Genomic DNA, 115,343 nt, shown 5'->3' on the forward strand with positions numbered 1-115,343 from the left:
TTCTCCTTGATCCAGATCAAGTATGAATCCCTTCCGAGCAATGCTGACATAGCCCTGCATTTGTACTCACCAATACATCCTTGCTTTTTTTGCGCTCTTTTGACGTGGATCAATTTCAAATTCATCAGCCGCTGTATAGTGGAGCCATGCATTACAGCTGGACGAAGTGATCGCCTCCTCAACAGGAGCCAGAGTATTTGCACTCTCCTTCGACTGTGTTGAAAATCGCTTGTAACAGCTGGTACCAGCCAATCATTTGTGGAGTAAACAATGGCAGAAAAATTTCAGATCACCGACACCCTGTACTCGATTGCAGAGCGATATCCGGAAACGATTGCAGTTTTCGCGACCAACGGTTTCCCGCAGATGGAAGATGAGGCCCAGCGAGAAGTCTTCGGTAAAATGATAACCTTTGAAACTGCGCTGCAGATGAAAAATCGCAATCCGAAAACTTTCATGGCCCTTCTGGACGAAGTGATTGACTCGGAACGAAACACCTCCGATGCTACGCTTGCCCGAGACGGTGAAAAGGACCAGAAAGGATTGAACGTCGTCGGTTTACTCCCATGCCCTGTCCGAATCCCACTTTTGGAGCAGTACGCCACCTTTGTGGAAGAGACAGGGTTGAGCGGCGTGAATACGGAGCTCAAGGCTGCCAGCGTGGGTATCGACTGGGTTGCTGAAAACCTGGAAGGGGTAACCGGCCCGGAACAACTGCCTGATCTTTTTATGTCAGCAGGTTTTGACCTCTTTTTTGATGCCAAGAAGATCGGTCGTTTTCGTCAGCAGGGCGTGTTTACCGACCTGGTGAATTATGATCAGAACAACTCCCTGTTCAAGGGACGTGGTCTCCAGGATCCCTCCCATAACTACTCGATAATTTCGGTTGTGCTTGCCGTCTTCCTGGTCAATACCAATGAGCTGCATGGGAGGGAAATTCCACGTTCGTGGGAAGATATTCTCAAGCCGGAATGGGAACAATCCGTCTCTCTACCAGTCTCTGACTTTGACCTGTTCAATGCGATCCTGCTCAACATCCATGATCGATATGGCGATGAGGGGGTTGAAAAACTTGGACGATCCATGCTGCAGGCGATGCACCCGGCGCAAATGATAAAGAGTAACCGACTCAAGCAGCAACGGCCAGCAGTTACCATCATGCCTTATTTTTTCACCAAGACGGTGCAACCTGGCGGCACCATGAAAGCGATCTGGCCTGAAGACGGCGCAATCGTAAGCCCTATTTTCATGCTTGCCAAGAAGAAGCGGGCCAAAGAGCTGCAGCCAGTGGTCGACTTCTTCGCCTCCAAATCTGTGGGGGAAACCTTATCGCACCAAGGCCTCTTCCCCTCACTCCATCCCGAGGTGGACAACAAGCTTGCCGATATCACTCCCATGATGTGGCTCGGCTGGGACAAGATCTTGCGGACCGACCTCTCCAGGGAGATAGCGCGTTGTGAAGAACTGTTTTCAGCTTCCTTCAAAGGAGGTCTCGCATGAACCTGGTAACAGTATCCGGCCCGCCTTCGTCAGGAAAAACTGCTGTTATCCTGAAAACGGCTGACGCGTTGAAAAAAAAAGGTGTCAAGGTCGGGGTAGTCAAATTCGACTGCCTGACCACCGACGATGACCTGCTGTATGTAAAGGCAGGTATACCTGTACGAAAAGGACTTTCAGGTGCTTTATGCCCGGACCATTACTTTGTGTCCAACATTGAAGAGGTAACCCAGTGGGGACTGACGCAAGGCTTCGACCTGTTATTCAGTGAATCTGCAGGCCTGTGCAATCGCTGTTCACCCTACATAAAAGAAATCGGGGCGGTCTGCGTCATCGATAACCTCAGCGGCATCAACACGCCGAAAAAGATCGGTCCGATGCTGAAAAGTGCGGATGTCGTCGTTATCACTAAGGGAGACATTGTTTCCCAGGCTGAACGTGAAGTATTTGCCAGCCGAGTCAATTCGGTCAACCCAAAGGCAACAATCCTGCATGTCAACGGCCTCACCGGTCAAGGGGCTTTTGAGCTGGGAACGCTTATCTATGATGAGGCGGATCACGTAGACACCGTAAAAGGGAAACAACTCCGTTTCCCCATGCCGTCCGCGCTCTGCTCCTATTGCCTTGGTGAGACACGGATTGGAGATGAATACCAGATGGGTAACGTACGCAAGATCAACCTGAACACCTGATACCAAATAAAGGTGAGTAACTGTGAACCAGATACACCAAGAAATTGAGGCATTGAGGATTAAAGACCTGTTCGGACGCTATCCGTTCCTGAACGGATACCTTGCCGGCCAGGGTTTGCACCTGTCCGGAGACGAGACCATAACCATACCGGCCTTGCTCGCCGGCCTCGACCCCGATGAAGTGGAAGACAAGGCAATTGATCCGCAGGCTGTCACCGCCGGCCTGGTCAGCTACATCGAGCAGATGCTGCAATTTTTAGGCGGAGAAGCGGATCGCTCAGTATCTGAGGTGACGCTCTATCCGGGTACCGACAAAAGCGGTACGCCAGAGCAGTTTGCGCAACTCACCTTCAAGCGCGGTGAGATCGTCTGCATTGTCGGGCCCACCGGATCTGGCAAAAGCCGGCTGCTGGCAGATATTGAGTGGATGGCACAAAAAGATACACCAACCGGCAGACAGGTACTGGTGAATGGCAATGAACCGGACCCGAAATGGCGCTTCAGCTCCTCGGACAAACTCGTTGCCCAGCTCTCCCAGAACATGAATTTTGTAATGGACCTCACGGTCGAAGAGTTTGTCCGGCTTCATGCAGACAGTCGCATGGTGAATAATGCGGACAAGGTTGTAAAAAACATCATACATGAGGCCAATGAGCTGGCCGGTGAACAGTTTACACCAGACACCGCCATCACCTCCCTTTCCGGCGGCCAGTCCCGCGCGCTCATGATTGCCGACACCGCCATCCTCAGCAGGTCTCCCATCGTTCTGATTGATGAGATAGAGAATGCAGGTATCGATCGTAAAAAAGCACTGCGACTACTGCTCAACGAAGACAAAATCGTCCTTATGGCCACACACGACCCCATGCTCGCGCTCATGGGAGACAGGCGTATCGTCATAAAAAACGGCGGCATTCACAAAGTTATCGATACCGATGACCGTGAACGGGCCATTTTATCGAATATTGAAGCCCTGGACCGCAAGGTGCAGTCCATGCGCCAGATGCTCAGACAGGGTGAGTCCCTGGAACATTTTTCTTTTTAACACTGATATTTTTCACCGGAGAACAACATGCACGACGGATGCAGCGGAAATTTTGAGAACGGACAGCAGGTAGTTGACAAGGTACGAATGATGGGCTTTGCAGAACAACCGACACCGGTACCGCTTTTGATAACCTGCGGTACATGCGAGCACCCTTTTGAGATGGAGACCTATGAGGCACACTGCCCCCAATGCGGCGGTGTACATGCGGTCACGCCCTGTCACGCCTTTGATCCCGCCAATGTCTCTTCTGCCGGGGTTGGCTATTGATCTGGATGGCTGGTAGTATCGGCAGGGGCCTCAGGAAAACGTAAACAGCCCACCAAGCCAACTGTGAACCAGAGCCATAAAATTGCTCAAGACAACAGGGAGAGTAGTAAATGATCATTTTCACTTGGGTGCCATTATTCATAAGCTCTCTTTTGATGGCTGCTCACCTGTATCGTTACGGGTTGACCTACCTCGCAGGCTCATGCCTTCTTCTGTTGCTCCTGCTGCTCATGAAAAAGCCCTGGATACCGCGGTTGTTGACTGTTGTTCTGCTCGTGTACGCCACCGAGTGGCTTCGAACGCTCACTGTCTATTTCCAACTCTATGCAGCTAATGGACAGCCAGTCACCCGCCTGACAATCATTCTGGGCACGGTAGTGGTGGTAACGCTCCTGTCGGCACTGGTCTTCAGAACCAAAACAATGAGGCAACGCTACACTTCTGTCACTCGGCACTCGATATATCCTCCAACAGACCTATCTCTCGGAGGTAGCGTCGGACCCCTGGGTGAATGCGATCCACCTCACCGGCTGCCTGTAATGTGTTTTCCGGTAAGGTATCCCTCCCCTGAACCAAACGGGCAGCCAGCTTTGGCTGTCCCTGGTGGATCGCTTTTGCCAAGCGATAGGCCAGCTCATCGGAGAGATCCGCGCGGGCCAGCAAGAAGCTGAAGGAACCGATAGTGTGTAGAGGCTCCACTTGCCCAGGGTATGATTGCGCCGGTATTATCAGAGGGTGCAAAAAGGGATATTTCGTATTGATAGTGGTGATCTGCTCAGCACTGAGCCCCACAAGTCGGCCGCCAGCCTCCATAATTCTGGTAAAATTAGGCCAACCAACGCCCCCACCCCATTGCGCTGCAACCTCACCATTGAGAACCATGGGCGCACCATGCCCGGCGCGTTCCAGATAAACAGCTTGAAAATCTTTTTCTCTATCAAGTGTTAGCGCCTCAGTCACATATTGAGCAAGCAAGGTCAAACCCGATGACCTGGTTCCCCAGGCGACCTTTTTTCCTATAAGGTCAGAAAAAGTCCTCGCCGGACTGTCACCTTTAACAGCGAACGCACCAAAAGTGGGATAGATGGCTGTTATTATCTTAATCGAGGTAACCGTGTCACGGTTAATGCCCTCAAAAGCTTCTCGGGCCGGAAGGCTTGCAACTAATCCGATATCCAATGTTCCTTGCTCCAGCAGAGGAATATTCTGACGACTGCCGCGGGTATTTCGAGCCAAAATATTGAGTGTCGTATCCGTTGCATTAACAACCTCAGCAAGCACGCTGCCATAGAGCTCAAACCCTCCACCAGGGGTGGCAGTTCCCAGGAGAATGGGGGTACGCTCCGCTGCATTAACAGGAGCCAACCCTATGCCAAGGACGATGACGAGCAATACGCTCAATAAAGACATCTTTTGCATACAGAACCTCGATGATTAATTTTCGCCAATGCACATCCACAGCTGCCCCACAAACTTTACTGGAGAGTTTCAGGGACAAAAAAAGAGACTTGTCGCCAGTTACCCTTTACACGAAAAATATTCATCATGCTCAATGGGTAAAGAGGCTACAAAGAATAGTCGAAAAAAGTATTGATTTTTCAATTACTTTACCAGATCAAGTCCTTTACAATTCTTCTTCTTTTGTGTTTATATAACTGAATGTATTTGTACGCTATTCTCTTTTTGGCGGATATGGGGCAGGAAGTATGACTTTTCGGTTTGTTTTTCTCTTTGTTCTCTCATTAAATGTATTTGCTATTAGTGCGGGGATTATCATCTACAGCTTTTCCGGTATAGACATTTTCTCTGAAGACGGCATCATTACCAAACTGTCTGTTATTCAATTAGTGGTGATCGCCTGGTTATCTTGCAATATATTCAATACCCGTCGAATAAAGGGAAAGTATTCTCTCTGGAAGAACTCTGCTGTTGTCTGGCTGATTATTTCGATTGGATATCTTTTTCTAGCAGCTGACGATCTATTTTTGATCCATGAAAATATCGACATCCTCATCCATCAACTCTTCAACATACAAGAGACAGCCCTTTCCGATCGAATTGACGATTTTCTCGTATGCTTATACGGGATGATAGGCATAGGAGTACTTTTTTCTTTTCGAGATGAACTCAAAAGTTACAAAGAAGCTTATCCATTTTTTATTTTCGGCTTTGTTATTTTTTTTATTATGGTCCTGGTCGACATGCTCATCAACAGAAATGACATTCTTCCTCTTATCTTTCACCATGAGCACGCCAAAACTCTCGATCTCTGGATGACTTTCGCCGAAGACTCCCTAAAAGTATTTGCCGAAGCTTTTTTTATTATCGGATTTTTTACCATTTTACAGAAAGCAAAAAGATGTATTGAGGCAGAGCCAGCTGGGTAGCATGAACGAATTCAAAGAGGCTATCAGTGGATCTATGGTCTCGCTCGCCCCTCTCTGCCCTATCACCCAAATTGCCATCAATTTTGCTACGTTACCCTTTCATGAGCCATGCTAGACTATGGCAGGCAGCCATCCCAGAACAACTTGTGCCTTATCCAACACTGATGAAGATTCTCCCGTAAAGAAATACCTGAATCAGTGACGACTCTGAGCCTGATTTTTATTATCTCTTTGTTGGTAAGAGATAATACTGCAATTAAATGAACAGCTCAGGCTCACCAAGGCGCCCTTCGGGGGGCCCAACAACGGCACATTTGCTGTGTTGACAACGCATTGATATACTACAGTATTATCAATTACGTTACCGCCTTGCATCTGCACCTTTGTTGAACGCTCACTGATTCAGGAAATAGAAAAAAAATACTTCCCTCCAATCAAATGGACATAAAAAACCACTGGGAATCAATCTACGCAAAAAAACCGCCACAGAGTTTAGGGTGGTACATGCCCCATTTACACACTGCATTGGCTTGGGTGAACGACCTTGCTCTGCACAAGCAGGATCACATTATTGATGTAGGCTGCGGTGTTTCAACGCTCATCGATGACCTGATACAACAGGGGTATCAATCGCTTACAGGGCTTGATTTAGCTGACAATGCAGTGAATCTTATGCAAGAGAGGTTAGCTGATGCCGCTGAATCCATCTGTTGGGTTAGAGGTGACGTCACCCAGGTAGACCTGCGCCGCCAGCACTATTCCCTTTGGCACGATCGAGCTGCTTTCCATTTTCTTACCGATGAAAAGCAGCAATCCCGATACGTTGATTCACTTTCAGGGGCATTGAAAACTGGAGGGCATGCTATCTTTGCTGTTTTTTCCACAACAGCTCCGCCTGTCTGCAGTGGGATGCGGGTGCAGCGCTATACATCAAAAACACTGTCCACCGTGTTGGGCCCCGATTTTGATTTGATAAAAAATAAAAAAGAGGTGCATGTTACCCCTGGTGGAGCACAGCAGGTGTACCTATACTGCCTGTTCAGGAAGCATGGCGGCTGAGGGATTCTTGCTTCTGTCCCACTGGGGGATGCATTCTCCCCAAAAATAATATTCCCTGGGTACCAAGAAATACAAGGGCCTTACGATAGCCACCTGCGGCAACCTGTGCCAAGGATTGCTGCAGACTGGGCATACCAGGCGTTGCAGTGGATAGCTTCTAGGCATATTTTGCCTTATTTGTCCTTCCATAAGCAGCACAAAAAATGGCTAGGGCTTCCTGATTGGAGTTTGGGGGGCCGCATTTTGCGACCTCTACCTATCCATTTTGACGCATGCAGTTATTGCAGCGTACATATTGGTATTTTTATCGTGCTCACTTGTCTACTGAAACACGAAGGTGTTGCTGTGAAGTGGTCCAGTAAAAATGGACACTTTTCTGAAGCTGTTTAATCAAGAACAGTCATTTTCTCGAACACAACCTCTTACTTACGCGTTGTTGCAAGTATCCCCAGCTTGATCATGCGATTCCTGAGCGTACTGGGAGCCATACCAAGTAGTTCCGCTGCCCCGCCAGCGCCTGCAACTTGTCCTTGAGTGAGTGTAAGTACCGACTCGATGTGGTGTTTCATTGCCTCATTCATATTTAACACCCCAGGGGCAGCGCTCTCCTTGACCACATCTTTCTCCATTTCGTTGACCAAAGGGGATAAGTTCAATTCATCAAAGCGTAAAGAGGCACTTTCCTCTGAAATGGCGCTGCGGATAAGTGCTCTTTCCACTACATTTTCCAACTCTCGGACATTCCCTGGCCAATGATAGGCCTGCAGGGCTTCTATGCCGCCCGGCGCCACTGTTCGTTCGGCATAGAGATTCATTTCTTTTTTCTTTCTCTCGATAAAAAAACTTACCAGAGAAGGGATATCCATCAGCCTATGACGAAGAGGTGGAATGGTGATAGGAAAGACATTGAGCCGGAACAAGAGATCCTCCCTGAAGGTTCCCTTGCGAACCATTTCAGGCAAATCTCTGTGGGTTGCGGCAATAACCCGTATATCGACAGAAACAGGCTCACTGTTTCCAACCCGTTCAATCTCATGTGCCTGCAGCACCCGCAGCAAGCGAACCTGGGCTTCAAGCGGTAGTTCACCGATTTCATCAAGAAAGATTGTGCCACCATGGGCCCGTTCAAAGCGACCGCGTTTTTGCTGCAATGCGCCTGTAAAGGCACCTTTTTCGTGGCCAAACAGTTCACTGTCGATAAGTGCTTCTGGTATTGCCCCGCAGTTGACTTTAATAAACGGCCCGCTTGCTCTTGACGAAGAATGGTGGATGGCGTTGGCAATAAGCTCCTTGCCCACACCTGTTTCGCCCAGCAACAGTACCTGACTGGAAAGCGGCGCGACCTGGCGCACCATCTCCATCACATCACGCAGCCCAAAGTCCTGGCCGATAACCTCATCTCCTGCGATTTTGTGTATCTGCCGGTTGAGGTAGCGGTTATCATCTGCCAGCATTTCCTTGAGGCGTTGGATTTCCTTGAATTGGAGACCATTGGCCAGGGCAACCGCCAGGGGAGCGGTTAGTTTAGTGACCAGTTTGAGGTCATCCTTCTTATATCGGTCATACCCTCGAGCGAAGAGAACGATGCCGCCAAGTTCCTCGTCACCGACGCAGAGCCGGCAGTAAAGATGTGAAGATTCTTTTTTGCCCATGGTTTCCCAAAAAATTTTTGCTACAGGGTCTTCATGAGGCCTGTTGAAGATGATGCCGGTTTTATCAAATTCCTCTTCATGCTCTTGAATGTAGGCAATGGCTTCCGGTGGGAGCTTAAAGCGAAATTTATCAATTTTAAATTCTGGAACATTGGCCACGGAGATGTCTTCTACAATATATTCCTCTTCATCATAGACCTGCATGACTATCGCATCTGCAGGAATAACCTCCCGGATAAACATGAGAAAGTCAGACAACATGGCCTGGAGATCCAGGTTGCCGCAAATGCGCATGGTTGCCTGATAGAAAAAATCATCGCCTACAAAACCCATATTTCCCACCCTTGATTAGAACTGCATACATCTTGCTGCCAGCACCACCAGCATAACACCGTATTTGGTTTCCTCCATCAAAAAAACCAAATACGGTGGCGACAAAACACCATATTTGGTTTCAGGCTGGTTATTCGAAAAATATCTCATGTGAAATCAGGCTAGTACATATTGGCATAGATTTAGCAATGTCTCAGTGCATGTATATTACAAAACTGGAGATTAGAGTTTCAGAAAGCGAATTGCCTGGAGGCGAAGGGAACTGATTTTTTTTCCCAGCTTTTTATCCGGGAGACAGATTGAATTTTTCTTTTTTCTTTAATGTATAGGCATTGTGTTACAAGGCTGATGCTGTGAAATCATTCTGTCCCCGTTTTCAAACAAGAAAAATAAAATCAGTCCACTGACTCTTTAAGAAATCCTGAAACTCTAATCTCCAGTTACAAAAGAGAAAAAAATCATGAATACAGCAAACGATGATTTTATTGAAATTATAACCGTACGCCTCAATGCCTGCGGCGATACCCAGACCTTTCAGGCCGTTTTGCAGGAGTTGGCCAAAGCCTCTACAGATGAGTCAGGGCCTGTATCTGTCAAGCTCTACCAAAGTGAGCAGGTGGAGAATGACTGGGCGATTCACCTTCGCTACCCGGCTGCTGCACAGGGCGGCAAATCGCCTCTTGGTACCAACTTAGCTGATGTGCTCCACTCCATTGGGTTGGTACAGCATAAATTATGGAAATCACAATCACTCAATTAACTTCAGAACGGATAGCACTCAAAAGGAATCAACGACCAATGCAAAAGACAATCATCACGAGATATTCGGTTGTCCTTGCATGCTGTGCAGCATTACTGTTGTCATCATGCAAAGAAAAGACCCCACAGGCAACGGGACCACGCGGACCCGTTGAAGTGGAAGTTACCACGGTACAAACGCAACCCGTACGGCTTGAAACAGAGCTGCCCGGAAGAACAGCCGCCCATCGGGTTGCCGAAGTTCGTCCCCAGGTGAGCGGCATCATCAAGCAGCGGGCTTTTAAGGAAGGAAGCGAAGTGGAAGCCGGTCAGTTGCTGTACCAGATCGACCCAGCCACCTACCAGGCTCAGTACGACAGTGCCAAGGCTGCTTTGGCAAGGGCTGAAGCTATAGAATATTCTGCTAGGCTGAAAGCCGAACGGTATCAATTGCTGGTCAAGAGGAAGGCTGTGAGTGAGCAGGAGCAGGTGGAAAAGGAGGCGAGCTGGAAAGAGGCGCTGGCCAATGTTGCCGCTGCAAAAGCGAACTTAAGCAGCGCTAAAATCAATCTGGATTACACCCGTATCACCGCACCGATCAGCGGCATTATCGGCAAATCATTTATCACCGAGGGAGCTCTGGTCTCTGCCCAGCAGAGCAATGCTCTGGCGATCATTCAGCAGATCGACCCCTTGTATGTGGATGTTACCCAGTCCAGTACTGAAATCCTTCGCCTGAAAAAGCAATTTTACGCTGTAAATAATGACGACCAAAAAACGCAAATGCCTGACGTACGTATCCTGCTGGAAGACGGCTCGGAATATGCCCACAAGGGGAAGCTGGAATTCTCTGACGTCACTGTTGACCAGTCAACCGGTACCGTCACCCTGAGAACCATTATTGCCAACCCGGACAGAGACCTTCTTCCAGGGATGTTTGTGCGGGCCAAGCTAGCCAACAGGGAGCAGGACCTGATCATGATTCCTACTGCGAGCCTTGCCAGAAACCAGAAAGGCAACCCGTATGTGATGGTGATCAACAACGAGTCAAAAGTTGAAGCAAAGATCCTGGTTACAGGTCGTGACATTGGCAAAAGCACCGTGGTGTTTGATGGTTTGGCTGTTGGAGACACCCTGGTAACCGCGGGTCTGCAAAATATCCGACCAGGTATGGAGGTCACTACAGTGCAAAAGGTTGATGATTCCCTGAACACTACCGCGATCAGCCTGGCAACCAGGGGAGAGTAACCATGGCAGCATTTTTTATAGAACGCCCGATTTTTGCCTGGGTTATTGCAATCGTCATCATGCTGGCAGGAGCGCTCTCAATTGTAAACCTGCCCATTGCCCAGTATCCTGAAGTGGCTCCGCCGCAGGTCACCATCACCGCCACCTATCCCGGTGCCTCTGCCAAAATCATCGAAGATTCAGTAACCCAGGTGATTGAGCAGAACATGAACGGGATTGATAACCTGCTCTACATGAGCTCAAACAGTTCGTCATCAGGACGGGCGAGCATCACCCTTACCTTTGAGGCGGGAACCGACCCGGATATTGCTCAGGTCCAGGTACAGAACAAGCTGAACCAGGTGACCAACCAGATCCCTCAGGCCGTTACGGAGCAGGGGCTCAGGGTGGAGAAGGCGAGTTCAACCATGTTGATGGTCGTGGGCTTGATCTCCAGTGACGGCTCCATGGATAAAAACGATCTCTCGGATTTCATGGTATCGACCTTGAAAGACCCTTTAAGCAGAACCGAAGGGGTTGGTTCCATCCAAGTATTCGGTTCTCAATATGCCATGCGGATCTGGCTTGATCCCCATAAGCTCAACAGCTATGGGTTAACTCCCTCTGACGTTGTGAACGCCATCCAGTTTCAGAACAACCAGGTAACCGTGGGGACCCTTGGCAATGCCCCCTCAGTAGAGGGGCTGCAGATTACCGCCTCCATGATGGCCCAGACCATGTTCTCCACTCCGGAACAGTTTGAGAACATCATGCTCAAAGTCAACACCGACGGCTCCCAGATCCGCCTTCGCGATGTGGCACGGGTAGAAGTGGGGGGCGAAAATTATTCCACCATTCCACGCTATAATGGAGTCCCGGCCTCCGGTATCGGTATTATGCTGGCAACCGGCGCCAATGCGCTGGATACTGCAGCGGCAGTCAAGGCCAAGCTTGCAGAGTTACAACCTTACTTCCCTACCGGAGTTGAGGTGGTCTACCCTTACGACACCACCCAATTTATCGAAATTTCCATTGAAGAGGTTGTCCATACCCTGATTGAGGCGATTATCCTGGTTTTTCTGGTCATGTTTCTGTTTCTGCAAAACTTCCGGGCAACGCTCATTCCAACCATTGCTGTTCCGGTTGTGCTGTTGGGGACGTTTGGGGTTATGGCCGCATTCGGTTTTTCCATCAACACCCTCACCATGTTTGGCATGGTGCTGGCAATTGGCTTGCTGGTGGACGATGCCATTGTTGTGGTTGAAAACGTCGAACGTATCATGGCTGAAGAGGGATTATCCCCCAAAGAGGCCACCCAGAAATCCATGCAGCAAATTACCGGAGCATTGATCGGTATCGCCCTGGTGCTCTCTGCTGTGTTTGTGCCCATGGCCTTTTTCGGTGGTTCAACCGGTGCCATCTATCGCCAGTTCTCCCTCACCATTGTTACTGCCATGGCCCTCTCGGTACTGGTGGCCATTATCCTTACCCCGGCCCTCTGCGCGACCATGCTTAAACCGGTAAAGGCTGAAGGCCATGCAGCAAAGCGTGGTTTTTTCGGCTGGTTCAACCGGATGTTTGCCAAAAACACCGAACGGTACGGTAACTCCGTGGCTTTTATCCTCAACCGAGGCATCCGATTCGGCCTCATCTACCTCATCCTGATTGGTGGAATGGGGTACTTGTTTACCAAGATTCCCACCTCATTTCTGCCGGAAGAAGACCAGGGCGTTTTCCTGACCATGGTTCAGCTTCCTACAGGGGCCACCCTGGAACGAACCGAGGAAGTTCTGGAAAAGGTGACCAATTATTACCTCCGCGATGAAGGAGAAATGGTTGAATCGGTTTTTGCTGTTTCCGGTTTCAGCTTTGCAGGTCAAGGCCAGAACATGGGGCTCGCCTTTACCAAGCTCAAGGATTGGGATGAACGTAAATCGCCAGCCCTTTCCGTTGATGCACTTATTGGCAGGGCCATGGGGGCGTTCAGCCAGGTGAAAGAAGCAAAAATCTATGCCTTCAACCTGCCAGCGATCATCTCATTAGGTAATGCAACAGGTTTTGACTTCTTTCTCCAGGATCGTGCAGGAGTGGGACATGACAAGCTGATCGAGGCACGCAACATATTCCTTGGTATGGCCAACCAGAATCCGAACCTCTTTGCGGTCCGCCCCAATGGTATGGAAGATACCCCACAGTATAACCTTGACGTTGACTATGAAAAAGCGATGGCACTCGGTGTTTCGGTAAATGACATTAACTCAACCCTTTCCACCTCGTGGGGGTCGTCTTATGTGAACGATTTTCTCCATAACGAGCGAATCAAAAAGGTGTATGTGCAGGCAGAGGCAAAATACAGAATGCAGCCTGAAGATGTATACAGCTGGTATGTCAGAAACAACGAGGGGGACATGGTCCCGTTTTCAAGTTTTACCGATGGTCATTGGGATTATGGTTCTCCACGGCTGGAGCGGTACAACGGTAACCCGGCCGTGGAAATCCTGGGCCAGGCAGCTCCGGGAAAATCCACTGGAGAGGCCATGGCCACCGTTGCCCAGCTTGTTTCCCAGCTCCCTTCAGGGGTAGGTTTTGAGTGGACAGGCACCTCGTTTCAGGAGCAGCAATCCGGAGATCAGGCTCCTGCACTGTACGCGCTTTCCCTACTGGTGGTCTTCCTCTGTCTTGCGGCACTGTATGAAAGTTGGTCTGTACCGTTTTCCGTTCTGATGGCGGTACCCCTTGGCGTACTCGGTGCACTGGCCGCCACCTATTTGCGTGGTCTTGAAAACGACATCTACTTTCAAGTTGGTCTGCTCACCACCATTGGCCTTACCGCCAAGAACGCCATTCTCATTATCGAGTTTGCCAAAGAGGAATTTGATAAGGGCAAATCGCTTTTTGATGCGTCCATAACAGCCTGCAAACTCCGGCTTCGTCCGATATTGATGACCTCGTTTGCCTTTATCCTCGGTGTGCTTCCCCTTGCCATGAGTACAGGTGCAGGAGCCAACGCACGCCATGCGGTGGGAACCGGAGTGATAGGTGGTATGTTCTCTGCCACTGTCCTGGCACTCTTTTTCATCCCGCTCTTTTTTGTGTTCATCATGCGCATGTTCAAGACCCGCAGGGTCGGCAAACCAGTGCTCACACAAGAGACGGTTCAAGAGGTTTCAGCAAATGCATAAGTTGATTCCAGCCATTACCTGAACCTTATTGCAGATCGCGAGGTGCTGAAAATATCAGAGGACACCGGAAGATTAACTTGGGAAGTCCGAATCTTCGCTGCATTTGAAAAAGCTGCTGGCAAGGGGACGACATTGTTACTTGCATCTGATTTATCCTGCCAGTCATCAAATCCAATAAACATTTGGAAATTCAGTAAAATACGGAAACAACCGGTAAGGATTGCTACCTCTTGTCCCTTAAACCTCCTTTGGTATCAATCGATCGGATTTACCTCCTACGCGCATGTTTCTTTTTTTTGTTTAACGGATGCAACGTTTCTTCTGGTTCAAAATCCTTCCCTCTGGCATTTTCCATTCTCTCGAATGATCCTAGCTTTATCTTGGCAAGATTCTCATTGCGGGGTTCATTGCCCAAACCATTCCAATCGACAGGGAGTTTTTTTTGCTTTTGTTGGTCATCGGGTTGATTGGGGTTCTGCATGCACCAATCCTCCTATCGCATTAATCTGTTTTCCTGAATTAGTACGCAGCAGTGATACGAGATGAGTAAATTTCAGTCATCAAAATTCATGTCGCCGACGTAATCGTCTTCCTCATAACTATCGAGCATGCCAAGTTTGACAGGGCTCCTTCTCAGAATCGTATAGTCTGTTCCGCACTCATAGCAGGTAATCTGATCACCTTCGTTGAAATAGTATTCCACAGGTATGTACTCCAGACATATTTCACATCTGCCAAAACGTTCTCTGTCACTCTGGTGTTTATTGAATTTCCCCATGGCGTCCTCCATTTGACTGGATTATCAGATCAACCTACCCGCGCTAAGCAATTAGCACGCCATCTGGCAATATTGTAGACACTTATTCATAGTTATCGGGAATTACGTGTGTAATGGAACACTCCAGGGAGGGCGAGGAGAAGCTGGACTTACACAGGATATTCCGATTTTATAGCGGTCAAAGAAAAACTTCGGCTGGGATTCTTCAAAAAACCAGACTTTGCGCCAATAGTTCCGAATTGCGGCAATTTTTCCGATTTTTAGATCATCAAAAAAGATTTGCGCTTCTGATTGACACCCTGGATGCCATTGACTATCGACGAAACCAGATTGTTGTTCGTGGAGGAAAAGGCGCCAAGGACAGAGTCGTTTACATCAGTAATGATGCGGCAGATGCCTTGGCCCGCTACCTGCGGAGAAGGATTGAGACGAAGGAGTATTTTGAGCGGTGGTTGCTGCTTCGATGGGTAAATTCGACGATAGGAAGAAGCTAAAATTAGCGATTTCCTCCACTTCCTTGACCTTATCAGCACAAAGATTACCCCTCGTTAAGGACAATATGCAGGGCCTCAAGCACCACTAAAACAGGAGAGCAGGGGCTGGTCATCAGGATTACAAGACCGCGGTCTATGAAAACGCTAGTGCGGCTTGTCGCCATGGCTCTGCCGCGTGACGACACAGAGGTTCATCAACCCGCGCATCAGCTCGGCACGCTCATTGAGCCCGATCGTTTCAATAAGGATTTGTTTTTCCTCCGGCTCAAACGGTAGATGGGTGCATAACAGGTTGATAAGTGGCCCATCCGTTAATTTGACAAGATCATCCCAGGAGATTTCCAACCGCCGCGCATTGATATAATTATGCAAGGTCTCAAAAAAATCCTCGCGATTTGTCAATTGCATGTCTTTTTCGTCGTAATCGCCTGCAAACTGGGTCCAATCGGCTATTACCCTGCGATAACCCCTAAATTCATCAATCTCTTCAAATACGCTGAAACGGCATACACCCGTGAGTACCATGATAATCCGTCCATCATCAGATTCGCTGTAGGAGGTGATGCGCCCGGCACTGCCGACGCGTTGCAGTTGCACCGCTTCTTCACCTGTATCCCGAATCGGCTGGATCATACCGATGATGTGGTCGTTCGCCAGCGCATCTTGCACCATGTTGAGATAACGCGGCTCGAAAATGTTGAGCGGCAGCTGGACACCTGGCATGACGACCGCTCCGGCAAGGGGAAATATGGGAATGACGTTGGGTAGGGATTCAAAAGATGGAAAAAAGGGCGAGCGTGACATGTGTGGTGAACCTTCAATTGTTTTTTGGATAAATTATTTTACTCACAATATATACGATTTGCATCGTAGGCAACGACGCTACTCGATGCCACCGTCATTTCCGGCTTGACCAGGAACCCACATCGCTACGTCAGAATTATTCCAAACGAGCCCAAGTCAAGCAAAGACCTGCCCCCCGCTCTTTAATCACGATCAACTGCTTGTGCGTACAATTGAATTTACCAATGGACACACATATAGTAATCTGATGCCATTGTCATTTTACACTGACCTGAATAGGGAGAGAAAGAATGCTTAAAGATGGCGAAAAAGGCGTAATACTGCAACGTGACAAGAAAACATATGGCATCGCTCCTCACATACCAGGTGGTCTACTGACCACTGAAATGCTGGAAAAATTCACTGCTGTCGCACAAAAATATGAGACTGCAACCCTTAAAATCACCAGTGCTGCCCGTATTGCTATCTTGGGTATTCGCGAGGAAGAAATCGATAAAATCTGGAATGAACTTGGTTTTGATCCCGGTCACGCCGTCGGCTTGTGTGTTCGCAGTGTAAAAGTTTGCCCTGGCACTGATTTCTGCAGGCTCGCTAAACAAAACAGTATTGAGCTGGGTCTCAAATTAGACGCTAAATATCATGGCCTGAAGTTGCCAAGTAAAATGAAAATGGCTGTGAGCGGCTGCAAAATACAGTGTGGAGAAAATTGTATCAAGGATATCGCGCTCTACGGCACCAAGGATGGCTGGACTGTTCAGGTTGGCGGCATGGGTGGTATTCGCCCCAGGCTATCTGATATACTCATTGAAGATGTTTCACAGGAAAAAGCTGAGACAGTCGTGGCAAAAGCAATTGAATATTACAAGGAAAATTCAAAACCGCAGCGCCTTGGTAATTTCATAGATAAAATAGGGCTTGAAACATTTCGAGAAGCCGTATTGAACACCTAAAAAAGAGTACATAGTAATCTAATCAGTATGAAAACAGTGGCTAATACCCTTTTTTTTAGCGTTCAAAAAATTACAGTCCATTTCCTCAATTCTATTAAATGCCGGCGCACATCTATTTAGGCAAGAGGACTTTCAGTCCGCCGTCAACCCACCGACTTGTAGTCGGTGGTCGTTCAGTATATTTTGACGTACTCAATATTTCTCAGGATTCACTGGCTTGTCCAGCAAAGTGTAGTATGAAACTCGAAGTGGCAATGTAATTATATAGGGAACCCTGCAAGTTAAGACTATTCCTGTCGATTTCCGAAACTACCCCCTGATGAAGGTAATCTGAACAAGATTATGCTACCTAAAACGGTAGCAGGTAAGCCATTTGAGGTATGACTTAATCTTATTCAGCAATTGCTACGGAACATTAAACTGCTCCAAAACTCCGATCTCTATGCCCGGTAACAGCTGCCAGAAGGGGAATCTTCAACCACTTTTCTTTTCCATCGGATGATATGGCAACATTACTTGCCAGAGCCCTTACCACTTGTTCTTATGTTGGAAGGGTGGCGGCAAACCCCTTAATTATATGGGGTATGGAGCAATACTTCTGGGAGGATATAGAGCTAGAAACCTATCTGTCTGACTGGGGCATGACAGGAATAGCCTGTCAAGGCATAACTCAGCATCCCGGCTGAGCTAACCATTTTGCCCACCTACCTGAAAGTTGCAGCTCCATGATGATTGATGTATCATGGCTTTATATCGTGAGAGTTACGTCGAAACTGTATAACAATAAAATGATACAATTTGGAGAGAAGCAAGTCACAAATCGTGATGAAATATAGCCAAAAGACGGGTCGGTCGCCTTTGGTTGGTGAAAAATTGAAAATGCCCTGATTTTGGCCACACGGCAAGATGGAGTTGAGTGCCATGTCCAAGACACTTTTTGAACGCGTAGTCATTATCAACCCAAATGACTCCGACATCGTTCCACAGTTCGGTGATGCGGCAGTCGCCAATCGTATCACCCAGGCCCTTGACCGCCTGGGCATAGAAGTAGACAATCTTTACTACGACAATTTCCCAGACCTCTCCGAAAAAATCTGCACTCTTAACAGCCAAACCATCGTCATGCCGAATGGCATGCACGTCGAATCTGACTCAAGCGCGCCGCTCATGGTATCTGTACTGGATGCATACGGCCTTGCCTACATTGGTTCGGATGCCTCAGGCATGGCTACGTTAAGCAAAATTTGGATGAAGATAGCTTTGCGCGCTCACGACATCCCCACTTTGCCATACGTCGTTTTTCCAGGCTCTGGTGCAGCTCGATTTGTTGCCACCGCAGGCCAATCATTTGTCTTAAAACCTGAGTTTGGAGCAAACAGCGAGGGGGTCACCCATGTCGAATCCACTGAGATGCTGGCCGCGGCTTCAAGCCTGCACGATAAGAATGCTGAGCGCGTCCTGATCGAACCATGGGCCCGAGAAGGCGAATATACGGTGGCGGTGCTTCAAAGTGCATCAGGACAACTGGTAACCGTACCCCTCAAAATAGTTTTGGCGGAGGGCGATTCATTTCTCAGTCGCGAGGTGAAACTGCTTCGAGTTGCAGAAACGCATCGACGTGTAACTGATCAGCAACGTCATGCTGAGCTATGCAAACTTGCAGCAAAGGCTTTCCATGCCTGCCATCTACGCGACTTGGCACGCATAGACATCCTTGAGTCGCAAACTGGAGAATTAGTCGTGATAGACGTAAATCCCCATCCAGGCTTCAAACCGGGTCCACACCGGCCCAGTTATTACCCCGCAGCATTCGAGTTCGAATATAACTGGTCGTATGAGGACCTTATTCTCTGTCTTATTGGTAATTGCGCTGAGCGCACCCGTATGGACCTCCCTCCCCATTTATCGGAGCAATTATCGATGCTGTCTTCCCCTACCCCAACGTAACTAGACGGCCACAGCGCACCACATGCGCTGAATACTAGATATGACGCCCCAAATCTTCATTTCTCACTCCAGCAAAGACGCCGACTACACCCACTCCCTGGCAACCTTTCTTGTAGAGTACGGAATCCCTATCTGGATCGATTATCACATCTGCCCGGGTACAGAGTGGGAACTTGAACTGGAACAGCGTCTCCAAGACTGCGCAGCGGTCATCGTAGTCGTAACGCCGAATTCGCTGCGGTCTGAATGGGTATGCCGCGAAATCGATATTGCCTCACGCCTTAACAAACCATTATTCCCGCTGTTATTGGAGCAAAACGTTTTCGAACACTCCGATGATAGGGGGTGCCACCTTAAGCTCCAGGCCGTCCAGTTCGAGTGTGTTTCCCCAACCCTCTTACCATCCAGGAATTTCGTCCAAAGACTAACAGCGCTGCGCCCAGCACGCACCACACCATTGTATGACCTCTCATCCAGATCAGGTTCGACAATGAGCAAATGCCCAGAGCGTCTGCCGGGCAGGGCAGAACCTCTTGAGCGCCTTGGAACGGCCATGCAGAGCTATACGAATGGATTAGTCGTGGACTTGGTCGGGCCAGGCGGAATCGGCAAGACTTCCCTTGCAAGAATGCTCGCCGATTTGGCTAACGGGCATTTCGAAGCCGTTTTCTGGATATCCTATCTCAATCCGCCGGAACCGCTCAGCTGCTTATCGACCATCGCACTCACTCTGAACATCGAAGGAATGAACACCTCCATAGCCCCCATGAGCGCTATCGAATCATTGGTTATCCGGGTCTTAAGCGAAAAGCGCTGCTTATTCATTTTTGACAATGTCGAAACCGTGGTCTCAGGGGACGGTGCAGGGCGGCGATTCGACGAAAAACATCATTCTCTTCTTTCAACTGCCAGGAACCAACCCGGAAAAAGCTGCCTGCTATTCACGAGCAAGATCCGTCTGCCCGCGCCAACAGCAGATTGGATTGATGAATATTTACCGGGTGTCGATATTAATGCCGCTTTGCGCCTTATTGAAGACGACGGTCTTGTTATGGAACGAGAGCAGGTTGTATCACTTACGCATTACTATGCAGGCAACCCCTATGCACTTCTCCAGGCTGCACGCCAAACCTCGTACCTAAGGGAGGAGCAGAAAAGTGATGCAGATATCCACCTTCCCGATAAGATTATCGAACTCATCCAGCATCAGCTGGAAAATGCCCCACCGGCTTTGCGGGTTGGCCTTGAATATCTTGCACTAGCTCGCGGAGAACCTGACATCAAGGAACTGACGCGTGTCCTCCAGTTCGTGTCACCAGAATATACAGCTATCGACGTTTTGCAGGATATTCGCCTGAGCGGATGGCTATCCCCAGCTAATAGTCACCTGCCGCCGGTCGCTGTTGAGGCGATATCTGAAATATTGCGAGAACGAATTATCGGGGAGTTGCATCGCAAAGAACTCAAGACGCTCGGTTACCTCCCCCTGCTGCCGGCCCGACAAACCGAGGCCTTTCGTCTCCCGACTCAACGCGCGGTACTGGATCATTTAGCCAAAACACTTCAAGCAGGAGACAAGAATTTACCTGCCGATCAATTGCTGTTAAGCATGATTAAATTGGCAGGGGCATCGACTGACAACTATGCTTTGGGTAATCTGCTCAACCTTCTGTCTCGGGTGACAGAAACTATCGAGAGCCTCAGCCTAGTCGGAGCGACAATTCGAAACGCAGATTTTCGTAATCATCAATTGCACGCGCTTGATTTGCGTGACGTACACTTTCATGACGTGCAGTTTAACCTGGACCTGGAGGGTGTAACTTGCCTCAGATTCAGTCCCGACGGCCGTCGCATTGCAGCCGGGACCGCAAACGGAGACATACACCTGGTTAATGCCAGAACTGGTGAAATCGTTAGCCGCTGTGTTGGCCACCATGATGTGGTCGCTGATATGGTCTTTACACAAGACTCGGCAAGCTTGGTCACTGCAAGCGACGACGGCACCGCACGTTTCTGGGATTGCTTAACCGGAACCTGCTTCCGGGAACTCTCAAAAGATTACATTCGACTGAATGCGGTTGCAATATGCGGTGATGATTCTTTACTTGCCGCAGGTGGTCTCCATGATGCGGTTTTCGTCTGGCAGAATGATGACCTGATCAAATGCCTGCCAATAACGAACGGCAGCCGTGAAGGACAGCCAACCGTACACGTCCGCTCCTTAGCATTTCACTACACCAATCAACTTCTTGCAGCAGGATGCAGTGATGGCGGCATCAGGGTCTGGGATTTTACCTCAGGTACACTCATCTTCGCTTCGGCACGCTTGGGCGGCGCCGTCGAATCCGTTTGCTTCGGGGTGAAGTCAAATATATTAATGGCGTCAGTGAGGCGACCTCCGAAGACCTATACCTTTGACCTTGAACAATATCGCGAAATCGACACATATCCATTGTTCAAACGAGCCGGTGCATTATCCTTCTCACGGGACGGTGACAAGGCAGTTAATCTTAGAAATGATCATTTATTAGAACTCATCGATACCTCGGCCGGAACTACACGAAACCTGCCGGTTCTTCAACAGCGAATCCAGTTCTGTGATGTGAGTTCGGAGGCAGGGCTGGTCGCTGCGGGCGGTGACAGTCATACGCTCAACGCCTGGGACGGATCGACGGGTCAACTGATTTGGACACTACAAGGCTACAGCCGTTGGGTGAAAGCCGTAGATTTCAGTCCGGATAGCAGAATGGTCGCGTGTTGCTCCGACGACGAGACCATTCGCGTCTGGGATATCGGAAATCGAGTGGTCGTTCATACTCTCCGCCCACACAAAGGCCATATACGCCACATTTGTTTTTTGCCGGTAAAAGGTACGCTCCGCATAGTCAGCGGAAGTGACGATGGCTATATCATAGTTTCAGATTTGGAGAGTGGTACATCAGAACGCTTTGGCCCTCATGCGGCGGGTATTTGGGCAGTAGCAGCGAGCAGAGACGGTCAGTTTATTGCTGCGGGCTGTCGTCAAGGTCAGATACGGGTCTGGTCACATGGCTCCTCACGGCCGATTACCATCGATGGCAGTGCGCATGTGAATGTACGAAGCGTTGCTTTCAATTCCAGAGGAAACCTCCTGGCTTCATGCGGCGAAGACAACCGGGTGCGTATCTGGAATCGCAACACGAATGAGGAGATGCCCGGCGTCCTCCACCAGGCTCCAGTGTGGTCGGTGCACTTTTCCCCGCCGTCAAGATTTTTTGGCGAGTTTACTGCCAGCTCCGGGGAAGACGGTGTTGTTCGTGTATGGTCTTTGCAGCGATCGAGAGAAATAGCGACATTGCGAGGTCACAAGGATACAGTCTGGAGTGTACGATTTTCTCAAGATGGAAAATGGTTGGCCAGTGCCTCCTCCGACAGGACCGTGCGTCTTTGGCGTTTTAAACGATTTCTGTGGCCATGGGATCAACGATTGAAGACTCAGTATCGCGGTGAACCGCAAAATGCTGTTGACCTTGAACATGAGGATTGGGCCCGCGCTGTGGCCTTTTCGCCCAACGGCAGATTTTTGGTGAGCGGAAGCCACGACGGGAGCCTTCATTTGCGCACGTTGCTGGATCGAGAACGCCTTTCCTTGCCCGTTTTACGCCCCTACGAAGGTACGGATATTCGCAACAGCAGTGGACTTTCCAGTGCACAACGAATGTCACTAAAACGTCTCGGTGCTGTTACCGAAGAACCTTTCCCTTAATACCTCAAGTCAACGCCCTTTTCGCCCAAGCACGCTTAGACTGTTTAAAAAGTCTCGTTTTTTAGGGCTGGAAGGATATCAAGTTCTTTACATTATTCAAACTTCAAACGCTAAAACGTTACCGTGAACGATTTTGAAGATCATTTCTTATAAAATGCAGGGAAGAATGGTTGAATGTGCCGTGTAACCTGTCATATGGAATAACAATATTGCCGCTCAATCCCGGAAAGTCTGATACCGGAAAGAAACAGGAAGTATATAAACCAGCAAAATTAATAAACCGATTTAGATTGCCAATGGTTTAACAAGTATCATAAAATTAAGTATTACGAGAATAATTTGTTAGTGATAATTAACTGTATACGCTGGGGGGAATATGTCTGGGACGAGTAAAGCCGTTGCCTTTTATGTGCAATTTTATCGAATAGTTAAACGTGATCCTGCCATAACCACAGTTGTTTCATTTTTCATTGGAGTGATTAGTGGGTCGGTTTTAATTCGTAAAGGAATAATAATTGCTGTAATTGTATTACTAGTAATTCTGGTCATCCGCTTGGGGCGCAAGCTTAAGCAAGAAAATCGTATGAATGAGGTCGAACGGTCGTTAATTCGACCGAACCCTGTTGCACTTAAAAGGGTTTCTACAGAAAATGAAGCTTGCCTAATCGTGGGCGATGCAATTGAAGTGCTTCCACATTCGACACTCCAATCTAAAAGTGATATGTCCAATATCGGATGGAATCCAGGCGATGTAATAGTGGATTTCAATAAAAAACTCTTCTCAGTTGATGAAATACTTAGCAAATGTGGTGGCAGAAAGGAGTTTGATCCTCCTTCTGGACGTAAATTTTGTTTAACATCTCGTTCAATAGGAGGTACTGACGACTCTTTAAAGCTTGCAGTTGAAGAAACAGATTTTTTTACAATTCAGTCTGTTCGCCCACAAGTTGAATCATCCAGCGATTTTAGATCTTCTTGGGGAAGTCTCACACCGTCAAAGAACCGTATTCCACACAGCCTATGCTTACATTTTCTAGTTCGGTTTTCGGACGGGTCGCTGCTAGCATTACACAACGATCCTAGCAAAGCATATGAGGGTGGTAGTTGGTCTGTTTCAGCTGAAGAACAGATAAAGAAAACTGACATTGATGATGACCGCCCGATTGAGCACCATTTTCGCCGAGCACTATTAGAGGAGGTGTTTGGCCTTTCTAACGATCAGAAACCAGTTAACAAAAGGTGGGAGGAAGTAGAACATCTGGTCCAAGGATTAAGGATATACTCACTTTTCGTGGAGGAAAGAATAAATAATTTTTGTTTACTTGGGGTGTGTCAACTCGTAGTCAATTGTGATGCTTTTGTTAAATGGACACAATCAAAAATCCTTGAAGGCGAATATAGCAGGGATAAAGAGGGTAAAATGTACTGGTTACCGGAATCAGAAGTTGAAAAACTGTTTGCTGAAGATGCTGGACATGCGATATGGGTGTTTGGGGATTCCTCCAAGTTGGTAACTGGTAAGGAACTTCACCCAACGAGCAGATATCGATTGTATCGGCTACTAAAAGCCGTTGGTGGTGGAATTTATAGAGGCTCCAATACTTAACTGATTTAACTTAGCGCTTCGGACCAGTCTAACAAATGCGCCAGTCGCATGGCTTACCTACTACGCCAGCTTTCCTTACAGATGAGCCCCTCTGTTAACATGGCCACATCAAAGATAAATAGTTCTGACTTTCCCTACGACTTGAGGTTATTCCTGTATATACGTAATAAAAACGAGACCGAGAATATGGTAAAATAAGGTCATCAACATCCTGTTTTTTTGAAGGAAGAAGGAGGACGTGATGACCAATTCACTCAATTTCCCAGCAAAACATTACCCTACTGATTGGCTCCAATCAGTCCATTCAACCAACCACTCTTTGCTCATTCCGCTTCAGGACAATGCAGCCCTTGAAGCAGAATCCTTACGGACCTTGTTCGCACCTTCTGCCGGTGCCCTGTATGTGTACCGTCCCAGTAAACGACGACAGGCCTTCAATAAAGCACCAAACAAGCTTGACAGAAAACGTTTTGATGACAAAAAATAGAGGTAGGTAACAGATTAATCTAAAAGAGAAAACAGGATCTATTATGTATATAGACTGTATATATGAACGGGCAGAGCTTGAACAAATATCTTGTCCAGGAAGGCTAAGCTTGGGTGTACACGAAGTATTGCAAAAAGAGCTTCTGTCCCACCTGGAAGGGCATTGAAACCTTTGCACGGTTGCAAAATAAAGGAATGTGGAACGATCCGCACATTATACCGCCTTGGGAGTGGAGGCACCAGAAACGAACTAATCAAAGCCCACAGGGAAGCAATGTGCCCGGACCATATCACGGAAACGTGAAAAGCAAATCGTTTCACCGTGAATCATGCAAGTACTTCAACTGCAAAAACTGTACGGGGGGATTTGATAGCAGGGAAGCGGCTATTGCGGCAGGGTATCACCCTTGTGGAGGATGTAAGCCGTAAGGACGTTGACCGAATATGCTTACAATGCGCTTACAACTTATTCACCAACAAAAAAAGCAGCTACCTCTTAAAGAGATAACTGCTTGATATAACTGGCACACCCGGCAGGATTCGAACCTGCGACTCTCGGATTCGAAGTCCGATGCTCTATCCAGCTGAGCTACGGGTGCGCGAGAATGCTGTGGTGATTGCTGTGCAGGATCGAATCTTCCTGCGGTCAGCGTTTCAGGACCGTGAATATTACCCGTTCATCCTCGGAAGTCAACCCCGTTTCTACGGGCCCACGAAAAAAAGCTATTCCTTGCAGGAGGGAGTGACCAGCAGGAGAGGCGGTTGTCGATCAAGACGCTCCAGGGCTTGGAGCAGGAGACCCGGATCCGTATAGGCGGCAAGGCGATCGCGGTTCTCTTTGAGTACCGGGACAGCCTTGGAGGCAATTTTCACCGCTGGGGCATCGTACCCGTGTTCCAGCTTGATATAGACTCCAGCTGCACGGATCATGGCCTGAAGCAGCTTTTTTTCCTTGCCCTCGGCACCAAGCCAGGCGTGCTCGAGGATTTCGTGCACCTCAAAAAACAGGCCCATGTCCCAGAGGACCAACCCCTGCCACAGGGCATCTGTGTTGCTGCTGGAGGCGATTTTTTCCAGTGCCTGGCCATACCGCTCTATTCGATCATTGATATAGGCTTGATAACAGGGGGCAAGCTCTCTGCTCAGGAACGCATCAGCAACCGCCTGTGCAGGCGCCAGGCTTTTCTCCTTGAGGACCGCCACCAGCGACTCTGATAAATCGTTGCGGATATCCCGGCTTAAACGATCCATAAACGGTTCAAATTTTTTTTCTTTCATTGTCTCCGCCCTACAGGAAAAAGAATGGATAAGTACCGTGTTTTACGCTAAACATAGCAGCGGCAGCAGGGCCATGCGCCTTCCACCTCAGGCGTTCCCAGCGTACTGCCTGGCAGAAAGCAGGCTTATGCTGGCACCATACACCTATATTTTTTTTGATAAAACAGATTTTTCACCTTCGCTCTCACGCTCTCATCCAGCCGCGACGATCAATAATGCCCTACATTCTCCTCGTTCTCACCACCCTGTTCTGGTCCGGCAACTTTGTTCTCAGCAGAGGCATGCATGCCTCGATCCCCCCCCTGGGCTTGTCGTTCTGGCGCTGGACGGTTGCCCTGGCTATTCTCTGTTTTTTTGCCGTTCATCACCTGTGGCGGGAACGACACATCGCCCGGCAGCACCTTCGATTCATCACCATTCAGGGATTGCTGGGGGTAACCGGGTTCAACAGCCTGGTCTACCTTGCCATGCAGACCACCACCGCCATCAATGCCGTGCTGGTCAACTCCTGTGTTCCCATCCTGATCGCTCTTGCCTCCTGGCTGATGTACCGCGAACTGCTAACCATTCGTCAGGCCGTTGGCATCTGCGTGTCACTGGGCGGCGTAGTGCTGATCATTGCCCGGGGCCACCTCACCACCCTGTTTCAGGTTGAGTTCAATCACGGAGACATTTATGTCTTTATTGCCGCGATCCTCTGGGCCCTGTATTCGACCAACCTCAAAAGTTACCCTCAGAGACTGCACCCCCTTGCCTATCTTTCCGGCATTGTTATGGTCGGGTTGATCGGTCTTTTACCGTTCTATGTGATGGAGTTGCTTCAGCATCGCTACATCCCGCTTACCGCCGCCTCTGTGGTCACCATTTTTTACGTGGCAGCCTTTGCCTCTGTGCTGGCCTTTATTTTCTGGAATCGGGCAGTACGGACTATCGGTGCCAACAAAGCAGGACCGTTTGTCCACCTTATGCCGGTGTTCAGTACCATTCTTGCGGTCATTTTTCTGGGCGAGACCCTGACCGGGTATCATATCCAAGGCATGCTGCTGATTTTCACCGGTATTGTGTTGACGACATTCCGGATCAGGCAGCCGCACTGACGCGACCGATATCCAGCCATGCGCTTTCTCCACACCTCAGACTGGCATATCGGCCATCGCCTCTATGGCCGCAAGCGCTACCAGGAATTCACCCTCTTTCTAGAATGGCTCGCCCGTTACATTGAACAGCATCCTGTTGATGCCTTACTTGTCTGCGGCGATATCTTTGATTCGACCACCCCGGGTAACCGAGCCCTGAGCCTCTACTACGGCTTTCTTCATCGAATTGCCCAGTCTTCGTGCCGCACTGTCATTATTATCGCCGGCAACCATGACTCACCTACCCTGCTCGAGGCGCCGAGGGATCTGCTGCGTCAGATCAATGTTCATGTGATCGCTGCACCCCGCAACCGACTCGAGGAACAAATTATGGTGGTGCAGGGAAGCAGCAAGGCCGACAAGATGATCGTCTGCGCAGTTCCCTTTCTCCGTGATCGGGATATCCGTCTCGCCGAGGCAGCGGAGGATATGGACACCAAGTCGGAAAAACTGACCAACGCCATTGGTGAGCACTACCGCCGGATCTGTGCTGTCGGTGAAACCGTGCGGACCGAACTTGGCGGGAAGGTACCGTTGGTAGCCATGGGTCACCTGTTTACCGCCGGCGGTAAAACTGTGGAAGGCGACGGGGTGCGCGAATTGTACGTCGGCGGACTTGCCCACCTCCATCACAGCGGATTCCCCGCGGGTATCAACTACCTGGCTCTTGGGCATCTGCACATCGCCCAGCGGGTCGGGGGCAAAGAACATTACCGCTATAGCGGCTCCCCCCTGCCCATGGGGTTCAACGAGGCAAGGCAGCAAAAGGTCATTCTTGATGTCTCCATGGACAGAGAACTGCTTGAGGTCGTGCCGGTGCAGGTCCCCTGTTTCCAGCAACTGGTAAAGATCGAAGGTGACGTGAACACCCTGGTGCAGTCAATCAAGGAGCTTGCGGCCTCAGGGAGCAACGCCTGGCTGGAACTGTGCTACAACGGGAATATGGAATCCGCCAGATTACGGGAAAAGCTCCAGGATGCCGTAGCCGACAGCTCGCTCGCCATCCTGCGCATCCGCACGGCTCACTTCAACGCCGCACGCCTTCAGCAGGAAAATCCTGAAGAAGCCCTTGATAGGTTGTCTGTGGAAGAGGTCTTTGAACGCTGCCTCCTGCAGTCGCCCTTCCCCCCGGAAACTTTTCCGGAACTGCGTCAGACCTTTCAACAAGTGATCACCGATCTTCATCAGGAGGACGGTGAGGAAGACTAGGCCATGCGTATCCTCAAACTCCATCTCCGCAACCTCAACTCCCTGGTGGGTACCTGGAGTATTGACTTCACCGCCCCTGCCTACGCGGCGGACGGTATCTTTGTCATCACCGGCCCCACCGGTGCCGGAAAAACCACCTTACTCGATGGCATCACCCTGGCGCTCTTCGGCTGTACTCCGCGATTGGGGCGAGTGACCAAAACAAGCAACGAGATCATGTCCCGCTCCACTGGTGAATGCTTTGCCGAGGTGGAATTCACTACCTCTGCGGGCAGATTTCGCTGCCACTGGGGCCAGCACCGGGCTCGGCGAAAAAGCGGCGGTGAGCTGCAGCAGCATCGCCATGAAATTGTCGACGCCCGAACCGGGAAGGTGCTGGAAAATAAAATTCGGGAAGTTGGCTCACTGGTCGAAGAGCTTTCCGGCCTCACCTACGAACAGTTCACCCGCTCAATCCTGCTCGCCCAAGGGCAGTTTGCCGCTTTTCTCCATGCCGATGCAAGTCAGCGTGCGCCAATCCTTGAACAGATAACCGGAACAGAAATATACAGTCGGCTCTCTATCGCCGTCCACGAGCGTACGGCAGAGCAGCGTTTGAAAACCGACCTGCTCAGGGCAGAAACCGGCATGATCACTGTCCTGTCAGCGGAGCAGGAACACTCCCTGGAAGAAGAGTTACAGGCCTGCACCGCCAGGGCGGCCAAGGCACAGTCTACCCTCACCCGTCTGAACGAGTCCATCCACCTGCTGCAGGCTGCAGAAGAGGCAGTACAGGAGCTCTTGGATGCACGCGAAACCATGGCTGCATGGCACCTGCGTGCAAAACAGGCGATCCCGGACCTGCAGCGGCTCTACCTGGCCCGCCAAGCGAAATCAATGGAAGGACCGGTCAATATCCTGCTCAGCTGCCGACAGAAAAAGAGAACCGCAGAAGAACAGTTACACCTGTGCCGGCAGGCCCTGCAGGAACACACCGAGAAAAAGCAGCAGACCGCTGCAAGGCTTTCCTCCACCGAAAAAGAGGCCCGTAACGTTGCGCTGCAGCAGGAGGAAGCCACCGGAACCATTAACCGGGTGCGGCTCCTTGACGAGAGGATCATGGAAACCGGCAACCAGCTCAAGGCCCACCGGAAAGAAAAGGCGGACCTGCAGCGGCATCAGCAGGAGGCGCGTCAGAGCCTGGCCCGACTGAAGACCGATCATGCCCGGCTCCAATCCAAAAAAACTTCGCTTGCCCGCTACCTTGAACAGCACCGTGCAGACAACAGTCTGATTGAACAGTTTTCCCGAATTGCGGTTCAGTGCAGGGAGATGAACAGCCTGGAGGAACGGCTGTGCCGAGAGCGGCAGCATACTGCCGAGCTCAGCCAAACGATCAAACAGGCAGAGCAAACCCTGGCTTCACTGCGCCAGATACACACCACAGCAAAAAACGCTCTACAGGAGCATAACCGCAGGCTCAGCGACGCCCGAAAGAACAGAAAGGAGCTGCTCGGCGAGGAAGTGCTTGTCGACCTCCAGAGGCAGGTCCAGGCACTGACCCCGAGGGTTGACACCTGCCTGGAACTACTCCGACTCCTGCCACAGCACACCACGCTCACAGAAACCAGGCGACACAAGATATCCCGGATAGAGGCCTTTAAGCGCAACACCGAACGGCTCCAGCGTCAGCTCAGGGAAAAAACCGCCAGAGAGCAGCAGCTCGTCCGGCGCCTTCATTCCCGGGAGCAAACCCAGCAGCACTACCGGCTGGTGGCAGATCTGGAGAAAGAACGTCACCGGCTGCGTTCCGGCGCACCCTGTCCTCTGTGCGGTGCCACCGAACATCCCTGGGGAGGTGAGAACCCTCAGGTGGTGGACCAAAAAGATGCCATTACCGAGGCCAGGGAAACCCTTGCCGTAGTACGCAGAGGAATTGCCGCTGACCGGCAGGCGCTGACCTCGACCGCCAAAGATACCGAGTACTTTCTGCAAAATATAGTTGAGCTCGAACAGCAACGCTGTGCAATCAGTGAGCGTATCAACCACCTGCCGTCTTTGCCTGGAGCAGTTGACCCGCTCGCCGCAGGCGAAACAGTGGTCACAGCAGTGCTGCAAAAGGCCACAGCATCCCGAGATCGTCTACAGGCACGAATTGACCGGATCCAGGAACTGGATGAACGTATTCTCCATCTGCAGGCAACAGCCGAAAAGGTCGCCGATCAGGTGCATGAGGCTGGCTACAAGGTGCGTGATGCAGAGCATCAACTGGCCGGTGCCAGCAGGGAGCAGGTGCAGCATAAGCGCACGATCGAGGAATCCTCAGGGCATCTTGAAGAATACCGACTGCAGCTCAGACGGCTGCTGCGCCCTTACGATCTTGCTTCCGACGCCCTACTGAAAACAGATCAACTCCTGGCCGACCTGAAAGAGCGACGTAACCGATGGGCGACCACCGAACAGGAATTTCGTCAACAGGAGCTGGCCCTGACCCGCTGCCAGGCCGAGCGAGAGCGGCTGCAAAACACCCGTGCACACCATGACGCCGCCGTGGAAAAAATCAATGCTGCGCTTACGGTCCTGGAAGAACGGCAGCTTCAGCTGAACAAAGAGCGTCACCAGCTGTTCGGCGACCGGCAACCCGACGAGGAAGCACGGCGATGGAAGGACAAGATCACAGCGATCGAGGCTGCAAAAGAGCAGTTGCGCCAACTGCTGATAGAACAGGAAAAAAGTGTTTCCGCTCTCATGGAAAAACAGCAGGCCCTGGTAATCGATATCGCCACCCTGCAATCGGAGGAAGCAGTACAACAGCGAGAGGTCCAGCGATTGCTCGCAGACACCGGCTTTACCGATCTCAATCAATACACTGCAGCCCTCCTTCCTCGGGAAAAACTGGAACTCTTGTCCACACTCAAGGCGTCCCTGGATCGGGAGTGGGCGGAAGCCGGTTTGCGTGTACGCGAGAAATCACTCAACCTGCTCCACCTGCGGCAGCGACAACCTGCCCGCACCGACCTTGAACAGCTCAGGCAGGAGCAGGCTGAACAGGCTGGGATGCTCGAGCAGCTCCAGCAGCAGAGAGGGGCGATAAGGGAAAAAATGGCAGAAAATGCGGCTGCCAAAAAAGCTTTGCAGGAACAGCATGCCGCACTCAACAGGCAACAGGAGACAGAGCAACGCTGGACACGGCTCCATCAGCTGATCGGGTCAGCCGATGGCAAAAAATTCCGGATCTTTGCCCAGGGCATAACTTTTGACCTGCTTATCCGCCATGCCAACAGTCATCTACGGACCATGAACGATCGCTACATCCTCCTCCGTGATCCACAGCAGCCGCTGGACCTGCAGGTGGTAGACAACTACCAGGCCGGCGAGGTCCGCTCTACCCGGAACCTCTCCGGAGGCGAGAGTTTTATCGTAAGCCTGGCGCTGTCACTGGGGTTATCATCCATGGCCAGCCACAACGTACAGATCGATTCCCTTTTTCTCGATGAAGGATTCGGCACCCTGGACGAAGAGGCGCTGGATACAGCACTCAATGCACTGACCAATCTGCAGCGCGCAGGCAAGCTGATCGGGGTTATTTCCCACGTCCACCAGCTCCAGGAACGAATAGGGCTGCAGATTCAGGTCCACCCCCAGGCTGACGGAACCAGCCTGCTCCAGGGACCGGGCTGCAGCAGGTTATCCTAGCCTAGCCACTCCATCAAGCTCCTCAGGTGTCGTCTGTTGCCACCGGCTTGGGTTCCCCTTCATCGTTTTCACCTGCAGAAACCCCCTTCCGCGGATGCAGGACAATACCAACCTCTGGCAGGTAGGCATGGAACACATTGCCGTAGATTTCCCACAGGGTAATAAACAAGGCAGCCACGATAGGACCAATGATAATACCAAGGATGCCGAACATGGAAATTCCACCCAACGTACCGAACAGAACAAACAGGTCGTGCATCTCGGTATCCTTACCCACCAGCCTCGGACGGACGAGATTGTCCAGATTTCCGGCCACAGCGCCGCAAAGCACCAGCAGTACCACCACCCCGACATAGTTGCCGGTAAGCGCGAGGATAATCAGGGCCGGCAACCAGACTATAGCTGTGCCAAAGGCGGGTATAATGGACATCACGGCCATGACTGTCCCCCAGAATACCGGCGCATGAATGCCGGCAAAGGCAAAGGCCAGACCGCAGATCGATCCCTGCATGATGCCGATGATCAAGGTCCCCTTGATGGTCGCCCCGGCTACCGAGGTAAATCGCCTGAGCAGGATCTGTTCATCCCGATCCTGGAGCGGAAGAAAATAGAGAATCCGTTCGAGCAGTACCTGACCGGAGGTAAGAAAATAGAACATGACATAGAGCATAATCACGCTGCTGAACACAGCGTTTACCGTCAACTTGGTCACCGAGGAAAGGCTGTCGATCAGGAAAGAGGAAATATTGCCCACTATCTGCCCCGCCCGCTCCAGGATCACGTCGCGATACTGGACCAGCTGATCGTAGTAGGGAATATTTTCCAGATACCCCGCCAGCAGACTTGGTTCATCAATAAAGTCCTGTATCCAGGGTGTTATCGACTGACTGACACTGACCGCCTGGGCAACAACAACCCCGATCAACAGGCTCAGGGGCACCAGCACCAGAGTGATGATGCCGACGATAATCAGGATGGAGGCCACATTCTCCCGCCCATTGAGCTTGTGGGTAAGCCAGCGGTGCAGGGGACTGGCCATAGCTGAAAACAGGGCTGCCACGAACATCGGCATCAGGAATTGCCTGATCATGCTCAGAAACAGGAGCGAAATGCCAGCCACCAGCACCAGCAGAACCACCTTGTTGACCTTTTCTTTTCTCATTGCCGCCCTTTGTCTGTTCTGGAAATAGAGGATGCGCAGAAATCCTGGCTAGGCGCCGACCGTCCTCTCGGCAGCCATGACCAGCGCCTGGGTGAGCCTGGTCAACTCCTCCGGCTGAATGATATAGGGCGGCATGATGTAGAGCAGCCGGCCAAAAGGACGTATCCAAACGCCCTGGCTGACAAAGAATTCCTGCAGCGTTGCCATATCCGATGGTTCATGGGTTTCGATCACCCCGATCCCCCCCAGCACCCGGACATCCTTGACCGTCGGCAGCTCGGCAGCCGGTGCCAGTTCACGCTGCAGCTGCTCCTCAATGACCAGGACCCGTTCCTGCCATGGGTTGTCCGTCAGTAGTCCTATGGAAGCGCAGGCCACACGGCATGCCAAGGGATTGCCCATAAAGGTCGGACCATGCATGAACACCCCGGATGGTCCTGTTGAGACCGTCACGGCGATATCCTCGGTTGCCAGGGTGGCGGCCAGGGTCATGTATCCACCGGTGATCGCCTTGCCGACACAGAGGATATCCGGCGATACCCCCGCATGATCGGCAGCAAACATTTTGCCGGTGCGACCGAAGCCGGTGGCGATTTCATCAAAGATGAGCAGCACCCCGTAATGGTCACAGAGCCTGCGCAGGCCCTTGAGGTACTGGGGATGATAAAACCACATCCCGCCCGCGCCCTGGACAATGGGTTCAACAATTACCGCCGCTATCTCCTGGGCATGCCGGGCCAGCAATGCCTCCATTTCCTGCAGGTCTTCCTCATCCCAGGCTTCACCGAACCGACACCGGGGTTTGGGCGCGAACAGCTGCTTGGGCAGAGAACGCTCGAACAGGGTATGCATGCCGGTGACAGGGTCACAGACGGACATGGCATGGAAGGTGTCCCCATGATAACCGCCGCGGATGGTCAGCAGTCGATGCTTGTCTCCCTGTCCCTTGCTATGCCAGTACTGCAGGGCCATCTTGAGCGCCACCTCCACGCTCACCGATCCGGAATCACAGAGAAATACCCGGTCAAGTCCAGCAGGGCTGATGTCCACCAGCTTGCTGCCGAGCTCCACTGCCGGGGAATGGGTAAGCCCCCCGAACATGACATGGGCCATCCTGTCCAGCTGGTCACGTGCCGCCTGGTCAAGTACAGGATGGCGGTAGCCGTGAATCACCGACCACCAGGACGACATCCCGTCAATAAGGGTTCTTCCATCCTCCAGGGTAATACGGACCCCTTTGGCTGAGGCCACCGGGAAAACCGGCAACGGACTGATCATCGAGGTGTAGGGATGCCAGAGGTGTTGTCGGTCAAAGGCAAGCATGTTTTCTGTATCAACAGGCATCCATCTCTCCTGGTTCAAAGGTAAAGCCCATGGCGCCAAGCTGTCCCAGGTCGCCGGCGATCCCTGACCCGGTGGTGGTCAGGTAGTTGCCGACGATGGCGCCGTTGGCACCGGCGGCAAAGCACCGATACTGATCCCGACCGAGTTGCTGCCGGCCGCCTGCCATGCGGATGATCGAGCGGGGATTGATGAGTCGAAAAAGCGCCACCACCGTTAACACCTCCTCGGTAGGCAGCGAGGGCAGCTCGGACAGGGGGGTACCGGGTATGGGCGTCAGAATGTTGATGGGAATCGACTGGACTGCAAGTTCCCGCAACTCAATGGCAAGGGAGATCCGGTCCGCCATGGTTTCTCCCATACCGATGATGCCGCCCGAGCAGAGGGACATCCCTGCTTCCCTGGCAATCCGGAGGGTCTCCACCTTTTCCTCCCAGGTATGGGTGGTGCAGACCTGGGGAAAGAAGTCCCTGTTGGCTTCCAGGTTGCAATGATAACGGCTCACGCCGGTTTGCACCAGGTCAGCTGCTATTGCTTCATCCAGGAGCCCGGCTGAGGTGCACATCAGCATGGAAGTGGCAGCAGCAATGTCCTGATACAATGCAGCCAGCTCATCCAGGGTTTGTCTGCTCAGGTTTCGTCCGCTGGTTACCAGGGAGAGCCGATGCACTCCATGCTCATCGTTGTCCCTGGCTATGGTCAGTGCCTCTTCTCTATCAATCAGGGAGTAAGCGTCAATACCGGTATGATGCCGTGCGGACTGGGCACAAAAACGACAGTTTTCGGTACAGTTGCCGCTTTTGGCGTTGATGATCGAGCAAAGGTGAAATCGATTGCCCAGCAGACGGCGACGGACGATATCCGCGGCCTGGAACAGTCCTTCTTTGTCTGCAGCTGCCGCCAGTTCCATGGCTGCGCCATGGTCAAGCTCTTCTCCTTGGATGACGGCCTGGGCCAGTTGATCGTATGTTCTGTTCATGGGTGACTATCGCTTCTCCGTTTTCTTGAGGCATGAGGTGATATCCTGGGGCGGACCATTGACGATCATTTCGGCAATGGTCATCTTTACCCGCGGATAAAGGTGACGAATATTGCCCAGCAATTCCGACTCAAGCATTGCCAGTTGACGAAAAAGCGGGGTCCTGTCCACCGCCGGGGCGTTGTCCGCGTCCGTATAATTTTCCTGCACTATCTCCTGACAGCGAAAGCAGCCGGGAAATCGCATCTGCTGTCCATCGGGGCGGATAAGGACTGCCGGTACGCCGTGGTTGCGGCAAATCATCAGCCGATGGCTGTAGACACCGCACAGGTGCTCTTCCAGCAGCGGGCACGGCAGCTGGGGACGGTCTCCATGGGCAAGGGCCTGCTTGCTCCCTTCCACATACTCCCGAGCCCGGGCAACGATCCGCTCCCGCTGCTCCGGCTCCAGGGCACGCAGTCCTTCCCACAGGTAGGCCCACTCCACATAGGTGTAATGCTGGAAGTAGGAATCACAACAGTTATCCGGACACCCTTCACAGGTCAAAGGGATCTGCTGGGCCACTTTATCATAAGCTTTGGCCATCCGCGCGTAGATCTCGGCAACTTTTGCCGACAGTTCGGGTGGTAGGGTTAATTCGCTCATCTGTTTCCCCGCTCAACGGGGCTCCTCAAAATATTGTACCTGGTAGGTGTGCAGCTCCAGCCCATCGTTCTGCCAGGCGGTTGGCGCCAACCCGGCCTTGAGGCAGAGGTGGCGAAGAAAATCTGCAGGCTCGGGCAGCTGTTTCCAAACCTGGGGGAGGAACGTGGCTCCTCTTCCCCCTGCTCCCCGGAGAATCACCCCGTCGATCCCCGGCTGCAGCCGTGAGAGCAGATCCGCACTGTCGGCGTAGTCGCAGGCTGATGGCTCGCTAAGCACCGAGACCTCTATGTGGAGATCGTCAAATTCATCGGCACTAACCGGTTCAAACCGGTGGTCATGAAAAGCGGCGTTCAGCGCATGTCGCTTGACGCCGGCAACAATGGATTCCGCAGCGGAAAGACTGCCGATACATCCTCGCAGCGCCTCCCGCTTGTGCAGGGTGACAAACACGCCCCGCTTTTCCTGCAATGCCGGGTGGTTCTGTTCCTCGGCAGATACAGGTTCGACAGACGGAATATGCAGCTGTTCTGCAATCACCTGCCTGGCCAACCGTACCAGTACGGCTCCCTGTTCATTGGTCAACATATTTCCTCCTTTACTGCCCCTGCAACAGCCAGCCTCCGTAATCTATTTCACTCGCTTTACCTGTCAACCTAAATATGGGGATCCAGCCGGGTGAAGGGGCTTTTCAGCAAACCCACCCCGCTCTTTACCCTTTTTTTACTGGTTGGCGACAGAACAGGCCTTATTGTTATATCTATTCACTGATGCGGAAACATGGAGGGCATTATGCGCTGGAAAGATGGCAGGCGGTCTACAAATGTTGAGGATCGACGAGGTCAAAGAATGCCAGGCCGAAGAATGAAAGGCGGCGGGATCGGGATTCTCCTGGTGGCGCTGGTGGCCATGTATTTCGGAGTGGATCCCTCCATCATCCTGAACATGGGAGAGGGGCTTCAAAACAACCCGCCCGGACAGTCCCTCCCCGTACAACGGGGCCCTGAAGAACAACAACTGGCTGATTTTGTCTCGGTGGTTCTGGCAGATACGGAAGACACCTGGAACCAGATCTTCACCTCCAGCGGCCACCGCTACAGTGAACCGACCCTGGTACTCTTCAGCGGAGCGGTTAAATCGGCCTGCGGTTTTGCTCAGGCGGCTGTGGGGCCGTTTTACTGCCCGGCTGATCAAAAGGTCTATATCGATCTCAGCTTTTTCGGCGATTTACGGGAACGGCACCAGTCACCCGGTGATTTTGCCCAGGCTTACGTGATTGCCCATGAGGTAGGTCACCATGTGCAAAACCTGCTTGGCATCAGCACCAAGGTCCACCAGCAGCGAAACCGCCTTTCCCAGACAGAATACAACAAGCTCTCTGTACGGCTTGAGCTGCAGGCCGACTGCCTGGCGGGGATCTGGGCCAACAGGGCCGACAGCGTACGCCAGGTGGTTGAGCCAGGAGATATCGACGAGGCCATGACTGCTGCCGGCAATATCGGCGACGACCGTCTTCAGCAACAATCACGGGGATATGTCATCCCCGACTCGTTTACCCACGGTAGCTCTGCCCAACGGTCAAAATGGTTTCAACGCGGGTACCAGAGCGGAGATATTTCCCAATGCGATACCTTCAGCGCACGCACCCTGTGAACAATGCGGCTGAGAGCAGCCGTCTGCACACCCATTAACTCCCGCCGTTGAGCCCATCCAGAGAGAGTTCTCCCGCACTCTCAAATGGTATCTTTTGGGTAAACCCGGCTGCGCCAAGACGAAGCGAACCAACCAGACGGTAACTGAGCGGTTTGGGCGAGCTCTTTCCTGAATTGGCCTGCAGCAGCCCCACCACCGAGGAAATCATGTGCACCATGGAGGCGTAGACATCCACTGGCACCAGCCCGGTGCCATAGGCCGGTATTTTCTGGGGCTCACTGGAAATTCCCTGGGCAAAATGGCGACCATCAATCTCCAGAACGCAATCCACCCCGCGTATATCAAGAGCAATAGCATTGGGATTCATTACGCGCAGCTGCACCCGAAAAGCAGTTTCCATGCTTTTCATTTCCTGCACCTGGATATCGGCAATAGAGACTTTCGGCTCCTCCTTGATCTGTCCCAAACCGGCACAACCGCCGACAACCAGCAAAAAAATAAAAAACAACTTCCAGGTATGTTGCCCAAAAGAGTGTAACAAGCGCATAGCCGTCCCCTTGAGAGGTTGATTTTCCCGTGCATTCCGGCCAGAGCCGACGCCTGACCATGACGAAGATATATTGACCTTACCTTCTGCAAGGATTACCAATTCTACAGAAAAAAACACCAGAAAACCTTCGCCATCCGCCGCTTCCCCTCTCCACAAGGCAGGCAGTCCCCCAGCGGTTGCAAGGGCAGGTTTTCCTCTTCCTCCCACCCCATCACTGAAATCTGCCGAGGACGATATGTCGCAGAAAGTACACTTCCAGGAAAACATCTACACCTACCAGATCGATTACAATCGACATGTCAGTAATATCGTCTACGTTCAGTGGATGGAGATCGGACGGCTCAAACTGCTGGAGGCTGTAGGCATGCCGGTGGAGTCCACCGACGCTGAAGGCTACGCTCCCATCCTCATTGAAACCAAAATTCGCTATAAACGGGCCCTGCACATGGGCGACACGGTGGACATCAGGGTATGGCTGTCGGAACTGACGAGGCTGCACGCATGGATGGAGTTCACCTTCCACCGACCTGACGGAACCCTGGCGGCCCGCGGGAGTCAACGCGGCATCTTCATCGACCTGCAGAAGCAACGGCCTCTTCGTCTCAACGATGGGCAACTCGCTGTTTTTCGTCCCTATCTGGCCGAGTGAACGGAACTGTCAGCAGCGGAAAGCCTGCCGCTTTCCGCTGCTGCATTGAACAATTGAGGTGCTACTTGCCAGCCGGATAGTAGACAGACAAGGCTTCGATACTCTTCTTGAGCGCCTGGGCAGCGCTAACGTCTGCATGCTGTTTGGCCTTCATGGCGTCCACAATGACCGCATGGTGTTTTTTCAAGCGCTCAACATAATCCTCCTGACTCATTTTCACTCGCTGGGTCAGAAAATAATCAGCAATGGTGGTTATTATTTTCTGTGCGTGCAGTTCCTTGTTCATCACCCACCGCACCATCTGGTGCTGGGACTGGACATCGCTTTTTCCGGCCAGGGAAGTGATCATCGAGGCAGCTTTTTCCACCGTGACCGCATCTTCCAGCATCATATGCACCCGCGCATGATCGTCATAGATGCCACACGGTACCTGGCAATGGCTCAACGCGTGGTTGACCCCCAATCCAACCATGGCAACCATAATCAATAGGACCATCAACGGTTTTTTCCTCAATGTCTCCTGCATAATTACCTCCTGGATTATATTGGACTTTAAACTACTGCTCATACCTGTAATAATGAAAGATGCACACGGCAATGGGAAGATTGTTCTCAGGAATCCTCTGCGGCCCCGGTCATTCAGTAACCAGGTCCGCAACTTCTAATGGGTATTGGGCCATTCCCTGCCGCCCCCTTCTTCTTGGAAACAACCGATGAACAGCCACGTCCCCCCATCCCCGTTCTCCTTTGCTACAGCCGGCCAGATCGTTTTCGGCACCGGCACCATCGACCGCCTTCCCGAGATAGCCGCACCGCTGGGAAAAAAGATTCTTGTTGTCTGCGGGGCTCATCCGACTCGAATTAAGCCCATTATAGATGCCCTTGATCAAGAGCAGATGGAGACCTTTACTGTTTCAGTTGCCGGGGAGCCAAAGGTTGCGGATATCGAGGCGGCTGTCGCGTGCGCAAAAGGCGAACAGGTTGACCTGGTCATCGCCATAGGCGGTGGCAGTGTGCTTGATGCCGGCAAGGCCATAGCCATCCTGATAACTAATCCCGGGGAGCCACTGGATTACATGGAGGTCATTGGACGCGGTAAATCGCTGGATCGACCGTCGTGTCCGTGCATCGCCATCCCGACAACTGCCGGAACCGGGGCCGAGGTGACCGCCAATGCGGTGATCGAATCGCCGCAAAACAGGGTAAAGGTGAGTCTGCGCAGCCCCCTCATGCTCCCTCGGGTCGCCCTGATCGATCCGGCTTTGACCTGCAGCGTACCACCATTGCTCACGGCCACCACCGGGATGGACGCCCTGACCCAGGTTCTCGAGCCTTTTGTTTCCGGTCAGGCCACCCCATTGACAGACCTTTTCTGCCGCGACGGACTCCATCGCGCGTCAAACGCCCTCAGGCAAGCGTTTGATAACGGTCTCAGCCTGGAGGCGCGGACCTCCATGTCGCTGGTCAGTCTTTACGGGGGACTGGCCCTGGCCAATGCCAAGCTGGGCGCGGTCCACGGTATTGCCGGCCCATTCGGCGGCATGTACCCTGCCCCCCATGGCGCGGTATGCGCAGCCCTGCTGCCCCATGTGATGCGGACCAATATCAATGCACTCCAACACCGTGCACCCGAGCATCCGAGTCTTGTCCGGTACCGGGAGGTGGCCTGCCTGCTGACCGGCAACCCCGAGGCGGACATCATGGACGGTCCGGCATGGGTGAGCGAGCTGGTCGCGCACTTCGCCATACCAGGTCTCAGCGCCTACGGATTCAAGGCCGAGGAGAAAGGACTCCTGATAGACAAGGCCGGGCAGGCAAGCAGCATGCAGGGCAATCCGGTACAGCTTACACGTCCTGAGCTGAGCGCAACCCTCGAGGCAGCACTGTAGCCGCCCACAACGAGCTACACTAATCCCTGCAAGCATCAAGCGGAGAGCACCATGGCAGACAGCCTCTACATAGGAAGCCTAGAGCGCGGAAGCGGTAAACTTGTCGTCACCCTTGGGGTGATGGAACAGATCTCGCGACGCGTTGAGCGGCTCGGTTTTTTTCGCCCGGTCGTTCCAGGAGACGGCAGCTTTGATAATGATATCGACCTGATCAAACACCGGTACCAGATCAACCTTCGCACCGACCAGATGGTGGGCATCACCCATGAACAGGCCCGCAACCTGATGGCCATCGGCGATGAGCAGCGCATTTACCGGACTATAGTCAGCAAGTACAGAGAGGCGCTGGACAAGACCGACTTTCTCCTCTGTGAGGGGCCCAATATCAGCAGCCTTTCCGAAGCCTTTGATTACGATATCAGTATTCGCATTGCCCAGGAACTGGGCACCCCTATCCTGTACGTCTCCAGCGGTCGTGAATGCAGCCAGGAAGATATCCTCCGCAACATCCAGGTGGCGGTAAACACCATAGCCCAGCACAACTGTGATTTGCTGGCGATTATTGCCAACCGGGTTTCGCCTGATATCCTGGTTCCGGTAACCGAATCACTCGCCGAGTTCAACAAAAACCGCTGGGTAATGGCGGTGCTCCCGGAAATAGACAGTCTCCGCCGACCGACCATGGCAGATATCACAACAGCCCTCGACGCACAGTATTTCTGCGGCCCGCGCAACCGACTGCTCAGGGATGTGGCTGATATCAAAGTTGCGGCAATGAGCATCAACAACTATCTCGATCTGCTCAGGGAGGATGACCTGATCATCACCCCGGGAGACCGACCGGATATCATACTCGCCACCCTTGCTGCCATCATTTCCAAAAATTGCCCGTCTGCGGCCGGCCTTGTCCTCTCCGGCGGCCTCCTGCCCAGTGAATCGATGCAGAACCTGCTCAAGGGGATGAACGATTCGACTATCCCTATTTTTAGTGTCTCCACAGACACTTACCGGACAGCTATGCGTGCAGGCGAGGTACCGGGGGTGCTGCGTTCCAATAATGAGAAAAAAATCGCCGAAGCCCTTGGCATGTTTGAATCGCATGTGGACACAGAAGCACTGGAGAATAAAATCGTCCACACGGTTCCAACAGTCATTTCTCCGCTCATGTTTGAATATGCCCTGTTCAAGCGGGCAAGAAAGGATAAACAGCACATTGTGCTTCCTGAAGGTGATGATGATCGTATCCTGCAGGCTGCGGAAATCCTGCGCCTGCGCGATGTGGTCGACATGACCATACTTGGCAGTGAAGACAGCGTGCGCAACCGCGCCGCCCAACTCGGCCTCAAGCTGGAAGGGATCCCGATTATCGATCCCCACTCCTCTGAGCTCCGTCAGCGCTATGCGGAAATTCTGTATCAGCTGCGCCGCCATAAAGGCATGACCATGGATTACGCCTACGACCGCATCACCAATGTCAGTTATTTTGGAACCATGATGGTCTACGAAAATATGGCGGACGGTATGGTCTCCGGTGCGGCCCACACAACCCAGCATACCATTCAACCGGCCTTTCAATTGATACGGACAGACCCGGAAGTCCTGCTGGTGTCCAGTGTCTTTTTTATGTGTTTTGCCACCAAGGTCCTGGTCTATGGCGACTGTGCCGTCAACCCCAATCCAAACAGTGAGCAGCTGGCTGAAATCGCCATCAGTTCGGCGGATACGGCCGCCATGTTCAACATCACCCCCACAGTGGCTCTCCTCTCTTATTCCAGCGGGACATCCGGCCAGGGAAGTGATGTGGACCATGTCCGTAAGGCGGTGGAACTGGCAAAAAACAGGCGTCCAGATCTTAACATCGACGGCCCCATGCAGTATGATGCAGCCATCGATCCCACTGTTGCCCGTAAAAAAATGCCGGACAGCCCGGTAGCAGGCAGGGCCACGGTACTTATCTTTCCGGACCTCAATACCGGAAATAATACCTACAAAGCTGTGCAGCGCTCTTCAGGCGCTGTGGCCATCGGCCCCATCCTGCAGGGATTGAAAAAACCGGTCAACGATCTGAGCAGGGGCTGCCTGGTGGCGGATATCATCAACACAGTGGCCATTACCGCCATCCAGGCCCAGGCGGCGCAGCAGAAAATAGCAATACCGCCGCTGGCGACCTGAGCCCCCCGGTGCTTTCCCCCCTTGCCGGAGCCTCAATTGGCAGGCGGAAAAACCATCGGAAATACGTACCAACCCTAACCTGTGGCAAAAAAATGGTAGAACACACCCAGACCATGCATGAGCTCATGGACGAAATAAAAACAGTCCTCAATGCTGCTGAAGAAAAGGATTATGACGCGCTTTTCGACCACCGGGCATCCATCATTTCCATGTACGCTCAGGCGATGGTGGAATTCCATTTTCAGGAGCAGCAGCTGGAATGGCTCAACGAGATCCTGCAAACTGTTGAAAATGATGATATCGAACGCTGCCGTGCCCTGCTGGAACAGGCAGACAATGTCGATGACCGTTTTCTCGGTTCGCAATTTGCCTCGATCATGGCCGGCTGTTTTCATCATGACGAACTGATGACCGTCGTGCAGGCCGTTGGTCTCCAGGCCCTGCTTGAAACCATTGAGCAACAGGGCGGACATGAAACCATTAACTGACGCCGATCATGTCTAACTGCTCATGGGACGCGGTTTTTTTTGACTTTGACGGCGTGATTGCCGACTCGGTCCAGGTGAAGACCAGGGCTTTTGCCACCATGTTCGCCCCCTATGGCGAAGAGGTGGCGCAGCAGGTCGTTGCCTATCACCTCGCCAATGGCGGCATGCCGCGTTACCGCAAATTCATCTATTATTACGAAGAGCTGCTGGGGATGGAGGTTGACCGGGAGACCCTTGCGCAAAAAGGGAGAGAATTTTCCGCCATGGTGCTTGAGGAGGTGGTCAAGGCCGACCTGATTCCCGGGGCACTCACCAGTCTCCTGGAGCTTGAACGCCTGCGGATTCCGGCATTTGTGGTCTCTGGAACACCTCAGGAGGAAATGGAGACTATCGTACAACAGAAAAAGCTTGAATGCTTTTTCCGGGAAGTTCACGGGTCACCGCGGACCAAGACCGATATAGTCCAGGATATTCTCGACCGCTACCAGCTCCAACCCGACCGCTGTCTGTTTGTCGGTGACGCCCTGGCGGATTATACGGCAGCCGCCGCTACCGGTACCTGCTTTCTTGCCATCCAACGGCCGGGATCGCTGATTTCCTTTCCCGACGGGACACCGATATCTGAAAAAGTGACCCTCAGGCCTCCTGCACCCTAAGTCAAACTGCTCATGCTGTTTTGACTTCAAGGGGAATGAGCTTAAATGGTTTGACAAAAAGCTAAATCACAGCTAACAGCCCGTTTTCCCAGACAATGAAAAAGCTACTTTCTCCAGGCAAAATAAATCGGCTTACCCTCGGCCGCTGAAGTACTGTTTAAAGGCAGCTACGGTTGTCGTAATCCCGTCGCGATCGATGTCAAGATGGGTCACCATCCGGACTCTGGTGCCGTCGCTGATATGGATATTGCGTTCTCGAAGAAAGGTCTGCAAAGGTCCGGTATCCTCTGGAGCCAGTCGGATAAACACCATGTTGGTCTGCGCAGGGGCAAACTCTACAGTAATTTCATCGATTTCTCCCAGCCCCCGAGCCAATAACGCTGCATGAGCGTGGTCATCTGCGAGCCGCTCCACATGGTGAGTAAGGGCGAAAATCCCTGCAGCTGCCAGCATCCCGGCCTGGCGCATGCCGCCGCCCAGCATCTTGCGCCAGCGGCGTGCCGCCGCCACCACCCCACTGGTACTGCACAGGACTGAGCCCACCGGTGCACCCAATCCCTTGGAAAGACAAAGAGAGACCGAGTCAAAGCCTGAACAGAGCGAGCCCACCGGCACTTGGTGAAAGACAGCCGCATTACAGAGGCGGGCTCCGTCCAGGTGAAGCCGTAAGCCGTGGCTTCTGGCACATTGCTCTGCTCGAGGATGGTATTCCAGGGGAAGTGCCAGCCCGTTATGAGTATTTTCCAAGCAGAGCAGACGGGTACGGGCAAAGTGGACATCATCGGGCTTGACGGCTGCAACCACCTTTTCCAGGTCCAGGGTACCGTCCAGCTCACAATCAATGGGCTGGGGCTGAATGGAACCGAGTACGGCTGCTCCCCCCCCCTCATACCTGTAGGTGTGCGCCTGTTGACCGACAATATATTCATCTCCACGCCCGCAGTGGGCAAGCAGGGCAAGAAGATTTGACTGGGTGCCGCTGGTGGCAAAAATAGCCGCTTCGGTCCCAACCAGTTCCGCCGCCATCTGCTCCAGACGATTGACGGTCGGGTCCTCACTATAGACATCATCACCGACCTGCGCTTCAACCATGGCCTCTCGCATTGCCCTGGTCGGCCGGGTGACGGTATCGCTGCGAAAATCAAGGGTATTCATTTTTTCAAACTATCCTTTGCTCCCCTCCTCGAGGAGGGGCTGGAAGGTGAAGATGGTGGTAGAGGATCGAAAAGGGTACTGCGTCAGGGCACACGGTAAACCGACTCAGATAGTGGCGAAGGTATCGATAATGTTGTTCTCCCGGTCCAGTCGACACGCCCGCATGTCCCAGTCATGATAAAAGGTAAACCAGCACCCGCGCTCCCTGTATTCCTCAAAAAAGGCTACTTTTCGATCAATGACATCCAGGGGGAAGTTATCGTAGGCCATAATCCACAGGGGGTTGACGTGGTGGTGGGTTGGAAAGAGGTCTCCCATATGCACGGCGCATCCCTCGCTTCCCTCGATCACTATGATCTGGTGGCCTCGGGTATGGCCGCCGCTCAGACGGACAGAAACACCGGGGACAATCTGGTGGTCGCCGTCAACCAACTCAAGCAGTCCTTGCTGTTCCACCGTTTTAAAATTAATAGGAAAATAGGTGTGGGCTGCCCGAATATTCGGGGCAGTGATATCTTCCCATTCCCTTTGCTGGAGAACGTAGCGAGCCTGGGGATAGGTCGGTTCAAGATCGCCCTGCTCAGTGGTCATGACCGCGCCGCCGGCATGGTCAAAATCACCATGGGTGAAAAGCACCGCATCGATATCTTCCCTCGCCAATCCCCTGGCCTGCAAATCCGGGAGTACCGACCAGGGGCGGGTGACCCGGAAAATCTTCTGCTGTTTTTCGCTCAGTTTATTGCCCAGTCCGGTATCAATGACAATATTCGCGTCAGGGGTGCGAACCAGCAGCGGATTGTTCACCAGATCAAGGTAATTTTCCCCATCGACTGTGCACTTCCTGTTCCACATGATCTTGGGCACCGCGCCGAACATGGCACCGCCGTCCAGCTGATTATGCCCGCCGCACAGCCAGGATATAGTGATTGAGCCGAGGTCTAAGACAGGTGATTGCCGCATAATCAGCCTCCGGAGGCGATGAATAGATAAGGGGATGGCCGCCCTCCTGCCGAGTGAAACCCAAGTAGTATGCTCCGGGTAGCAGGAGTAGACGGCAATCAGGCAGTCCTTTGTTGCCAGCGATCAGGATTCTTTGCCTTTCAGAAAACGATCATATTCAAGAATATGCGTCTTGAGCATATCCTGCAACATTTCGGGGATGGTATCGAGGGAGGCATCGGAAGCATCCAGCCCCTGCTTTAACAGCCGCAGCTCCTGGGTTAATTGTCGATGTGTGGCTAGGTGCTCTTCGGTCATGGCATACCCTCTCTTCCGGGCGATATTTTCCTCGTTGACAAAATGCTGTATAGTGGCATCAATCAGCTGTGCAAGCAGTGGGCGCAGCTGTTCAGGGGCATCATGAGGGAGGGAGGAGAGCAGAAAGTCCAGATTGGCATGTTCCTGGTCAATATCGATATCACCCACTGAATAGATGGAATACCACATACAGAGCCTCCCGTTCAGTTGACAACCACAATGGTAAAGGTATCGAAACGCTTAACCTCCCAAACAATAACCTAACATTTTATCAATGCGTTGCACAAGGGGAACCCGATCCTGACTGCAGGTGCCGGCCACCCGTTGACAAGCTGACCGACAGGAACTATTGCATAAGCACTCTTTTGTCAAACCAAGTAAATGAATTTCAGCACCATGACCCTCCAAGAAGAAATTACTGGCCTGAGCAACTCCATCAAGCAACAGATTATCGGGCAGGACAACCTGGTGGAACGACTCCTTGTCGCCCTGCTTGCAGACGGACACCTGCTGGTTGAAGGGGCTCCCGGGCTGGCCAAGACACGTGCGGTTCGCGTTCTGAGCCAGCAGATTGAAGGAGACTTTCACCGGATTCAGTTCACACCGGATCTGCTGCCTGCCGATCTGACCGGAACAGATATCTTTCGCCCCCGCGACGGATCCTTTCATTTCCAGAAAGGTCCCCTTTTTCACAATCTTGTCCTGGCCGATGAAATCAATCGAGCTCCGGCAAAAGTACAATCAGCCCTGCTTGAAGCAATGGCCGAAAGGCAGATTACGGTCGGTTCAACCACCTACCCGTTACCGCAGCTCTTCCTGGTCATGGCCACCCAAAACCCTATCGAACAGGAGGGCACCTATCCCCTGCCCGAAGCCCAACTGGACCGCTTCCTCCTGCAGATCACGGTCGATTACCCGGACATTGCCTCCAGCAAGGCTATCGTCCGGCTGGCAAGGAAGGAAGCCCTCACCGACCATGAGGCCACACCGCATCAACCGCTCATCAGCCAGCAGGCCATCTTCGCTGCCCGCGACCAGGTGCTCCATACCCATATGACTGATTCCCTGGAAGAATATATCCTCCGGCTTATTCAGGCGACCCATACCACCGCAAGCGGAGGGGAAACCGGTCGATGGATCCAGTATGGTGCCAGTCCCCGCGGTGCCATTGCTCTGGACCGCAGCAGCCGCGCCCTTGCCTGGCTGCGTGGCCGCGATTATGTCATCCCGGAAGACATCCAGGATATGGCCTGGGATGTGCTCCGCCACAGGCTCCTGCTTACCTTTGAAGCCGAGGCAGAAGGCGTCAGCCCCGAGGCGGTAATCACCCATCTCCTCAAGACCACCCCGCTACCCTGACCTATGGCCCGATCACTGCCACAAAAATAACCGCTTCTCCCATGGTCCTGCCCTTTCAAAGGAATAGAAAAGCGGCTTCCCGGGAAGCCTTGACGTACGCGCATCCGACAACCATCCGGATCGCCGATCTTGTTGCCTACCGCCGCTACGAACGTGCTCTTCCCCTGCAGGGAAAGAGTGTGCGCTCGCTCCAGTCTGGCAATGTGCGCTCGCCGTTTCGCGGAAAAGGAATGGAGTTTGTCGAGGCACGCCCTTATCAGAACGGCGATGATATCCGTCACCTGGACTGGCGCCTGACCGCCCGGCTCGGCAAGCCGCATTCCAAGATATTCCAGGAAGAGCGGGAGCGGAAGGTCATGCTCTGGGTGGACCTTCATCCGCGCATGTTTTTCGCCACCAGAGGGGCTTTCAAAGCAGTGGTCGCCGCCCATGCAGCCGCCCTTATAGCCTGGAATGCCGCCTATTGCGGGCACCGAGTCGGCGGCATCATTACCTCGCCGGGAGAGCATGTCGAAGTTCGGCCCCGCCGGGGAAAACATGGAGTTCTCCATTTTTTTCGCCGCATGATCGAACATCCTGCATGGCATGATGCTTACAGCGAAGCCAGCTCGGCTGCAGAGCTCCCTTTCGTCCGTCTCCGCCGGGTCGTCAAATCCGGAAGCCTTATTGTTCTTCTTAGCGATATGCGGGGGATAAACAGTGAGGCAGAACTGCAGCTCCGACAGATGGCAACCCACAACGACATCCTGCTCTGTCACATCCATGACCTGCTGGAGACCACGCTCCCGCCTGCCGGGCGTTACGGGATAACTGATGGCAAACGGACAACCACTCTTGATACCGGTAGCGAGACCTTTCGCCGACGCTACCAGGAGGCTTTTTCCCTGCGCAGGGAATACCTGCGCGCACTCTCCATCAAACAGGGACTGCACCTGCTTTCACTGCCAACGGATAGTGATCCGGTGCAGGTCCTGCGCGATGGACTCGGGGGCCGGCAGTGATGAACGCTTCACCACCATCACTTCCCCCATCGGCTATGCACGATCTGCCTCTGCGAGGGTATCATTTTCCTGACCCGGTATCATGGTGGCCGCCAGCACCGGGATGGTGGATTATCCTCGGGTCAGCAGTGCTTCTGCTGTTTGCAGGGGCCTTTTTCTTGCGACATTACCGACGTCAACAGTGGCGAAGGGATGCCCTCAGCGCCCTGGATGTCATTGGGGAGCGCTACAAGCGGACCGGCAACACCCACGACCTTGCCGAACAGCTCTCCATCTTTTTACGCAGAGTATGCCTTACCCGATTCCCTGATGACAGCGGGACGCACCTGACAGGTGAACAGTGGTTGGGCTATCTTGATGCCGTCTCCACCACTCGACGCGGTGACCAGGCCCTTTTCCTGACTCCGCTAGGCAGGCAGCTGCTGGAAACAGCCTATAACCCGGCGGCGGATGTTGACGCATCGGTACTTTTGCGGGCCTGCCGCACATGGGTACGTTCACTGCCTGCTCAACCGACCTGGAGGAAAAATGGTGCAGCTTGAATGGCCGTGGATGCTGTTAGCACTCCCGCTGCCTTTCCTCATACGTTTTCTGGTACCGCCGCTGCGCGCTGAGAGGGCGACCAACCTGTTGGTTCCGTTTGCCGATGACTTTGCCGGAGCCGACATCTCCGGTAAACCGGCGACCTCCAATCGTCCACTCTTGTGGCTGGCCTCCATTGGCTGGATTCTGCTGGTAGGCGCTGCAGCCCGTCCGGTAATAGTGGGCGAACCGGTTGAGCTCCAGGTTTCCGGAAGAAACCTGCTGCTGGCCATTGACCTTTCCGGCTCCATGCAAACCGAAGATTTTTTAGTGAACAACCGCCACATTACGCGACTTGCAGCGACCAAGGAGGTGGCGGGTGCGTTTATCAAGCGTCGTGTCGGTGATCGCATCGGACTGCTCCTGTTCGGTACCCGACCCTACCTGCAGGCGCCTTTGACCTTTGACCGGCAAACCGTGCAAACCCTGCTTCAGGAAGCGGTCATCGGCCTTGCCGGAGAACAAACCGCCATTGGCGATGCCATCGGATTGGGGGTAAAACGACTCACAGTGCTCCCGGCACAAAACAGGGTGCTGCTGCTCCTCACTGATGGGGCAAATACAGCGGGGTCCATCGATCCGGAAAAAGCAGCAGAGTTCGCTCACCAGGCTGGAATCACCATCTACACCATCGGGGTGGGGGCAGAGGAAATGATCGTCTCCTCGCTGTTTGGCAGACGAAGGGTCAACCCATCCCGGGATCTTGATGAAACGACCCTGACCCGGGTTGCTGAAATTACCGGAGGGAGATACTTTCGCGCCCGCAACACCGGAGAGCTGGAAGAGATCTATGAGGTAATCGATCAAATTGAACCGGTGAACAGCGGCAATCAATTTTTCCGTGAAACCACCGAGGTCTTCTGGTGGCCGCTGCTGGCGGCCTTGCTGCTCATGCCTGCAGTAGTGGCTAAAGGAGGCAGAGACCGATGAGCGAGTTTCATTTTCTTCGTCCATGGCTGTTATGGCTGCTGTTGCTGCTGCCGCTGTTGCTCTGGTGGCTGCTGACACAAAAAAACGCGGAACGCAGCTGGCAGCGGTGGATTGATCCAGGCCTGGCACCCTTTATCCTTCAGCAGACAACCCCCCAATCGAGGAGATTGACGATTCTGGCGGTTGCGGTTTTCGTGTTTGTGACGGTCATCGCCCTGGCAGGACCGGCCTGGCGTCAAATAGAACAACCCGTTTATCGCAACATGGTCCCGCTGGTGCTGGTGCTTGACCTCTCGCAATCCATGAACGCTGAGGACAACCGTCCCTCCAGACTGGAACGGGCCAAGTTGAAAATTCTTGATATACTCCGTAAACGCACTGACGGCCAGACAGGACTGATTGTCTATGCGGCGGCCCCGTTTGTCGTCTGTCCCCTTACTCCGGACAATGCAACCGTGGCCTTACAGGTCAAGGCTATGGAAACCGAACTCATGCCGGCGCAGGGATCTCGCCCCGGCGCTGCCGTGGCCAAGGCAGCAGAACTGATCCGTCAGGCAGGCGGCAATCGCGGCGATATCCTCCTTATCACCGACGGCCTCGGTCAGGCAGGTGCGGAAGATATCAGCAACAAGGCAGGCAGCAACAGGATATCAGTGCTCGGCGTTGGGACCCCCCGAGGGGCGCCGATTCCCGACCGGCAGCAGGGGTATCTCTATGACCAACAGGGCAACATGGTCCTCGCCAAACTGGCAGAGCCTGAACTTCGGCAGCTGGCCGCTCTTTCCGGGGGCCGCTATCACCGCCTGACCGGAGACGACAGCGACCTGGCCTACCTCCTCGCTCCTTTGGATGCCTTGCAAGGCAAGACAGCCGAGCAAGCAGCCGAGCAGCGCAGCGCTAGCTATAGGGACGAAGGCTACCGGCTCATCCCGCTGCTGCTTCCCCTGGCACTGCTTGTTTTTCGTCGCGGATTCCTCGCCTTGCTGGTGCTTGCGCCCCTGGCCCACCCTCTGCCGGGACATGCCATGGAATGGCAAGATCTATGGCGAAACAAGGACCAGCGAGCAGCAGCCCTTCTTGATGCAGACAAGGCGGACGAGGCAGCACAGCTGTTCACCGCTCCTGCATGGCAGTCAGCTGCCAACTATCAGGCCGGGAACTATGACAAGGCCCTGGAAACCCTGCCAAAACCGATCGACAGTAACGACCACTACAACCGGGGCAATATCCTTGCCCGGCTAGGCCGATACCAGGAAGCGATCGCCGCATACGACCGCGCCCTTGAGCTGGACCCGCATAACAGCGATGCCGAGCACAATAAAAAGGTAGTGGAACAGCAACAGCAACAGCAACAGCAACAGCAACAGCAACAGCAACAGCAACAGCAACAGCAACAGCAACAGCAACAGCAACAGCAACAGCAACAGCAACAGCAACAGCAACAGCAACAGCAACAGCAACAGCAAAGTGAAAACCAGTCGACCGAGCAGGGCAAGCAAAAAACACCGGTTGACCGCCATGCCCCCAGCGATGCCTTAACCCAGCAACACGAAAACGACGCTCTTCAAAAACCCGATCCCGAGGCTCAGGCAAAGATGAGCCAGAGCAAGGAAAAACAAAAGAGCGAGTCTTCCGAGCAGCAGAGGTTGCCAGAGGCAGGCTCCTCTCAGGCAAACCCTGAGCAGCAACGGCAACAGGAACAGTGGCTTCGAGCCATACCTGATGATCCGGGAGGATTATGGCGACGAAAGTTTCACCACCAGTATGATCACCAACAGCAGCAGGAACAGCAGCCATGGTAAATCGAATTGTTTTCCTGGTAGTGGGCATCCTTGTCTCTCCATGGATTATCGCCAGCAGCGCCGCCGAGGACACGGTTACCGCTACCGTGGAGAGAAATCCTATCGCCATTGATGAATCGGTTACCTACCACCTCATCATCCACGACCCCTCCGGCGAACAGCCCGATTTTCGTGCGCTGGAAAAGGACTTTGAAATCCTTGGCCAAAGAAGCAGTTCCAATATTCAGATCATCAACGGGAAAAAAAGCCATACCCAGCAATACCAGCTCAGTCTGATGCCCAAAAGAATAGGCAATCTGCATATTCCACCGGTCACGGTCGGCACCCAGCAAAGTAATCCCATTGAGCTGGTGGTTACCACCGCCAAACCCCAGTTATCGACCCCGGGAAACCAGGATTTTTTTCTCGAAGTTGAGGTAACTCCGGACGCCCCCTACGTGCGATCTCAACTCCTGCTCACCGTCCGGTTATTTATTGGTGTTTCCCTGGTCAGTGGCAGCCTTTCCGAACCGGAACCAGCCGACACCATTGTCCATAAGCTGGGCGACGATCGTGAATTCACCACCACCCGCAACGGCCGCAGCTGGCGAGTTAATGAGCGCCGCTACGCGCTCTTTCCTCAACACGCCGGCGAGCTGGTCATTCCTCCGCTGCTTTTTCAGGGACAGGCAGGGAGACGGTCAAACTCTTTTTTCGATCCTTTTCCTCAGCAGGGACCGATAAAGCGCGTACGTTCCCGAGAGCTGCGGATAGAGGTTCTCCCCCAGCCTGAACAGAGCCCACAGCCGTGGCTACCCACAGAACGACTCATCGGCAGCATGCAAATTGCTGAGAATAATAAAAAAGTTCGAGCAGGAGAACCGATCACTGTCTCCTTAACACTTGAAGCTACCGGGCTGCCGGCAAACACCCTGCCGGAACCTGAACTGCCGGTTGCCGCTTCCGTACGGACCTATCCTGACCAACCGCTTTTTGACGAACGCATCACTGCCAAGGGCATGGTCGGTGTACTGCAAAAAAAAATAACCCTGATTCCCGCTGCGCCAGGCCAGCTTGCCCTTGCCCCTCGTCCTCTTGCGTGGTGGAACACCACCACCGGGCAGGTGGAATATGTACGATTCGTCCCTCAAACCCTTGACGTTCTCCCCCCGGTGCCGACAGCTCCATCAACCCCACCACCGTCACAAAGGGTTCCACCGGTCGAGCAGCCCCCATCCTCCGCTTCCTCTGAGATCGCGGCTGGCGCCAATGAACAGGCTGGATCCAGATGGGCCTGGGCCACGGCCGGGGGATGGTTTTACACCAGCCTGGCGCTTGGCGGCTGCTGGCTGATCACCCTGCTCGCCTGGTGGTCCCGGGAACGGAGCCGCGCCGCCGGCACTGCCGTTCAACCTACCGGCGACCATACCCGCAATGACAGCCGCCTGGAAAAAGCCTTACGGCAGGCCTGCGCTGCCGGACACCCTGAAAGCGCCCGCAAGGCGCTCCAGCAGCTCGCCCCGCTCTCCTCGATGCCGGGACAATTCCAGGTAGCCAGTCACAGCGATCCGTTAGTGTCGGCGGTGAATGAACTCAACGCCTTTCTGTACAGGCGCCAACAGCCGGAACAGTCGTGGGATGGTGAAAAGCTGTGGAAGGCCTGGAAAGCCCATCGACGGCAGCCGTCCGGGAAAACCGAGGTGCACAAGGGAAATGGGCTGGCCCCGCTCTCCACCGCTGGAGGCATCGACTAGGCCAGTCCCCTGCCTGCCTGCGCCCGCTCATAGGCCTGACGTATCTGATCGCTGAAACAGACAAAGATGACTGATTCAATGGTTGTAGATTGCTGCAGATGGGCATGCACCGTTTCATAGGCAATTGCACAGGCCTGTTCAAGGGGAAACCCGTATACCCCGCAGCTGATGGCCGGAAATGCCAGGGAGTGCAGTTGATACTCCTCGGCCAGCTCCAGGGAACGGTGATAACAAGATGCCAGCAGCTCGGGTTCTCCCTCATTCCCCCCGCGCCAGATCGGCCCCACAGTATGGATGACAAATCGTGCCGGCAGGTTGAACCCTTTGGTGATTTTGGCCTCACCGGTAGCACATCCTCCAAGGGGGATGCAGGCAGCCAGCAGATCCGGCCCCGCAGCCCGGTGAATGGCGCCGTCCACCCCACCGCCGCCGCGCAGGGAATTATTCGCCGCATTGACAATTGCATCCACTTCCAGAGCTGTAATGTCGCCGGTGATAAGCGTTATCGTCCCCATAGTCGTCCCTCCGTGTAGCTGATTGTTGCGCTTTCTGTCCTTCAACTGTCCTGTTGATACCAGCATGCACCATACCACCCGGGCACACCATTTGATAAATTTTCCGTAGTGTGGTATCTTTTTTTGTTTTATACTTTCATTACTGTTGCCCACAATAAATACTATCCAGGTCTGTTGCCCAGAACACCTCTTTGCGAAGTAATCCTGCCAACACACTCCCATCATACTGTAACTGGAATCCAGTCCCCTGTACGCGGCCCCAGTGCCGACGCATCCCGGACGACGTAAACAGAACGACGAGTAAACAATAAAATGAACACGAGCACCTACCGTGAAATTCCCTATAATTTCACTTCCGCCGATGACCGCCTTATAATCAATCACCTCTTTGGCAGCCATGTCTGGTCAGACCTTGATGAACTACGCAGCCAACGGGTCACCGGCCGCTCGGCCCGCCTGGTCATGCGATTCATGGGAGACCTGTTCATTTTACATCGCAATCCTTTTCTCTACCAAGAGTTGATCGATTCCCACCGGCGAAGGCAGAAATTTTTCCAGACAGCGGAAAAAGACCTCTCCATCATCAAAACCACCGCTCAGCGCGGTGCAATAGACAAGGAGCGCAGCACCAAGGTAATCAATCTTGTCGATCTGTGCATGGATCGGCTGCACAAACTCAATAAGGAGATCAGCAGCGCCAAATCCAGGCGAGAGCGAATTCAGAAAAGGCTGGGAGCGATCATCGGCCGGGAAAACGTTTGTTTCGATCCCTTCTCCCTGATCAGTCATGCCACCGATGCCACCGACTGGCGTCTCCACCTGCCGCTCGCCGTCCTGCGGCCTCAAGCCGAAGAAGAGGTCGCCCCCCTGCTGAAAACCGTCGAGGAACTAGGGCTGCATGCAATCCCGCGAGGCGGGGGGACGGGGCTTACCGGCGGAAGCGTCCCGGTATGGGAGAACTGTGTGATCATCAACACGGAAAAGCTCAACCGGATAGCGCCCATCGACCATCGTACTGTCTCCGAGGAACACCCTGAACCGGTGCCGGTGATGCACCTTGAGGCCGGTGTCATTACCCAGGATGCGATGGCGTGCGCAGAAAGTGAAGGGCTGGTCTTTGCCACCGACCCAACCAGCGCATGGGCATCGACCATTGGCGGCAACATCGCTGAAAACGCCGGCGGCAAGACAGCAGTGCTCTGGGGTACGGCCATCGACAATATCCTTGCCTACAATATCGCCATGCCCGGTGCAGAACTCTTCACTGTCCGTCGTGTCAATCATCCTCTGCGCAAAATCCTCCCTGACGATCGCGTGCTTTTCGATATTTTTGACAGCCGCGGCGAACGGATCAAACAGATAGCCCTCAGCGGCGACGAGATCAGGAAAAAAGGGCTGTGGAAAGATATTACCAACAAAGCCCTCAAAGGCCTGCCAGGGGTACAAAAAGAAGGCACCGACGGCATCATCACCTCTGCTGAGTTCATCCTTTACCCGGCCTATGAGAAAAAAATGACCTTCTGCCTGGAATTTTTCGGCCAGGACATGGATGAAGCCAGTCGGGTTATTGTCGATATTTCCGAAGAAATTACCAATCAAGGGGAAGAGGCCCTCATGGCCTTGGAACATTTCGACGAAGAGTACATCCGGGCAATCAACTATAAATTCAAGGCTGCCCGCAGCGCGAGCCCCAAGGCCGTGCTGCTTATCGATATGGTCGCCCACACCGACGAACAGCTTGAGAACGGGAAAAGACGGCTGGTCAAGTTGCTTGAACCCTATGTCAACACCGAGATATTTATTGCCAGAGATGCCGATGAAGCGGCCAGGTTTTGGCGGGACCGTAAACGTCTTGGGGCGATTGCCGCCCGCACCAATGCGTTTAAGCTCAACGAAGATATCGTGCTGCCTCTGGCGGCTCTAGCCGAATTTGCCCGCTTTGTTGATGCCTACAATATTGAGGAAGACATTCATAACAAGCGATACTTCATCAAGGAAACCCTGGCTTACCTGGCAACTGCAGAACCTATAGAGGACCCGGACTGGCTTGAGGCCAAAATGCCCAAGGCCAAAGAACTCTGCCACCAGACCCTGAAAAAACTGGAACTTCGTACCGACGAATCCATCCGGCACCATGCCTACATCAACCAGCTGCTCGCTGAGCTCCTGGAACTGTTTCAGGGATACAGCCGAGTCAGCGGCAATATCGAAAAGCTGTACAAGGAAGTGCGGACAAAACGGATAATCATCGCCACCCATATGCACGCCGGCGACGGCAACGTCCATGTCAACATCCCGGTGTTCTCCAATGATCGCCTGATGATGAAAAGAGCGGAAAAAACCGCTGAAGATGTCATGGCCAAGGCCATTGAACTTGGCGGGGTCGTCAGCGGAGAACACGGCATCGGGATCACCAAGATGAAGTTCCTTGATCAGGAACGCATCGAGGAACTGAGCACATACCGTCAGGAAGTCGACCCGAAAGGGGTGATGAATCCCGGCAAGCTCGATGACCCCCGGATCATCGACAAGGTCTTCACCCCCTCCTTCAACCTCCTGGAACTTGAAGCTCGGATTCTCCAGCATGGCTCGCTGGAGACCCTGGCTTCCAAGATTTCCCGCTGTATCCGTTGCGGAAAGTGCAAGGCCGACTGCTGCGTATTCTTTCCCGGCACCAACCTCTTTTTTCACCCACGCAACAAGAACCTGGTTATCGGCGCCCTGATTGAAGCCCTGCTCTATGACATGCAGCGCTCACGATTTCCACGCTTTGACCAGCTGAAATACCTGGAAGAGGTGGCGGATCACTGCACCATGTGCAGAAAATGCCTGGCTCCCTGTCCGGTGGATATCGATACTGCTGAAGTATCAATCCTGGAGCGGGAGATTCTAGGCAACCTCGGGTATAAACATTCACCTCCCCAGACACGGATGTCGCTCTACTACCTGAAAAACAGAAACAAGCTGTTTAATGCCGCGTTCCGCAAAGTTATCGTCCAGTGGGGTGCAGCGGCACAGCGGCAGGCCAGCGCATTGCTGAAAAAAGCCCCGCAGGGGCTGGCGGAAAAAAAATGGAAACCGCTGCAGCTGCTCCAATCGCCGATGGCAGAAGCTTCCCGAGAAACCCTGCACGACATCCTTCCAAACTGCAGCAACAGCGAAACCCTGCTGATCCATCCGCCCGAGGGAACTCAAAAGACGGTTTTTTACTTTCCAGGCTGCGGCTCTGAGCGCCTCTATGCGGAAATATCCATGGCCTCGGTATACCTGCTGCTGAAAAACCGGATCAGGCTTGTTCTTCCCCCGCCCTACCTGTGCTGCGGTTTTCCATCCAAGGTCAATGCCAAAAAAACCATGCACAGTGAAATAAGCCTGCGCGATACCATCATTCTCAGCCAGATCAGGGAGATGCTCGGCTACCTTGTTTTTGACGCCTTTGTGGTAAGTTGCGGGACCTGCAAGGAGGCCTTGGCCGAGATAGGAGTTGAGGAAATTTTTGAATGCAAGATCAAGGACATATCAAAATTTGCACTCGAAAATGGGTCAGCACCGATGCCAGCCGACTCCTCTGGTGGCTACTTTTACCACACTCCCTGCCATGACTCTATGGAAGGCGCCGGGGCAAAGGTCATCAACCAAGCACTGGGCGCTCCGGTGGTCGTCGTGCCCAACTGTTGCTCCGAAGCGGGCACCATGGCCCTCTCGCGGCCAGATATTTCCGGTGCCATGCTCCAGCGCAAGCGCCAGGCCATTGAACATGCGCAGGAAACTTCCCAGGCCCGGGAAATCCTGACCAACTGTCCCTCCTGTATATCCGGCTTGAGCCGTAATACCCAGTCGCTCAGTCTGGAGCCAGTGCATGTGGCGGAAAAAATGGCCAGAACCATCGGCGGTAATGACTGGAAAAAGGAACTGCAGACCATGCTCGGCAACACGGAAATCGTGACCTTTTAACCACCCTGCCCCTGAAAAGCTATGCCAACCGCTCTTCAGGGGCATCTGCGCCCTGTTATATTTTCGCTTTTCAGCGATTTCTATCAGCCAGGGCTATACAGCTTGTACAGCGCCTGGGTGCCGTCATCCCCTCCACCTTGTTCGGCCAGCCTGTCGTAGAGGCTTTTGGCCAGTTTCAGTCCTGGCACCTCTATTCCCATCTGTTCGGCCGATTCAATGGCGATCCCCATATCCTTGATGAAGTGCTTCACATAAAATCCTGGCGCATAATCCCGTTTAAGGATTCGCGGGGAAAGGTTGGACAGGGACCAGCTTCCGGCAGCCCCGCTCTCAATGCTTTGGAGAACGGTTGCCGGATCCAGACCTGCATGCTCTGCATATGCCAGGGCTTCACACACTCCCAGCATACCCGCGGCAATAGCTATCTGGTTGCACATCTTGGTGTGCTGTCCGCTGCCGGCCTTTCCCTGGTAGACAATATTCGCCCCCATGCATGCAAAGAGCGGCTTGACAGCGGAAAAGATCTCCTGGTCGCCGCCGACCATAATCGAAAGCCGTGCGTCCCGTGCGCCGATATCTCCTCCGGAAACCGGGGCGTCAAGGGTATGGATTCCTCTGACAGCAGCCTCGGAAAAAATCCTTTCCGCCAAATCAGGGCGTGAGGTGGTCATGTCCACCACGCAGGCGCCCGGTCGCATATTGGCGACCAATCCATCCTCACCCAGATAGACACTCTCCACATCAGGGGGAAAACCGACCATGGTGAAAACAATATCGCACGCCTTGGCCAGTGCCGGCACCGATGCCTCCCAGACCGCTCCGGCATCAACCAGCTCATCAGCCTTTGCTTTGGTTCGCGTATAGATATGGACCGGGTAGCCCGCATCGAGAATATGCCCGGCCATACTTCTGCCCATGACACCGATGCCGATAAACCCAACCGTGGTATTTTCTTTGGTAAATTGCATTCGATTACTCCACTCTTTTGCTCTGGAAATGATTTATCTGTGCATTGGTCTATATCGACAACACAGGTCAACAGGGCAACGGCATCAAGGCCGGTTAGCCCGGAATTACTCCTTCGGGCCATGTCTACCCGATGGGGTGAAAAATACCCTTACTCGCGTAGTACCGCTCCGTGCCTGGGACGGTAGCTTGTTTTGCGCCCCCTTCCCCTTGTTCAAAAAACGGTGTCCAATGGCAGCCATCATCGCTCTTCCATAGCCTTATTGCCATGAGCTGATTGCGCTCTGACGCCTGCCCGGAACAAGAAGCATCTGCCGTGATTTCCTCGCTCTCCATTGCCAAACAGGGAGGGCTCACGACCGCTGCTGTGCCGGCAGGGTGGCGAGAAAACGCCAACAAAAAAACAATAGAATTAATGCAAAAAGAAAAGTCAACCATCCAAACGTCGGCCGCAGACCGATCCTGTCCGCAGCCAGTCCGACAAAAGGGCCTGTCACCACAAACATCAAGCGAAAGGAGAGGCTGTGCAGAGAGAGGATGCTCGCCCGGTTGCGTCTCCAGCTGGCGTGCTGGAGATGATTGCGCATGACTGGCCCCTGGAGCCCCCTCATGGCTGTCAGCAGGTAATAAAAAAGAAAACCCCATGCACCGCCGGTAAGGCATAAGCCACCATACCCGGCAACCACAAGCAACAGCAGCAGAATGGCCAGCCGCCGGTCCCCAAGCAGAAACCGAAGCCGGTGGCTGACCAGCGAGCAGCAGGCAACCATCAAATTAGCCCCAGCCCATACCGGGCCGAACCAGGTCAGCGGCACTTCAGTCTCCTGCATATAGGGCTGAATGAGCCAGACAGTATAGAAAGAGGCGAGGCCCAGAAAGGAACCGAACAGGATCGTTGCCCGCACGTGACGATTCTCCACAAAGGCATAGCGCCAGGTCTGCACAGCTTCGGCAAGATGGGAGTGGACAACATTTTCCCCTTCCGCATCCGGCTCCCTCAAGCCAAGGCAAAGCAACAGAGCGATCACCCATACCACGATCTGTCCGACAAAGGGCGCCAGCGGCCAGGCAGCATACATGACTCCGGCAAAAACCGCGCCTGCGGCTTCACCGGTCTGGGCACAGCCGGTCATCCGGCCGTCGTAGCGAGCATAACGTTCCTGCTGCTCAATGCTGCGTAGGCTCTCAAACAGCAACGCACTGTCCGAACCGCTGATAAAGGCCCATGCGCACCCGAGAATAATTTCCGCTATCAATACGCCGATAAAGGAGTCGGCAAGAAGGTAGTAACTCCAGCCTCCGATCGCCAGCATCGACGCGACCAGCAGAGCTGCACGGTATCCCAGACGATCACTGATATACCCTGAAGGATATTCGAACAGAACGCTGGTGACAGAAAAAATTGCCTGCAGGAGCAGAATATCGGTCAAGGAGAGACCGATATGATCTTTCCAGAACAGCGTGATGACGGCCATGGGAAAAAGCGTCATCTTGAGAAAGGAAAAACAATAGAGCCTGAATATGTTCCCATGCACGGATGGGACCTCCGCAAAATCGTTGAAAAAGGCTGTTCATGGTCGATCAGCCCACAGGTGCTTGTTGTTTCCTACCCGGTTTATCGGAAATTTTCCGCAATTATTCCCAACGAGCGAACCGTCACAGCAGGGAAAGCAGCCATCCCAACAGGGTGCGGATGAGGCCAGCCAGCCAGGCGATCATCGCCTGTGCAAAATGCAGCGCAGTGGCAAGTACAGAAGGCCTGCTCGTAGGCGAGACCTGATCACCATCGGTAAGTAGTGCCTGTATCCGCGCTTGCGGTGCAGGATGGCTGGACAGAAAGGTATGTCTGCCGGGAAGGGCGGCCAGTTTTTTCAAGGCCGATTGCGCAGCTCCGGGATCGTACCCAGCCGAGCGAAGAAATGCCACTCCATAAAGGTCGGCCTGACGCTCCTCGTGTTGAGAAAACTGGGCAGCGGTCAACTGCTCGACAAAACCACCGAGCATGGAGGAGGCCACAAGCCCCACTTCATTTTCCTGTGCGGCCAACCCTTTACGCAACGCACTTGCCGCATAGGCGAGTGCCATCTTTTTTCGAACATGCTCCTCCACTACATGACCCATCTCATGGCCAATAACGAACAGCAATTCCCCGTCGTCCATCAGATCCATCAACCCGGCGTAAATCCTTATAGTTCCATCCGCCAAGGCAAAGGCATTCACCTCCCCTGTCAGATACACCTTGATGTCAAAATGTGAACTTTCTTCGGCGGGTAAGCCATCGAGCAAACGCCGAAGACGACGGGCATAGGGGGTGTCCGTTCCAGCCACTGGAAGCTGGCGGTCAATCCTGGTACGCGCTTGCTGGGCAAGCTGCCGGACCTGCTCATCTGAGAGGGTAATGGCCGTCACCGCGTCGGAAGCGGCATCGGTGAGAAGAAAAAGATTGGTCTCCTCGCAGGAAGTAAGCAGGAGCAGACAGAGCAGGGGAAAGAGAGAACGTAGCATACGCATGACCAACGGGGTGCAGATGACAAGTGATGGTTTCCCCTGCACAGTAATGCAGCCAACCAGGAGTGCAAGCTTCACGGTGCCCATAGACCCATCCCCACAGCAGGCTGCAAAGGGAATTGACAGTGATCAAGGGTTTGGCTAGGTTGTCATCGATCAATAGCCCTGCAGATGAACCCGTACTCCTGATAGCAGTTGCTCTCATGTCTCAGCCCGATCGATTACCGCCAATCCTTGCCGGTCCTCTGCTCCGTCGCCTGACCAGCGACCAGCTGGTTCTGTGGCTCGTGACCAGCAGACCGCTGGACATGACCTTGTCCCTCTTCCACCATGCCGATGGCCACTGCTTCTTTTCCGGCAAGGTACAACAGTTTTCTCCACAACCTGTCCAGATCGGCGAGCATGCTTTTGTTTACCTGATCAACCACCGGGCAGAGGAACCTTTTCCGGCAAACGAACTGCTGGAATATGACCTGATTCTGGATGGAGAAAACGGTGAACCCAACCTGTCCGCCTGCCTTCCGCACCTGGTATACCAGGGACAGCAACGTCCGGTCTTTGCCTACAAGCCTGAGATTGACCATGTCCTCCACGGCTCCTGCCGCAAGCCCCATTACCCTTCCGGCGATGCCCTGCTGCGAGTCGACCAGGAACTTGCAGCAACCCTTGATTCGCCGGATAAACGACCGGCGCTCCTGCTCATGACCGGGGATCAGATCTATGCAGATGACGTGGGCGGCCCAATACTGGTAGCTATTCATCAGGCAGCCCAGCGACTGGGGCTCTACAAGGAGGAACTGAGCGGAGCTATTGTCAAGGACACTGATGAATTACTTGCCAGCTCCTCCTGCTACTATGGCCGAGAAGATCTGCTGCCCCGCACCCGACAAACCAAAAACCTGCGCGACCGTTTTTTTGGCGGGGTCCGCAAACCCATTTTCACTACCGACTCTGCTCGCAATCACCTGGTCACCCTGGCTGAACTCAATGCCATGTACCTTCTCGTCTGGTCACCGGCACTGTGGGATGCAATCGATCTCAACAGGGCCGAAATCCCCCCAACCTTTCGTGACAGATACCAGGAGGAATGCCGCCATGTTGCTGACTTTGCCGCCGGCTTGCCTGCGGTGCAGCGACTGCTTGCCCACATACCGACCTACATGATTTTTGATGATCATGACATCACTGATGATTGGAACCTGAGCCGCGGCTGGGAAGAGGTTGCTTATGAACATGACTTTTCCCGACGCATTATCGGCAATGCCCTTATCGCCTACTTTCTCTTCCAAGGCTGGGGAAACGATCCCCAACAGTTCAGCGACCACTTCCTTGCCCAGGTGCACAGCTGTTTCGCTCAACCCGGAGGCAGGGAGCAGGACGCGCTCATCAATCATCTGCTCAAGTTTGAACACTGGAACTACACCCTGCCAACCCATCCAAAAGTGGTAGTTCTTGATACCCGCACCAACCGCTGGTGGTCGGAATCGAGCCTTACCAAACCCTCAGGCCTCATGGAATGGGAAGACCTTTCTGAACTCCAGCAGGAGCTGATGCATCAACCATCGGTCCTGCTGGTGTCTCCTGCACCGATCTTCGGGGTCAAACTGGTAGAGGTAGTTCAGCGCATCATTACTTTTTTTGGCCATCCCCTGGTGGTGGATGCCGAAAACTGGATGGCTCACCCCGGATCGGCCAACGTGATCCTTAATATTTTTCGTCACCGGCATACTCCCAAGCACTTTGTCATCCTCTCAGGCGACGTACACTACTCGTTTGCCTATGACGTCGAGCTGCGCTACCGATTAAACAGTCCCAATATCTGGCAGATAACCTGCAGCGGGTTCAAAAACGAGTTCCCTCATGGCCTGTTGCGCTGGTTTGACCGTTTCAATCGGTGGATGTATGCCAGTCGATCGCCGCTCAATTGGTTTACCAAGCGGCGGCGCATGCGTATTATTCCACGCAATCCCGACCATGATCAGGCGGGTAAGCTGGTCAACGAAAGCAGCGTCGGTCGAGTTCGTCTCAATCCTGATGGCGAACCCACCCATATAAGCGTTCTGCCGACCAGCGGCGGAGAAATCAGTTTTTTTACCCGTCGCTGACGCCTCCCCCTCTCCGTACCATAGCCTGGAACAACCATGACCGCCGGTTCCCTCGTGGTGCCTTTCCTCCTCTTGACAAAGGGTCCGCCCTGTTTATTATGAGTCATGAAATTGACTAACCGTATGTTATCATGATGTTTGTTAGATTTCCGTCCGTACACGGCACGACAGCCCAGGTGAGCCCTGCAGGAGTGTAATAACGTTTTCAGATATTTTTTTCGTCGGCATCGCAGCTTCCCACCTCCCCTCTTCCATAGCTCGCCCTTTGGCTCTGCTGAGGACTCACCCGATCCTTGAACGCGTTGCGACGTCGGCACCTTTGCACTGGAGGAAGATGTATGATCCATGTCAACAAGTTGAGTCGCCACTACGGAGAATTCAAGGCGGTCGATGCCGTCTCCTTCGCGATTCAGCGCGGCGAAATTGTCGGCTTACTCGGCCATAACGGGGCCGGGAAGACCACGATTATGAAAATGATCACCGGCTTTCTGGAACCGACTGCCGGAACCATTGTCATCGACGGCATGGAGCTTGGAAGCCATGCCGGCAAAATTCAACAGCAGATTGGATATCTGCCGGAAAACTGTCCCCTCTGGCATGAACTGACCGTTATCGACTACCTGGAATACCAGGCAGCACTCCACGGAATTCCGGCTGGAGAGCAGCGAGCTGCAGTGGTACGAGCCATCCGCCGAACGGCCCTCAAAGAAAAGGCTGACCACCTTATCGGCACGCTGTCGCGGGGATACCGACAACGGGTGGGAGTTGCTCAGGCCATCCTTCATGATCCGCACATCATTATTCTCGATGAACCGACCAACGGACTTGATCCGACCCAGATAAACGAGATGCGCGCCCTGATCAAAGAATTAGCCGAGTCAGCAACCGTTATTCTCTCCACGCATATTCTCCAGGAGGTACAGGCTGTCTGCGATAGGGTCCTGATTATGCGCAGCGCACAGCTGGTCGTCGACTCCCGACTGGAGGATCTGCAGACGGGCTCCAGACTCCTTGTCTCATTAAAAAACGACGCTGCCACCTCATACCTGGAAGCCATAGAGGGCGTATATTCTGTGCAGCAGGGACCAACCGACACGGCAGGGATGATCAGCTACCTGGTGGATGCCGCTCCGGAAACTGCGCCGGAGATTGCCGGTGCGGTTCACGCTGCAGGCGACCGACTGTTTGGACTGCAACCAGAAACCCGGACCCTGGAGACTGTTTTTGCCGAGGTCAATGCGGCGGGAATCCCAACCGGCGAGGAGAAGGACCATGCGTAAGATATTGAAAATATGCACTAAAGAGTTCAACAGCTTTTTTTCCACTCCTGCGGCATGGCTCTTTCTCGGGAGCTTTCTGTTAATCACCCTGTTTATCTTTTTCTGGGGTGAAGCATTCTTTGCCCGCAACATCGCTGACATGAAGCCGCTGTTCCGCTGGATGCCGGTCCTGCTCATCTTTCTGGTAGCCGCGCTCACCATGCGTAGCTGGTCAGAGGAAAGACGAGCCGGTACTCTGGAAAGCCTGCTGACCAGTCCTGTTCATCCTCTTCAACTGGTGGTGGGGAAATTTGCCGCAGCCTTTGGCCTGGTTTCCCTGGCCCTGCTGCTCACCCTGCCACTGGCGGTTACAGTCTCCATGCTGGGACCGCTGGACTGGGGACCGGTTATCGGCGGCTATATCGCAACCCTTTTTCTTGCGGCCGCCTACATAGCCATCGGCCTCTATATGAGCGGCCGTACGGATAACCCCATTGTGGCCCTGATTCTGACCGTAGCGGTGGCCGGTGGCTTCTACCTGATTGGATCCCCCTTATTGACAACCCTTTTCGGGCACCAGATCGGTGCCGTCATGGAACTTGTGGGAACGGGCTCCCGCTTCGATTCCATCACCAGAGGCGTACTCGACGTCCGCGATATCTGCTACTACCTCTCTCTTGTCGGCATCTTTCTGACGCTCAATCTTTTTTCTTTGGAGCGAATCCGCTGGGCTGGCAACCGTTCCCGTCCCCGTCACCGTCAAATCGGCTGGCTCACCGGCCTGGTGATTGTGAATTTAATCCTGGTCAACCTGTGGCTCCAGCCCATCGGCGGGGTTCGACTGGACCTGACCCAGGGAAAAATCTACACCCTTTCCGGGGCGACCAGGCACTACATGCAGCGAGTGCGGGAACCGCTGCTCATTCGCGGATATTTTTCCGCCAAAAGCCATCCACTGCTTGAACCACTGGTTCCCCAGATCAAAGATCTGCTCAAGGAGTACCAGGTGGCGGGCGGTGATAACGTCAGGGTGGAGTTCCTTGATCCCCATACCGACCAGGCCCTGGAACAGGAGGCTGCCGAGAAATACAATATTCGACCGGTACCGTTTCGCATGGCCAGCCGCTACCAGGCAGAAGTGGTGAATTCCTACTTTGACCTGGTCATTGCGTACGGCGACCAGTATGAGACGCTCGCCTTTGACGACCTGATTGAAGTCAAGGTACAGGGAACGGGCGAACCCGAAGTGTTGCTCAAAAATCCTGAGTATGCCATCACCGGGGCCTTACGCAAGGTGTTGGCGGCCTATCAATCCGGTGGCAATATCTTCGCCAACCTCCGTCAACCGATTACCTTTCACGGCTACCTATCCGCAGAACAGCAACTCCCTCCTGCGCTGGCCGACCTGCGTCGGCAGCTTGAGCTGCTACTCGAGGAGCTGCAGACTGAAGCCGGTGATCGGCTGCACGTATCCTTTGCCGATCCAGATGCCGACGGCGGCACCCTTGCCAACCAGCTGCGCGAGGAATATGGTTTCGAACCCCAGATTGCCAGTCTGTTTGATCCACAGCCCTTCTGGTTTTACATGCTGATCAAAGGAGGAGGGGAAACCATTCATGTACCCTTGCCTGCCGAGCTCGACCGCGAGGGATTACGAGAATCCATCCGATCGGCTGTAAGACGCATGGCTCCAGGATACCTGAAAACCATCGCCATGGTAACTCCGCCCGCCCCACAGCCGATGAATCCATACCTTCCACCTCCTCCTGGCAAACGATACGGGGCATTGCGGGATGTTCTCGGAGAAAACGTCCGCATCAAAGAAACCGATCTGCAGGATGGCCAGGTACCACCTGATGCTGACCTGCTGATGCTGCTCGGTCCGGAAGAGCTGACCAAAAAGCAACTCTTTGCCGTGGATCAGTTCCTGATGCAGGGGGGTACCGTTGTGGCTGCAACTTCACCCTATGATGTGGCCATCAGCAACACCCTGACCGCCACTCGCCATACCTCTGGCATGGAAGATTGGTTGAAGCACCACGGCTTAACCATTGCCCCGACCATGACCCTTGATCCGTACAATGCCTCTCTGCCGATTCCGGTAAGTCGACAGGTGGGCCCCCTGACGGTCAATGAAATACAGATGATGCCCTACCCTCATTTTCCGGATATCCGCGGCAGCCAACTAGCCCCTGATACGCCAGTCACCGCGACCCTCGGTCAACTGACCCTGAACTGGGCCTCTCCCATCACCGTCGATCAGGAGGGCAACAACGGTCGGGAAGTTATCGAACTGCTGCACTCTTCCAAGGACAGCTGGACAACCGATTCCCTGGACGTTCTCCCGGATTATACCCGTTTTCCGGATGCAGGTTTTCCCCAAGGGGAACCGGAACCTTTCCAGCTCCTTTCCGTTGCGGTAACCGGGCATTTTACCTCCTACTTCAAGGATAAGGATTCCCCGCTACTGGAAAGCGACGAAGACGACGCCGATGCCCCTGCTTCTCCGGAAAACCAGGCAACCGAGGATCCGACGGAGCCTCCCAGAGTAAGCAGTATTATCGAGCATTCTTCTGATTCGGCCCGAATCATTCTCATTGCCTCCAATACATTTGCCTCTGATGAGGTCATCAACCTGGCCTCCCAGGGGCAGGGAACCCCCTATCTGCGTCCACTGGAATTTCTCCAGAACAGTATTGACTGGTCGCTGGATGACCAGGGGCTGGTGGCTATCCGCAGTCGGGCCCAGTTTGCCCGCACCCTGCTGCCCATGGACCAGTCTGCCAGGTTATTCTGGGAATATCTTAACTATGGCCTTGCACTCTTAGGCCTGGGGGGCGTTTGGCTGTGGCGGAGAGCAAGCCGCAGGCGAAAAATAAGCTACTATGCGCAGGTATTGTCGGAGGTATAGCATGAAAAAACTACTTGCCCTATTTGGATTCCTCGCCCTGGTTCAGCTGGCGGCGGTGGTGGTGAATTGGCAGGGGGGGCAGTCCCTGCATGTGGAACAGGAAAGAAAGCAACTGCTTGCATTCGCGCCGGCAGAAATCGACCGGGTAGTGATTGACACTCAGGACTCCTCGGTGTCCCTGAAAAAAACCGAGGCAGGATGGCTTACCCAGGATGATTTTCCTGCTGATGCCAGCCGGGTGGAGACACTCCTCAGCGAACTGAGCAACCTGGAACACACCATTCCGGTAGCCACCAGCAATGAGGCGCTGCACCGGTTCAAGGTGACGGATCAGGCCTTTGAACGCCGAGTGCGGCTCTTGAGCGGGGAAACAGAGGTAGGCACACTGTATCTTGGCACCGGTGCCGGGGCCCGCCAGAGCCATGCCCGCACCAGTAAGCAAAACGCGGTCTACAGTATCCCCTTGGGAAATTATGATTTGCCAGGGAAAGCTGGTGGCTGGCACGACAAAAACTTCCTCCACTTTGGTCAAGAGAGTATTACCGGGATTGAAGTGGAGGGGTTGGCTGTACGGCGTGTTAGCGAAAAGGAAACCACCGACGATGCGCAGCAAATGACCTGGGAAGCGACCCAGCAAACACAAGGTACGCTGGTTGCCAGTAGAGTGGATAGCTGCGTGGACAGGCTCGCCACCCTCTCTTTTTCTTCGGTAATGGAAAAGGATTACCAGCCAATCTTTGCCGAACAGGATGCCCCACCGGCAATCACCGTGGAGCATATCCAAGGAAAACGTACCTACCGGTTCAGCAAGCTCAAGGACAGCGAAGACTATCTGTTGAAGATTTCGGACCGGGACGAATATTTCCAGCTGGCCGGATATATGGCCACCCCGGTTATCGAACAGTGTGACCGCGCCAAGTGGATTTCGGACTCTCCGGTCTCCGTGCCGACTGACCAACCCAAGGACGACGAGCAGGCAAGCGAGTAACCTTCAGGTATCCTGTCCTGACAGTGGAGGCCCTCAGCTCCCCTGTCAGGACAGGAAAAACGGTAGCAGACACCTTTGGCTTTACTTACCAGTCACTGAAATTTACCCCGAACTTCCCTTCAAGGTCGGCCAGTTCGCGCAACCTGGCACGCTGAACGCCGGCTACCAGCTTCTCCATCTCGGTCTTTAAAGCCCGCGACCCCAGCTCAAGCTTCACTCCGAACACGTACTGCAACCCCTGCTTGTCGCGCAACCTGGTCACATGCCGTACTTCCGCCTCTACGGTGAAGAGTACCAGATCTTCGGAGCAGACCTGCAGGGTAAGGCGATCATCGGATTTGAGCGGACTTTCTTTTCCCTTGGGGTCAATGAGGCTCATGCCGCTGATACTCATATCCATGGGGCGGGTGGTAAACTTGAGCTTGTCTTGTTTTCTGTTCACCAGGATTTGAATATCCGTCTCCCGGGGCACCTTGACCCGGTATTCCCTTGCACCCTCGATCATGCGTGCAACTTCCGGAAAGGTAATGCACAGGACCGGCATGGTACCGATTCGGATTTTCTCGTCAAAGTAACAACAAAATTCGACCGCGGTCCTGGAGGTCAACACCCGAAGCAAGACTCTGGAGCTGGCGTTAATCAGATAATTGCCCTCGGCAGGCTCAAGGGGTGTCAGGATCAGGTGTTGTGCATCATCAAGATATTCTCCCTTTTCATAGGGCATGTCCTCATCGACCTCCTCCTCCGGGGGGTGGTCGAGGATACGACAGAAAAAAACCCGTCTGCTGTTGCCCAATTCCACCTCCAACAGGCTCTCATCATGGAGCGCCCCCTGCAGATAGTTGGCCATCTGGGAGGCGCTGACAAGGATAGAGCCATCCGTCACCGCCTCAACGATCCTGTCGTTTGAGTACCGTTCCTGGGGAAAAAAGGTATTTAAGGTTGTAATAAGCGGCGTATCAGACAAGCTCACCTCGTCAATACTGACTATTCTTGTTCGGGTTGAGGAAGAAAAAGGTTACAGTCCAAGGTCCTGGTTAATCAGGACCACCGTAACCCGTCCCTTTGGAAAGGATTTCTCGGTAATTGTCCAGGTATTGCATATCCTGCCAGGACTTTTACAGTCAGCACACTCACCGGTTTTTACACAGGGCGTTTGACAATCAAGCCGCATGGCATTGGTCGGAGCGGCATACTCCTTGATCCGGGCCATGCCGGCTTCAAGGTCTGGCACAATTTTGTTTCTTCCGGCCAGCACCACCACTTTTTTCGGACCAAAGGTGAGGGCTGCTATGCGGTTGCCGATCATATCCAGATTGACCAGCTTACCCGACGCTGTAATCGCATTTGCCCCGGTAAGGTACAGGTCGGCAAGCAGTCCTTGACGCCGCAGCTCAATTTTCTCCTCATCAGAGATGCCTGGTGCGTAGGGAGAGAGCAACTGCAGGCCGTCCATTTGCTGCAGGTCATCCATCAGGCCGGTCGCATGAAAGGTCATTGAACCGCCAAAGGCGACCAGCCTGGGCTGTGCATCAGGCAGTATGGACTCCAGTACAAACATTCTCGCCTCCTGTGCGGATTGGACAATGGTTGTCGAAAAATTGTTTTTTTGCAAATTTTCGCTCACGCTTGTAAGCCGTAACTGCCAATAATGGTCAAGAAATTTTTCCATCACGCCCTCTCTTGATGTACACGGTAGCTTTATTCACTGGTCGATTTATATACGCTCCTCCCCTTACTGACAACCAGTATAATGCAGGGGCTGCAATGGCCAACCGCATTCGATAAATTGTTCAGTATCTGGTATCTGACCAGCACTCTGCGGTTTTTCGCACCTTCTGGTGGCAGCCTCTTTCGTTTTTCCAACCAAGCAGATTGGTATCCCCTGAAAATATGCTTGGATATCATCGGAGCCTCCATTATTGTACCTGTTGTTCTCTTTTTCTTCTACCAAGAGATCGACCCGTATTAGCAGCGTCCACTGCTGGTACTCTCACAGTACTCGGCATTGCCGCCACGCCCGGGAAAACGTTTGAGGAAAATCTCCTCGGGCTAACCATGATTTCAGCCGACAAATGAATAACGCCATGCACAATACTATTGGGATTGCTGGACTGGCCGTAATGGGCGAAAACCTGGTTCTGAACATGGAATCAAAAGGTTTTTCCGTTGCCGTATATAACCGGACCTTTGCCAAAACCCAGCGTTTTTTGGAAGGCAGAGCCCACGGGAAGGCTATTACCGGGTTTGAGGACGTCAAAAATTTTGTCGCCAGCCTGGAAAAGCCGCGTAAAATCATGATGATGATCAAGGCTGGCGAGCCGGTGGATCAGTTCATCGAACAACTGCTCCCCTTTGTCGAGCCCGGCGATATCCTTATCGACGGCGGGAATTCCAATTATCATGACACTGCCCGCCGCTGTCAGTACCTTGAGCCACTCGGCGTACATTATGTTGGTACAGGCGTTTCCGGGGGAGAAGAAGGGGCGCTCAGAGGACCATCGATCATGCCGGGCGGCAGTGAGGCGGCATGGCCATACCTGGAACCAATCTTCACTGCTGCCGCTGCCAAGGTTGAGGACGGTTCACCCTGTACGGCATGGATGGGGCCAGGGGGTGCAGGGCATTTTGTCAAGATGGTGCATAACGGTATCGAATATGGAGACATGCAGTTAATCTGCGAGGCCTACCATTTTATGCGCACCGTCCTCACCATGGACGCCGATGCCATCCACGCCACCTTCAGCCAATGGAATAAGGGTGACCTGAGCAGCTACCTGATAGAAATCACCGCCGATATAACCGCCTACAGGGACAGCGACGGCACCCCGCTGCTGGAAAAAATCCTCGATGCCGCCGGTCAGAAAGGGACCGGTAAGTGGACAGTTATCGGCGCCCTTGACTATGGGGTCCCCCTGTCATTGATCAGCGAATCAGTTTTCGCCCGCTGCCTTTCCAGCCTCAAGGCGCTACGTGTTGCTGCCTCCAACGAACTCAGCGGTCCCGAGGCTGTCTTTGACGGCGACCGGCAGCAGGTGCTCGACGACTTGGGCAAAGCCCTTTATACGGCAAAAATCATCTCCTACACCCAGGGCTTCAGCCTGCTCCAAGAAGCCTCCGACCAGTATGAGTGGGGTTTACACTATGCTGAGATTGCAGAGATATGGCGTGGCGGATGCATAATCCGTTCAAGCTTCCTTGACAGGATCAGTGAAGCCTACCGGGAAGAGCCGGGGCTCACCAACCTTCTCCTGGCCCCCTACTTCAAGGATAAGGTCAACCATGCCCAGACCGCTCTCCGCCGAACCCTTGCTCTGGGGATAGCTGCCGGCATTCCGCTCCCTTGTCACTCCAGCGCCCTCAACTATTTTGACGGCCTCCGTACCGCCACCCTGCCGGCCAACCTGCTGCAGGCCCAGCGCGATTACTTCGGTGCTCACATGTACGAACGTACAGATAAGCCCCGTGGGGAATGGTTCCATACCAACTGGACCGGGGAAGGCGGTGCTACTACCTCTACGGCTTACAGCAAGTAAGGGCCAACGACACGCTACTGCCAAGGGTCCGGTGTCAATCGTCCCATGCTTGCTCCTACGGTGTACACGCAACGCTTTTTCAGGGCTGCCTGGATGGACAGTCATAAGGCATACACCCTCGAGGGGACATAGGCGGACAGGACAGGCATGTCCGGTCCTGTTACCGCGCTTTACAGCGGCAAGGTTACGTTAAACACAGTGTTTCCCGGCTTGGAGGCCACTGTTATCTCACCGGCATGGGCCCGGATGATCCCATAGGATACCGGCAACCCAAGCCCGACCCCTTCCACCTCTGACTTGGTGGTGTAAAACGGCTCAAAAATATGGTCCAGGGCCTTTGGTTCAATACCGGTGCCGTTGTCCACGATGCCGACAGTGACCTTATCCCCATTAAGTGAAGTCGAGACGGTCAACACCCCGCCATCGGCTTCCATGGCATCTACCGCATTGAAAATGAGATTGATAAAAACCTGCCGGAGTTGATCCTCCACAGCAGTGAGGATAATATCCTGTGCTGCATACTGCTGGACCAATCGTATTTTGTGCTGCGTAAACAGGCGCCGATGAAAAATCAACAGATCATCGAGCAGGTGATGGAGACGAAACGTGGTCTTTCGGCCGGTCGTTGGCCGGTTGAAACGCTGAAGATCCCGTATGAGTTCTCGCATGCGGTCACATTCATGTTCAGCCAATGACAGGAGTTTCACATCCTCTGGTTGGAGATAGGAACGTTTGCGGATATCACGGATGGCAAAGCCCATTCCTATAAGGGGATTCCCGAACTCATGGGCAATGGATGAGGCCAGTTTACCGATGGCATCCATTTTCTGGGCATGGTGCAGCTGTTGTTCGAGCAGCACCTGCCGGGTAACATCTCGCGCAAAATTGAGGGTTGCCTCCTTGCCCTCCCAGGTAATGCGCACCGCATTTAACTGAACCCACAGTTCTTCCCCGCAACTGTTGGCCAGTTTGAACGTCTCGGCTTCCGACGGGGAAAACCCAATGGTCCGCTGATAATGGGCAAAGGCCTCCTCACGGTAGTCTGGATGGATCAGTTCAATCACCGGTATGCCGGACAACCTGTCTTCCGCATACCCGGTCATCTCCATGGTTTTCGGATTGGCAAAAATAATCCTTCCTGCCTGGACGATAAAAATGGCGTCGTTGGCATTCTCAAAGAGCTGTCGGTATTTTTGTTCACTCTCACGGAGCGCACTCTCCGCCTGAAGACGATTTTTTTCCTGCAATTGGAGCGCGGCAGCCATTTTATTATAGCCATCAATCAACAGGTGCTGTCGACCGAGTTCCTGGAGATCGTCAATCCGATGGCTAAAGTCCCCCTCAACGATTTTTTCAAAGGCGATGTTTATCCTTTTATTCACCGCATCCATCATGGTGCCTTGGGGAACAATAACCAAAAAAATCCAGCCGATCTCTGGAACGGTACCGTAATAGGCCAATAACTCCTCATTACCTACTCCTCGCAACTGCAGCTCCCCCTCCTCCTTATCGAGAAGATCGCTGAAATCTAGTTGCTCGAACCCTCCCCCCAAGGTTGTGATATTCTGCTGGTAACGACTTCCTTTTTCCCGATCGATGGTGGTTTCTATGGAAGGATGGACAATAATGTTCCCGTGGCAGTCCAAGATATAATTCTCCTGGCCGACAAGGAGGGACTCATCAATGTAGATCTGGTAAAGAGTGTTCATGGGCAGATCAATGGACCAGACACCAATAAACGTATCCTCGGCATAAACGGGAATCGATACCGAAAGAATGACCCCTTCCCCGGCATAGTCGACGGTGGGCTGTGTCCAGCGGATTGCCCGCTCGGGATTGACCCGTGGGTGAACCGATTGAAAGGTGTGATAGGTTGACCAATCGAAATCAGGGGTAATCGCTGTTACCTGGTCTATGTAGGGAAACTGGATTGAAGTATTAGTGGCATCCTGATAATAAATCCAGCCACAGCCTGGCAAGCGGGAATGGATTTCGTGAACAAAGGACCCGATATCCCGCAAACTGTACATCCGGCACCTGGCCTCAGCCAGGTCTTTAATCGCCGGATCCCAGGAGTGGCTGATAGCTTCTGCAGATGCTTTTCCCGCACGAAAGCGTTCAAGCAACGGCAGGCTCAGCCAGAATCCATCCGCATCAACGCCGAACCCCTCCTGTGCAAACCACCTGTCAATAGTCTCTGGACTTGCCTGCTGATGCTGGGTCAGCAAGAGCAGGGTAAGGCGTCTGAGCTCATGGAGCGCGTCGTAATACCGGATAAGATTGGTTTTCAGCAGAGAAACCGTCTGGTTGACCTGAATCCGGATCAAGTCGGTTTCGCTGAGAGCATTTCCCCACCCATAGCTGCCAGTGCGCTTCTCACCGATTGTTTTCATCTGTCTCGCGTGCTTTTCTCATTTTTGCAACAGCGTCTCCCTGACCACTGTTCCTCTGTCCTGTCCATGCTTCCATCCCGCAAGAGAGCAAGGGTGGAGATGAAAAGAGTGACAGATTGTCCCTGCCTCCCCTGGCGCATGACCCCTTTTATTCGTTGGAAAATACATTATTTCCCGCAAGGTAGCCAGCTTCGGCTCGGGGAATGAAGAATATTTTTCCATACACGATTGCATCACCATTTTCCTCGACACTTTACCACAGGTTCTGTATTGGTAAGCGTGCAAAAAGGGTGCAGATGCAAGCGCCGGTCTTTGTCCTTCCCACAGGAAGGACCAGTCAGCTTCGAGCGCAGAAAAAGCGGGATGGACTTTGACGGTGACGAGCCCGTTTGCTCGGACCACAGTGGGAGATCAGGCGAGTCCTTTCCTCCTCACCCGGTCAAGCTTTGTCCGGTGGCACAGGTTGGCGCTGAGGATTCAAGGAATCCGCTACCACTTATCAACCAAAGTTCTCTGTTTCCTTTGGTGCCGGCAAAGGACAAACAGAAAGGAGCAGCACAATGATGCAAACCATCGCACTTGGTTCCGACCATGCTGGTTACCTCTTGAAAGAAAAGGTAAAGGCCCATTTGCAGTCAAAAGGATATCACCTTCTTGATTTCGGCACTCACGATCAGGCACCGTGCGATTATCCTGATTATTGCCGCCCTGCTGCTGAGAGCGTTGCGAAAAAAGAAAGTTTTTGCGGCCTTGTCTTTGGAGGGAGCGGCAACGGAGAGGCCATGGTCGCCAATAAGGTGAAAGGCGTTCGTTGCGCTGTCTGCTGGAACGTGCAAACAGCCCAACTGGCAAAAGAACATAACGATGCCAACATGCTTTCTCTTGGCGCCAGGCTCATTAGCGAGGAAGATGCCCTCTCCATGGTGGATGCCTGGCTTGATGCGCGCTTCCAAGGGGGAAGGCATGTGAGGAGACTGGAAAAAATGGCTCACATTTGTCAATAAGACGTCCTCACAGCAGCACCGAGCCTTGTGCTATCCACTCGTTAACCCATGAATAACCACCCTTGCTACAGGTAGCAACAGCTATCAAAGGAGCGCATGGGAAACATAACAACATCTACTTGAAGGTTATCGATGCGTTTTATTGTCATCCTTGCAGCTCTGGCTATGCAAATATGTCTCGGGGCCACCTACTCCTGGTCTGTATACGTGCATGACATTAAAACATTACTCAGCCTCTCGCAGGCTGCGGCGCAAGTGCCGTTTTCGGTTTTTTACTTTGTCTTTCCTGCAACCATGGTCGTTTCCGGTCTCATTCTCAACAAAACCGGGCCCCGCTTTTCCGCCATGTTTGGCGGCGCACTGTTTGCTACCGGCTGGATCCTCAGCTCTTTTGGTCTATCCAACTTTAACTTCACAATTCTTGGCAATGGCCTTATTGCAGGCATTGGAGCAGGAATAGCCTACATCGTGCCCATCTCCACCTGCATGAAATGGTTTCCACGCCAAAAAGGGCTGGTCACCGGCATAGCGGTTGCCGGATTTGGAGGGGGAGCTGCCCTGGTCAGCAAAATCGGCGGCTACCTCATCGCAGGGGGAGCAACGCCTTTTGACTTGTTTAGGCTTTTCGGTATCGTCTTTTTCCTGTTGACGGTCAGTGCCGGTTTTTTTATGGTCAACCCCAAAGAAACCACGACCGAACAGGCAAAACCGGCACCACTCAAGGAGACCATTTCCAACAATGCGTTTCTGATCCTTTACTTTGCCATGTTTTCCGGCCTTGCGGCAGGATTTGCCATAAATGCCAACATCAAGGAACTGTTTACCGGAGCCAACAGCCAAACCGGGGTAACCGCGGTTGCTCTTTTCGCCATAGCCAATGCTGTGGGGAGGGTCACCTGGGGATCCATTTTCGATCGATTCGCCACAAAAAATGTGATCCAGGCAAACCTGTTTGCCCAGGCGGTCCTGCTGATGGCTGCTGAACCGATTCTCTCTTCCACCACCGGCCTGCTGCTTTTTTCCTCCCTGGCAGGGTTCAACTATGGAGGAGTTTTGGTCCTCTATGCCGGCGCAGTAGCCAGAATATGGGGGGCACAAAGTGTTGCCACCACCTACGGCTGGCTCTTCTCAGCCAACATTCCAGGCGCGGTTGCTCCCTTAGTCGCAGCCTTCTGTTTTGACAGGACCGGCGCTTTTACCTTAGCACTCTGGGGCATAGCGTTGCTGATTCTGGCAGCCATAGTGTTGCTGCAGTGGAAACAGACGCTCTTCATCCGGCAGGGATGAGCTTCATATAGCGGGCAGGCACTGCTTCGGTAAATTGTCCGAAGGCGACCATAGCTGAAAAAACGTCTCCCCCTCCTCTCCCGACGGGCGGGTACAGTCAACAACATCCCCGGTAAACCTGTGTGCCGCAACACTTTGTGGCATGAAGGTTTACCCTTTTTACGAATTTGAGAAACAGGTTATGCACACCCAACCAGCAACCGGCAACGTATCTGATGACGACCGAATCCCGTTTATAACACTCCAACTTAACCGGGATGGGATTGCAAAGTTCACGGCCCTGCTCCAATCCCCATTCGAGCTCGAAGCCACGGTCGGAGAACCTCTGCTTTCCTTTCTTCTCAAACTCCCGGGATTTACCGCTGAATACATTGAGAAAGATGTACAGACAATACTTCTCAATGGTGAGCCGGTCGATGACGTCTACACTCCCCTGACAGAGCCCGGTGCAGTCATTGCTCTTTCAGCTGTTGTCCCTGGTCTTGGGGTCATGGGGGCCATGTTCAGAAAGGGTAGCATCCACACCTCCCCTGGCTTGGAATCTCATCACGCTGCTGAAGCCGAAAACAGTGGCAAGCACATAACAATTAGCCTCAAATTGTTCAACTACATTGCCCAATCCCGTGGAGCCGAAATACTTCGCAGAGGAATCAGCATCAGTACAGCCACAGTCCTGACTTTTTTCGAAACCAGGCCCTGGCTATGTGAGCAGGTACAGGCGGTGAAGATCAATGAAACATGCACCCACGATACTAAAACCTTGATGTGTGCTTTAAAAAGTGAAGCACACTGCCATTTTCGACTTACGCACGAAGAACTCTGTTTGTAGCTGCTCACGGCCACCCCACGGAGTCTCCCGTTGGTCGCTTACCTGCGAGGAATAATGCTTGACCAAATCTGGGGCACCTGAGAAGAGTTCCGGTTCGGAAAATGACGATACTACGGAGTTACCACACCGGAAGTCGTTACCTCTGTTAAAGGGTGGTACATATCAGCAACCTGAATGCATCGTGGACGCGGAAATATGGCGCCCCTTTTACCAGGCTCGCCATTACGCCCATGGAGCAGTGGCCCGCGAGTCTTTCCTCCTTTTGTTTTCCCCTCGTCACTCTCCATGCGGCGGACTGCAGCGATTCAACCGGCGTTATGAGGAGGGTACCGTCGTACACGAAGCCACTCCATGTTGTGTTGCCGTATTCTTACCACCTCTCTGCTTTTTTTCGCAGATATGATTACTAATACTATATCCAATGAATATCTTTAACTGAGGAGTCTACTGAGTGAGAGGGAAGATCATCAAGGGTATCGCCGGCTTTTACTCTGTACATGTCCCTGGAAAAGGCGTTTATGAATGCAAAGCACGCGGCATCCTGAGGAAACATAAAATAAGACCGCTTATTGGGGACAATGTTGAAGTAGCGCAGGTGGATGAAACCAAGAAAGCTGGCAACGTCTCTACGATTCTTGAACGCACCAATCATCTGACTCGCCCTACAGTGGCCAACCTGGATCAGGTCATGATTGTTTTTGCCGTGCACCGGCCTGTGCCTAACTTCCATCTGCTCGATCGATTTTTAGTCATGGCAGAAGCCAACAACATCGACGCTCTCATCTGTTTCAATAAAACTGACCTGGTGCCTGGGGAACAGGTGCAGGATATGCTCAAGAGGTATCAAAAGACAGGTTATCAAGTCTTGCCGACCAGTTCTGCGGCAGGACGGGGTATTGACGAACTCAAAGCGTCGCTGTATGGCAAAACAACTGTTTTTGCTGGGCCTTCCGGTGTCGGTAAATCCTCCCTCCTCAATTTGATCCAGGATGATGTGGTTCTCGAGACAGGGAAGGTGAGCGAGAAATACGGCAGAGGAAAACATACCACCCGACATGTAGAACTGTTCTGTTTCCATGATGATTCCTACGTGGTTGACACACCCGGATTTTCCTCGCTCATCATGGACGAGGTAGGGGCTGATCAGCTGAAATACTGTTTTAGTGAGTTTGCAACCTACGAACCCTATTGTAAATTTAACGGTTGCAATCATCTCAATGAACCCCAATGCGGTATCAAAAAGGCCGTGACTGATGGCAATATTGCCGAAAGCCGTTACCAGAGCTATACCCAACTGATGGAAGAGCTGCACGGCAACCGGAAAGGCAGGTGAGCAAATCTCCTGCAGGAGAGATAACCAAAAGACTCTACAGAGGAAAGGAAAATGCACAAATACGGGTTTCTCGGACTAGGCATCATGGGCAGAGCAATGGCAGCCAACCTGCTCAAAGCCGGGTGTGATGTCACAGTATGGAACAGAACGGCAGAAAAATGTACCCCCCTGGTAGAGCTCGGCGCCAAACAGGCGGCAACAGCCGCCGCCGTCGTTGCGGCGTGCGATATCACCTTTGGGATGGTCTCTGACCCAGCAGCCGCCTGTTCCCTGTGCTTTGACAAAGACGGGGTAGTGGAAGGAATATCGACAGGCAAGTCCTATATAGGGCTTCCTGATTATTTCTCAACCAGTTGAAATTAAATAGGAATTCTTTTGACTACGTGTTATTATGTGCAGGAAAAACGGATAGTTACCTATCAAACCCTTGCACTTTTATTTGATAATGTATCGAAAAAGGTATAGCAAACAACTCAGTTTCGTAGACTTTGTACTCCCCTTTGGAGGTAAACTCCGAAGTGATAATCGTTGGGTCAAACTGGCCGACATGATTCCCTGGGAACTTGCTGAGTCGTTCTATGCAAAGCAGTTTGCTGGAAGCGGCCTTGGTCCTTCTGCTAAACCGGCTCGTGTTGCCTTGGGTGCTCTCATCATCAAAGAACGTCTTGGCGTGAGTGATGAGGAGGCCGTACTGCAGATCCAGGAGAACCCTTACCTACAGTTCTTTCTTGGGTTCAAAGAATTTCGCGATGAACCTCCATTCGATCCCTCCATGTATGTCCATTTTCGCAAGCGTTTTAACCTGGAGCAGCTCAATCAAATCAACGAAGCCATAGTCAATGCCGAGCAAGCGACACAGCAAGCCACTGCTGAGAAAGAACAAGACGATAACGATGATGAGGATGATTCACCGGGCAGCAACAAGGGCAAGCTGATTGTCGATGCGACCTGTGCCCCGGCTGACATCCGTTACCCTACTGATATCAGCCTGGTCAACGAGGCTCGGATAAAAAGCGAACAGATCATCGATATTCTGTTTAAGCCGCTGAAGGGGACGCAGCGCAAACCGCGGACATACCGCAGGAAAGCGCATCGTCTTTATCTTGCCCATGTCAAAAAACGCAAACATGCCAGTCGTCACAGACGCAAAGCCCTTGGGCAACAGTTACGTTTCCTCGGCCGTAACCTCAGAACCATAGAACAGTTGAGCAAACAGGTGCCCTTGACTCATCTGCGCCCTCGCCGATACCGTGATCTGCTGGTCATTCATGAACTACACCGTCAGCAACTGTGGATGTATGAGAACCGGTGCCATCGAGTTGATGACCGGATCGTCAGCATCAGTCAGCCACACGTGAGACCCATTGTACGGGGTAAGGCATCTGCTCCCACTGAGTTCGGGGCAAAACTCTCAGCCAGTCTGGTCGAAGGGGAGGTGTTTCTTGACCATCTTTCCTGGGATCCCTACAACGAGTGCGGAGACCTGATTCCTCAGCTTGAGGACTACAGAAAACGCTTCGGGCATTATCCGGCATCAGTCCATTGTGATAAGATTTATCGCACCCGAAATAATCGGAAGTTCTGCAAGAAGCACGGGATACGCATGTCTGGACCACCCCTGGGGAGGCCCCAGAAGAAGACGGAAAAGAATGCCGGGGCACTCAAGGCCCAAAAGCTTCAGCAGCGACAGGATGAACGTGATCGGATTCCCATCGAAGGGAAGTTTGGACAGGGTAAACGCCGTTTCGGCCTTGCAAGAATAATGGCCAAACTCTCGCAAACCAGTGAAACCATGATCGCCATCACCTTCATTGTGATGAACCTGGAAAAATTGCTGCGGGAGGCGTTTTTGTGTCTATTCTTTCTTTTTTTACGACATGCTGCAGCCCCTCTAACGGCTTTTTTCGGCGTCATAGTAGGGGTGATAGAGGGGCTGTGCTGGTTAGCCCTACAGCGTGCGAGTTGTCAAAGATCATGAGCCAATCTGTTTTCGGCTCAAAACACATTATTCAGGAAGCCCTATATAGATGTTTCAACGGTCGACCCCGCAACCTCTCGCCGCATTCACACGGCGATAACGGACACGGGCGGCAGGTACCTTGAAGCCCCGGTATCCGGCAGCAAGCAGCCGGCAGAGGACGGCACCTTGGTTTTTCTCTGTGCAGGTGATGCATCACTCTACACGGATGCCAAGGCAGCCCTGGACATTATGGGGAAAAAATCATTCTATTTCCCGAATATCGGTCAGGGCGCACAGATGAAGCTTATCATCAACATGATCATGGGCACAATGATGACAGCATTTGCCGAAGGGCTTTCACTGGGCGACAAAGCAGGTTTTCAATACTCAGATATTATTGATGTTCTAATCCAAGGGGCAATCAACAACCCAATGTTTCAACTCAAAGGGCCGCTTATGTCCGAGGGGAATTTTTCCACGGCTTTCCCGCTAAAGCATATGCAGAAAGACATGCGACTGGCTCTGCAGCTCGGAGATACCCTCAGTCAGCCGCTGCATACAAGCAGTGCCGCAAACAACACCTATGTCATGGCCAGGGAAAAGGGTTACAGCGACGAGGATTTTTCAGCAGTGATCAAAGCCCTGAAAAAGTAACCAACAGCCTTGCCGGCAACGCATTAACGAGCACGAGGTCCTTTTCTGCTCTACTGGAGGAAAGGACTCTCGCCTCTGTTCAGGCTGACGGACGCACCATCTTTATACCCTTTTCCTTCCAGGGAAGCCAAGGCATCCCTTCCAGCACACCTTGACGCATGCGCTCAGCCGAGTCGTACTGGTAACCATAGGTTCTCATGCCAAAGATGTGCAGCATAAGACTCGTCGCCCGTCGCCGACTCACCTCCTCACTGTACTCTTTTTCCAGATAACTCCTGTACAACGCTTCGATTTCAGACAATTTTTCAGAGGCATACCTATACAGCTCATTCCGCTCGGCAGCCAGCTCCATCTGGGTCTTAATAAGAAAGCAACTGCTGTATTTTTCTCTGGTTGCGTCCTCAATGTTTTTTTCGAGTATCTCACAGATTCCTTCGCCTACACTCGACGCCCGGTCCATGATGGTCCGTATCCGGGCGATGGACTTGTTTGCATACGTTTCCAGCGACTCACGATATATTGCCTCTTTATTGCCAAAAGACAGGTACAGTGAACCTGGTTGAAGTCCTGTGACCTGCACGACTTGTTTCATTGATGAAGCGTTAAAACCATTTTCCCAGAACAGTGCGGTCGATTTTTCAATGACCTCGTTTCTGTCGAATTGGGCTCTTGCCATGGAGGTACCTCACTCACTTATGGATATCTTGAATAAGGAGAATATTCGTTCAAGGTCAAGGCATGCGAAAAAAAAATTCCACAGGCATATATAAAATATTTCGAAGATAATTATTGGGCATAACGTAGAAATTGGACAAAAATACCATTATGCAAGATGGCATTATATTCAATTCAACGTGCGTAGCTCTACTATATATCCTTCTTTTGAATAATCATTCAAAATATCATAGGCACAGCTCTTCCCTGAGCTTATTTTGAACATATATTGAAGATAAATATGTTCAAACCACCATAGCTTGAAGGCCTGCATACAACCTCCTGCAAGGCCTGCGCCGATCACCCAGAGTCTACAGAAAATTACGGCAACCATGCTGCAGGAGGTGGAGCAGCGTGTTCAACGCAGACATTGCAGGCAATGCCATCTAAATGGGTGAACCACTGATCGAGTTCTCCCTTGTTTCAAGAGCCGAAGAAATATGCGCAGCAACGCAGCTGTCGCTTTTAGTCATTCATGGTCATCCTTTTGATATAACACAGGATTGTGTTGACACCATCCCTCAGGAGAGATATCTGCACCTTGTACATTTCCGACGCGACAACGTTGCCTCGGTTTTTTTTGGAAAATTTCACCACAATTGGAGGGATGCTTATGAAAAAACAACTCACCCTGATACTGCCTGCAATCCTGCTCAGCTTTTTGCTTGTCAGCAATGGTTTTGCAAAAGACAACTGCAAAGCAACATATGGAACCACAGAAAAACAGTTTATCCTCGCAACAGGTAGCCCCGGAGAACTTGGCCTTTTGGAGGAACTGGCAAATGTATTCAATGCCGAACACAATACAACCATGTGCTGGCAGAAAGCCGGTTCAGGCAAGTCTCTGGCGCTGCTCAAGGAGAAAAAGGTAGATGTGATAATGGTTCATGCCCCAGCTGCGGAAAAAAAGGCCGTCGAGGACGGCTGGGCCATTAAACGGACGCTTATCGGTTCAAACGAATTCTATATCGTCGGTCCGCAAGATGATCCGGCACAGATAGCCTCTGCGAAATCTGCTGCACAGGCCTACACAATGATAGCTGATGCCAAGGTTCCTTTCCTTTCCCGCGGCGATAACTCGGGAACCAATAAAAAGGAACTCGCCATCTGGAAAAAAGCAGGAATCCAACCAGAAGGCGATTGGTATGTCATCACCAAAGACTTCATGATGGCTACACTCCGCAAGGCGAATGAAATCAATGGCTATTTTATGACCGATTCTTCAACCTGGGTTGCCGGAAAAAAAGGCCTGGCCAACCTGACCGTGCTGTTCAAGGGCGACCCCATGCTAATCAACACTTACCATGGCCTCTGCCAGCCTGCTGGCGCGACCCCCGGCCAGAAACATGCTGAAAAATTTATAGATTTTCTGCAATCCGACCGGGGCCAACACATTATTGGCACCTATGGTGAGGACCTCTATGGAGAAGCTATGTACAATGACGCTGAGTATGCGAAACAATACGATCATTAATAGCCAGATCTAGAAAGCGGAGCAGAGGATCAATGAAGACTCCGTCAAGAGTACATTTCAGCCAAGGCCTCCCAGGAGGAGGCCCTGGCCAATCCAGGCGTGAATAGTCAGAAATATCTGATCCATTGGTCATTTCACTCCTAGTTTCTGTAACGCTGTCACACCGGAGGCTTTATTCAAGTAACCTTCATGCCGCAGGGCTTCTTTTCCTGCTGAGTCATAAAACATTTGCGTTGGGATCGCTCTGATTCCAACGTTTTTGCCAGCATGTGGATTTTCCCAGACATCAATAAAGACCATGGCGGCTCGCCTGCATACTCTTTTTCAAGCTCTTCCATAATTGGAGCCATCATCTTGCAGGGAATACACTTCTTTGTACCCAGGTCAACCATGGTTTTCATCCCGTGGACCGGGATGTCCTGCTTATCTGTCGATGCACATGTACCGCCTGCAACCAGGAATACCAGCAAAACAGCTTTACACAAGCACCAGGCTTGTATTTTCAAATATTTCCATTGCTTTACCCCAGGGAAAAGCAGCCGCGACTTGTTGGCGTTTTCTTCCTATATCGCCTTCTTTTTCAGCGCAGCATGCCTTTAATTTCTTCAATGGTGGGCACCTTGCCGACTGCTTTCACGTCACCGTCAATGGCGAGCGCAGGGGTCATCATTACCCCGAATTTCATCATCTCATTAAAATCGGAGATTTTCACAATTTCGTATTCTACACCTAACTCGTCTGCTGCAGCAGCAGCATTCTCCGCAACCTGGTTGCACTTTGCGCACCCCGGACCCATCACTTGAAAGATCATAGTTTCACCTCTTTTATTTTAAAAAAACGTTCCAAATATCAGGCCGCTAACTGTGGCCATGACAACAACAAGACAGACAAAGACAACCGTCTTTTTGGTTCCAACAACGCTCCGGATTACCAACATATTGGGAAGACTCAGCGCCGGCCCGGCGAGGAGCAGGGCGAGTGCAGGTCCTTTTCCCATGCCGCTACCGATCAACCCTTGAAGTATCGGCACTTCAGTGAGTGTGGCAAAGTACATGAACGCACCGGCAAACGAGGCAAAGAAATTAGCACGCAAAGAATTGCCCCCAACGGCTTGTGCTACCCACTCCGAGGGAATAAGCCCCTCATGGCCAACCCGGCCAAGAAGAATACCCGCAATGAAAACGCCAATCAGCAGCAGTGGCAGAATCTGTTTGGCAAAATCCCAGGAAGAAGAGAACCATTTTCCTGTCTCCCCATCATCCAGACTGGTAATCACAGAAAGACCGATAAAGCCGATAGTGAACGCCAGTGCCGGGTACTCAGGCAAGCCAATTCCGGCTGCAGCCACAAGCAGGGCTACAAGGCCTACCTTCCAGGCTTTCATATTAAACCAGCCAACCAGAATAGCAGCAAAGAGCAGGCCAAACCCAGCAGTGATCAACCACTTTGCACCATGTATCGATGCCCAAATGCCGCTGGGCTCCTGGGGTTTGCCCCAGTTTGCAAAAACAAGGATTCCGACCATGGAGAAAAAATAAAGGCCATTTTGCCACAATGGACGAGTGACCTCGTCCTCAGGCATGACGATGGCGGCAGCTGCAGCACTCTGTTCCTCTTTTCTGAAAATGAAGGCCATGGAGGCACCGATAACCACGCTGAAGAGTATAGCCCCCAATGCTCGTGCAAAACCAAGTTCGGGTCCCAAGACACTGGCGGTCAGTACAATTGCCAGCACATTAATTGCCGGACCGGAATAGAGAAAAGCAGATGCAGGACCAAGTCCCGCCCCCATTCGATAAATGCCGGCAAAAAGCGGGAGGATTGTACAGGAGCAGACAGCAAGAATGGTTCCGGAAACAGACGCCACCCCATATGCCAGAATTTTGTTCGCGCCTGCTCCCAGGTATTTCATCACCGAGGCCTGGCTGATGAACACACCGATAGCTCCGGCGATAAAGAAGGCCGGAACAAGACAGAGAAGGACATGCTCCTCCGCATACCATTTCACCAGGTGAAAAGCCTCCAGTACAGCATTGTCAAAACGCGCTGTACCGACTGGTAAATAGAAACAGCATAAAAATATGACCACTACCCACGTAAGATACTTCCATTCAGTTTTCCAATTCATGACCCATGTCCATACTGTGACATTTGGCAATATGCCCAAATGATCGTGCAAAAAAAATTACAACAGATTTGCCTGTTCTTGTGCCTGATTTTTTATCACCGCTTCAACGCATGTCATATACTTCAGAATACAAGGTACTTTAAGCTTGTAGTAGACCTGCTTTCCACGCTTTTCATCCGCCACAACACCTGCTTGTTTCAAGACAGACAGGTGTTTTGAGATTGTAGAAAAATCTGCATCAATGAATTCCGCCAACTCGCAAACGCATTTTTCTCCGTGCTCGAGCTGCTCAGCCATCCATAGCCGGGTTGGGTGAGCCAGCGCTTTGAGAACATTTGCCTTAGCTTCTATGATTGCCTTTTGTTTCTTATCCATGTCGCTCACTCTTTATTTTGACATATGGTAAATTGGCCAAATGATTTTGTCAAGAACATCTTGTAAGGCTGAGTAGTTGACCGGGCAGCGTGCCAAGGTCATAGCTTGCCACTAAGATCTGTGGATTTGGCCGGCTCTGAGCATGGGAGTGAACTTACTCAAGCGTTTGTCGTAATTGGTCAAACTGCTGACAGTAGACAAACATCATCTTCTCCAGGATATCTTGCTCTGTATTCGTGCCAGAAGAGACTATGTATGATGTCGTCAGCTTGTACATCGCATCGCGAAAGTTTTTAATCTGCTCCTGTGTAGCGACCGCATTCATCAACACCTGGTAGTTTTCAAAACCTTTGCCGAGAAGTGTTTGCCGCGTCTCTTCATTGATACGGGCATAAATCGTCTTTCCGCTCTCAGCTATTATTTCAAAGAGATCAACCTTTACCCCTTCATTCTCAAGCGTTTCGGTAAGATGCGCAGCAATCATGCACAACATTATAGCGCTCGTAACAGCATCTTTCAGACCAAAGGCTTCGTCAGTTGGCATGATGGCCTTATTCGCGTGAATTTTTTCCATGACATCTGCAGCTACCAGGGATGACGATTTTTGGTAATCCTGACTCGTTTCATACCCAGCTGCAGTTCGTATGCTGTTGGCCATTTCCAGTAAACTGGTCTTGAAATCTGTTTCCACGTTGATCCCCCTCAACTCGCTTTGTTTAACCTTGATTGCAAAAAAGCCTCAATTCTACCTTAACTTCCTCTCGCCATTTATTATTTTTACCTGCACAGTGCGCGTTGAAGCATAATGCAGGCGCAAGGCGGCAACGTGGCGGACAACCCCGGAGTAGATCAATGCACTGCCGCCACCGCAAATGTGGTCTTGGTGGATGACCGGCAGCACGGTATGGCTATCTCAACTGCACACCTTGTAACATATTTCTGTCGATTAGCGGTCAATTCATTTGAGAATCGCTGAAAGCGCCCTTCAGGTAATCTTCACTGTGGTGTTCCTTTCAGGGAAACCGTTCTCTCGTCACCATGATTGAATAGGGTGTTAAGCGCACGAACCAACCTTGAATAATCGTTCAAGATACCATTGACAGCACCTCCCTCTCGACTTACTGTGCTCGCGTATTTATCGTATTCTAAAGAAGGCTTGGTTGGTACAGTCCAAGAGGGCCAATGATGTTTGCTGGAGGGTGATCTCCAGCGCAATAAACACTTTCCTGGTTTCCCACCAGTCAGTTCAAACCGCTATCGGTGAAAATGGAACCTATGCACATTAAACTCGGGATCGTTATGGATCCTATCGGACAGATACAGGTGAAGAAGGACAGCAGTCTGGCCATGCTCCTGGAAGCGCAGGCTCGCGGATACCAGCTCTACTACATGGAGATGGAGGACCTGTATCTGCACAATGGATGCGCCCAGGCCACAATGAAGTCACTGCAGGTACAGCAGGATGCCAACAACTGGTATCACCTGGGACCTCAGGTTGACAGACCGCTGGCAGATATGGATGTGATCCTGATGCGCAAAGATCCTCCCTTTGACACTGAGTATATCTATGCCACCTATATACTGGAGCGAGCCGAGGCCGAGGGAACACTGATTGTCAACAAACCGCAAAGCCTGCGCGATGCCAATGAGAAGCTCTACACCGCCTGGTTCGCTGATCTCATCCCGGAGACACTGGTCAGCCGCTGCCCTGACAAGATGCAGCGCTTTTATAGCGAGCATCAGGATATTATTGTCAAGCCGCTTGACGGTATGGGTGGAGCCTCCATTTTCCGAATCAGACCGGGTGATGGAAACCTCAATGTGATTATTGAAACCCTGACCCACCATGGTACCCGCTACGCCATGGCTCAGAAATATATCCCGGAAATCAGTGCGGGCGACAAACGGATTCTGGTGGTGAACGGTGAGGTAATCCCTTATTGCCTGGCCAGAATCCCTGCCCATGGCGAAACCCGGGGTAACCTCGCAGCTGGCGCCCGTGGGGAAGCCAGAGCCTTGACCGAGAGTGACCGTCGCATCGCCGAGACCCTGGCCCCTGTGCTGAAGGAAAAAGGCCTCTATTTTGTTGGTCTCGATGTGATCGGCGATAAGCTCACGGAGATAAACGTCACCAGTCCAACCTGTATCCGTGAGATCGAGGCAGCCTTTGACATCAATATCAGCGGAAAGTTAATGGACAGCATTGAACAGGAACTGGCAAGGCGATCGAATGAAGCAGGAGTTCACCATTGAAAACACCATACAAGAGCAGGCTGGATAAACTCGCGCACCCCGAGTATGTGGCTACTCTGCAGGGAATCCGCCGCGGAATTGAAAAAGAGTCTCTGCGGGTGAACAGAGACGCCAGCTTAGCCACTACTCCTCACCCGGCATCCCTCGGCTCACCGCTGACCCATGAGTGTATAACCACCGATTATGCCGAAACACAGATGGAATTCATTAGTCCGGTGGGCACCGAGGCAGAGGAGACTCTCGGCATACTCGCCGACATCCATCGGCATGTCTATGGCCACCTCAAAGGAGAATTGCTGTGGCCGATGAGTATGCCCTGTGCCATTGAAAAGGAGAGTGATATTGAGCTGGCACGCTATGGTACCTCCAATGTCGGTAAACTGAAAACCGTTTATCGGCGAGGATTGAAAAATCGATACGGCAGCATGATGCAGGTTATTGCCGGAGTGCATTACAACTTTTCCATGCCCGACAGCTTCTGGCCGATGTGGCAGCAGATCAAGAACGACCGTCGGCCATTGCAGGAGTTCATCTCCGAGAGCTACCTGGGACTGATCCGCAATTTTATGCGGATTGGATGGCTGGTACCCTATCTTTTCGGTGCTTCTCCAGCAGTGGATTCCACCTTTGTGACCAATGCACGCAGTCGCTTGTTTCTCCAAACCAGTGGTCGGGCAAGCTACTCTCTCCCTCATGCCACCTCGCTGAGAATGAGCGATCTCGGCTATTCCACTGAAGAGCAGGCAGACCTGGCCATCAGTTATAACAGCCTTGCAGAGTTTATCAGCGGATTACGCAAAGCGGCCAGCCAGTCCAATCCGGTTTTTAAACGAATCGGCATACAGCGGCGAGGAGAATATCAGCAGCTGAACACCCATACGTTGCAGCAGGAGGGCGAGCTCTATGCGCCCATTCGACCCAAGCGACCGATCAATAACGGAGAAAGGCTCTCCGATGCACTTCAAACCAACGGCATTGAATATGTGGAAGTTCGCTCACTGGATGTCAATCCTTACGCGCCAACAGGCATCGACCTGGAGCAGGTGTACTTCCTTGATGTTCTCCTGACCTATTGTCTGCTGCAGGACAGCCCGAAACTTTCCCGACAGCAGCTCGCCACTACCAAACGCAATATGAGCAGAGTGGCAACCGATGGACGCAACCCATCGTTGGTACTGCAGGATGATGCAAGCCCCCGGTTGCTGACGCGGTGGGCCGCGGATATTTTTTCCGATCTGACCGAGGTGGCACGGTTACTCGACGAGGCGTACCATGGGCAGCAGTATCAACGCGCCTTGGATGGCCAACGTCGGCGGGTGGATTGTTCTGCACTCACTCCCTCTGCCAGAATACTGAAAGATATGGAGGCCCAGGACCTGGAGGTCACTGAACTGGCCCTGCGTCTGGCCAAACAACATCGCCGCGCCCTTCTCGAACGCTCCTATACGGAGATGAAAGAGGGCGAATTTGTCTGGGAGGCTGTAGCCTCTCTGCACAGGCAGAGGGAACTTGAAGCAACAGATTCGTTGTGCTTTAACGAATTCCTGCGTCTTGCCTCCACCGGTTCAGCCCCTGGCTCCCCATCACCACACGACATCCATGAGCAACCTGGTCAATGGGTGCCCCTTTGTGACCATACTTCCTCGTGCAAGTGGTGCTGTGACGCCTCATCGTCATAGGCCGACCGGCACCACGCTGAGCTGTCACGGATTGGAAACAAGGAGCAGGGAGGCAAACGCATGCCTTGCAACTTGTGGTCACGTAAAAACATTCCAGCGCACGGGACCGCCTCCTGTGACTGACGCTTTTGTACCTCGTTGAAATAGAAAAAAACATATTATGCACGCTCTTTCCATCACCAACCTGCAAAAAACCTATGCCAGCGGACTACAAGCCCTGCAGGGCGTTGACTTGAATGTCGCCAGAGGCGAGTTCTTTGGTTTGCTGGGCCCCAATGGAGCGGGAAAAAGCACCACCATTGGCATCATCACCTCCCTTGTCACCAAAACCGCCGGCCAGGTCGAGGTGTTCGGGGTTGATATTGACCGCGATTTTGCTCGGGCAAAGCAACTTATCGGAGTTGTTCCCCAGGAGTACAACTTCTCCATCTTTGAAAAGGTAATGGACATCGTCACCCAACAGGCAGGCTATTACGGTCTGCCACGAGAGACGGCCCTCTCCAATGCCCAACGGTATCTCACTCAGCTGGGGCTCTGGGATAAACGAAACCGCCCGGCCAGGGAACTTTCCGGGGGAATGAAGCGAAGATTGATGATTGCACGAGGCCTGGTTCATGAGCCCGAATTACTGATCCTTGATGAGCCTACCGCCGGGGTGGATGTAGAGCTGAGGCGCGGTATGTGGGATTTCCTCCTGGAGCTGAACAACCGTGGAAAAACCATCATTCTCACCACCCACTACCTGGAAGAGGCTGAACAGCTCTGCAATACCATTGCTATCATAAACGATGGAAAAATCATTGAAAACAGCGACAAAAAAACACTGCTGAAAAAACTGGATCAGGAGACCTTCGTGTTTGAGACTGGACCGCTGAACGGTAAAAAGGTCCCCCAGCTTGCCGGTGCCACCTTTACCCCCATTGATGAGACCACCCTGGAAGTCATAAAATCAAAAGAACAGACCATGAATTCGGTTTTCAATCACCTTTCTGCCTGCAATATCTCGGTCGAGTCCATGCGCAACAAATCAAACCGCCTGGAAGAACTGTTCATGGAGCTGGTGGAACAATGAAAGCGAACCTGATATCCCTCAGCACAATCGCCAGAAAAGAGGTTATCCGGATCTTTCGCATCTGGGTACAGACCCTGGTGCCTCCGGTCATCACCATCACCCTGTATTTCATTATCTTCGGCAGCTTCATCGGCTCTCAGCTCAACGCGATCGAGGGATACAGCTATATGGCCTTTATCGCCCCCGGCCTGATCATGATGTCAATCATCACCAATTCGTATACCAATACCGTTTCCTCGTTTTTCAGCGCCAAGTTCCAACGAAACATCGAGGAACTGCTGGTAAGCCCGACCCCCAATTGGGTCATCATCTTCGGCTACGTGGCAGGCGGGATGGTGAGGGGGTTAAGTGTTGGTATGCTGGTCTCCCTAGTCAGCCTGTTCTTTATCAGGCTGCCGATCCACAGCATCTGGCACACCATGCTTTTCGGTCTGCTCACCAGCTTTGTCTTCTCTCTGGCAGGTATGATCAACGGGGTGTTTGCCCGGAAGTTCGACGATATCTCCATCATCCCCACCTTCGTCATCACTCCGCTGACATACCTGGGCGGCGTGTTTTACTCGTTAAGCCTTCTTCCCGGCTTCTGGCAGCAGGTATCCAAAGCCAATCCCATTGTCTATATGATCAACGGGTTTCGTTACGGCTTTTTAGGCATATCCGATATCAGCGTCACCACCGGACTAACCATGCTGCTTCTCTTTTCCGTGGCCCTTTTTGCTGCCAACATCTATTTGCTGAGGAAAGGAGTGGGGATCAGGACCTGAACGGAGCTCTTCCTCCTCCTGGCCTCTCCAATGCACAAGGCAAATGACACCACCCAAAGACCATGCTCAACTCATCAGGAAAACGCATCATTCTGGTCCGACACGGCGAAACTGAATGGAATCGACAGCAGCGTTTCCAGGGACGCAGCGACATACCCCTCAACCTGCAGGGCAAGGCTCAGGCTCGTGCTCTGGCACGGGCGTTAAAAAAGGAATCGATCACGGCGATTTATACCAGCCCTCTGGAACGTGCTGCTGCAACGGCATCCCATATCGCAGCATTTCATCCTGCCGCACCTCTGATCACAGCATCGGGCCTGGTGGAAATGAACCTGGGAGACTTTGAAGGGATGGAACTGCAGCAGTGGACGGCTCAATACTCGGATTTTCAAGAGGCGTGGAAAAACAAGCCGGCAGAATTAACCTTGCCGGGAGGCGAAAGCCTTAAAGAAGTTCAGCTGCGGGCGGTTGATACACTCAAACGGATTGCCGAGCCTTATGGACCTGGGAGTACCCTGCTGGTCTGCTCACATAATTTCGTCATCGCTACTCTCCTCTGCTTTGCCTCTACGACTCCGTTAAACCAATTTCGAACATTACGCCAGGATACAGCAGCCCTGAACATTCTCTCCATGGATGAAACCGGTTTTCAGGTGGAAAAGGTAAATGACCGCACGCACCTGCGACAGCTTTCTCCTCTTTAAGCAGCCGCAGGCACTGTCGCTTCTCTGCTTTCCGCGCGACGGAAACCGGAGGCCTGCGGTAATCCTCAAAGCATTTGAGCGAACGCTTTCCAGACCATGGCAGCAGATTCCTCCAGGTCGGAAGGACTGAAAACTTCCAGGTTCAATACCCCCTCAAATCCAGCAGCGCGGACCAGCTCCATCCATTGGTCAAGAAGGGCCTGCGGCAATGCAGAGAGGCTGAGGTGCTCTTCAGCGCCTTTCACTCCATGAAGATGAATTTCCCGGGTTACTTCCAGATACCGTAGCAGGGTTTCCGCCACATCCTCCCCGCCAAGCAGTAAATGGCCAACATCAAGGCAGAGGTCACAAAGGCCGCTTTGCAGAAGAGGTTCGAGAAATACAGGTGAATAGTTGATGTTTTCCACAAGCAACGACGGTGCACCGCCGAGATGACCGCGAAGGCTCTCCAACCCCGTCAGAGCCCGGCTGGTCCACGCCTCCCATCCATCGCCCTTACCCGGTAAAAAATAGTTGCCGGAAACCGGAACCAAGGTGGGCGGGGTAAAAGGAACATGGAGGACATAATGCGAGGGCTCCAGTGCTGCCATTCGCCCAAACAGCTCCCTGGTCAGCCGGATGGAGAATTCCCTTGTTTCTCTGTGGTTGGAAGCGATCTCCAGAGAGGTCGGCAGATGAACTGAAAAAGAAATGTTTGCCTCTTTCTTTATCTGCCCAAGGGCATCAATTTCTCCAGGCTCAGGAAAATTATGCAGCGTCGGCGTGTGAAAAAGTACGAGCTCGACATGATCCAGACCAGGGGCTAATTTCTGCACATTCTCCACCACGTCCTCTCCATAGACCATGGACGGCGCACCCAATTTGCACGCCAAGGCGGAGGTTGAGCGCTTCACAGCCCAAATCCCTTACCGCCTGTTGCTTTCATGGTACTCACAAGCCTCCTGCTTGATGGCTTTTCAGGACCCTTGATTGGCAGCAGCTTATCCGGCAATCCCGGAGTATTCATGCTCATGATGCGCGAAGAAGTTCATCCAATTCTCCTTTTCGGTCAAGGGCATAGAGATCATCACACCCTCCGATATGACGCTCATCGATGAAAATCTGCGGAACAGTTCTTAAGCCGTTGGCTTTTTCCACCAGTTTCTGTCGCTCTTGCTCGTCATCGGTCACATCCACCTCCTGGTAGGTAACACCCTTGCGATCTAAAAGGGCCTTGGCCTTGACGCAGTAAGGACAGCGTTCGCTCGTATAAATCTCTATGTTTGCCATACACTCCCTTCCTTTTCAGTATTTCTCTGAGTCTGTATTGGGCACAGGTTAAGTACTGGACACAAAAAGTCAAACACCGGTACGCCTGTTTGCCCCCGTTTGCATGCCACTCCACAGGGGTCCATTGATCCGGCTGCGACCCGTTGCCATTGGCCCGCTTTTACTCCTCAGTGCGCTCCCTGCCCATTGATTCCCTCCTTGCCAAGCAAAATTATTGCATATCTCCGGTGATGCCCCTATACTGCCGTGCACTATTCCACACAGCACACCCATTTTCCCTATACTCAGATTACGACCATGCCCCACCTGCCACATGATTTGGATACGCTCGCTGATTTTGCCGCCGTACTTGCACAGCGGGGTGGAGAAATAGCGCAGCAATGGTTTCGCGCCGACTACACCATTGACGTGAAAAAAGACAGTAGTCCCGTTACGATAGCGGACAGGACGGTCGAGGCAGAAATGCGGGAAAGCATTCTCCATTCCTATCCGCACCATGGCATTCTTGGAGAGGAGCACGGACAGGAAGCTGTCGATGCCGAATATGTCTGGGTCATTGACCCCATTGACGGCACCCGCAGTTTTATAACCGGTTCGCCGCTCTGGGGTACACTCGTTGCATTGCTGTATAAAGGACGACCGGTTGTGGGTGCGGTCGAGATTCCGGTATTGAAGGAGAGATGGCTCGCTACGGCAGAGCAGGGGTGCCATGCCAGCTCACCGCAAAAGGGGGCAGTAGAGAGTCGGGTGAGTGGCTGTAGCGAGCTTGCGTCAGCACAGTTTTACACCACCTCCATCAGATATTTTGACGAGCAGGACAAGCCGATGATTAACCTCTTGGCAAATACAACCGCCAATGCCCTTTTTGGCGGGGACTGCTATATTTATGGCTTGCTGGCCTCGGGCTACATAGATCTCGTGGTAGAATCCCAGCTCAAACCTTATGACTACCTGGCGCTGATCCCCATCATTGAAGAGGCCGGAGGAGTAATCACTGACTGGGAGGGCAGACCGCTATCACTGCAGTCTGACGGAAACCTTATTGCCGCATCAACCCACGAACTCCACGCCCAGACCCTTCAATTTATACGCAACCACAGGTAGCGTGCTTCAGTCTTCCAGCCCGGCTCTGCCCTTTACCCTACTTTCAGTTCGCTGTCAAAAACGTTTATTAAACGTCACACCGAGAAATATGCCGGTATCATAGGAGTCTTCCTGAATGGTCTCACCGTCTTGGTCTTCCAGTTTCAGCTCACCGCCAAATTCAAATCCACCAACAACACTAAGGTTTGCTTTGGGATCAAAAGTATAGGTGCCGGAGAGGAAAACAGGAAAGGAAGCGTCTTCTCCAACCCCACTCTCAAATGTCCCATCTTTATCCAGGCGAAAACGAAGCTTCTCATAGCGGCCGCCAATACCAAAACGCCACGTTTCGTTCGGCTGGTAACTCAGTGTCAACCCCGGCCCCACGGTAGCGCCAAGCCCCCGGCCTGTGGCAAGATTCCATTTATCAGTAATTTTCCAGTCAATAATCAGAATTGGGATAACAGTTGCCGAATCCTCCAATTGTGAGATCACGCCTATTCCTGGTCCGATGGTCAACCTGTCGCTGAAACGATAGGAAAACCCGCCGAGCACGCCTCCGGTCAACGTATCGTCAAAGTCAGCACCGCTTTCTCCGGTGGAGCGTATGGACGGTATCACAAAGGCCGTCCATCTGTTGTCTATCCCCGCCCGTATAGGGAGGCCAATAGACACCGTGTGGATATCTTCCCATGGATTAACTGAGGCCAAACCGCGATCACCGGAAAAGTCATAGCCATTATAGCTATAGCCGATCGAAAGCGAAACATTGTCCTGCCGGTCCCAGCTATACCCTGATCCGAGCTGAACGATGAACCGGGTTGCATCATAACTTCCGCCTTCATCGAGATCGGTGTCAAACTGGTACACGGCCCCGCCGCGGAGGAATGATGCCCACCCGCTTGAAGCACCCGCATATGGGGGCTGCACATCTTTATCCTGAGCAAAAAGAAGGCTGGGGAAGGCAATACCGATACAGAGAGCAAGACGCTTCAAAGAAAAGGCTGGGTTCATGAATGACCTCGATTATTCTGGAATTGAACAAAGTATTCCTGCCTGGTGGAACGCGCTGGCAGGAAATAGAGTGTTTCAGCAGGAGGTTGATGGAAAAATCGCTTAAAGAGTATACACCAGAGCAATTGTATATATCATCCTGCATCAGTGGGTGTGCATAAAGGATGAAACGCCCGGTAGAGGGGGGTACTGAGCCTGTTTTTTCCCCGCTTGCGGTCTTATCTCTCCATAGCAGACCATGGGAAACGGCCAGACTCTGTACTGTCACTGATTCCGGATCATGCCTCTTGTGCATCAATACGTGCTCTTTACCTGATTGCGATGTAAGATACCAAAGAAAACAGATAGTTTACAAGTAATCCCTCGTCACACGGCCTTAAAAAGAATGCTCTTTCTCATGGTATGGACTCCCTGACACAAGCTGCGCTCGGCGCAGCCGTAGGCCACGCCTGCTGGCAGCACCAATTGGGGCGAAAAGCCCTGGTGACCGGTACACTCCTTGGAACCCTGCCGGATCTTGATGTGGTGATCTACCCTGTGCTTGATGAGGTGCAACGACTCTACTGGCATCGGGGGGAATCACACTCTGTCTGGTTTTTGCTCCTCGGTTCCATCGCATTGGGTTGGCTGCTCAAACGATCCCGCACCTCACAACAGCTCACGCTCTATCAGGCGGTCACAGGAGTTTTTCTTATTCTCAGCACCCACGTCCTTATTGATCTGTTCAATGTATACGGCACCCAGCTGTTAGCCCCGCTTTCGCGGCAGAGTTTTTCGCTGAACAATATGTATATCATTGATCCCCTGTTCACCGCTCCTCTGCTCATTGGTACCATTGGCGCCTATGCTGTCAACAAAAAGACTGCGGCCCGCTGGATAAACCACCTCGGTTTACTCGCAGCCGTCGTCTATGCGGCCTGGTCTTTCACCGGCCAAGCTGTCGCTGATCAAAAATTCCGTGAGGCCCTGGCCGAGCTTGACTATGAGGTCGGCAGGCAGGTGACTTCGACCGGTCCACTCACTACCCTGCTCTGGCGGCACCTTGCCGAAACTCCGGAAGGATTTCTCCTGGGCTACTGGTCGTGGCTGGATGATGCCAACCGGGATATACGCTTCCAATTCATCCCCAGAAATGCCAAAGTGGTGGAGTCGGTGCGGTATTCGCGCCCCTTTGAAACGGTTACATGGTTTTCCAGGGGGTGGTGGTTTGCGGTGCAGAATGATCAGCAAACCGCCACAGTAGTTGATATACGGTTCACCGAAATACCCTCTGCCCCAGACCGGCCATACACCCAGTGGCAATGGCCTTTTGCCTGGACTTTTCGCTTAGATGCACAGAAGCAAACCACCCTCAAAAGTGCCCGCCCTGCAATGCCGGATCCGGCCAAAACCCTGGGCCTCCTCAACCGCAGGATTCAGGGGCGGGGCGGCTGGCTCACTCCAGTGGAATAAAAGGGCCGGTTCATCCTCCAGGGCGTTTTTCCGTAACACGACGCATGATCATTTTTTCAATTTCCACCACTATAAACACCGAAAAGGTAAAGCTGATCAGTCGTACCCAGTCTCCCACTGGAATTGCGGCAGTCCCAAAAAGGTTCTGGAACAGCGGAAGATAGGTAAACAACAGCTGCAGAAAGGTTATCGCGGTAACGGCCAGCAGCACTTGCCTATTGCCGGACAACCCTTCGCGGGAGAGCACGGACTCCTTAAGATACCGGGCGTTGAACAGGTAGAATATCTGAAAAAATATCAAAGTATTGACTGCTGTTGTGCGGGCCATCTCCAGCGTTTCACCATGGTAACGATCCCAGAGGAAGAGGCCAAGGGTCCCCATAACCATTATCGCAGAAATAAAGACTATTCGCCAGGAGAGGAATTGCGTCAGCAACGGTTCCTCAGGGGAACGTGGAGGTCGGAGCATGACGTCCCCTTCCGGTGGTTCAAACGCCAGTGAAAGCCCGAGCGTAACCGCGGTAACCATATTGACCCAGAGGATTTGCAAGGGGGTAATCGGCAGGGAAATCCCCATCATCACCGAGGCAATGATAATTCCGGCCTGAGCACCATTGGTCGGCAGGATAAATGCCAATGTTTTTCGGATGTTGTCGTATACGGTTCGCCCCTCTTCAACGGCATGGACGATGGAGGCGAAATTGTCGTCGGCAAGTACCATCTCGGCTGCTTCTTTGGCTGCCTCGGTTCCCTTCAACCCCATGGCTACGCCGACATCCGCCCGTTTGAGTGCCGGCGCGTCGTTTATTCCGTCACCAGTCATGGCCGTTACCTGGCCACCGGCCTGCAATGCGGTCACCAGGCGGAGTTTGTGTTCCGGGCTGACCCTGGCGAAAATATTGGTTTTCTGGACGATGAACTCCAGCTGATCGTCATCCATGGTTTCAAGCTCCTGCCCGGTAATCGCCTTTGCCGTCACATCCAGCCCAATCTGTTCCCCTATTGCGGTGGCTGTGAGCGCATGATCGCCGGTAATCATTTTCACCTTGATCCCTGCTTCCAGACAGCTTTGCACCGCAGCAACGGCTTCATCCCGCGGCGGATCGATGATACCAAAAACACCGAGCAGGATCATTCCACTCTGGACGTCCTCCATTGCAAGCGTCTGCTTGTCTCCGACATCAAGTGCTGCTACTGCCAGAGTACGCTGGCCCTTAGCGGCAACGGCTTCAATCTGCTCCCTCCAGAAATCATGATCAACGGGGGAGACACCATCCAGGTGGCGTTGCCCGGTGCACATATCCAGAACCCGTTCCGGTGCTCCCTTGAGGTAAATACGGCTATGGTCGTCGGAAACACGGTGGAGTGTGGCCATAAACTTATGATCAGATTCAAACGGGATAACATCGTTTCTGGGCAGCGCCTTATCACACTGCTGTACATCCAACCCCGCCTTGAGCGCCAGGGTGATTAGGGCGCCATCAGTCGGATCCCCCTGTACGCTCCACATCCCTTCCTTTTCCGATATGGAGCCATCGTTGCACAGTAGACCGGCCCGGGCAAGCTCAACCAGCATCTGGTCGTCGTCCGGTTCTATTTTTTCCCCTTCAACATGAAAAGCGCCTTGTGGACGGTAGCCCGCACCATCAACATCATAGGTTTGATCGGCGCGCAAAACAGTGGTCACGGTCATTTCATTGCGCGTGAGCGTCCCTGTTTTATCCGAGCAGATTACCGTTACCGAGCCAAGGGTTTCAACTGCGGGCAACCTGCGAATAATGGCCTTTTTACGCGCCATCCGCTGTACCCCCAGAGCAAGGGTTATGGTGATGATTGCCGGCAACCCTTCAGGAATAGCGGCAACAGCCAGGGCTACGGCAGCAAAAAACAGCTCGGTAAAGGAGTAGTCGCGGAGCGCCAGGCCAAAAGCCATGGTGGCGACAGCGAGAATCAAGATGGCCCCGGTCAACCATTTGCTGAATTCATCCATGCGCTGGGTCAACCTGGTTTTTAACGTTTCCACACCGGCAAGCATGGTGCTGACCTTGCCGATCTCGCTCGATTCACCCGTTGCCACCACAACTCCCCGACCTTGACCAAAGCTCACCATTGTTCCCGAGAAAACCATGCATCGGCGATCACCCAATGGCGCGTCAGCTGCCACAGACTCAATGGATTTATCAACTGGTACCGACTCGCCGGTGAGCAGTGCCTCTTCAACGCGTAGGTCTTTTGACTGGAGCAGACGCATATCCGCCGGCACTTTATCTCCAGACTGGAGAAAAACAACATCTCCGGGCACCAGGTCTTCAACCTGCACCGACACCTTGCTCCCGTTGCGAAGAACCAGGGCTTCGTAACTGAGGATTTTACGGATGGCATCAACAGCTTCTTCGGCTTTTCCCTCCTGCATAAAACCGATGACTGCATTAATGAACACCACACCGATGATGACGCCGGCGTCAACCCAGTCGGCAAGGAGGGCAGTAAACACAGCAGCGCCAAGCAGCACGTAAATCAGCACATTATTAAACTGGCTGAGAAACTGAATCAGCCGACTCCGCCGTGGAGGAGCAGGTAACAGGTTGGGGCCATACCGGTGTCTTCTGTCTGCCACCTCATCATCGGTCAGGCCCGTGGCTGAAGCAGCTAACGTATCAAGGACTTTTGCAGCTGGAATTGCGTGCCAGATCAGTTGAGCATGCGCTCTGTCATTTTCGCTAGGGGGTGAGGCCATGGGATCATACCGTTGATAAGGTCAAGAGTGGAAATCAGCGCCTTTCAATGCTACAAGAGAGCTATCGGACAGTAACCGACATGCCCCTATCTCAGTGAAAAACAGTACCATTGTAGGACGGAACTTTCAATTTCCGCTTTTACTAATCCCTTCAACCATACTGCGGTTTCGCCTCACGGCTGATAAGGAAAGGCCTGCTGGCATGCTCCAACCCCTTACATCTTCAACTCGTAGAGAAAGAGGTACCATTCATTTTGCCCATCAGCACGACCACCTTTGCAACATATGGTTTTGTTCTTTTATTTCGTCAGTTTTCTCTGATGATGGAGGAGGACTAATGAGCCGATACGGCAGGTCGGTAAAGGACGGCGGACTGGTGGGCAGCCCGGTGGGGCGTTGTCGAAAGGGACGACTGTAGAAACGTAATGAACTTGCCGTTGTTATCAGTAAAGAGCAACTCACACTGGTTCGCCACCCATAAAATCAAGCAGGCGGCGCCTCCCGCTCCCGCTCACACCATCGGGCATACCATTTCGTACCACGGCAATGTCTCTATTCATTTTTTCAGCATTGATGCACCTGAGCTAACGGAGAAAACAGGGAGTTTCTTATCAACGGGAAGGTGTCTGTTCCTCCAGCGTTGGGAAAGGTGAAGGATTAAAGGGTGAATTGAGTCCATTCACAGATGATCACGCTTCAAGCACCTCGCTTTTCCGGAACAATTTGCGCCATACCCTTCTCAGAAGTAAGTATGGCCAAAGGAAGCTGACCAGGAATACGGCAAGGGTAACAAATTTACCCGACTCGATGCCCTGGTTTTGCAATAGCATCGCTGCCTTTTTTCTCAAATCAGTCTGTAAAAGAAATGTAGCGTAGGCAAAAGTAATAAAAACGTAAAGAATGACTGTTTCCATCGTGTTTTTTGGGTACATGGTAGATTGTGTTGAATAACGGTAATCGAATTGCTGTTCATCCTTACCGTATTGTGAGTGACGTCAACTGTTCCTTACTTCTCACGCAGCAAAACCAACGTTATGTTTACACAGGTACTTTTGGGTACCTTGATGAACGAAAAATTTCATTCAATAGCAATTAAATACAGACACCTGGCATGCAAAAAATGTCCACAAAGCGTATATTTAGTATGCTTGAATAATTTTCTGCGCATAATGATCAGGTTGGGTAAAAAAGCCATAATGAAAGAGGGCCGTGTAATTACAATTACCGTATCGATTTTTAATTTCGCTTTTGAAATTAATCGAGATGGAGACTCACACTCACGAGAAGGTCTATTGCACAGGAAGGTCAGACATGTATTTTTTTGATCCTGCGACATTTTGTAGATTGCCTACCTCCTCATTTACCCATCTTGTCTGGACTTTACGCTCCTTGCTGCCCCCTTATTTATGCAATATTTACACCACTTTCTGAAATTAACTAGAACTCTACCCAAAGCACTTTTCCAAATATTTGCTTCGGCAACAGCGGTTACAACGAGTGCTCGTTTTGACGCAACGGAAGGATCGGTACATTGTGTAAATATGAAAGGGGAGTATTAATTCTGTGATCTGTTTTTTTAATTTATGGATCTGAAAAAAAGAGATTGAAGTTTAAGGCGCCCTCTTCTTGCGCAGCATCAACCGGTTGCAATTTCAGAGATGTTCTTTTTCTCTACTGCAAACAGTTAGCTGCTGAATAACGCTCGCTCGTCGTGAAGTTTGAAATGCATTTGCAAAGCGGCTGATTCGCTGCTTTCACCTCTTGAACGCAACAGGGGGAGGTAACACGGACACAACTCGATTGAAACCAGAGCAGGAACCTTTTAAGTGGATGGATGAAACGGAAGTTTCGACTTAGAGACAGCCCTACAGATTGTGCAAGAGCAGAGCGGAAAACGTATATTGCGGCATATACAAAAAGAAAAAGCCTTGTAATCATTAAAGATTACAAGGCTTTTATGTGAATGGTGCCGAAGGCGAGAGTCGAACAGGAGTTTACCGCTACCGCTTCACTTAACCAGCTAAAAGTATACAAGTACGAGTATATAGAGCTACAGCTCCTGTAAGACCCCATCTTTTATCTGCCATCCAAATGCTTTGGCGATATGCGCCTGTAAATCATCCGGCTCCTCCAGCATTCTCACCGCTTTTCGTTTTTTGGGCATCCACAGAAGGCACGAGTGCAGGTTGCGCATGCTCTGCATTGCCTTTTTTGCGGTGATATCAAGATCAGCTCTCCGTAATTGTAATTCAATGAGACGAAGTAATGTGAGCGCCACCACGCACGTAAAGATGTGGCATCTGATTTTGCTGTCCGTCCAATGGCGTATTGGTCGCAGGCATACCTGCTCTTCATCTTTTGTCAGGCGAAAACCATCTTCCACTGCCCATCGGTCAAGGCTGGCTTGAACAATCTCTTCTGTGGGCCACTCGCCAAGATCCGTGATGAGAATATTTTTGCCGAACTTGTCGATATATCGGCTTATTTTGTAGTGATTCTTCCTGAAGTTTAACTCCAGGCAACCATTGATATCAGATATTTCCACCTTGTACAGGTCTGGTGGCAGGTGGAGCTCGAGGCATTTATCGGTGTATCGTTTCTGTATGCATGAGGCCTTTCGCCATTGCGGCGCCTGACTGTTCACCTTGCGCTGAACAGCAAACAGAAAATCCTGCAGCTGGATCAGTTTCTTTTCAAAACCATACCGCTGTTTTGTTGCCGTCAGTGGATTGTAGGTGACGACCACTGTGCGATCCTGTCCCCAATAGCTGCCCTTGGTCCGCCATGCCAGCAGCAGGTCGTCTTTTCGTCCTTTTCTTGCCAGTTCTTTGTTTTTACGTGTGTCAACAGGTTCAAATTGTTTCAACGGTACGTGAATCAGCTCTTTGCTGAAATACGTCGAGTAGGTCGTTATGAAATGAACATGCTCTCTCGCGTCAATGGCAGATATATTTTCTTCGCTATTGATTCCTTTATCAAAAACAATCGTCAACTCAGCTTGTTGTTGAGCCCCTTCTTCCATGGCTTCAAAGACATCATCCACCATCTGGAGAAAGACCTTTGAATCATGCCTGTTCCCTTCGTACTCTTTGTAAAAAAACGGGAGGCGTTTATCGCGGCTGACGAGGAGTGCCAGGCCGACTTGGCGCAACCAGTTACGCCCCTCCTTACTCTTTCCTCGCTGCGCCAACTCCGAATCCGTATCACTGGCCATAAAAGTGTAGAAGTTGGTCGTATCGAAAAGAAAGCAGTCTGATCCGGGAGGCTCCAGCTGGTTGACGCGGTTAAAAAACTCTTGAGCCATGGCCTGCAGGTGTCCTTCTTCAACTTTCTCCCATTTGCGCCAGAACATCTGCGAGTTGAGCTGATCGGTCTGTACTGGCCGAATGTGCTGAACAGCAGTTTGCTTGTACCACTCAGGCAGCGCTCTTTTGGAGCAGGCAGCGATCATGCGATTATAGACTGCATACACAAAATATTCGCCAACGGTCGGTTTGCCGTTTTCTCTCTTCTGGGGAACGACTGCATCGACCAGCCCAGCTAAGTCGATCTGTTTTTCTACCAAATTTGCAAGCCACAGAGCCCCATACTCTTGGACCTGGAGCCTGCTCGGAATGCCTGCTTTTCCCTGCGCCATTTCCAGTATACGCTCTGGAGACCCCAGGTACACTTGATTGATGACCTTGGGTTTCCCGTCGACCCTTGCCATTTCTCGGACGTAGTAATAGGGTCTGCCATTTTTCGTTTTCTTGTGTAAATGTGCCATGTTGGCATTGTACCAATTAGGTCTTACAAGTTCAAGACAAAAAAGGCGAACTTTCTGTTTTTTCATGATTTTTTAATTGGGGAGATTTGAAAAAGGCGGGGTCTTACGTGAAAGAGCGATGCAACATGCTGATATTATATGAATTTTCTTCGAAAAAGGTCGTTAAATGTTAAACTCCTGTCGAACTCGCACGACCGTGGGCCACTACCCCCTCAAGGTGCGCACGCATATTTCGCTAACTACCTAAAATTACATAACTATTTATTTTCACTAAAGAAAACACCTTAGACAGTATTCCCCAATTTTACCCAATATCGCCATATATAGACAATGGATCGTAGCCAAATCGTAGCGAGAACCAAGTGAGCAATCAATATAAATTGTTCGGTAAAGAGCTAATATTGAGTTCTTCAATTTGTCTGTTTCCAAATTGATCTTCGATAAATAATTTGAGTATAATATCCCCACTTACAACGTTATCGTTATATTTCGTAATGGCAAGATTTCTCACCATGCTTAAAAAAGCATGGTCATATTTGTCTATAGACTCACCCTCGAAAATCTTCCCACCAAGGGTAACCACTTCCTTGAATATTGAATCTGCAATTAGCTCACCAGGGATTGGCTTATCTTCTCCAAAAGTAATCCCAAATAACTCTATTTTTTCTGTCGAGTTAGCTTCGACTTTCCGCAATAATTTATCGAAGCTGATTTTATATGATTTGTCTTTGTAACCAGATATATTGATAACTGCTCCTGTTATTGTGGTGTCTCTGTTTCCATTATTTGAAATTAAAATAGTTAATGGGACTCTAATTTTGAATTTCCTAAAACTATTCTCAAAATTCTTTTTTGCTTCACTGACCTTTTCGTTGTTCACCTCATAACTCAACAACTCACTTTGAGGAAATTTACTAACTAGCTCTGCAATTATGCTGTTTATATATTTTATGGCTGGCTCAGCCATACAATTGCTATCGCTTTGGGCATTATCGCAATAATACACTATTTTATTTGGCTGAAAGCTGACGTTTAAAATAACTCTATTCTGATATAAGGAATAAAGGAATTGAGCGAGGACTACTATCCCTGCAACAATTGTTGCGATTCCTGCCCATAACCCAATTTTCTTTAAACTACCTTGGTTATCCTCTGGCATCTTATCTCCTAAAGTTATCCACATTGACACCACATAGTGGCCATGCTATCTTATTAATATAATTAACCTATTCAAATAAAAGCTGCAAGTTGACTTGATTACTGAATAGGTTACAAGTACCAATTGCAGCTTTTATTTTCAAAAACAATGTCATTATTCACAAAAAGAAAAAAATTCCAAGGGAAAGCTCCTGCGGAGAAAGACTTAAAAATCGAAGTCAAAATTGCTGTTAGAGACTTTAGTGAGTCTTATGTCTCAGACAAAACAAGAATTTTTGAGATAGAAAAAAGCCAAAAACTTAAATCCACGACAGACGCTGAAATCAAAGATTTAAGAAATGAGGTTGGGGATATTTTAACTGATCTTTATGAAGAAGCTACAGAGTACATTGAAGAGTCAAAAGATCTGACTGACGGATACCACGCTGAGAAAAGGAAGGAAGAGGCTCAGTCTAGCCAAAAATTGAGCTGATAATTAGGAAGATAAGAGCCCCACTATCCTAAAATCGTAGCCAAATCGTATGCAAATGGATAGTGTACTAAAAAGAAAACAGCTACCTACATTACGTAAGTAGCTGTTTTTATTGAATGGTGCCGAAGGCGAGAGTCGAACTCGCACGACCGTGGGCCACTACCCCCTCAAGATAGCGTGTCTACCAATTCCACCACTTCGGCACGTTATTTTATTGCTGTTTTTATTGCTGTTCTGTCTGCTCCTGATTAGCTGGCATTTCAGTTGGAGCAGTTTGTTCCCCGGCACCTTCCTCGGGCATGGGAACAGTCACCTGCTCAGTGGAGAGCGGTACCACTGTTTCCTCTACAGGAGCGGGAGCGGCTACATCTTTCATTACCGAGCTGGTACTTTTATTGACGGAAACATACGCCAAAGAAACCGATGTTGCCATAAAAATAATGGCTGAAAGCGTTGTAATTTTATTCAACAACGGGATAGGCCCTTCAGTACCAAAGAGGGATTGGTTTGAGCCGCCGAACGTTGCACCTATATCTGCACCTTTACCGTGCTGCAACAGCACAATACCGATGAGAAAAAAGCATACAACTACATGGATGATGATGAGTATCGTTGTCATATAAAATTAATAATCCGAGCAAAGGACTCGAATTGCAATGCTGCTCCGCCCACCAGCGCACCATCTATATCAGGCTGCGCCATAAGGGCATCAATGTTATTTGGCTTAACCGAGCCACCATACAATATCCTTACCCCCTGGGCAACATCTTTTTCATATTTTTCCTGCAGCAGCTGGCGTACAAAGGCATGGACCTCCTGCGCCTGCTCTTTGGAGGCCGTTTTGCCGGTACCGATTGCCCAGACCGGCTCATAGGCGAGTACAATCTCGCTTACCATTGCCGGCGTACACTCTTCCAACCCTTTGACGATTTGAGATTCGAGTACCGCAAAGGTGCTCTCCTGCTCCCGCTCTTCCAGGGTCTCCCCTATACAGAGGACCGGGGTGAGTCCGTAGGCAAGGGCTCCTTTAACCCGCAGGTTGATCATATCGTTTGTTTCATGAAAGATCTGCCTTCGTTCAGAGTGACCGATTATGGCCATGGTCGCACCCACATCCTGCAGCATAGGCGGTGATATCTCGCCGGTAAAGGCCCCCTCCTTCTCCCAGGCCACGTTCTGGGCAGCAACCTTCAGCGGTGTTGCAGCAACCGCCTTGACCACCGCTGCAAGAGCAGTAAATGGTGGAGCAATCATCACCTCCCTATCCTCGCAACCAGCTGCGACTTCTGCCAGCCTGGCCGCGAGCCCGGCCGCCTCCTCTACAGACAGATGCATCTTCCAATTGCCAGCGATCAAGGGCTTTCTCACCATACTCTGCTCCTTTGCACGTAAAGATTACACGGGGATAACATTCTTTTCCTCAACTCTCCAAAGCCACAACTCCTGGAAGCTTTTTGCCCTCCATCAGCATGAGAAAGGCTCCGCCGCCGGTAGACATGTAGGAGATGTTGGCAGCTTCACCGGATTGTTTAATTGCTGCATTGGAATCTCCCCCGCCGGTAACACTCAGGGCATGAGACATGGCGACAGCATGGGCAATAGCCATGGTGCCCCTGGAAAAGGCATCCATCTCAAAGGCACCCATGGGACCGTTCCAGACAATGGTTTTGGCATCGGCGAGCACTTCCTTAAAACAGAGAACCGAGGCCGGACCGATGTCAAGCGCCATCCAATCCCCGGGAATATCCTGAATGGTCACCTGCTTGCTTACGGCATCCGGGGCGAAAGCATCGGCAGCGACCACATCCACCGGCAGGTACACCTTGACCCCCTTGTCCCGTGCCGTTTCCAGCAGGGCACGAGCGGTTTCCAGTAGATCATCCTCGACTTTTGAAACGCCCACTCCATAGCCAAGACTTTTAAGAAAGGTATTGGCCATGGCTCCGCCAAGAATGAGCTGATCCACCCGCTCCAACATATTTTCCAGGGCTTCGAGCTTCCCCGAAACTTTTGCGCCGCCGACAATGGCAACAAATGGTCTCTGGGGTGCAGCGCACGACCGGTGAAAATAATCAAGCTCGCGTTGCAGCAGCAGGCCTGGTGCCTTTTCGCTCATACACCGGGCAACGCCTACCACCGAAGCATGCGCCCGATGGGAGACTGCAAAGGCATCATTGATATAGACATCCGCTAATCGAGCCAGTTTCTCAGAAAAAGCAGGTTCATTTTCTGTTTCCTGCGGATGGAATCGCAGGTTTTCCAACATAACCACCTCGCCGGATTGCATTGCCGCAACGAGCGTTTCAACTTCCTCACCAATGCAGTCCGGGGCCAGACGGACCGGCTTGCCAAGGATGCTCTCCAGATAGCTGGCAATCGGTGCCAAGGAGTACTGTTCCACCCGTTGACCTCCTGGCCGCCCCATGTGACTGCACAGGATGACTTTTGCCTCCTTCTCCACCAGGTATTCAATGGTAGGCAATGCCATCTGAATGCGGAGGTCGTCGCTGACTTTTCCTGCGTCATCCATGGGCACATTAAAATCAACCCTTACCAGTACCCTTTTATCGGTAACGTCCATTTCCCGAAGTGTTTTCACAGTCTCCTCCCGGCCTTTCGGTTAAATCAATCTGCATAAGGATCGCATCCTCCACGGGGTCCCTGTAATAGCCGGGTCGTAACCCGCTGACTGCAAACCCCTGCCGTCTGTACAACCGTTGTGCGGAATCATTGGAAGCTCTCACCTCCAAAAAACAGCGGGTAATGCCTCTGGCGACAAGCAGTCGAAGACCCTCTGCCAGCAATGCGCTGCCACGCCCTTCTCGCTGACGCCCAACTGCCACACCGATGCGCAGCAATTCCGCCTCCGGGGGCATCATCCGAAAAAAGGCATACCCGTAAACGTCTTCTTCCTCAGCAGCAACTACCCCTATGCTGGCGCTGCACTGGAGTTCTCCAGCAATCTGATTTGCATTCCATGGGGTGTGCAGCACCTGGTCTTCGATCGCCTGTACAGCGACCAGATCAGACTCACCAATCAGGCGTATGTTCACACCATTTTTTCCGCCACCGAAACGGTCAGGTCGCCCAGCATGTTGGTGTAGCTGCCCAGCTCATTGTCATACCAGCCATAGATAACCGCCTGGGTCACCGGCACCTGCAGTACCGGCGGAACTTCCCCCTGCTTGAAAGTAAGCCCTTTCACATGCTGGAGATTGACATTGATGGAAGCGGTGCGGGTATGGATCTCGGTGGATTCGATGACGGCCGCCGCCTGTGGAATACCCACGATGTCAGACGAGACGTTCTGCTCGACCGAGTGAACCAGGTAAGGGGTGTTTTCGGCATATTCCCGGTACACGTCATTGATCAGCCCCCTCTTGATCGGCCCTTCCAGTTCGTCCTGAAAATTGAGCACCAACACGATGAGAGAGCCGGTGGAGGTAGGTATCCTGACCGATTCAGCAATAAATCCGATATTCTTCATCTCCGGGATGACCAGGCCAAGTGCCTTGGCGGCGCCCGTGGTGGTCAAAATGATATTGTTGAAGATGGACCTGTTTTTCCGAAGGTCCGATGCTCCGGCAGCAGGCATCCGGTCCAGGACCTGCTGGCTGCCGGTAGCGGCATGGACGGTCACCATAGAGGCCGACAAAATTCGCTCTGCACCGAAATGATCGAGCAACGGTTTCATCATGTAGGAGAGACAGGTGGTGGTACAGGAAGCGGCTGAGACAACGGCATGCTTGCCCGGATCATACTCATCGTCATTGATCCCCATGACGGTGGTGATGGCATCCTCAGGCATTTCCAGGCCCTTTGCCTGGATTTTAAACGGTGCCGACAACAGTACCTTTTCTGCACCGGCCTGCAGATGCCCGCGAAGAGCCCCCCTGCCTTCATTAGGATCGGCGGTCGGGTCCTTGAACACACCGGTAGTATCCACTACCAGTCGGACGTCATTGGCTTTCCAGTCAATATCTTTGGGATTTCTTGCTTCCCGCAGGATGGTGACCGGCACCCCATTAATGGTCATGGTTCCCGTAGCGTCGTTGAGGTTCTCAATCACCCGCCCGCCTCTGTGACCGTGCAGGTACATACTCAACCGACCATAGCTGGAATCTTTCTCAATGGATGCAGCAATATCTTCCAGCCCAGAACCAACGTTTCGTCCGAGATTGACAACAACTTCAGAAAAATGCTGGCGTGAAACATGATGCCAGAGTGATAACTTTCCGATTCTGCCCAGGCCATTGAGTCCAAGCTTCATGGGTGTGCTCTCCTTTTACAATTACTTTAGGTTGCTGACCAGGCGTTACCCCACGCCTGGTGAAATGATCTAGTTCCGTTGCCGGAAGGAGTATAGTCGAAAAAACAACTCTCTGAAAGAGAGAACCTGAGAAAAAAACCCAGGCTTTCAATATCATGCCTTCCTCCCTGCGAAATTCTCCCTGGTGGGCAACGAATAGGGTTGCACTGCATGCCAATGCACTGTAGGCATAGTTTCCAGGCCTCACATCCCTTGTTATTATCAGCCACTCTGTGCAGACAATGCAGCTACCTCCGATTCGGTCCAACGGGACCCTCATCAAACGCTATAAACGATTTCTTGCCGACATACGCCTGCCGGACGAGAACGTCATCACCGTTCACTGTCCCAATAGCGGCGCCATGCTCGGCTGTTCGGCACCAGGGAGCCCGGTGGTTATTTCACGCTCCGACAACCCGAAAAGAAAATACCCATGGACCCTGGAAATGGTGCAGCAAAACGGCATATGGATCGGGGTCAATACGTCGATGACCAATAAGCTGGTGCACGAGGCCCTGCTCAATGGCACCATCGCCAACTTTGGTCAACTGACCGCGATAATGCCGGAAAAAAAGGTCTCGCAGCGAAGCCGTCTGGATTTTCTGCTGACATCGGTACAGCGGGAGACATACCTGGAGGTGAAGAACTGTTCGCTGGCGGAAGATGGTACGGCTCTGTTTCCTGACGCGGTAACCGCCCGCGGGACCAAGCATCTGCAAGAGCTGATGGAATTGCGGGACAAAGGTTTTGCCGCTGCGGTGCTGTTCTGTATTCAGCGGAGCGATGCAGATCGTTTCAGCCCGGCAACAGACATCGATCCGGTGTATGCCGCCACATTATGCACAGCGGCTGGGGCTGGGGTGGAGGTAGTAGCCTACCAGGCAGAGATTACACCAACGGAGATCACTATCCGGCGCGAGGTACCGGTCGTTCTCCCCTCTCTTGGTGCGCCATAACCGGCTGAAAGCACCGAGGGAAAAAGGTAAGGCCAACGATGCGTAGACGCTTAAAGTGCCGGAAACCGGGAATATTGCACTTCACCGGCCACCATAGTCAACATGGCACGTCCCTGCATGACCCGGTCGATAAAGGGGGAATTCTTGCTTTTTGAAACCACCTGTTCTCTGGTGTAGGTAAAGGTAAGGTTCGGATCAATGATGGTAATATCAGCGACCTTGCCCGGAGAGAGGCTCCCGCCCTCCACCCCGAGAATACGCGCCGGGCTGACGGCCATAAGCTCAACCAGCCGATCCACGCCGAACATCCCCCGACGAACCAAATCCAGGGTAAGCGGCAGCGCGGTTTCCAACCCAATGATCCCGAACGCAGCTGCATCAAACTCTGTCTCCTTCTCCAGGATGGAGTGAGGGGCATGATCGGTGGCAATGGCGTCGAGGGTTCCATCCTGCAAGCCGCAGATAACGGCATCGCGATCGGCCTCACTGCGTAGAGGCGGGTTCATTTTAGCGTTGGTGTCATACCCGGTCACAGCCTCGTCGGTTAAGGTAAAATAGTGCGGGGCCGTCTCAGCGGTCACCCGTACCCCGCGCGCCTTGGCTGCGCGGATCAACTCGACAGACATCGCCGTACTCACGTGGGCAATGTGTACCCGCCTACCGGTAAATTCCGCCAGGGCGATGTCCCGATACACCATCACCGCCTCAGCGGCCACCGGAATCCCCTTCAGTCCCAGCCTGGTGGACACCTCTCCTTCATTCATCACGCCGGTGCTCAGTGCTGGGTCCTCACAATGGGCAATCACTGCCAGGTCAAAATCACTGGCATATTCCAAGGCACGTCGCATGAGCTGGCTGTCCCGCACCGGCAAGCCGTCGTCTGTGACCGCCACTGCGCCGGCATCGCGCAGATCACCAAACTCTGCCAGTTCCATGCCGGCGCTGCCTTTACTGATGGTCCCCACCGGATAGACGCGGGCTGCAGCTCCCCTGGCCTTAGCCGCAATCATGGCACAAACTGCCGGATTATCGTTCACCGGCTGGGTGTTGGGCATGCAGGCAACCGCAGTGAACCCGCCGCTTGCAGCTGCCAGTGTTCCCGAACGAATATCTTCCTTGTACTCTTGTCCCGGCTCGCGAAGATGGGTGTGCATGTCAATCAATCCGGGGACGACCAGACACCCGTCGGCATCAATGACTGTTGTTTCGTCATTCATGGACTCTGTCGGTGGACATATCAGCCCCTCTTTGATCAGCAGCGTTCCCTGGTGATCAAAACCATTGACCGGATCAATTATCCGACCGTTTTCTATTCTCCATGATCTATCCATCAGCCCTTCATATTGGCATGTTTTTGTATCCTGCCCTGGAAAGCTACCGGTCAACCGTTGCCCATGACCAAATACAGCATGGCCATGCGAACAGCTACCCCGTTGGTAACCTGGTTTAATATGACCGATTGGGAGGAATCCGCCACCTCAGGCATCAATTCCACCCCCCTGTTGACCGGCCCGGGATGCATCACCAGGGCGTCAGGCTTAGCCAGGGTCATTATCTCTCTGTTAATTCCGTACTTGCGGGCATACTCACGGAAGGAAGGCAGCAGCGGATCATTCTGCCGTTCTTTCTGAATCCTGAGCGTCATTACCACATCTGCATCGCTTACCACCTCCTCCAAAGACGAGCAGACCCTGGCCCCCAGTTGCTCCAGTCCCTTGGGAATAAGGGTAGCCGGTCCATAGACATGGACTTCCGACCCCATGGTGGTAAACCCTTCAATGGCCGAGTGGGCGACCCGGCTATGCACTATATCGCCAATGATTGCAATTTTCAGGTCATTGAGGCGGTGTTTATGTTCCTTGACCGTCATCATATCCAGCAACCCCTGCGAGGGATGTTCATGCGCTCCGTCGCCAGCGTTGATGACCGCTGCATCCACATAACGCGCCAGCATGTGAGGCGCACCGGAGAAGGAGTGCCGTATGATAATGATATCCGGATGCATGGCTGAGATATTGCGTGCGGTATCGATCAGTGTTTCTCCTTTGGTGGTACTGCTGGTCGAGGGGGAAATATTGAAGGTATCGGCACTCATGCGCTTGGCAGCGATCTCAAAGGAAAGGCGGGTTCGGGTCGAGGGCTCATGAAAAAGGTTGATGACCGTATGCCCTCTAAGGGTCGGGACCTTTTTAATGGGTCGGGCCGAAATTTCCTTAAACGACTCTGCCGTAGTGAGAATGTGTTCGATGTCTTCCCTTGAGAGTTCGTCTATACCGAGAATGTGACGATGCGGGAAAAAGTATCCGGTACCCATGCCGATCTCCTGCATTCAGTGGATGATATCCCCAAACCTGCCCCAGCGGATAGAAGCGAGCCGGTCAAAGGAAAGCAAAGGTTTCTGCACGTCCCAGGACCAGTATATGAGAAAAGCCTTTCCGCGCACCGCTTCCAGGTCGACGAATCCCCAGAAACGCCCATCATAGGAATTGTCCCGGTTATCGCCCATTACCAGTAACTTGCCGGGAGGAACGGTTACCGGCCCGAAATTGTCGCGCGGCCCTTTATCCGCTGACAAAACATTGACATCACGAAACACCCCATGCTCGTCCACAAACGGCTTGCCGTTAATGAATACTTTTTTATTGCGTATGGCAACAGTATCTCCTGCTACCCCTATGACCCTTTTTATATAGTCAAGCTTAGGATCCTTAGGGTACTTAAAAACAATAATATCATTAGTTTCTGGCTCTTTGACAGGTACAAGCACCTTGCCGGTGAACGGCACCTTCACTCCATAGATAAATTTATTTACCAGAATATGGTCACCAATTTGCAAAGTGGGCAACATTGAACCGGATGGTATCTTAAATGCCTGAACAATAAATGTGCGGATGAAAAGTGCCAAAATTATGGCGATGATGATGGCTTCAAGGTTTTCACGCAACCCTGATTTTTTTTTCTTGTCTTTTGTGTTCGCCACGAATGGTGCCTTTAGGTAAGAGAAGTGGAGGTAAAATCACGGCAAAACTACCTCAACCCCTGGTAAAATACAAGCAGGATTTCCAGGCCTTGTGCCTGCCGCGCCCTAACAACATAAATTCAATTACTTAACCGGAGGATTTACACAGTTAAAATGGGTATTGATAGGCTATCTCCTTGTTTTTTTTTACAGAAAAACATAAAAATCAAGGGGGTGCGCTTGACAAAGCAGTTTCTTTGTGTGCTAATTATTAAGGGATAATAAAAAAATCGCCTTTTACCGTTAATTCAAGCTCATGTCTCAACCCTTCTCAAGAGAAAATCATGGCTAAGAAAGACCAGCTAATAACGGGTGTCGATATAGGCTCCCACGCCGTTAAAGTCTGTCAGCTGCAACACACAGGCAAAGGCTACAAACTTCTTGCCGTCGGCAGCACTGCCCTTCCTCCAGGAGTGGTGGAGGACGGTGTCCTCCAGGAACCAGACGAGGTGGGCAAGGCCATATCCGCCCTGTTCAAGAACCTCAAGATCAAAAATACTAAAGTTGGCATATCTATATCCGGCTATTCTGTCATTGTAAAAAAGATCAACCT

The 115,343-nt window shown here is 52.2% G+C and carries 99 protein-coding genes and 2 tRNA genes (1 of these 101 running past the window's edge); 54 read left to right on the top strand and 47 right to left on the bottom strand.

The window, feature by feature from the left end:
- Positions 1–270: 270 nt before the first annotated feature.
- The 4 genes from ACZ52Z_RS13520 to ACZ52Z_RS13535 are packed head-to-tail and all read left to right on the top strand — an operon-like array spanning position 271 to position 3,504.
- Entirely contained in the window at positions 271–1,500 is a 1,230-nt protein-coding gene (locus tag ACZ52Z_RS13520; RefSeq protein ID WP_464267306.1) for an ABC transporter substrate-binding protein, read from the top strand.
- Positions 1,497–2,189 carry a GTP-binding protein gene (locus ACZ52Z_RS13525; RefSeq protein ID WP_464267307.1) on the top strand — a complete coding sequence of 231 codons (693 nt, stop codon included), beginning with the start codon at positions 1,497–1,499 and terminating at the stop codon, positions 2,187–2,189. Before ACZ52Z_RS13520 ends, ACZ52Z_RS13525 begins: the two co-directional genes overlap by 4 nt.
- Positions 2,190–2,232: 43 nt before the next feature.
- A complete protein-coding gene (locus ACZ52Z_RS13530; protein ID WP_464270795.1) occupies positions 2,233–3,234 on the top strand; it encodes an ATP-binding cassette domain-containing protein in 1,002 nt (333 codons plus the stop codon).
- Positions 3,235–3,261: 27 nt separating this feature from the next.
- Positions 3,262–3,504, top strand: coding sequence for a hypothetical protein (locus tag ACZ52Z_RS13535; RefSeq protein WP_464267308.1), 243 nt, complete (start codon positions 3,262–3,264; stop codon positions 3,502–3,504).
- 200 nt (positions 3,505–3,704) lie between these two features.
- Here ACZ52Z_RS13535 and ACZ52Z_RS13540 read toward each other — a convergent pair whose 3' ends face one another.
- Both ACZ52Z_RS13540 and ACZ52Z_RS13545 read right to left on the bottom strand, forming a co-directional pair.
- Complete coding sequence (locus ACZ52Z_RS13540) at positions 3,705–3,959, bottom strand: hypothetical protein (RefSeq protein WP_464267309.1); 255 nt, start codon at positions 3,957–3,959, stop codon at positions 3,705–3,707.
- Positions 3,949–4,923, bottom strand: coding sequence for a TAXI family TRAP transporter solute-binding subunit (locus tag ACZ52Z_RS13545; RefSeq protein WP_464267310.1), 975 nt, complete (start codon positions 4,921–4,923; stop codon positions 3,949–3,951). The genes ACZ52Z_RS13540 and ACZ52Z_RS13545 overlap by 11 nt, the downstream gene beginning before the upstream one ends.
- A 287-nt stretch (positions 4,924–5,210) precedes the next feature.
- Here ACZ52Z_RS13545 and ACZ52Z_RS13550 point away from each other — a divergent pair, with 287 nt between their 5' ends.
- Together ACZ52Z_RS13550 and ACZ52Z_RS13555 are read left to right on the top strand one after the other, a co-directional pair.
- A complete protein-coding gene (locus ACZ52Z_RS13550; protein WP_464267311.1) occupies positions 5,211–5,891 on the top strand; it encodes a hypothetical protein in 681 nt (226 codons plus the stop codon).
- A gap of 504 nt (positions 5,892–6,395) precedes the next feature.
- A complete protein-coding gene (locus tag ACZ52Z_RS13555) occupies positions 6,396–6,950 on the top strand; it encodes a class I SAM-dependent methyltransferase (RefSeq protein ID WP_464267312.1) in 555 nt (184 codons plus the stop codon).
- Between the two features lie 422 nt (positions 6,951–7,372).
- On the opposite strand, the gene ACZ52Z_RS13560 is transcribed toward ACZ52Z_RS13555, so the two are convergent.
- Positions 7,373–8,935: a sigma-54 interaction domain-containing protein gene (locus ACZ52Z_RS13560; protein ID WP_464267313.1), complete on the bottom strand. Its 1,563-nt coding sequence runs from the start codon at positions 8,933–8,935 to the stop codon at positions 7,373–7,375.
- A gap of 460 nt (positions 8,936–9,395) precedes the next feature.
- Here ACZ52Z_RS13560 and ACZ52Z_RS13565 point away from each other — a divergent pair, with 460 nt between their 5' ends.
- Genes ACZ52Z_RS13565 through ACZ52Z_RS13575 form a run of 3 tightly spaced genes read left to right on the top strand, consistent with a single transcriptional unit; the run spans position 9,396 to position 14,082 of the window.
- Positions 9,396–9,695, top strand: a complete 300-nt coding sequence (locus ACZ52Z_RS13565; RefSeq protein ID WP_464267314.1) for a hypothetical protein — start codon at positions 9,396–9,398, stop codon at positions 9,693–9,695.
- Between the two features lie 38 nt (positions 9,696–9,733).
- A complete protein-coding gene (locus tag ACZ52Z_RS13570; protein WP_464267315.1) occupies positions 9,734–10,921 on the top strand; it encodes an efflux RND transporter periplasmic adaptor subunit in 1,188 nt (395 codons plus the stop codon).
- Positions 10,922–10,923: 2 nt separating this feature from the next.
- Positions 10,924–14,082 (top strand): efflux RND transporter permease subunit, encoded by a 3,159-nt coding sequence (locus ACZ52Z_RS13575; RefSeq protein WP_464267316.1) that lies wholly within the window; start codon positions 10,924–10,926, stop codon positions 14,080–14,082.
- 268 nt (positions 14,083–14,350) lie between these two features.
- Here ACZ52Z_RS13575 and ACZ52Z_RS13580 read toward each other — a convergent pair whose 3' ends face one another.
- Together ACZ52Z_RS13580 and ACZ52Z_RS13585 are read right to left on the bottom strand one after the other, a co-directional pair.
- Positions 14,351–14,563, bottom strand: a complete 213-nt coding sequence (locus tag ACZ52Z_RS13580; RefSeq protein WP_464267317.1) for a hypothetical protein — start codon at positions 14,561–14,563, stop codon at positions 14,351–14,353.
- Positions 14,564–14,635: 72 nt separating this feature from the next.
- Positions 14,636–14,860, bottom strand: a complete 225-nt coding sequence (locus ACZ52Z_RS13585) for a hypothetical protein (protein WP_464267318.1) — start codon at positions 14,858–14,860, stop codon at positions 14,636–14,638.
- A 239-nt stretch (positions 14,861–15,099) separates the two neighbouring features.
- Between ACZ52Z_RS13585 and ACZ52Z_RS13590 the strand changes: the two genes are divergently transcribed.
- Positions 15,100–15,354, top strand: a complete 255-nt coding sequence (locus ACZ52Z_RS13590; RefSeq protein WP_464267319.1) for a hypothetical protein — start codon at positions 15,100–15,102, stop codon at positions 15,352–15,354.
- Positions 15,355–15,498: 144 nt separating this feature from the next.
- On the opposite strand, the gene ACZ52Z_RS13595 is transcribed toward ACZ52Z_RS13590, so the two are convergent.
- The gene (locus ACZ52Z_RS13595; RefSeq protein ID WP_464267320.1) at positions 15,499–16,158 is read right to left on the bottom strand and encodes an LON peptidase substrate-binding domain-containing protein; all 660 of its coding nucleotides are present in this window, start codon (positions 16,156–16,158) and stop codon (positions 15,499–15,501) included.
- Positions 16,159–16,448: 290 nt separating this feature from the next.
- Here ACZ52Z_RS13595 and ACZ52Z_RS13600 point away from each other — a divergent pair, with 290 nt between their 5' ends.
- From ACZ52Z_RS13600 to ACZ52Z_RS13620, 5 genes are all read left to right on the top strand, one after another.
- Positions 16,449–17,108, top strand: a complete 660-nt coding sequence (locus ACZ52Z_RS13600; RefSeq protein ID WP_464267321.1) for an NAD(P)/FAD-dependent oxidoreductase — start codon at positions 16,449–16,451, stop codon at positions 17,106–17,108.
- 921 nt (positions 17,109–18,029) lie between these two features.
- Positions 18,030–19,055, top strand: a complete 1,026-nt coding sequence (locus tag ACZ52Z_RS13605) for an ATP-grasp domain-containing protein (protein WP_464267322.1) — start codon at positions 18,030–18,032, stop codon at positions 19,053–19,055.
- 40 nt (positions 19,056–19,095) lie between these two features.
- Positions 19,096–22,800 (top strand): WD40 domain-containing protein, encoded by a 3,705-nt coding sequence (locus ACZ52Z_RS13610; RefSeq protein ID WP_464267323.1) that lies wholly within the window; start codon positions 19,096–19,098, stop codon positions 22,798–22,800.
- A 376-nt stretch (positions 22,801–23,176) separates the two neighbouring features.
- Positions 23,177–24,406 carry a hypothetical protein gene (locus ACZ52Z_RS13615; protein ID WP_464267324.1) on the top strand — a complete coding sequence of 410 codons (1,230 nt, stop codon included), beginning with the start codon at positions 23,177–23,179 and terminating at the stop codon, positions 24,404–24,406.
- Between the two features lie 241 nt (positions 24,407–24,647).
- Positions 24,648–24,893 carry a hypothetical protein gene (locus tag ACZ52Z_RS13620; protein ID WP_464267325.1) on the top strand — a complete coding sequence of 82 codons (246 nt, stop codon included), beginning with the start codon at positions 24,648–24,650 and terminating at the stop codon, positions 24,891–24,893.
- A 521-nt stretch (positions 24,894–25,414) separates the two neighbouring features.
- Here ACZ52Z_RS13620 and ACZ52Z_RS13625 read toward each other — a convergent pair.
- Together ACZ52Z_RS13625 and ACZ52Z_RS13630 are read right to left on the bottom strand one after the other, a co-directional pair.
- Positions 25,415–25,491, bottom strand: a tRNA-Arg gene (locus ACZ52Z_RS13625).
- Positions 25,492–25,615: 124 nt separating this feature from the next.
- On the bottom strand, positions 25,616–26,170 hold the full coding sequence (locus ACZ52Z_RS13630) for a DUF309 domain-containing protein (protein WP_464267326.1): 555 nt from the start codon (positions 26,168–26,170) through the stop codon (positions 25,616–25,618).
- 215 nt (positions 26,171–26,385) lie between these two features.
- On the opposite strand from ACZ52Z_RS13630, the gene ACZ52Z_RS13635 reads away from it, so the two are divergent.
- Genes ACZ52Z_RS13635 through ACZ52Z_RS13645 form a run of 3 tightly spaced genes read left to right on the top strand, consistent with a single transcriptional unit; the run spans position 26,386 to position 32,190 of the window.
- A complete protein-coding gene (locus ACZ52Z_RS13635) occupies positions 26,386–27,267 on the top strand; it encodes a DMT family transporter (RefSeq protein WP_464267327.1) in 882 nt (293 codons plus the stop codon).
- 18 nt (positions 27,268–27,285) lie between these two features.
- Positions 27,286–28,515: an exonuclease SbcCD subunit D C-terminal domain-containing protein gene (locus tag ACZ52Z_RS13640; protein ID WP_464267328.1), complete on the top strand. Its 1,230-nt coding sequence runs from the start codon at positions 27,286–27,288 to the stop codon at positions 28,513–28,515.
- A gap of 3 nt (positions 28,516–28,518) precedes the next feature.
- A complete protein-coding gene (locus ACZ52Z_RS13645; protein ID WP_464267329.1) occupies positions 28,519–32,190 on the top strand; it encodes an AAA family ATPase in 3,672 nt (1,223 codons plus the stop codon).
- A 22-nt stretch (positions 32,191–32,212) separates the two neighbouring features.
- On the opposite strand, the gene ACZ52Z_RS13650 is transcribed toward ACZ52Z_RS13645, so the two are convergent.
- Genes ACZ52Z_RS13650 through amrA form a run of 5 tightly spaced genes read right to left on the bottom strand, consistent with a single transcriptional unit; the run spans position 32,213 to position 36,902 of the window.
- Positions 32,213–33,352, bottom strand: a complete 1,140-nt coding sequence (locus ACZ52Z_RS13650; RefSeq protein ID WP_464267330.1) for an AI-2E family transporter — start codon at positions 33,350–33,352, stop codon at positions 32,213–32,215.
- A 48-nt stretch (positions 33,353–33,400) separates the two neighbouring features.
- A complete protein-coding gene (gene bioA / locus ACZ52Z_RS13655) occupies positions 33,401–34,696 on the bottom strand; it encodes an adenosylmethionine--8-amino-7-oxononanoate transaminase (RefSeq protein WP_464267331.1) in 1,296 nt (431 codons plus the stop codon).
- A complete protein-coding gene (gene bioB, locus ACZ52Z_RS13660; protein ID WP_464267332.1) occupies positions 34,686–35,672 on the bottom strand; it encodes a biotin synthase BioB in 987 nt (328 codons plus the stop codon). The genes bioA and bioB overlap by 11 nt, the downstream gene beginning before the upstream one ends.
- 6 nt (positions 35,673–35,678) lie before the next feature.
- The gene (locus ACZ52Z_RS13665) at positions 35,679–36,317 is read right to left on the bottom strand and encodes a YkgJ family cysteine cluster protein (RefSeq protein WP_464267333.1); all 639 of its coding nucleotides are present in this window, start codon (positions 36,315–36,317) and stop codon (positions 35,679–35,681) included.
- A gap of 12 nt (positions 36,318–36,329) precedes the next feature.
- Positions 36,330–36,902 (bottom strand): AmmeMemoRadiSam system protein A, encoded by a 573-nt coding sequence (amrA, locus tag ACZ52Z_RS13670; protein WP_464267334.1) that lies wholly within the window; start codon positions 36,900–36,902, stop codon positions 36,330–36,332.
- Positions 36,903–37,106: 204 nt separating this feature from the next.
- Between amrA and ypfJ the strand changes: the two genes are divergently transcribed.
- Entirely contained in the window at positions 37,107–37,967 is an 861-nt protein-coding gene (gene ypfJ / locus ACZ52Z_RS13675) for a KPN_02809 family neutral zinc metallopeptidase (RefSeq protein WP_464267335.1), read from the top strand.
- A 34-nt stretch (positions 37,968–38,001) separates the two neighbouring features.
- Here ypfJ and ACZ52Z_RS13680 read toward each other — a convergent pair whose 3' ends face one another.
- Entirely contained in the window at positions 38,002–38,514 is a 513-nt protein-coding gene (locus ACZ52Z_RS13680; RefSeq protein WP_464267336.1) for an LEA/WHy family protein, read from the bottom strand.
- Between the two features lie 238 nt (positions 38,515–38,752).
- Here ACZ52Z_RS13680 and ACZ52Z_RS13685 point away from each other — a divergent pair, with 238 nt between their 5' ends.
- Positions 38,753–39,166, top strand: a complete 414-nt coding sequence (locus tag ACZ52Z_RS13685; protein WP_464267337.1) for an acyl-CoA thioesterase — start codon at positions 38,753–38,755, stop codon at positions 39,164–39,166.
- 61 nt (positions 39,167–39,227) lie between these two features.
- Here the strand turns inward: ACZ52Z_RS13685 and ACZ52Z_RS13690 are convergent, their stop codons facing one another.
- Entirely contained in the window at positions 39,228–39,692 is a 465-nt protein-coding gene (locus ACZ52Z_RS13690; RefSeq protein ID WP_464267338.1) for a superoxide dismutase [Ni], read from the bottom strand.
- 187 nt (positions 39,693–39,879) lie between these two features.
- Between ACZ52Z_RS13690 and ACZ52Z_RS13695 the strand changes: the two genes are divergently transcribed.
- The 4 genes from ACZ52Z_RS13695 (at position 39,880) to ACZ52Z_RS13710 (ending at position 44,371) form a co-directional block, all read left to right on the top strand.
- Complete coding sequence (locus ACZ52Z_RS13695) at positions 39,880–41,055, top strand: iron-containing alcohol dehydrogenase (protein ID WP_464267339.1); 1,176 nt, start codon at positions 39,880–39,882, stop codon at positions 41,053–41,055.
- 51 nt (positions 41,056–41,106) lie between these two features.
- Positions 41,107–43,227 carry a phosphate acetyltransferase gene (gene pta / locus ACZ52Z_RS13700; RefSeq protein ID WP_464267340.1) on the top strand — a complete coding sequence of 707 codons (2,121 nt, stop codon included), beginning with the start codon at positions 41,107–41,109 and terminating at the stop codon, positions 43,225–43,227.
- A 92-nt stretch (positions 43,228–43,319) separates the two neighbouring features.
- Positions 43,320–43,715 (top strand): hypothetical protein, encoded by a 396-nt coding sequence (locus ACZ52Z_RS13705; RefSeq protein WP_464267341.1) that lies wholly within the window; start codon positions 43,320–43,322, stop codon positions 43,713–43,715.
- A gap of 8 nt (positions 43,716–43,723) precedes the next feature.
- Positions 43,724–44,371 (top strand): HAD family hydrolase, encoded by a 648-nt coding sequence (locus tag ACZ52Z_RS13710; RefSeq protein ID WP_464267342.1) that lies wholly within the window; start codon positions 43,724–43,726, stop codon positions 44,369–44,371.
- Between the two features lie 132 nt (positions 44,372–44,503).
- On the opposite strand, the gene ltaE is transcribed toward ACZ52Z_RS13710, so the two are convergent.
- From ltaE to ACZ52Z_RS13725, 3 genes are all read right to left on the bottom strand, one after another.
- Positions 44,504–45,526: a low-specificity L-threonine aldolase gene (gene ltaE, locus ACZ52Z_RS13715; RefSeq protein ID WP_464267343.1), complete on the bottom strand. Its 1,023-nt coding sequence runs from the start codon at positions 45,524–45,526 to the stop codon at positions 44,504–44,506.
- Positions 45,527–45,631: 105 nt separating this feature from the next.
- Positions 45,632–46,486 carry an MBL fold metallo-hydrolase gene (locus ACZ52Z_RS13720; RefSeq protein ID WP_464267344.1) on the bottom strand — a complete coding sequence of 285 codons (855 nt, stop codon included), beginning with the start codon at positions 46,484–46,486 and terminating at the stop codon, positions 45,632–45,634.
- A gap of 123 nt (positions 46,487–46,609) precedes the next feature.
- Positions 46,610–46,972 carry a bacteriohemerythrin gene (locus ACZ52Z_RS13725; RefSeq protein ID WP_464267345.1) on the bottom strand — a complete coding sequence of 121 codons (363 nt, stop codon included), beginning with the start codon at positions 46,970–46,972 and terminating at the stop codon, positions 46,610–46,612.
- A gap of 207 nt (positions 46,973–47,179) precedes the next feature.
- Here ACZ52Z_RS13725 and ACZ52Z_RS13730 point away from each other — a divergent pair, with 207 nt between their 5' ends.
- From ACZ52Z_RS13730 to ACZ52Z_RS13755, 6 genes are all read left to right on the top strand, one after another.
- Positions 47,180–48,142 carry an AAA family ATPase gene (locus ACZ52Z_RS13730; RefSeq protein ID WP_464267346.1) on the top strand — a complete coding sequence of 321 codons (963 nt, stop codon included), beginning with the start codon at positions 47,180–47,182 and terminating at the stop codon, positions 48,140–48,142.
- Between the two features lie 89 nt (positions 48,143–48,231).
- Entirely contained in the window at positions 48,232–49,143 is a 912-nt protein-coding gene (locus tag ACZ52Z_RS13735) for a DUF58 domain-containing protein (RefSeq protein ID WP_464267347.1), read from the top strand.
- Complete coding sequence (locus tag ACZ52Z_RS13740; RefSeq protein WP_464267348.1) at positions 49,143–49,685, top strand: DUF4381 domain-containing protein; 543 nt, start codon at positions 49,143–49,145, stop codon at positions 49,683–49,685. Before ACZ52Z_RS13735 ends, ACZ52Z_RS13740 begins: the two co-directional genes overlap by 1 nt.
- The gene (locus tag ACZ52Z_RS13745; protein ID WP_464267349.1) at positions 49,672–50,655 is read left to right on the top strand and encodes a vWA domain-containing protein; all 984 of its coding nucleotides are present in this window, start codon (positions 49,672–49,674) and stop codon (positions 50,653–50,655) included. The genes ACZ52Z_RS13740 and ACZ52Z_RS13745 overlap by 14 nt, the downstream gene beginning before the upstream one ends.
- Positions 50,652–52,457, top strand: a complete 1,806-nt coding sequence (locus tag ACZ52Z_RS13750) for a VWA domain-containing protein (RefSeq protein WP_464267350.1) — start codon at positions 50,652–50,654, stop codon at positions 52,455–52,457. Before ACZ52Z_RS13745 ends, ACZ52Z_RS13750 begins: the two co-directional genes overlap by 4 nt.
- Positions 52,451–54,190: a BatD family protein gene (locus ACZ52Z_RS13755; RefSeq protein ID WP_464267351.1), complete on the top strand. Its 1,740-nt coding sequence runs from the start codon at positions 52,451–52,453 to the stop codon at positions 54,188–54,190. The genes ACZ52Z_RS13750 and ACZ52Z_RS13755 overlap by 7 nt, the downstream gene beginning before the upstream one ends.
- On the opposite strand, the gene ACZ52Z_RS13760 is transcribed toward ACZ52Z_RS13755, so the two are convergent.
- On the bottom strand, positions 54,187–54,705 hold the full coding sequence (locus tag ACZ52Z_RS13760) for an O-acetyl-ADP-ribose deacetylase (protein WP_464270796.1): 519 nt from the start codon (positions 54,703–54,705) through the stop codon (positions 54,187–54,189). The genes ACZ52Z_RS13755 and ACZ52Z_RS13760 overlap by 4 nt on opposite strands.
- Before the next feature lie 312 nt (positions 54,706–55,017).
- Between ACZ52Z_RS13760 and ACZ52Z_RS13765 the strand changes: the two genes are divergently transcribed.
- A complete protein-coding gene (locus ACZ52Z_RS13765; RefSeq protein ID WP_464267352.1) occupies positions 55,018–58,659 on the top strand; it encodes a DUF3683 domain-containing protein in 3,642 nt (1,213 codons plus the stop codon).
- 83 nt (positions 58,660–58,742) lie between these two features.
- On the opposite strand, the gene ACZ52Z_RS13770 is transcribed toward ACZ52Z_RS13765, so the two are convergent.
- From ACZ52Z_RS13770 to ACZ52Z_RS13780, 3 genes are all read right to left on the bottom strand, one after another.
- The gene (locus tag ACZ52Z_RS13770) at positions 58,743–59,657 is read right to left on the bottom strand and encodes an NAD(P)-dependent oxidoreductase (RefSeq protein WP_464270797.1); all 915 of its coding nucleotides are present in this window, start codon (positions 59,655–59,657) and stop codon (positions 58,743–58,745) included.
- 321 nt (positions 59,658–59,978) lie between these two features.
- Positions 59,979–61,160: an MFS transporter gene (locus ACZ52Z_RS13775; RefSeq protein WP_464267353.1), complete on the bottom strand. Its 1,182-nt coding sequence runs from the start codon at positions 61,158–61,160 to the stop codon at positions 59,979–59,981.
- Between the two features lie 121 nt (positions 61,161–61,281).
- The gene (locus ACZ52Z_RS13780) at positions 61,282–62,220 is read right to left on the bottom strand and encodes a M48 family metalloprotease (RefSeq protein WP_464267354.1); all 939 of its coding nucleotides are present in this window, start codon (positions 62,218–62,220) and stop codon (positions 61,282–61,284) included.
- Between the two features lie 116 nt (positions 62,221–62,336).
- Between ACZ52Z_RS13780 and ACZ52Z_RS13785 the strand changes: the two genes are divergently transcribed.
- From ACZ52Z_RS13785 to ACZ52Z_RS13800, 4 genes are all read left to right on the top strand, one after another.
- Positions 62,337–64,238: an alkaline phosphatase D family protein gene (locus ACZ52Z_RS13785; protein WP_464267355.1), complete on the top strand. Its 1,902-nt coding sequence runs from the start codon at positions 62,337–62,339 to the stop codon at positions 64,236–64,238.
- A 338-nt stretch (positions 64,239–64,576) separates the two neighbouring features.
- Entirely contained in the window at positions 64,577–65,518 is a 942-nt protein-coding gene (locus ACZ52Z_RS13790) for an ABC transporter ATP-binding protein (protein ID WP_464267356.1), read from the top strand.
- Positions 65,511–68,408 (top strand): Gldg family protein, encoded by a 2,898-nt coding sequence (locus tag ACZ52Z_RS13795; RefSeq protein ID WP_464267357.1) that lies wholly within the window; start codon positions 65,511–65,513, stop codon positions 68,406–68,408. Before ACZ52Z_RS13790 ends, ACZ52Z_RS13795 begins: the two co-directional genes overlap by 8 nt.
- A 1-nt stretch (position 68,409) precedes the next feature.
- Positions 68,410–69,396 carry a DUF4340 domain-containing protein gene (locus ACZ52Z_RS13800; protein WP_464267358.1) on the top strand — a complete coding sequence of 329 codons (987 nt, stop codon included), beginning with the start codon at positions 68,410–68,412 and terminating at the stop codon, positions 69,394–69,396.
- 85 nt (positions 69,397–69,481) lie between these two features.
- Here ACZ52Z_RS13800 and ACZ52Z_RS13805 read toward each other — a convergent pair whose 3' ends face one another.
- Together ACZ52Z_RS13805 and ACZ52Z_RS13810 are read right to left on the bottom strand one after the other, a co-directional pair.
- A complete protein-coding gene (locus ACZ52Z_RS13805; RefSeq protein WP_464267359.1) occupies positions 69,482–70,363 on the bottom strand; it encodes a flagellar brake protein in 882 nt (293 codons plus the stop codon).
- 51 nt (positions 70,364–70,414) lie between these two features.
- The gene (locus tag ACZ52Z_RS13810; RefSeq protein ID WP_464267360.1) at positions 70,415–71,068 is read right to left on the bottom strand and encodes a lactate utilization protein; all 654 of its coding nucleotides are present in this window, start codon (positions 71,066–71,068) and stop codon (positions 70,415–70,417) included.
- A gap of 415 nt (positions 71,069–71,483) precedes the next feature.
- Between ACZ52Z_RS13810 and gnd the strand changes: the two genes are divergently transcribed.
- The gene (gene gnd, locus ACZ52Z_RS13815; protein ID WP_464267361.1) at positions 71,484–72,932 is read left to right on the top strand and encodes a decarboxylating NADP(+)-dependent phosphogluconate dehydrogenase; all 1,449 of its coding nucleotides are present in this window, start codon (positions 71,484–71,486) and stop codon (positions 72,930–72,932) included.
- Between the two features lie 170 nt (positions 72,933–73,102).
- On the opposite strand, the gene ACZ52Z_RS13820 is transcribed toward gnd, so the two are convergent.
- Complete coding sequence (locus ACZ52Z_RS13820; protein WP_464267362.1) at positions 73,103–75,325, bottom strand: ATP-binding protein; 2,223 nt, start codon at positions 75,323–75,325, stop codon at positions 73,103–73,105.
- Positions 75,326–75,885: 560 nt separating this feature from the next.
- On the opposite strand from ACZ52Z_RS13820, the gene rpiB reads away from it, so the two are divergent.
- From rpiB to ACZ52Z_RS13855, 7 genes are all read left to right on the top strand, one after another.
- The gene (gene rpiB, locus ACZ52Z_RS13825; RefSeq protein ID WP_464267363.1) at positions 75,886–76,329 is read left to right on the top strand and encodes a ribose 5-phosphate isomerase B; all 444 of its coding nucleotides are present in this window, start codon (positions 75,886–75,888) and stop codon (positions 76,327–76,329) included.
- A 132-nt stretch (positions 76,330–76,461) separates the two neighbouring features.
- Positions 76,462–77,616, top strand: coding sequence for an MFS transporter (locus tag ACZ52Z_RS13830; protein ID WP_464267364.1), 1,155 nt, complete (start codon positions 76,462–76,464; stop codon positions 77,614–77,616).
- A 181-nt stretch (positions 77,617–77,797) separates the two neighbouring features.
- Positions 77,798–78,445 (top strand): hypothetical protein, encoded by a 648-nt coding sequence (locus ACZ52Z_RS13835; RefSeq protein ID WP_464267365.1) that lies wholly within the window; start codon positions 77,798–77,800, stop codon positions 78,443–78,445.
- A gap of 451 nt (positions 78,446–78,896) precedes the next feature.
- Positions 78,897–79,778, top strand: coding sequence for a ribosome small subunit-dependent GTPase A (gene rsgA, locus ACZ52Z_RS13840; protein WP_464267366.1), 882 nt, complete (start codon positions 78,897–78,899; stop codon positions 79,776–79,778).
- Between the two features lie 51 nt (positions 79,779–79,829).
- Entirely contained in the window at positions 79,830–80,135 is a 306-nt protein-coding gene (locus ACZ52Z_RS13845; protein WP_464267367.1) for an NAD(P)-binding domain-containing protein, read from the top strand.
- An 88-nt stretch (positions 80,136–80,223) separates the two neighbouring features.
- The gene (locus ACZ52Z_RS13850; protein WP_464266804.1) at positions 80,224–81,756 is read left to right on the top strand and encodes an IS5 family transposase; all 1,533 of its coding nucleotides are present in this window, start codon (positions 80,224–80,226) and stop codon (positions 81,754–81,756) included.
- 45 nt (positions 81,757–81,801) lie between these two features.
- On the top strand, positions 81,802–82,392 hold the full coding sequence (locus ACZ52Z_RS13855; protein ID WP_464270798.1) for an NAD(P)-dependent oxidoreductase: 591 nt from the start codon (positions 81,802–81,804) through the stop codon (positions 82,390–82,392).
- Positions 82,393–82,471: 79 nt separating this feature from the next.
- Here ACZ52Z_RS13855 and ACZ52Z_RS13860 read toward each other — a convergent pair whose 3' ends face one another.
- On the bottom strand, positions 82,472–83,068 hold the full coding sequence (locus ACZ52Z_RS13860; RefSeq protein ID WP_464267368.1) for a TetR/AcrR family transcriptional regulator: 597 nt from the start codon (positions 83,066–83,068) through the stop codon (positions 82,472–82,474).
- A gap of 651 nt (positions 83,069–83,719) precedes the next feature.
- Here ACZ52Z_RS13860 and ACZ52Z_RS13865 point away from each other — a divergent pair.
- The gene (locus tag ACZ52Z_RS13865; RefSeq protein ID WP_464267369.1) at positions 83,720–84,580 is read left to right on the top strand and encodes an ABC transporter substrate-binding protein; all 861 of its coding nucleotides are present in this window, start codon (positions 83,720–83,722) and stop codon (positions 84,578–84,580) included.
- Between the two features lie 176 nt (positions 84,581–84,756).
- Here the strand turns inward: ACZ52Z_RS13865 and ACZ52Z_RS13870 are convergent, their stop codons facing one another.
- The 6 genes from ACZ52Z_RS13870 to ACZ52Z_RS13895 all read right to left on the bottom strand — a co-directional run bounded on the left by ACZ52Z_RS13870 (position 84,757) and on the right by ACZ52Z_RS13895 (position 87,774).
- Positions 84,757–84,981: a hypothetical protein gene (locus ACZ52Z_RS13870; RefSeq protein WP_464267370.1), complete on the bottom strand. Its 225-nt coding sequence runs from the start codon at positions 84,979–84,981 to the stop codon at positions 84,757–84,759.
- 76 nt (positions 84,982–85,057) lie between these two features.
- Complete coding sequence (locus ACZ52Z_RS13875; RefSeq protein WP_464270834.1) at positions 85,058–85,189, bottom strand: hypothetical protein; 132 nt, start codon at positions 85,187–85,189, stop codon at positions 85,058–85,060.
- Positions 85,161–85,391 (bottom strand): thioredoxin family protein, encoded by a 231-nt coding sequence (locus ACZ52Z_RS13880; protein ID WP_464267371.1) that lies wholly within the window; start codon positions 85,389–85,391, stop codon positions 85,161–85,163. The genes ACZ52Z_RS13875 and ACZ52Z_RS13880 overlap by 29 nt, the downstream gene beginning before the upstream one ends.
- Positions 85,392–85,409: 18 nt before the next feature.
- Entirely contained in the window at positions 85,410–86,708 is a 1,299-nt protein-coding gene (locus ACZ52Z_RS13885) for a permease (RefSeq protein ID WP_464267372.1), read from the bottom strand.
- Positions 86,709–86,765: 57 nt separating this feature from the next.
- Positions 86,766–87,083 carry an ArsR/SmtB family transcription factor gene (locus ACZ52Z_RS13890; protein WP_464267373.1) on the bottom strand — a complete coding sequence of 106 codons (318 nt, stop codon included), beginning with the start codon at positions 87,081–87,083 and terminating at the stop codon, positions 86,766–86,768.
- 154 nt (positions 87,084–87,237) lie between these two features.
- Positions 87,238–87,774 (bottom strand): hypothetical protein, encoded by a 537-nt coding sequence (locus ACZ52Z_RS13895; RefSeq protein WP_464267374.1) that lies wholly within the window; start codon positions 87,772–87,774, stop codon positions 87,238–87,240.
- A 584-nt stretch (positions 87,775–88,358) separates the two neighbouring features.
- Between ACZ52Z_RS13895 and gshB the strand changes: the two genes are divergently transcribed.
- The 5 genes from gshB (at position 88,359) to ACZ52Z_RS13920 (ending at position 93,555) form a co-directional block, all read left to right on the top strand.
- Positions 88,359–89,336, top strand: a complete 978-nt coding sequence (gene gshB, locus ACZ52Z_RS13900) for a glutathione synthase (protein ID WP_464267375.1) — start codon at positions 88,359–88,361, stop codon at positions 89,334–89,336.
- Positions 89,333–91,015 carry a glutamate--cysteine ligase gene (gene gshA, locus ACZ52Z_RS13905; RefSeq protein WP_464267376.1) on the top strand — a complete coding sequence of 561 codons (1,683 nt, stop codon included), beginning with the start codon at positions 89,333–89,335 and terminating at the stop codon, positions 91,013–91,015. The genes gshB and gshA overlap by 4 nt, the downstream gene beginning before the upstream one ends.
- 160 nt (positions 91,016–91,175) lie before the next feature.
- Positions 91,176–92,087: an ABC transporter ATP-binding protein gene (locus ACZ52Z_RS13910; RefSeq protein WP_464267377.1), complete on the top strand. Its 912-nt coding sequence runs from the start codon at positions 91,176–91,178 to the stop codon at positions 92,085–92,087.
- On the top strand, positions 92,084–92,851 hold the full coding sequence (locus ACZ52Z_RS13915) for an ABC transporter permease (protein ID WP_464267378.1): 768 nt from the start codon (positions 92,084–92,086) through the stop codon (positions 92,849–92,851). Before ACZ52Z_RS13910 ends, ACZ52Z_RS13915 begins: the two co-directional genes overlap by 4 nt.
- Positions 92,852–92,913: 62 nt before the next feature.
- Positions 92,914–93,555 carry a histidine phosphatase family protein gene (locus tag ACZ52Z_RS13920; RefSeq protein ID WP_464267379.1) on the top strand — a complete coding sequence of 214 codons (642 nt, stop codon included), beginning with the start codon at positions 92,914–92,916 and terminating at the stop codon, positions 93,553–93,555.
- 65 nt (positions 93,556–93,620) lie between these two features.
- Here ACZ52Z_RS13920 and cbiR read toward each other — a convergent pair whose 3' ends face one another.
- Positions 93,621–94,448: a cobamide remodeling phosphodiesterase CbiR gene (gene cbiR / locus ACZ52Z_RS13925; RefSeq protein WP_464267380.1), complete on the bottom strand. Its 828-nt coding sequence runs from the start codon at positions 94,446–94,448 to the stop codon at positions 93,621–93,623.
- 115 nt (positions 94,449–94,563) lie between these two features.
- Positions 94,564–94,824, bottom strand: coding sequence for a glutaredoxin 3 (grxC, locus tag ACZ52Z_RS13930; RefSeq protein WP_464267381.1), 261 nt, complete (start codon positions 94,822–94,824; stop codon positions 94,564–94,566).
- Between the two features lie 297 nt (positions 94,825–95,121).
- On the opposite strand from grxC, the gene hisN reads away from it, so the two are divergent.
- Positions 95,122–95,928, top strand: coding sequence for a histidinol-phosphatase (hisN, locus tag ACZ52Z_RS13935; RefSeq protein WP_464267382.1), 807 nt, complete (start codon positions 95,122–95,124; stop codon positions 95,926–95,928).
- A gap of 54 nt (positions 95,929–95,982) precedes the next feature.
- Here hisN and ACZ52Z_RS13940 read toward each other — a convergent pair whose 3' ends face one another.
- Positions 95,983–96,921, bottom strand: coding sequence for a DUF6268 family outer membrane beta-barrel protein (locus tag ACZ52Z_RS13940; protein WP_464267383.1), 939 nt, complete (start codon positions 96,919–96,921; stop codon positions 95,983–95,985).
- A gap of 402 nt (positions 96,922–97,323) precedes the next feature.
- On the opposite strand from ACZ52Z_RS13940, the gene ACZ52Z_RS13945 reads away from it, so the two are divergent.
- Positions 97,324–98,373, top strand: coding sequence for a metal-dependent hydrolase (locus ACZ52Z_RS13945; RefSeq protein ID WP_464267384.1), 1,050 nt, complete (start codon positions 97,324–97,326; stop codon positions 98,371–98,373).
- Positions 98,374–98,383: 10 nt separating this feature from the next.
- On the opposite strand, the gene ACZ52Z_RS13950 is transcribed toward ACZ52Z_RS13945, so the two are convergent.
- The 3 genes from ACZ52Z_RS13950 to ACZ52Z_RS13960 all read right to left on the bottom strand — a co-directional run bounded on the left by ACZ52Z_RS13950 (position 98,384) and on the right by ACZ52Z_RS13960 (position 106,035).
- Positions 98,384–101,110, bottom strand: a complete 2,727-nt coding sequence (locus tag ACZ52Z_RS13950; RefSeq protein WP_464267385.1) for a cation-transporting P-type ATPase — start codon at positions 101,108–101,110, stop codon at positions 98,384–98,386.
- Positions 101,111–103,160: 2,050 nt separating this feature from the next.
- Positions 103,161–104,876, bottom strand: a complete 1,716-nt coding sequence (locus ACZ52Z_RS13955; protein ID WP_464267386.1) for an IS1634 family transposase — start codon at positions 104,874–104,876, stop codon at positions 103,161–103,163.
- A 370-nt stretch (positions 104,877–105,246) separates the two neighbouring features.
- Positions 105,247–106,035, bottom strand: a complete 789-nt coding sequence (locus ACZ52Z_RS13960; RefSeq protein ID WP_464267387.1) for a hypothetical protein — start codon at positions 106,033–106,035, stop codon at positions 105,247–105,249.
- Positions 106,036–106,158: 123 nt separating this feature from the next.
- Here ACZ52Z_RS13960 and ACZ52Z_RS13965 point away from each other — a divergent pair, with 123 nt between their 5' ends.
- Positions 106,159–106,506, top strand: coding sequence for a hypothetical protein (locus ACZ52Z_RS13965; RefSeq protein WP_464267388.1), 348 nt, complete (start codon positions 106,159–106,161; stop codon positions 106,504–106,506).
- Between the two features lie 117 nt (positions 106,507–106,623).
- On the opposite strand, the gene ACZ52Z_RS13970 is transcribed toward ACZ52Z_RS13965, so the two are convergent.
- From ACZ52Z_RS13970 to ACZ52Z_RS13995, 6 genes are all read right to left on the bottom strand, one after another.
- A tRNA-Leu gene (locus ACZ52Z_RS13970) sits at positions 106,624–106,709 on the bottom strand.
- Between the two features lie 20 nt (positions 106,710–106,729).
- Positions 106,730–107,125, bottom strand: coding sequence for a preprotein translocase subunit SecG (gene secG, locus ACZ52Z_RS13975; RefSeq protein ID WP_464267389.1), 396 nt, complete (start codon positions 107,123–107,125; stop codon positions 106,730–106,732).
- Positions 107,122–107,877, bottom strand: a complete 756-nt coding sequence (gene tpiA, locus ACZ52Z_RS13980; protein WP_464267390.1) for a triose-phosphate isomerase — start codon at positions 107,875–107,877, stop codon at positions 107,122–107,124. The genes secG and tpiA overlap by 4 nt, the downstream gene beginning before the upstream one ends.
- 49 nt (positions 107,878–107,926) lie before the next feature.
- On the bottom strand, positions 107,927–109,105 hold the full coding sequence (locus ACZ52Z_RS13985; protein WP_464267391.1) for a phosphoglycerate kinase: 1,179 nt from the start codon (positions 109,103–109,105) through the stop codon (positions 107,927–107,929).
- Positions 109,071–109,559 carry a ribosomal protein S18-alanine N-acetyltransferase gene (rimI, locus tag ACZ52Z_RS13990; protein ID WP_464267392.1) on the bottom strand — a complete coding sequence of 163 codons (489 nt, stop codon included), beginning with the start codon at positions 109,557–109,559 and terminating at the stop codon, positions 109,071–109,073. Before rimI ends, ACZ52Z_RS13985 begins: the two co-directional genes overlap by 35 nt.
- Positions 109,556–110,776: a type I glyceraldehyde-3-phosphate dehydrogenase gene (locus ACZ52Z_RS13995; RefSeq protein WP_464267393.1), complete on the bottom strand. Its 1,221-nt coding sequence runs from the start codon at positions 110,774–110,776 to the stop codon at positions 109,556–109,558. The genes rimI and ACZ52Z_RS13995 overlap by 4 nt, the downstream gene beginning before the upstream one ends.
- Positions 110,777–111,057: 281 nt before the next feature.
- Between ACZ52Z_RS13995 and sfsA the strand changes: the two genes are divergently transcribed.
- Positions 111,058–111,771, top strand: coding sequence for a DNA/RNA nuclease SfsA (sfsA, locus tag ACZ52Z_RS14000; RefSeq protein WP_464267394.1), 714 nt, complete (start codon positions 111,058–111,060; stop codon positions 111,769–111,771).
- Between the two features lie 50 nt (positions 111,772–111,821).
- On the opposite strand, the gene ACZ52Z_RS14005 is transcribed toward sfsA, so the two are convergent.
- Genes ACZ52Z_RS14005 through lepB form a run of 3 tightly spaced genes read right to left on the bottom strand, consistent with a single transcriptional unit; the run spans position 111,822 to position 114,751 of the window.
- Positions 111,822–113,102, bottom strand: a complete 1,281-nt coding sequence (locus ACZ52Z_RS14005; protein ID WP_464267395.1) for a dihydroorotase — start codon at positions 113,100–113,102, stop codon at positions 111,822–111,824.
- 50 nt (positions 113,103–113,152) lie between these two features.
- Entirely contained in the window at positions 113,153–114,085 is a 933-nt protein-coding gene (locus tag ACZ52Z_RS14010) for an aspartate carbamoyltransferase catalytic subunit (protein WP_464267396.1), read from the bottom strand.
- 15 nt (positions 114,086–114,100) lie between these two features.
- A complete protein-coding gene (lepB, locus tag ACZ52Z_RS14015; protein WP_464267397.1) occupies positions 114,101–114,751 on the bottom strand; it encodes a signal peptidase I in 651 nt (216 codons plus the stop codon).
- 323 nt (positions 114,752–115,074) lie between these two features.
- On the opposite strand from lepB, the gene pilM reads away from it, so the two are divergent.
- On the top strand, positions 115,075–115,343 hold the 5' portion of the coding sequence (gene pilM / locus ACZ52Z_RS14020) for a type IV pilus biogenesis protein PilM (RefSeq protein WP_464267398.1). The gene runs 778 nt beyond the window's last position; 269 of the gene's 1,047 nt are visible here — the first part of the coding sequence; it begins with the start codon at positions 115,075–115,077; its stop codon lies off the right edge, out of view.

It is taken from the genome of Desulfogranum aggregans (genome assembly GCF_055398265.1).

Coding starts and splice junctions, on each gene's coding strand:
- ACZ52Z_RS13520 (WP_464267306.1), top strand. CDS start 271: ATGGCAGAAAAATTTCAGATCACCGACACCCTGTACTCGATTGCAGAG.
- ACZ52Z_RS13525 (WP_464267307.1), top strand. CDS start 1,497: ATGAACCTGGTAACAGTATCCGGCCCGCCTTCGTCAGGAAAAACTGCT.
- ACZ52Z_RS13535 (WP_464267308.1), top strand. CDS start 3,262: ATGCACGACGGATGCAGCGGAAATTTTGAGAACGGACAGCAGGTAGTT.
- ACZ52Z_RS13545 (WP_464267310.1), bottom strand. CDS start 4,923: ATGCAAAAGATGTCTTTATTGAGCGTATTGCTCGTCATCGTCCTTGGC.
- ACZ52Z_RS13550 (WP_464267311.1), top strand. CDS start 5,211: ATGACTTTTCGGTTTGTTTTTCTCTTTGTTCTCTCATTAAATGTATTT.
- ACZ52Z_RS13555 (WP_464267312.1), top strand. CDS start 6,396: ATGCCCCATTTACACACTGCATTGGCTTGGGTGAACGACCTTGCTCTG.
- ACZ52Z_RS13560 (WP_464267313.1), bottom strand. CDS start 8,935: ATGGGTTTTGTAGGCGATGATTTTTTCTATCAGGCAACCATGCGCATT.
- ACZ52Z_RS13565 (WP_464267314.1), top strand. CDS start 9,396: ATGAATACAGCAAACGATGATTTTATTGAAATTATAACCGTACGCCTC.
- ACZ52Z_RS13570 (WP_464267315.1), top strand. CDS start 9,734: ATGCAAAAGACAATCATCACGAGATATTCGGTTGTCCTTGCATGCTGT.
- ACZ52Z_RS13575 (WP_464267316.1), top strand. CDS start 10,924: ATGGCAGCATTTTTTATAGAACGCCCGATTTTTGCCTGGGTTATTGCA.
- ACZ52Z_RS13580 (WP_464267317.1), bottom strand. CDS start 14,563: ATGCAGAACCCCAATCAACCCGATGACCAACAAAAGCAAAAAAAACTC.
- ACZ52Z_RS13585 (WP_464267318.1), bottom strand. CDS start 14,860: ATGGGGAAATTCAATAAACACCAGAGTGACAGAGAACGTTTTGGCAGA.
- ACZ52Z_RS13595 (WP_464267320.1), bottom strand. CDS start 16,158: ATGTCACGCTCGCCCTTTTTTCCATCTTTTGAATCCCTACCCAACGTC.
- ACZ52Z_RS13600 (WP_464267321.1), top strand. CDS start 16,449: ATGCTTAAAGATGGCGAAAAAGGCGTAATACTGCAACGTGACAAGAAA.
- ACZ52Z_RS13605 (WP_464267322.1), top strand. CDS start 18,030: ATGTCCAAGACACTTTTTGAACGCGTAGTCATTATCAACCCAAATGAC.
- ACZ52Z_RS13610 (WP_464267323.1), top strand. CDS start 19,096: ATGACGCCCCAAATCTTCATTTCTCACTCCAGCAAAGACGCCGACTAC.
- ACZ52Z_RS13615 (WP_464267324.1), top strand. CDS start 23,177: ATGTCTGGGACGAGTAAAGCCGTTGCCTTTTATGTGCAATTTTATCGA.
- ACZ52Z_RS13620 (WP_464267325.1), top strand. CDS start 24,648: ATGACCAATTCACTCAATTTCCCAGCAAAACATTACCCTACTGATTGG.
- ACZ52Z_RS13630 (WP_464267326.1), bottom strand. CDS start 26,170: ATGAAAGAAAAAAAATTTGAACCGTTTATGGATCGTTTAAGCCGGGAT.
- ACZ52Z_RS13635 (WP_464267327.1), top strand. CDS start 26,386: ATGCCCTACATTCTCCTCGTTCTCACCACCCTGTTCTGGTCCGGCAAC.
- ACZ52Z_RS13640 (WP_464267328.1), top strand. CDS start 27,286: ATGCGCTTTCTCCACACCTCAGACTGGCATATCGGCCATCGCCTCTAT.
- ACZ52Z_RS13645 (WP_464267329.1), top strand. CDS start 28,519: ATGCGTATCCTCAAACTCCATCTCCGCAACCTCAACTCCCTGGTGGGT.
- ACZ52Z_RS13650 (WP_464267330.1), bottom strand. CDS start 33,352: ATGAGAAAAGAAAAGGTCAACAAGGTGGTTCTGCTGGTGCTGGTGGCT.
- bioA (WP_464267331.1), bottom strand. CDS start 34,696: ATGCCTGTTGATACAGAAAACATGCTTGCCTTTGACCGACAACACCTC.
- bioB (WP_464267332.1), bottom strand. CDS start 35,672: ATGAACAGAACATACGATCAACTGGCCCAGGCCGTCATCCAAGGAGAA.
- ACZ52Z_RS13665 (WP_464267333.1), bottom strand. CDS start 36,317: ATGAGCGAATTAACCCTACCACCCGAACTGTCGGCAAAAGTTGCCGAG.
- amrA (WP_464267334.1), bottom strand. CDS start 36,902: ATGTTGACCAATGAACAGGGAGCCGTACTGGTACGGTTGGCCAGGCAG.
- ypfJ (WP_464267335.1), top strand. CDS start 37,107: ATGCGCTGGAAAGATGGCAGGCGGTCTACAAATGTTGAGGATCGACGA.
- ACZ52Z_RS13680 (WP_464267336.1), bottom strand. CDS start 38,514: ATGCGCTTGTTACACTCTTTTGGGCAACATACCTGGAAGTTGTTTTTT.
- ACZ52Z_RS13685 (WP_464267337.1), top strand. CDS start 38,753: ATGTCGCAGAAAGTACACTTCCAGGAAAACATCTACACCTACCAGATC.
- ACZ52Z_RS13690 (WP_464267338.1), bottom strand. CDS start 39,692: ATGCAGGAGACATTGAGGAAAAAACCGTTGATGGTCCTATTGATTATG.
- ACZ52Z_RS13695 (WP_464267339.1), top strand. CDS start 39,880: ATGAACAGCCACGTCCCCCCATCCCCGTTCTCCTTTGCTACAGCCGGC.
- pta (WP_464267340.1), top strand. CDS start 41,107: ATGGCAGACAGCCTCTACATAGGAAGCCTAGAGCGCGGAAGCGGTAAA.
- ACZ52Z_RS13705 (WP_464267341.1), top strand. CDS start 43,320: ATGGTAGAACACACCCAGACCATGCATGAGCTCATGGACGAAATAAAA.
- ACZ52Z_RS13710 (WP_464267342.1), top strand. CDS start 43,724: ATGTCTAACTGCTCATGGGACGCGGTTTTTTTTGACTTTGACGGCGTG.
- ltaE (WP_464267343.1), bottom strand. CDS start 45,526: ATGAATACCCTTGATTTTCGCAGCGATACCGTCACCCGGCCGACCAGG.
- ACZ52Z_RS13720 (WP_464267344.1), bottom strand. CDS start 46,486: ATGCGGCAATCACCTGTCTTAGACCTCGGCTCAATCACTATATCCTGG.
- ACZ52Z_RS13725 (WP_464267345.1), bottom strand. CDS start 46,972: ATGTGGTATTCCATCTATTCAGTGGGTGATATCGATATTGACCAGGAA.
- ACZ52Z_RS13730 (WP_464267346.1), top strand. CDS start 47,180: ATGACCCTCCAAGAAGAAATTACTGGCCTGAGCAACTCCATCAAGCAA.
- ACZ52Z_RS13740 (WP_464267348.1), top strand. CDS start 49,143: ATGAACGCTTCACCACCATCACTTCCCCCATCGGCTATGCACGATCTG.
- ACZ52Z_RS13745 (WP_464267349.1), top strand. CDS start 49,672: ATGGTGCAGCTTGAATGGCCGTGGATGCTGTTAGCACTCCCGCTGCCT.
- ACZ52Z_RS13750 (WP_464267350.1), top strand. CDS start 50,652: ATGAGCGAGTTTCATTTTCTTCGTCCATGGCTGTTATGGCTGCTGTTG.
- ACZ52Z_RS13755 (WP_464267351.1), top strand. CDS start 52,451: ATGGTAAATCGAATTGTTTTCCTGGTAGTGGGCATCCTTGTCTCTCCA.
- ACZ52Z_RS13760 (WP_464270796.1), bottom strand. CDS start 54,705: ATGGGGACGATAACGCTTATCACCGGCGACATTACAGCTCTGGAAGTG.
- ACZ52Z_RS13765 (WP_464267352.1), top strand. CDS start 55,018: ATGAACACGAGCACCTACCGTGAAATTCCCTATAATTTCACTTCCGCC.
- ACZ52Z_RS13780 (WP_464267354.1), bottom strand. CDS start 62,220: ATGGGCACCGTGAAGCTTGCACTCCTGGTTGGCTGCATTACTGTGCAG.
- ACZ52Z_RS13785 (WP_464267355.1), top strand. CDS start 62,337: ATGTCTCAGCCCGATCGATTACCGCCAATCCTTGCCGGTCCTCTGCTC.
- ACZ52Z_RS13790 (WP_464267356.1), top strand. CDS start 64,577: ATGATCCATGTCAACAAGTTGAGTCGCCACTACGGAGAATTCAAGGCG.
- ACZ52Z_RS13795 (WP_464267357.1), top strand. CDS start 65,511: ATGCGTAAGATATTGAAAATATGCACTAAAGAGTTCAACAGCTTTTTT.
- ACZ52Z_RS13800 (WP_464267358.1), top strand. CDS start 68,410: ATGAAAAAACTACTTGCCCTATTTGGATTCCTCGCCCTGGTTCAGCTG.
- ACZ52Z_RS13810 (WP_464267360.1), bottom strand. CDS start 71,068: ATGGAAAAATTTCTTGACCATTATTGGCAGTTACGGCTTACAAGCGTG.
- gnd (WP_464267361.1), top strand. CDS start 71,484: ATGCACAATACTATTGGGATTGCTGGACTGGCCGTAATGGGCGAAAAC.
- ACZ52Z_RS13820 (WP_464267362.1), bottom strand. CDS start 75,325: ATGAAAACAATCGGTGAGAAGCGCACTGGCAGCTATGGGTGGGGAAAT.
- rpiB (WP_464267363.1), top strand. CDS start 75,886: ATGATGCAAACCATCGCACTTGGTTCCGACCATGCTGGTTACCTCTTG.
- ACZ52Z_RS13830 (WP_464267364.1), top strand. CDS start 76,462: ATGCGTTTTATTGTCATCCTTGCAGCTCTGGCTATGCAAATATGTCTC.
- ACZ52Z_RS13835 (WP_464267365.1), top strand. CDS start 77,798: ATGCACACCCAACCAGCAACCGGCAACGTATCTGATGACGACCGAATC.
- ACZ52Z_RS13845 (WP_464267367.1), top strand. CDS start 79,830: ATGCACAAATACGGGTTTCTCGGACTAGGCATCATGGGCAGAGCAATG.
- ACZ52Z_RS13850 (WP_464266804.1), top strand. CDS start 80,224: ATGTATCGAAAAAGGTATAGCAAACAACTCAGTTTCGTAGACTTTGTA.
- ACZ52Z_RS13860 (WP_464267368.1), bottom strand. CDS start 83,068: ATGGCAAGAGCCCAATTCGACAGAAACGAGGTCATTGAAAAATCGACC.
- ACZ52Z_RS13865 (WP_464267369.1), top strand. CDS start 83,720: ATGAAAAAACAACTCACCCTGATACTGCCTGCAATCCTGCTCAGCTTT.
- ACZ52Z_RS13870 (WP_464267370.1), bottom strand. CDS start 84,981: ATGAAAACCATGGTTGACCTGGGTACAAAGAAGTGTATTCCCTGCAAG.
- ACZ52Z_RS13880 (WP_464267371.1), bottom strand. CDS start 85,391: ATGATCTTTCAAGTGATGGGTCCGGGGTGCGCAAAGTGCAACCAGGTT.
- ACZ52Z_RS13885 (WP_464267372.1), bottom strand. CDS start 86,708: ATGAATTGGAAAACTGAATGGAAGTATCTTACGTGGGTAGTGGTCATA.
- ACZ52Z_RS13890 (WP_464267373.1), bottom strand. CDS start 87,083: ATGGATAAGAAACAAAAGGCAATCATAGAAGCTAAGGCAAATGTTCTC.
- gshB (WP_464267375.1), top strand. CDS start 88,359: ATGCACATTAAACTCGGGATCGTTATGGATCCTATCGGACAGATACAG.
- ACZ52Z_RS13910 (WP_464267377.1), top strand. CDS start 91,176: ATGCACGCTCTTTCCATCACCAACCTGCAAAAAACCTATGCCAGCGGA.
- ACZ52Z_RS13915 (WP_464267378.1), top strand. CDS start 92,084: ATGAAAGCGAACCTGATATCCCTCAGCACAATCGCCAGAAAAGAGGTT.
- ACZ52Z_RS13920 (WP_464267379.1), top strand. CDS start 92,914: ATGCTCAACTCATCAGGAAAACGCATCATTCTGGTCCGACACGGCGAA.
- grxC (WP_464267381.1), bottom strand. CDS start 94,824: ATGGCAAACATAGAGATTTATACGAGCGAACGCTGTCCTTACTGCGTC.
- hisN (WP_464267382.1), top strand. CDS start 95,122: ATGCCCCACCTGCCACATGATTTGGATACGCTCGCTGATTTTGCCGCC.
- ACZ52Z_RS13940 (WP_464267383.1), bottom strand. CDS start 96,921: ATGAACCCAGCCTTTTCTTTGAAGCGTCTTGCTCTCTGTATCGGTATT.
- ACZ52Z_RS13945 (WP_464267384.1), top strand. CDS start 97,324: ATGGACTCCCTGACACAAGCTGCGCTCGGCGCAGCCGTAGGCCACGCC.
- ACZ52Z_RS13950 (WP_464267385.1), bottom strand. CDS start 101,110: ATGGCCTCACCCCCTAGCGAAAATGACAGAGCGCATGCTCAACTGATC.
- ACZ52Z_RS13955 (WP_464267386.1), bottom strand. CDS start 104,876: ATGGCACATTTACACAAGAAAACGAAAAATGGCAGACCCTATTACTAC.
- ACZ52Z_RS13960 (WP_464267387.1), bottom strand. CDS start 106,035: ATGCCAGAGGATAACCAAGGTAGTTTAAAGAAAATTGGGTTATGGGCA.
- secG (WP_464267389.1), bottom strand. CDS start 107,125: ATGACAACGATACTCATCATCATCCATGTAGTTGTATGCTTTTTTCTC.
- tpiA (WP_464267390.1), bottom strand. CDS start 107,877: ATGGTGAGAAAGCCCTTGATCGCTGGCAATTGGAAGATGCATCTGTCT.
- ACZ52Z_RS13995 (WP_464267393.1), bottom strand. CDS start 110,776: ATGAAGCTTGGACTCAATGGCCTGGGCAGAATCGGAAAGTTATCACTC.
- sfsA (WP_464267394.1), top strand. CDS start 111,058: ATGCAGCTACCTCCGATTCGGTCCAACGGGACCCTCATCAAACGCTAT.
- ACZ52Z_RS14005 (WP_464267395.1), bottom strand. CDS start 113,102: ATGGATAGATCATGGAGAATAGAAAACGGTCGGATAATTGATCCGGTC.
- ACZ52Z_RS14010 (WP_464267396.1), bottom strand. CDS start 114,085: ATGGGTACCGGATACTTTTTCCCGCATCGTCACATTCTCGGTATAGAC.